Below are 111,995 nucleotides of genomic sequence, written 5' to 3' on the forward strand. Positions count from 1 at the left end.
TCCTGGAACCGTCGCTCGACCCGGGCTTTTCGGGATCGAGCTACGGGTTCCGCCCGGGACGCAGCGCTCATGACGCGCTGCGTCAGGCCCGGGACTATGTGGCGGACGGGTATGGCACTGTCGTGGATCTCGACCTGGAGCAGTTCTTCGACCGGGTAAACCACGACATACTGCTGGCCCGTCTGTCCCGGCGCATTGGCGACACGCGATTGCTCGCCATCATCCGGCGCTTCTTGCAAGCGGGGATGCTGGTGAACGGCGTGTGCATCGAACGGCAGGAAGGGACACCGCAAGGCGGCCCGCTCTCGCCGCTGCTCGCCAATCTTCTGCTGGACGATCTTGACAAGGAACTGGAACGCCGGGGTCATCGCTTCTGCCGCTATGCCGACGACTGCAACATCTACGTTCGGTCAAAAGCTGCGGGGCAAAGGGTGATGGCGTCGGTGACTGCCTTCCTCGAAGGCAAGCTCCGGCTTCGCGTCAACCGGGAGAAGAGCGCTGTCGCACCGGTCGAGGAACGCCAGTTCCTCGGCCACCGTCTCGGCATGGGCGGGCGTCTCGGCATTGCGCCGAAAAGCCTCGCCCGGATGAAGGAGCGCCTGCGCGCTATCACGCGTCGAAATCGGGGCATCGCCCTGACGACGATGATCGCGCAGGTGAACGCCTTCACCACGGGATGGGTGACATATTACCGCCATGCCCAGGCCCAGCACGCATTGAGGCAGATCGACTCGTGGCTCAGACGAAAGCTGCGCTGCGTCCGGCTGAAACAATGCAAGCGAACCATATCGATCGCCAACTTCCTCCAGGAAGCCGGCGTCCCGGAATGGCGCGCGTGGGTTCTGGCGCTTTCGGGCAAAGGATGGTGGCGACTGGCCGGCAGCCCCCAGGCCGCCGAAGCCATGACCATCGCATGGTTCAACCGGCAAGGACTTGTCAGCCTCGCTCATCATCACGCAGCGCTGAACATTACCGGAAACCGCCGTGGTACGTAGAACGTATGCCCGGTGGTGTGGGAGGGGGGTTCCGTGAGGAATCCCCCTACCCGATTGGCTTCGCGCCCATGGACAACTTCCTGAAGTCCTCACTGTCCGATCAGATCAAGGACGGCATGGTGACCGCGTGGATGGCGACGGCCAAAGGTCAGAACACCGTGCTCGGCTTCTACACGCTCGGTGCGATGGCGGTCCGCGCCGAATTCGGTCCGAAGAAAGGGCACCACTTGGCCAGTTGCGCGCATATATCCAGTTCTGAACGCCCGCACATTTGGCCCCGTTTACCAGAAGTTTGGATGAACATTTTCGCTACGAGCAGTGTTCCAAAAAGTCCGCTCAAGATTGACTTCTGCTGAAATGACGCCGCGACCCTTGCTTACATACATTTTCATTCCTATGAATGATTGCATAGAAATTAATTCAGGAGAATGGCGTGGTAACGCAGCTCGCCTTGCAAGCGGATCAGGGCCGGGTTCTCACGGAAGCTGTCGCGCGCGTCGCGGCGTGCTGGAAATTGACCAACGACCAATTGGGCGCTGTCGTGGGCATTTCTGCCGCCACCGCGTCGCGTCTGCGTTCGGGCAGCTACCAACTTCAACGAGCCGAAAAGGCGTTCGAACTCGGGCAATATCTGGTCCGGCTATTTCGCAGCCTCGACGCCCTTATGGGAAGCGATGATGCCGCGTCGATTTCTTGGCTGAAATCCGAGAATATCGATCTGGGCGGCAGGCCGATCGATCTGATCCGCACGATCCGCGGCCTGAGCGACGTCGCCGACTATGTCGATGACTACCGCGCCCGCGTCTGAGCGAACGCCGAATTCCGAGCATTTTCGCGCCTACCGCGGAAAGCTCTGGCGGATCGTCGAGGCGCAGCATCGCATTTCAACGAACCGTCTCGTCGCCGGTGCCCACGATCAGGCTTTGCTCGAACAACTTGTCGACGAGGTGAAGCCGAGCCTGCCTGCGGCGGCCCGCCAAATTCACTATCTGCTCGCGACCCCGTTTCGCTATGGGCACATGAGCAGTTCGAGGTTCCGCCGGGCCGGCGAGAAGCCAGGCATTTTCTATGCGGCGGAATCCATCGCCACGGCGATTGCCGAGACGGCCTATTGGCGGCTTCGCTTTTACGCGCGATCGCCCGGATTTCAGCCGCCGAATACGACTGTCGAGCATTCGGCGATCAGTGTGACCATCGCGATGGATCGCCTGCTCGATCTCTGTGCGCCGCCTTATCTCGAAGCTGCGTCGCTATGGATAGCGCCCGATGATTATTCGGCCTGCCAATTGTTCGCCGCCGGGGCGCGGGGAATCGATGCGCAGGCGGTACGTTATGCTTCGGTCCGCGACCTCCAGCACCGGGAAAATGTTGCGATACTCGATGCATTAGCCTTCCGCGATCGGGCGCCGCGAAATGCACAAACCTGGCATTTCCGATATGAGCTGGGGGAGCTGACCGCATTAGGCGCATTTCCGTCAAACGAGCGGTTCAGCTTTTGTCCTTCGGATTTCGGGCTCTGATCCGCCGAATTTGGTTACTTCTAGACCTGGCCGAATGTGGGCGTGTTGCCGTCAGGCGCCACGTCGTCCGGCGCGGCAGCGCAAACCTGCCGAGCGGACTGACGACCGACCGAACAGTCTTCGTTGCGACCTTGAACCGGATTGTCTGAAAACGGCCATTGTCGCGTGACTGGGCGCCTCAGTGCAGCGCGGCGCCGTTTCTCCGCCTACGGCAGAATCGCCTGATAACGTGGGTCCAGATTAATCGCCTGTTGTTCGTCTGCGCTGGCGCGCTTGGTGTCGCCATATTTCCGCAGCAGCACGCTGCGGTTGTAATAGGCGCGCGCCGACTTTGGCGATAGTTGTACCGCACGGTCAAGGTCGGCGAGCGCGGCCTCGCTGTTACCTTGGCTATCATGCGCGAGGCCGCGGTTAAGATAGGCGACCGAAAGATTCGGCGCGGCGGCAATCGCCTCGCCGAACGCCGCGATCGCCTTGTCGAGATTGCCGTCCCAGGCCTGTTTGAGGCCATCGGAAAGATGGGCATCGGCCTGGCGTCGTACCGCTTTGGGAGCCTTGTCGGCGAGCCTCTGGCAACGCGGCAAGGCTTGGCGCGGGTCGTTCACCGTGCAGGCATTCCAGTCGCCGCGGCCGATCGCCCGGCTTTTCGAAACGCGCGCGCCGGTGACAACGACTTCTCGATTGTCGCGCGAATATTCGTCAGCCGACACGACCGAAATGGCGGTCGGAGCATCCTGCACCTCGGCTGCCGATCTTGCTCGTCCTTGGACCAACATGGGTGCGGTCTCTTGGGCACGCTTCGCCGGCGGCGGGGGCGGTGCGAGAGGTGCGGCCTGCGCGATCTCGATGCGCTTGCTCGTCGGCGCGGAATCCAGACGGGAGAGCGGCGGCGAGACCGCGGCTGCGGTGACCGGCGGCGTCGCCGCAGGACCTACGGCCGGTGCCGCAGCGATTTCGCGCTTAGCGGCTGGCGCCTCGACGTTCGTTTCCGGCAGAAGATGCTCGTCGGCTGCCGGTGTGACGGGAAGCGGACCCGTCCAGGCGAAGGGCAGGCCGATCGCGACGACCAGCGCTGCGGCGGTCAGCAACCCGGCCTGTGGGCGCTGAAGCATTTTCCACCAGGATGCCGCCGTACGCTGCGGCCTGGGCGTCGGAACGGGAGCGCCGTCGAAGCGCGCGAGCGCCCCGGCGATCGCGGCCTCGCGCGGTTTCGGCGCAGCTGGCGGCGGATCGGGCAACATCGCCCGGATGTCGTTGTCGCCGGTCATCGACGTTCTCCGCCGGTCGGCAGGCCTTCGCAGCCGTCTGGACTATGGGGAAGGAGGATCGACATTACCTTGCTTATACGCACAATTGCCTGGTGGTCGATACGGCGACGCTTGCGCAAAAGCGCCGCCGTATCGGAGTCCGTCCGCGCTATCGGTCGAGCCTCGCCATCGCTCCGGCGGTCTTCGCTGCGCGGACGAGATTGACCAGCTCCATGCGGTAACCGAACTCGTCACGCCCGCGCGCGTTGCCGACGATGCGGAGCACATCGTCAAGGGTCATCGGGCCATTGTATTTGCCGCCGCGGAGCAATTCGGCGAAGGATGCGACCCCCACGGCGAAGCGCGCATCCTGCGGCGCATCTTCAAAGTGCGCGAACTCCACACCGCGGTTGATCGGCGTCGAGATCAGCTGGCTCGTCCCAGATTTCGGCAGTTTGTAGCGGATCTTGACGAAGCCATATTCGCCCGCGCGGCCCGCATCGGCGTTCTGCGCGGCCGGCTTGGCATAGCGCAGACCGCCGATCGCGCGGGGCCCGCCGACGGGTACGATCTCATAGATTGCAGTCACCGTCTGGCCCGAACCGACATCGCCGGCATCGACCTTGTCATTGTCGAAATCCTCACGCTTCAGCATCCGCGTCTCATATCCGACGAGCCGATATTCGGCGACGGTCGCCGGGTTGAACTCGACCTGGATCTTCACATCCTTGGCGATCGGAAAAAGCGTCGAGGTCGCTTCGTCGACGAGCGTTTTTCGCGCCTCAGCGAGCGTGTCGATATAGGCGGCCGCGCCATTGCCGTTCTGGGCCAGTGTCTGCATCAGCGCGTCGTTGTAATTGCCCATGCCGAAGCCGAGCACCGACAGGAAAATGCCCTTGCTGCGCTCGCGCTCGATATAACCCTTCAGCTCGTTCTGGTCGGTGATGCCGACGTTGAAATCGCCGTCGGTCGCCAGAATGACGCGGTTGACGCCGCGCGGATCAAGATTGCGCTCGGCGAGCGCATAGGCCTGGCGAATGCCTTCGGCCCCCGCGGTGCTGCCACCAGCGCCAAGTTGGTCGAGTACCGCCAGGATCTTGCCCTTCTGGCTCGCCGGGGTCGGCTCGAGCGCGGTGCCCGCGCTGCCGGCATAGGTGACGATCGAGACCCGGTCGTTGCCATCAAGCTGTTCGAGCAGCATTGCGAGCGACTGTTTGACCAACGGCAGCTTGGCGGGATCGTTCATCGAACCTGACGTGTCGAGCAGGAAGACGAGGTTCGCGCGCGGCCGCGTTTCGCGCCCGATCGCAAAGCCTTTGATGCCGACGCGCACCAGCTTTCGTCCCTGGGTCCAGGGGCTGGGGAACACTGCGACATTGGTGCTGAATGGCCGCTCAGCGCTTTGCGGCGCGGCATAATCATAAGGGAAATAGTTGACCAGTTCCTCGGTGCGCACCGCCGCAGGCTGGGGCAGCGTGTTGCGGCTGAGCGATGCGCGAACGAAGGAATAGGAGGCGGTGTCGACATCGATCGAAAAGGTCGACACGGGTTCGTCGCGCGCGACCTTGAACGCATTCTGCTCGGTCGCCGTGAATTTGTCACGGCCCACGTCCTGATAAAAGGGTGTCGTCGCATCAGCGCGCGGCGCGACCGCGCGCACGAAGCTTCCCGTCGCGATTGCTTTGCCGGTGGTTGGCGGCGGCGGTGCAGGTGAACGTCTTTCGGATGAGATTGCGGCGACCGCAACCGGGGTATCCTGAAGGTTTTCCTGACGCTCCCGCCCGGTAACGACGATGTCGCGCGCTTCGTCGGTTTCGGCTCGCTGGGCGGTGACGACGATATTCGGGGACGGTGCCGCGGAGGACGACGCGACGTCTTGCGATGGGGAGCAGGCAGTGACGAGTGAAATTGACAGCCCTGCGGTGAGCATCAGATGGAAACGGGACATAGAAAGTCTCCCAGGCAACAGCGGTGCAAAATTGCCCGCATGTTCCTGAGATGCGCGGGCGCCGGAAATCCTTTGCGGCCTCGCGAATAAATTCGGAAGAGATTTGAAGTTTAGTCCTCCGTACCGGCTTTGGGCGCAATCTTGCGCCGGACCTCATGCATCCGCCACGACACCGTCGCTTCGGCGATTCCCAGGACCTGTGCGGCTTCGCCATGCGTCAACTGTTGGCCCGCGACGAGGATCGCCGTGTCACGAAGCTCGGGCTTCAGCCGCGAAATCGCGCTTTCGATCCAGATCGCGTCATAGAGATCGCGCCCGTCCGGCCCATTCGTCAGCCCCGCCATGACGCTCAGCTTGCCTGCGAAGCGCGTGAAAGCCGAGCGACGCCGGCGGAAATCACGGCAGGCGTTGAAGACGATGCTACAGAGCCATGTCGTAAACTTGGCGTCACCGCGAAAGTCGCCAAGCCTTTCGGCTAGGATGCAACAGACGTCCTGCGCGATATCGTCGGCGTCGGCGCGCGACCCCGTCAACTGCCAGGCGAGGCCGTGGATGCGGTCATAATGGCGCCGAAGCAGTGCGGCGAAGGCATCGCGGTCGCCGGCAATCGCCGCCTTTACGATATTTGGATCGTCGCCGACCGCCATATGTCAGCGGCGTATGCGCTGCGGGCGATCGGGACTGTCAGCGAACGGGACGTAACTCCCGGACCAAATATGTCCCCCGCATCGCGCCATTGCGATGGTTGTGCCTCAACGGCCGTGCGAAGGCTATACCATAGTTGGTCCGGTTTTTTGGTTCGAGACCCACCACCGCTCCGGGCGGCCCTACTTCATCTCCACCAGTTCGCGCAGCAGGAAGGCGTGGAGCATTGCGGCGCGGACCGCGTCTTCGGCGTGATCGGCACCGACCGAATGGCCGCCCTCGATATATTCGTGGTAATAGACGCTGTTGCCGAGTTCTTTGAGCCGCGCGGCATATTTGCGCGCGTGGCCGGGGTGGACGCGGTCGTCCTTGGTCGACAGGTAGAGAAAGATCGGCGGGTATTTCACGCCTTTGCGCAGCGCCTGATAGGGCGAATATTTCGACAGGAACGCCCAATCCTCTGGCACGTCGGGATCGCCATATTCGGCCACCCATGACGCGCCCGCGAGCATCTTGTCGTACCGCCACATATCCTTGATCGGCGAACCCGAGATGACCGCGCCATAGAGGTCGGGGCGCTGCGTCATCGCCGCGCCGACGAGCACGCCGCCGTTCGAGCGGCCCGAGATGGCGATCTTCCCCTTGGCGCTCACCCCGGTGGCCACCAGATCCTCGGCCACCGCGTGGAGATCGTCGAAGCTGTTCTGGCGCTTTTCGCGCAGCGCCGCCTGATGCCAAGCCGGACCATATTCGCCGCCGCCGCGGATATTGGCGAGGACATAGGCGTTGCCGCCCTCGACCCAGTAGAGCCCGAGCGGCCCGGCGCGGTAAGGCTGCCCGGTGAGATAGCCGGGCGTCTGCGCGGCGCGAAAGCCGCCATAGGCGTGGACGAGCGCGGGAACGGGACCGGTGGCGCCCTTTTTGCGGGCGAGGAAATAGGGAATTCTTGTGCCGTCCTTCGAGATCGCAAAGCGTTTCTCGACTGTCATCGCCTTGGCGTCGAAGGTCGCCGGCAGGCTCTGCACCGCTTGCGGCGCCTTATCTTCGGACACCGCGTAAAGGGTCGGGGGCGTCAGCATCGTCTCGGCGGTGGCGAGCACGATGTCGCGCTTGCCGATCGTCCCGGCGATGCCGACGGTGGCGTTGGCAGCCAGTGGCACCTCCTTCTGGCTCCATTTGCCGGTGGCCGGGTCGCGGCGCAGCGCGAACAGCTTGCCCTCGACATCGTCGAGCGCCTTCACCCACAGGATGTTGTCGGTGGCCGAGACGCTCTCGATCGCCTGCGCCTTGGTCGGGGTCATCGCGGTGATGATGGGCACCTGGCGGTCGGCGGACATGTCGGCGAGCGACAGCGAGACGAGCGAGCCTGCGGGGATGTTTGCCCAATCCTGGTTCAGAAAGATCACCAGCTGGCCGTCGATGACGCCGCGGACGCTGGCGGTGTCGGGGACGATCGTCGAAATATAGCGCGAGGCATCGACGTTCGGCAGCTTGATGTCGGCGGTGTAGAAGGTTTTGCCGCGGCTGATCATCGGCCAGCGCTTGTCGCCGTCGGTGAAGGCAAAGACGTTCATGCCGACGTCTTCGGCTTCCCCCTCCGCCACCGTTTCGGCCGACGCCAGCGGGGTGCCCCGTTTCCAGCGCTTGACGATGCGCGGATAGCCCGAAGCGGTCATGCTGCCCGCGCCATAATCGGTCGCGACGAGCAGGGTGTCGGCATCCTCCCACGTCACGCTGCTCTTGGCCTGGGGAAGGATGAAGCCGTCCGTGACGAAGCTTTTCGTCGTACGATCCCATTCGCGCACGATGTCCGAATCGGTGCCGCCAGGGCTGAGCGAGACGAGGCAGCGGGTGTAGGCGGGGGCGAGGCAGTCGGCGGCGTGCCACACCCAGCTTTGCGCCTCCGTCTTGCCCAGCGCGTCGACGTCAATCAGCGTCGTCCACACCGGCTTGCCCGCCAGATAGGCGTCGAGCGGGCTTTGCCGCCACAGCCCGCGCGGATTGGCGGCGTCGCGCCACAAATTGGTAATCATGTCGCCCATCACCTGGCCGGGCATCGCAATCTGGCGGTCGTCGTCGAGGATGGCGCGGGCGCGCTGGCGGTCGGCCTCGAAACCGCGACGGCCGACGATCAGCGCGTCGGTGGCGGTATTTTCCCGTTTGACCCAGTCGAGAGCCTTTTCGCCCTCAATGTCCTCGAGCCAGAGATAGGGATCGGCTTCCTGCGCGGCGGCGACCGCGGTGAACGAACAGCTGAGGGCAAGCGCGGCAAGACTGGCGCGGATCATCAATATGTCTCCCATGGGGTGTGGTGACGCTGTGCTAGCATCACCAGACACCGGAGGGGAAGGCTCTACCCCGCGCTTCGTCATTGCGAGCGGAGCGGGCCGAAGGTCAACCAATCCAGTGCGGCCTACGTAGGCTCTGGCGCAGGCGCTGGATTGCCGCGTCGCTTCACTCCTCGCAGCGACGAGGAAGGTCTATTGATCGATGATGATCGTACCGGGGTGATGCTTGTCGAGGTGGCGCTTGATGATCTTCAGATTGCGCGAGTTCGAGCGGAAGAACAGATCGAACGCATCGCCGACGAGCGGGATCGCGCCGAGCGCGGTGTCGATGCCCAGATTGCCCGCCATCCGCCAGAGCTTCCACTTCGGCATGCCCAGGTTGCGCGCTTCCCAGATCAGATAGGCGCCCATCAGACCGGCGATGACGTCGCCGACCACCGGCACCAGCCCGACAATCGCGTCGAGCCCGACCGGGCGGTTGATGCCGGGAATGACGAAGCTGCGTTCGAGTAGAATTTCCAGCGTCTCGACGCGCTTGCGCAGCGCTGCGGGGTCGGTGCGGTTCTCGATCAGCGCGTCGAAAATGGCGTCTGGATTGGGCGGCGAGGGGGCCATGGCGGTGCTTTCATAAAGCGCCACGACGGCGCCAAGGAATTAGTTGGGAGCGGCGATCACATGATTCAATGGGTGCTGCGCGCGACCGTTGGCGCGCAGACCGGTCAGCCGCTGCGCCGCGACCGACCAGCGGAGCGGCGTCGCGAGCGGGATGAAGGGGGTGTAGCGCGTCAGGACAACTTCGGCTTCCACCAGTTGCTCGGCGCGCTGGCCGATATCGATGTTGCGCATCGTTTGCTCGATCAGGACTTGCGCGTCGCGATTGCACAGGGTGTCGCGCCGACACGACAGGCGGCGCAGCGCCCACAGTGGATCGTCATTGGGTGCGACCTCGTCGATCAGCCGCAGGTCGGCGGTCGATGCCATGGTGACGCGGCGGCTTGGCACGCCGATCGCGGCAAAATCGGCAGCCACATAGGCGAAGAGGATACGGCCACCCGGCGAGTCGGGCACAGCGATGCGGATCGGATCGATCTCGCGCCCCGCTGCCCGCCACGCGTCGACGACGCGTCTGGCCTGCGTCTGCCGCGATGCATCGTCATATCCCGCCCATGCGGGCAACATCGGCGCCGGTCCGCTATCGCGCGTGTGAACGTCGGGGCGGAGCGTCAGCTGTTCCTGCCACTCCTCCAGACCAAAGGCATCAACCAGTCGCTCGCGCCGGATCGCACGGGCCAAGGCGTCGCGATTGGTGTCGGTCGCCAGAAAGCCTTCGGCGCGGATAAAGCTCAATCCGAACAGACCGGGAGCGGGATCGACCACCAGCCGCGACCGCGCGATGTTCGACGCGGCGAAATAGGGGAGGGTGGAAAACCGGCCGCCAACCACGCCATCGGCATAGCCATTCTTGAACCGCGCCAGCGCTCCGGCGGGGGAGGTGCCGACGAGTTCGATCGATGCGGCAGGATCGTTCGCCGCTGCTTCGGCGGCCTCCGGGTCTTCGGCCAGCGGATCGGGAACGGGCGACAGCAAGATCGCGCGCCCGATCTTGCGCGCCCGCATCGGTCCCCAGCCCAAGCCCTTGTTGACGATCGCCATCGACGGCTGCGCCAGCAGCTCGAGGATCGCAGGCTGCGGCACCGCCAGGCGGATTTCGATCACCGTCTCGGTCATCGCCCGGATCGTCTCGATCTCCGGAAAGTCGTTTTTGAGCATGTGGCGGCTCGCGGGCGCCAGATAGGTCCGCAGGATCGCCGTGACGTCCTTTGCGGTCACCTTGCGACCGTTGCTCCATTTCGCTTCGCGCAGACGAAAGATGTAGCTCCGCCCATCAGCGGTGACAGTCCAGCGGTCGGCCAGGCCGGTGTCGATCTGTCCCTCGCCATCATAGCTGACCAGCCCTTGCGAGGTGGCGTCAAGCAGCGCGGCATTGGTCGCGGACAGCTCGCCGTTTAGCGGGTTGGCGGCGGGATTGATCGACCCCATCGCGGCAATCCGCACCGGTCCACGTTCGCCGAACAAGCCGCAGCTGCCCAGCGAAAGCAGTAAGAGGCCAGCGGCGGCGGCGATCTGCGTCCAGTTCTGCGATCGGTTGATTGACGGCAACATCGCCGCCATCATAGACATGCCGTGCAAATCCGAAAGTGGGCATGCGGCTTGCCGTGAGCTCAAAATAGAAATGCTGGTGCGGACGGCGGGACTTGAACCCGCATATCCAGAGGATGGCAGATTTTAAGTCTGCTGCGTCTACCGATTTCGCCACGTCCGCACGGTGCAGCCGGTCAAGCCGATGGGCTGATTCACGTCAAGCGCTGTTTGCTGCTTCACCCGGTAGTCGTGCTCGGCTAGACGGCAGGGATGACAGCAGTTCTTCAGATTTCCGGCCTCGGAAAAACCTATAAAAGCGGTCACGTCGCGCTCAGCGATGTCGATCTTTCGATCAACAAAGGCGAGATTTTCGCCCTGCTCGGGCCAAATGGAGCGGGCAAGACGACGCTGATCAGCATCGTCTGCGGTATCGTCACCGCCAGCGCGGGAACGGTGACCGTTGCCGGGCATGATCATGCGCGTGACTATCGCGCCGCGCGGACGATGATCGGGCTGGTGCCGCAGGAACTGCACACCGATGCGTTCGAAACGGTGCTGGCGACGGTCAGCTTCTCGCGCGGGTTGTTCGGAAAACCGCGCGATCCCGGCTTCATCGAGCAATTGCTGCGCGACCTGTCGCTATGGGACAAGCGCAATGCCAAGATCATGGAGCTGTCGGGCGGCATGAAGCGCCGCGTGATGATCGCCAAGGCACTGAGCCATGAGCCCGACATCCTGTTCCTCGACGAGCCGACCGCGGGGGTCGATGTCGAGCTGCGCCGCGATATGTGGCAAATGGTCCACGGATTGCGCGAGCGCGGCGTGACGATCATCCTGACCACCCATTATATCGAAGAGGCCGAGGAAATGGCCGACCGCGTTGGGGTGATCAGCAAGGGGCGGTTGATCCTGGTCGAGGAAAAGCACGCACTGATCAAGAAATTGGGGCGCAAGACGCTGACGCTCAACCTCGCCGAGCCGCTCGTGACCGTGCCGGGCGAACTGGCCGACTGGAAGTTGGCACTGACGGGTGATGGGCATGAACTCGTCTATGAATTCGACAGTCAGGCCGAGGCGACCGGCGTGCCGTCGCTGCTGCGGCGGATGAGCGACATCGGGATCGCGTTCAAGGATCTGCACACCAAACAAAGCTCGCTCGAGGATATCTTCGTCGGGCTGGTCCATGAAACCAAGGGAGAGGCCGCATGACCGCGAACTGGCGCGGCGTGCGCGCGATCTATGCGTTTGAACTCGCGCGCTTCGGGCGCACCGTCTGGACCAGTCTGGCGCTGCCCGTCATCACCACGGCGCTCTACTTCGTTGTGTTCGGATCGGCGATCGGCGGCCGGATGAGTGAGGTTGGCGGGGTGCCTTATGGTGCCTTCATCGTCCCCGGGCTGATGATGCTGACGATGTTCACTGAAAGCATCAGCAACGCCTCGTTCGGCATCTATATGCCCAAATGGACCGGGACGATTTACGAGATGTTGTCGGCGCCGCTGTCGCCGCTCGAAACGGTGATCGCTTATGTCGGCGCGGCGGCGACCAAGTCGGTGATCATCGGCGCAATCATCTTTGCTACCGCGCATCTCTTTGTCGATGTTCAGGTCGCGCATCCGCTGCTGATGGTCGGCTTCATGCTGCTGATGGCGGTCACTTTCTGCCTGTTCGGTTTCATCATCGGCATCTGGGCGCAAAGTTTCGAGCAGTTGCAAGTGATCCCGATGCTGGTGATCTATCCGCTGACCTTCCTCGGCGGTGCCTTTTATTCGCTCGATATGCTGCCCGCGGCTTGGCGGACGGTGACGCTGTTCAACCCCGTGGTCTATCTGATCAGCGGCTTCCGCTGGACCTTCTTTGGCAAGGGCGACGTCGGCATCGAGGTGAGCATGGCCGCGGTTGCGCTGTTCTTTGCGCTGTGCCTGGGCGTGATCTTCTGGGTGTTCCGGACCGGCTATCGATTGAAGAACTGACAGTCGCCAGCGTTGCCGGAGCAGCGCTGGCGGACGATGCCAGCCGTGATCGCGGCGCCGACGAAGTCGGCGCGCCAATTTTCGGGCGATCGAAATCATAGAGCGAAAAGGACGCGAAACTTAACGCCAGCGACTGGGGCTGGCGTCGCCGCGACCGACGATTTTAGTCGTTCAGCCGCTCGCGCATTTCCTTGCCGGGTTTGAAATAAGGCACATTCTTGGCCTTCACATCGACCGACGCACCCGTGCGCGGATTGCGGCCGGTGCGTGATTCGCGCGCCCGGGTCGAGAACGCGCCAAAGCCGCGCAGCTCGACGCGGCCCCCCGCCGCCAGCTGCTCGACGATGGAATCGAAAAACGTATCGACGATGCGTTCGACTTCGTCGACCCGCAAATCGCTGTTTTCGCTTGCGATCTTCTGAACCAGTTCTGACCGGATCATCTGCTTCCCCTAGTTATAAGTCACGCATCTCCCGCCGAAGCGGGCGTCCGGTCGTTGCCGGTCCTTTCTTTGCGCGAGACCCCTCCCAACGCGCGCAGAAGGTATCACGAATCACTGTCTGGTCAAAATATATCACTGAAAGAAAAAGGCCCGCAGAGGGACACTCTGCGGGCCTTTAATTTCACCGGACGGCGGAGAGAAGAATTAATCCTTCTTGCCGGCCTTCAGCGCTTCGCCGAGGATGTCGCCGAGCGAGGCGCCCGAGTCCGACGAACCATATTGTTCGACGGCCTGCTTCTCTTCGGCGATCTGCATCGCCTTGACCGAGAAGTTCGGCTTTTTCGAACGGTCGAAGCCGATGACCATCGCATCGAACTTCTGACCGACCTGGTAACGCTCGGCGCGCTGTTCGTCGCGGTCGCGGCCAAGGTCGGCGCGCTTGATGAAGCCGGTGGCGCCATCGTCGCCAGCCTGGACTTCGAGGCCGTTGTCGCGAACTTCGAGGACGGTCACGGTGACGACGTCGTTCTTCTTCACCGAACCCGCAGCGGCAACGCCGCCGCCAACGGCCGGAGCACCCTTTTCAAGCTGCTTGATGCCAAGGCTGATGCGTTCCTTCTCGACATCGACGTCGAGCACGACAACCTGCACGGCCTCGCCCTTGCGGTGGAGGTGCAGCGCTTCTTCGCCCGAGATGCCCCAGGCGATGTCCGACATGTGAACCATGCCGTCGACGTCGCCGGGCAGGCCAACGAACAGACCGAATTCGGTCGCGTTCTTGACTTCGCCTTCGACGACCGAGCCGACGGGGTGGGTGTCGGCGAATGCGCCCCAAGGGTTCGACTGAGCCTGCTTGAGGCCCAGCGAAATGCGGCGCTTGTCGCTGTCGACTTCGAGGACGATGACATCGACTTCCTGGCTCGTCGAAACGATCTTGCCGGGGTGGACGTTCTTCTTGACCCACGACATTTCGCTGACGTGGACCAGGCCTTCGATGCCGGCTTCGAGTTCGACGAAGGCACCGTAATCGGTGATGTTCGTGACCACACCCGACAGCTTCGCACCGACGGGATATTTGGCGGCGACGCCTTCCCAAGGATCGCTTTCGAGCTGCTTCATGCCCAGGCTGATACGCTGAGTGTCGCGGTTGATGCGGATGATCTGCACCTTGACGGTGTCACCGATGTTGATGACTTCGCTCGGGTGGTTGACGCGCTTGTAGCTCATGTCGGTGACATGCAGCAGGCCGTCGATGCCGCCGAGGTCGACGAACGCACCATAATCGGTGATGTTCTTGACCGCGCCTTCGATGATCTGGCCTTCTTCCAGGTTCAGGATCAAGCCCGAACGCTGTTCAGCGCGCGTTTCTTCGAGAATGGCGCGGCGCGACACGACGATGTTGCCGCGGCGGCGATCCATCTTGAGGATCTGGAACGGCTGCGGCAGGTCCATCAGCGGGCCGACGTCACGCACGGGGCGGATATCGACCTGCGAACCGGGAAGGAACGCCACGGCGCCGCCCAGGTCGACGGTGAAGCCGCCCTTGACGCGGCCAAAGATGACGCCTTCGACGCGCGCTTCCTTGTTGAATTCTTCTTCCAGGCGGTCCCAGGCGGCTTCGCGGCGGGCGCGGTCGCGGGACAGCATGGTTTCGCCATTGGCGTTTTCGACGCGGTCGACATAGACTTCGACTTCGTCACCGACTTTGATGTCGGCCTTCTGGCCCGGCATCGCGAATTCGCGCAGCGGCACGCGGCCTTCGCTCTTCAAACCGATGTCGATGACTGCCAGGTCGTTTTCGATCGCGGTGACGGTGCCCTTGACGACGCGGCCTTCAAAGCCGCCGTCCGCACCACCAAGCGATTCATTGAGCATCGCGGCGAAATCGTCGCGCGTCGGAAAAGCCGTAGTGGCCATAGAGATATATTCCTTACTTCATTTGTTCCGGCCAAGCGGTTGGTTCCGCTGGTCTTAATGGCCGATCTGTCCTGCCCGCCGGATGCGATGCAGAACATCCTTCGGACCAGAGCGGACGGGGCAGGGGCAAAGCAGAAAGGGCGCGACGAGATTGCCTCGTCACGCCCGACGCCCGGTTGCGGGCGGCGGTTGTCCATGCCTCGACCGGCTGAAAGGCCCGTCGGACCGGGCGCCTATAGGGCGCAAACCCTACAAACGCAAGGTAGAAAGCCGGTTTAGCTGCGGCCGCTCCGGCGCGCTTCGACAAAGGCGATCGCCGCGGCGATCGCAGCGTCGCGGGGCATGTCGCTATTGTCGAGCAGCATCGCGTCGGGTGCACGCAGCAGCGGCGCGTCGGCGCGGCCCGTGTCGCGGGCATCGCGGGCGTGAACATCCGCAAGCACCGCATCAAAAGTCACATCGACGCCGCGCCCCAGCATCTCGGCATGGCGGCGGTGGGCGCGCACGTCAGCGCTGGCAGTAACGAACAGCTTGGCATCGGCATGCGGTGCAATGACCGTTCCGATGTCGCGGCCGTCAAGAATGGCGCCGCCGGGCTGATTGGCGAAATCGACCTGCCGCTGGAACAGCGCGGCGCGCACCTGCGGGTGCACCGACACCCGGCTGGCGAGACCGCCGGTGGTCTCATAACGCAATGCGGGGTCGTCGAGCAGACTATCAGGGAAATCGCAGGCCGCCAGCGCGTCGGCGGCATTGTCGGCGTCGCCATGATCCAGCTGCGTCTGATAACCGACCGCCCGGTACAGCAGCCCGGTGTCGAGCACCGGCAGCCTGAAATGTTCGGCGAGGGCGCGGGCTATCGTGCCCTTGCCTGATGCGGTTGGCCCGTCGACGGCAATGATCATTGCTGCAGGCCTGCGAGCAGGGCCTCGAAATTGGGAAAGCTGGTGGCAACGGGGGCGATGTCGTCGATCGACACCGGTGCCGCGCTCACAAGTCCGGCGACCGCAAAACTCATGCAGATTCGGTGGTCGAGGTGACCGGCGATCGTCGCGCCGCCGGTCAGCGGATCGCCCCCGGTGCCGTCGATGATCAGGCCGTCCTCGGTTTCGGTCACCCGCGCGCCAATGGCTTTCAGGCCGGTCGCCATGACGGCGATACGGTCGCTTTCCTTGACGCGCAGTTCGTCGAGGCCGGTAGTCGTCGTGCGGCCCTTTGCCAGCGCCGCGGCGACGAACAGGATCGGGAACTCATCGATCATGCTGGGCGCGACCGCGGGATCGACGTCCACGCCGGTCAGCGCACTGTGGCGCACGCGCAGGTCGGCGACGGGCTCTCCGCCGACTTCGCGCGGATCGATCAATTCGATGTCGCCGCCCATATGACGCAGCACGTCGATCAGCCCGGCGCGCGTCGGATTGAGCCCGACATTGGTGATGGTGACATCGGATCCGGGCACGAGCAGCGCCGCGACGATGAAGAACGCCGCCGACGACGGATCGCCGGGGACGACAATCGTCTGGGGTTTCAGTTCGGCCTCGCCGACAATGCGAATGTGGCGGGTGCCGTCGGTATCGGTTTCGACGGTCAGGTCCGCACCGAACCCGCGCAGCATGCGTTCGCTGTGGTCGCGGGTGGGGACGGGTTCGATGACTTCGGTGATGCCCGGCGTATTGAGACCAGCAAGCAGCACCGCGCTCTTCACCTGCGCCGACGCGACCGGGAGGCGATAGGCAAGAGGGATGGCGGGGGCAAGGCCGCGGACCATCAGCGGCAGGCGGCCACCCGGCGACGAGGTGATGTCGGCGCCCATCTGCGCCAGCGGATCGATGACGCGGCCCATCGGGCGCCCCGACAGGCTCGCGTCGCCAATGAAGGTGGCGGTGATCGGATGGCTGGCAACGAGCCCCATCAGCAGCCGGGTCGAGGTGCCACTGTTGCCCATGTCGAGCGCCCCCTGCGGCTGGAGCAGCCCGCCGACCCCGACACCATGGATGCGCCATTCGCCGTCGGGGCGGCGTTCGATGGTGGCGCCCATAGCGCGCATCGCCGCCGCAGTGGCGAGCACGTCATGTCCTTCGAGCAGGCCCGAGACGCGGCTTTCTCCGACAGCAAGCGCCGAGAGCATCAGCGATCGGTGTGAGATGCTTTTATCACCCGGAATCGCAATCCGGCCCTTGAGCGGAACGGAGGCGGAAAAGCTGCGCGGGCGGGCGTTTTGATCGGTCATGGCGAGCGGCTTTTGACAGCGCCCTTACAATCTGGCAAGGCGCACGCCGATTTGATGGACGCCGCGCAGGCAGCCGTCGCTCTCCACACATTCTATTCTGTTTCCAGAAGGTTACGAGGCATATATGATCAAGGCTGAATGGGGCACGAAACGCAGCTGCCCGAAATGCGCCACGCGATTCTATGATTTGACCAAGGATGATCCGGTCAACTGCATCAATTGCGGTTATAACTGGATCCCGGAATCGGTGCTGAAATCGAAGCAGTCGACCCCGTTCGAGGTCGAAAAGCCCGGCAAGACCGTCAAGGAAGAGGTCGTCGTCGACGAGGATCTGGATCTGGACGTCGATGTCGACGAGGATAATGACTCGCCCGACAATGACGTCGACCTGGGCGGCGACGACGATCTGGGCGTTGCGACTGCGGATGACGACGACGTCGAAACCTGATTTTTGTTTCAAGGGGCCAAAAAGGCATCGTCCGATGCATTTGGCCCCTTGCATCAGCCGCCCGCACTGTTAAAGGCGGCAACCCGATCGCAGGCGCCACGATGGCGAGGGCGATCGAATGAAGATGTGGGGCCTTAGCTCAGCTGGGAGAGCGCCTGCATGGCATGCAGGAGGTCAGCGGTTCGATCCCGCTAGGCTCCACCATTTTCACGCCAAACCTATTGAAATAGGTGGTTATTTGGGGCAGCTAATCGCTGTCCCCTCATTCTTACCAACATTTAATTCGCGGTTAGGCTGGCCTTTCGCTTGCGCTTTTGCGCTTGTCGGCCTGTTCGGGGGCCTGTGGTCCGCCCTCAAACTGGGACCAACGAAGCAAGAATCGGCTGCCTTTGACCTTGGGCAGCGATTTGCGGTCGACCAATGTGCCGCTGACCTCGAAGTCCGGGGAAGTCCTGACAAGCAGCACCCTGCTGAAGTTCCGGCTCACACTGAGTCGCACCACTTCATTTTGCTTGAAGGGGGTACTCGTCTTCAGTTCGACGAAATCATTGCCAAGGCGGTCATCGGAGCCTTGCGCGTAATTTTAGTGCAGCCTGATGCCGTAAGCGATCGCCCCATATAGTTCGCCGATGTCACCATAGACCTGAAGATGACGATCGGTCCGACGAAAATAGTCCTGCGCGGTGCCGAGAAGGTCTTGGAAGATAGGTGCGAGGGACAGGTCGGCATCCGGGAAGCGGGCACGCAGTTGTCGCTGCTCATCTTGATAATTCAGCTCATCCCAGCTGATCTATTCGCCATCGTCCCATATCGCATTGTCCGGTCCCAGCATGCCGCAATCCCCGAATGACCGACGAGCCGAAGCTCGCCGCAAAAGCTGAGGATCGGTTTAAGACGCTGCGAATCGTCTCACACCTCAAGCCGATAAACTGGACCGTTTCCGTCGAGGCGAAGCTCGTGGATCATGTCGATCCGCGTCCCATTCCAGTGATAGCGAAAATGCCGCCCTTGCACTGGGATGGCGACCACGTCGGGCCAGAACGCCGCCACGCATTCGCCGCCGGGGTTTCTGACCGATGGATAGACGATGCCGTTGCCGCCGTCGCTCCGCCGGTCGCGCGCATAGGCCTGCGAGGACGCATAATCGTCGGGTGCAAGCAGGGCTGCAAAGCCGATACCCCTGATATCGTGCAACACGGTCCCGACCGCGCCGACAAGCTCGCGCATGTCCGAAATCCAGCCAGGCTCGTCGCGGCTGTCTCCCAATCGCTGGGCTTGGTGAAAGGAAACCTCTGCCACTGCGGTTTCGAACTCGCGTGCAGCATAATAGGCACCGAAATGTCCGTCGTGGAAGCGGCCGGGTCGATCGGGCGAGCAATGCGTAAATGGCGCCATTACATAGCTCGCCCCGGCGCCGGCGACGCGGCGCGCCACGGGCACGAGATCGAGATTGCCGATCGTCTCGGCGATTCGGGGATTGGTCTTGGTTTCAGCCGCCGCGAGCAGCTCCCAATCTGCGGGATCGGCGAGATCTTCGAACAGGTCGATCGGCGGATATTTGCTCTCGATCAGCCGAACAGCCGACGGCCAATCGACGGGGGACAGCGGCGCGTCGGCCATCCGAGCCTCACCAGGCGCTGCGGTAACTGTCGAGATAGCGGCGAACGCGCATGAGATCGGTGAGCTGCCCACCAAGCATCACCTCGAGCGCCGTTCGCTCGCCAAAGGCGCGGTTCGGCGCCTTGATCCAGCGATAGCCGCGGTCGGCCTCAGTATAGAGAAGTCGCAGCGCCTTGTGGATACCGATCAGGTTCGACAAGCGCGCAGCAAGATCAACGTTCCAGCGTCCGTATTCGCCCTGTTTCCAGCGTTGATAGGTCCGTACGGCGATATCGCCAAGAAGGACTGTCGCTTGCGCATCGGTCACCCCCCAATGGTCGAACAGGCGGATTACGGCGCGCTGCATCGCCTGCACTTCCTCGGTCGAAAATTCGCGTGCCTGGGGCGGCACCGTGCCTTTGATAGCTACCAGCTGCATAAGAACCTCTGTCGAGACAATTGGCATGAATATGATGATAACGTGCCAATTGTCAAGATCGCCGCGGAGCCGCGAGGTTGGGCGTCGTCGCTCAAATTGCCAGTCGACCAGATTTCCGCACTTCTCTCCACATAGAGTTCTTCATCTGCGGGGCCGGGCCCGAGCGACAGAAGACCCACGGTCCGATCGAGCCATGGCGCATAATCTTGCGGGCGCAGGATAGGCGGCATCACATCACTCAAGCGCGCCAGCGTCGGTGTCGCCGGCGCGAGCTAGCCCGCACAATCCAGGCCAGGGCCGGGCTCGCGCCACAGGCCCGCCCGTCCGAACAGCGATGCATCCCACAGGCCGCACCAAGCGCGGCGCCGCTGGCCCGGTGCGCCATGGGGTAGGCGAAGGCATCGGCGAAGATGATGCAGCGCCGAAGCGACTGCGGGCGCGCGAGATGGCCGGCACCGGGTATCAACATGCGGGTGAAAAGCGTCGCGCGCTGTGCCGGGCGCTTGCGCGATGTTCAACGGTTCCGGCCCCGACGTCGCCAACCGGCTTCAGGCGCCGACTATCCTGGTCAACGCGTCCAATTGCGCAGCGAACCGCTCGTGCTGCTTGTCGCGGAAAATCTCGAGGTTGCGGATTTTCCACTGCACAGCGGGCAGTGCTCCGACGTCGGCGGGAAGGCCGAGGAGCGTATAGTCGGGCGCGAGGGAAAAGAAGCCCGCGAGAAAGGCGCGCGCGTCGCCCTGCCGGGCGCGGGCCTGCACATCCTCGACGAGCCGGGCGCGCGCCGCGATGAGGTCGTCGAGCGCTATCGGCTCGACTGTCATGCCGAGGAATTCGCCGTCAAATTGGCTGGCAATGTCCTTGAGATTCGGGTCGAGCAGCTCGTGTGGCGGGCGGTCGTGGCTGATCAGATAGACGAGGAAGGCTTGGAAAATGTCGTCGGTCAGGCCTTCATTGGCATAGAGATGGCTTACGTCGAACAGATCGCGCGGGTGCTGCCGGTCGAGCGCCGCGGCGATTTTCCCCGCATAAAGATCGGGAAGCGCGACGAGTTGCATCTCGGCATAACCGAACCGCTCCTCGACCGCTGCGTTGACGCCGCGAAGTTCAGGCGCGAACACCGTGCCGCGGAGCACCGGGCTGAGTTCGATTTTGATCTGCGCGCCGCCCGACCGCACGACGAGGCGCGTGCCATCCTTCGACCCCTGCACATTCACCGTGGCACCAAGGCGCCCCCGAAGCCGCTCGGCGATCCGGGCGAAGGCGGCGTGGATTGCGTCCAGCGAGGTTGCGCGCGTCTCGACGGGCAGATAGACGAGATCGATATCGACCGAGAGGCGCGGAAGTTCGCGCACGAACAGGTTGATCGCGGTTCCGCCCTTGAGCGCAAAATCTTTCTCGGCTGCGATCTCGGGAATCGCACGCACGAGCAGCGCAACCTGCGCTGCATAGATGTCGGCGCTCATCGACTCGTTCGCCCGGCGCTGCCCGAACCGCGCTCGCGGGGCACAGTTATTTGATAGGCGCGGTTATATTCGCCACCAGGCACGATCTGGCGTTTCCCCGATCCGAGATCGATACCGCTCCGGTCGAGCTTGCGCGTCCAGCCCTGCTTTTGCTCGTCGGCGAGATAGAGGAAGAGCCGCTTCGCCTTGATGCTCGTGCACGCGTTGAGCAGCTGCGTGGCGAGCCTCGGGCGCAGCGTCGTCAGTCCGTCGAATAGTTCGGCGCCGTGCGCGAAGCTGAAGGTTCCCGGCACCTCGTCGAGCACTTCGAGGATCGCGCGCTCGAGGCTAGAAACGCGAAGCTGGTGCTTATGCGCGACGGGGACGCCATCGCCGCTCGCGCCGGTAGGTGATATAGTCGAGGTTATAAGATCGAGCGTGCGCGTCTCGATACCGAGTTCGTCATCGGTGAAAAGCTTGCGGCTGCGCAGTTCGAGCTCGGCATCGAGTTCGAGCCGCGCGAGATAGGAGCGGACATAGCGCGCATCGCTATAGGCCCAGACCCGGCGCCGGCCCATCGGCGCATATTGCCAATAGCCCGCAAGCTCGAGCGCAGTCATTCCGCCTACATGGACCGCGACCGACAGGAGCGATTGCAGCGAGAGCAGCGCAAGCTCCCAGCGTACGACGGGGTCGCCCGTGCGATCGGGCTTTCGGTAGAGCCGCGATCCCGCGCGCTCCAGCCACCCGCGCTGGACATAATCCCGGATCGATGAGGACGAGAGACCGACTGCGTTCAGCCATGTGGCATCGACCACGAACCCCTCGGGGAGATCGTGCATCACTTGGTTTAGAAGCGAGGCTCTTTTTGCGCGCATAGCCCGTTATATGGTGCAAAAGTAAACCAAGCGCAAGCTGTGGTTTAAATATGATCCATTAAATGCGCGATGAGTATATAAAATCCCGATCCTCTAAACTTCGGCCTGCGCACCGTAGACGCCGAGCCGGTCATTCAGGACAACAAGCCCTGTGCGAAGACGGCCGTGTCGCACAGGATCGGTAAGGTTTGGCAGGCCCGCTTGTGTTTGTTGCAATCGCGGCCGCCCAAGCGCGGTGATCCCTCGCCGATCCGCATCGGCTGCATGATATCGATTATTTCGCCGCGATCCTGTGCCAGGGATGTCCGCTTTAAAGTCGAATTGCTAAGAAGGCAAAAATGCCTGTTTCTCAGGCATAAGAAGAACATGCCCTCTATGCTGAGTCCGCAAAAATGTCCGGAGCCCGCATATTATTTGCCGATCGGGGCTATATGGGAACGCCCATTCCAGCGCGTAGCCGCGTCAATACCGCCACTTGGCGGAATTTCGGCGGCGCGGATTTTTCGCTCTCCTCGGGGCTCACCAACCCTTGACGGAGTGCGTTGCTGCGCGACATCGAGTCCGGGCTGGTGCGCCGCGACGAATGGTCGGGAGATGGCCAATGGGTCAAGTCGCGCGCGGCTGCTCGTGGCGGCGCGCGCGATGTGGGTTGGCGAGGCCTCGCGACAGCTCGCGGGGTTGGCGGCGCGGGCGCCGGGTGGCTCAGCGCAGACCGAGTGATTTTGCCACGGCGGCCGCCGTGACGATCTTGGTCCGGCCATGACGCCCCAGGGATAGCAGGTCATTCTTGTCGCCGGTGACCAGCACGTCGGCTTGACTCGCCTCGCACAGCGCGAGCAGGAAATCGTCCAGCGGATCCCGCGATCGCTCGACCGGCGGCAGCTTGAGGGGCATCTCGGCGAGCGCGGAAATCTGATTGATCAGCCGACCGACTTCGGACGATTTTACGAGCGCCCGGATTTTCGGTCGTCGTGTTACGTCGCGCAACTCATCGAGTTGAATTGAATGACTGATCAGTTCGAAGCGGCGGTCGAGCCATGCTTCGACGAGGCCGGATGCGACGCCCGAGGGCGTAATGAGTCCGCTCAGCAGAATATTGGTATCGAGAATGGCGCGCACGGATCAGCGGCGATGTTCGGTCCAGAAGGAACCGCGCATCTCAGCGAGCTCTTCGTCGATCAGCTGTTCGATGTCGGTCCCCGGCGTGTCGGCATGGCGCGCCTGGATATCGCGGATCGTCTCACGCAGAACCTCGCGATTGACGGCCTCCTCGACAAAGCGCGACAGATCGCCCTTCCGCCCGCCGCGCGTGGCAAGCAACGTACGCAAGGCGATATCGGTATCGCGCGATACTTTGAGGCTCCAGCGAGCAAGTTCACCCATAGATCACCTGTGTGTTTAGACGTCTAAGCGCATATAAGGCTGAACCGGTGCCGACGCAAGGCGGCACCGCAGCCGCTTCGGCAGCGGCGGCGGAGCGCGGGTGGTGGGGGGCGGACTCCGGCGGCGAAAGGCGTCGCCGCAAGTCGTGCTAACGGTTGGTCCGCGGATGCCGCGAGATCGTGCCTGTCGACGAAGCGGTCATCGCCGCGTCGGGGGTCGATTTCCGGATCTGGGGATCACAGGCCTTTTACATGCTGAGCGGATTATGGGCAGGTCCCGCCGCAGTCCGCCTTCTTCCAGCAGCGACGATTATCGCACCTGCTTCCACGAAACTCACCCACGCTCGGTTCCGCCCTTTCTCCCTATAAAACCTTGAAACTGTGAGATAAAAGCTTGTCGCCACGCGCCGTCCCCTCATTCGGGCCCCACATTTCACCCAGGTTTTTTGACGTCCTTCGGAGCTGTCTGGCGAAACCGCTGGCTTGCATGTGGTCTTTTGGTCGCGGCCGGACATATCCGCCGGCTCACAGTCGGTCGCCGCTCAGGGTCGAAAGTCGAGGTCGATCTCGGTCAAGCGAGTTCGGATCTCTTTGGCGGAAGCCGTGACGCCGGTCTCTTCCGCGATGTCCGTCCAACTCGAAAGACTCGCTCTAACTTCATCGATGATCTTGTTGGCGAGGGGCAGGGCGATGCCGTGCTTTTGTGCGAGCGTCGTCGCATGCGCACGCGTGGGCCGTCGACCTTCACCATCAACATCGAGATAGTGTTCGCCACGCGGACCATGCGAAAAGGTGAGGTCGTAGGCCGGTGAGAGTCGCCACTGGCCTGCGTTGTCCATCAAATAAGCATGCTGACCTGCATGGTCATCGCGATTCGATGACAAGATGTTGAAGACCATTCGGCGGTAGGCTTGCTCGACATCGCCCTGGTGGCGCGTGATGGCGCGCGTCGCCTGGAAAAACTGATGATAGCCGATCGTTGGCGTATTCCAATGGGTGTGCAGCACGCCTGCAAACGAGGCGACGTGGAAACGCTGTCCCGGCGCGGGGCGATCAAATCGCTGCGTAGAGATCGGTCGCAAGGCCCGCACGAAGGGGCACGCCCGCCTCGAGGATCATGGGCGGCGGCCCTTGCGGGAAGCTTCAGACCTCTGGCGGGCAAGCAGCTCGTCGAGACTGCGCGCTTCGGGTTGGGGAAAGAGCTGTGATAGTGCGTCTTCGGCGCGCAGGGCGACGGCCGCCTTGACCATATCTTCCAACGAAGCCTTCCCTTCGGCCTCGAGGCGGCGCCAAGTTCGATAGGCGACGCCAGCACGGCTGGCAGCATCTGTCTGTGTCCAGCCGAACGCCGCACGACGTTGACGAATGCGCTGGCCGATTTGCCGGGTCAGTTCCAACGGCGTTTCCAACATTGTCCATATGTGGACAAAAATCGTTAGAAATGCAATAAAATTGTCCAAATAAGGACAATTTCCTGCTTCGCTACGAGCCGTTGCTTGTTATCGCAGGCTTTACCCGGCAACTTCGTCAAACAACGGTTCCAGCGCGATTGGGTCGGCCAATGTGATGCGGTCGAGGATCGAGGCGGTGTCGTCGCGGACTTTCAGCATCAGGCTGCGCAGGCGGCATTCGGCTTCTGGAAGGCAATTCTTGCAATGTTCGTGCGCATTGCGCGCCGCGCAGGGGACCAGCGCTAGCGACCCGCGGGTCAGGCGGACAAGGTCGCCATAGCTGATGTCGATCGGCGATATGGCCAGCTGATACCCGCCGTCGCGCCCGCGTTGCGAAATCAGCAAGCCCTCGCGCGCCATTTCCGACAGGATCACAGTCAGGAATTTCGGCGGGATGTTTTGCGCTTCTGCAATATCCGCCAGCTGGACCTGCCCCTTGCCCCAATGATCGGCAAGATGCTGGAACGCGCGGATCGTATAGCGGGTCTTTTGCGAGAGCATGGCGGGCTTACTGTGACATATTCAGGCTTAATTCAACCTGTCTGGATGACATTTCGCCAAGAGTTGATGAAAATCACAGCGGGTGGCATGAACGCAGCCTATAAGCACCGTGATGCTGTCGGTTACGGCAATGATTTGGGGTAGAGCGGATGATGCGTATTTTTCTAGGCGTTCCGGCGGTGCTGGCGGTGTGCATGCTGGCGGTGACCCCCGCGCAGGCGCAGTTCGGCAGCCTGCTTCGCAAAGCCACAACGCCCGCGCCAAAACCGAGCAGCGACGACAACGGCGGCTGCCCCAAGGGCAAAAAGGGTAGCAGCATCGGCCGCAACATCCTCGGCAATGTGCTGAACGATGCGGTCGGAGATGTGGCGAGCAAGGCCGGCGTGTACAGCTATGTGCCGATCAGCGAAGTCAGCGGGACGCTGACCGACGCGATCGCGTGCCGACTCGATCCGGGTGAGCAAGTGCAGGCGGCCGTCGCGACCGAGGAAGCAACGCGCGGTGAAGAGGTTGGCGCGACGGCCAACTGGACCAGCGCGACCCGTCCCGAAGTCAGCGGATCATCGACGGTGGCATCGATTAACGAAGAGGGCGGCGGGCGCAAGTGCATGAACGTCAATGACTTCATCATCGTCGAAGGCGAAGAGACGCGGGTGACAAAACGCATGTGCAAAGGACCGGGTGAATCGCGTTATGTCCTGGCGGCGTAGAGCGGCACGCTGCGGCATTTCGCTGGTCGCGTTCGGCAGCCTGACCGCCGCCGCCGCGGTCGATCCGGTCAACCCGACCTGCCCGCTCAACCCCAATTGGTCGAGCCATCCGACGATGAAGCTGACGGTGGAAAAGCGTGGCGGGATGAAAGTCCTGCTGGCCGAGGGGCGGATCGACCCCGGATTGCCCGACCGGCTGACCGCCGCGTTGAAGGCTAATCCCGACGTCGGCGAAATCTGGCTGCGCTCCCCAGGCGGCGACGCTCGCGCGGGCAATGCGGCGGGGCGGATCATCCGCTCCAATCTCGGCGTTACGACTCGGATCCCTGCGGGCTGGGCCTGTTTCAGCGCCTGCAATTTCGTGTTCATGGGCGGCGCGCCGCGCGTCATCGAGCCCGGCGGTCACTTCATGGTCCACATGTTTACGCGCACCGGCGACCGTTCGGCGATCGACATGAGCGTCGCGATGGGAACTGACGCGACGCGCGAACTAATCGGTGACATCGAACAGGATTCGGCGCTGCTGGCGAGTGAAGACAATGATTTCCTGATCCGCATGGGGATCTCGCGAAAATTGCTGACCGAAGTCATGTATCGCCAGCAGGCGGTGGCGACCGAGGAAAATAAATCGACCCGCCGCTGCCTGACACTCGCTGAAGCACTGAAATATGGGGTGACCTACGCGCCCGAGGAATGATCGGGTTGCGTGTGTAGCGTTGCAAACTGAAACGAATGTCGTAGATTGGCGGGCAAATAGGAGAGGCTGCCATGAACGAGATGACGCATGACCATGCGACCTTCCGGTCGATGATCGACGGGACGCAGGAAGATTGGGACATCATCGCGCGCGAACAGAAAGAATTCGCGCCGCAGAATGGCAAGCGCGTCCTCGACCATCTCAAGCTGCTCGGCGGCGATTATGGCGGCTTTCCGGTCGACCGGCTCGAGCATTGCCTGCAAACTGCGACGCGCGCGCACCGTGATGGTCGTGACGAGGAGTATGTCGTGATGGCGCTGCTCCACGACATCGGCGACACGCTGGGCGCGTTCAACCACCCCGACGTCGCGGCGGCGATATTGAAGCCGTTCCTGTCAGAAGAGAATCTGTGGATCGTCCAGCATCATGGCATTTTCCAGGGCCATTATTTCTTCCACTACATCGGCCTCGACCGCGACATGCGCGACCAGTTCAAGGACAGTCCACACTATGCGGCGTGCGCCGAATTCTGCGAAAAATATGACGCGCCGGCGTTCGACCCCGACTACGATAGCGAGCCGCTGGAATTTTTCGAGCCGATGGTGATGCGGATCTGTTCGTATCCGAAAACGAGCATCTACAAGAAGGTAATGGTCGAGGCAGAGGCGGAATAGTTTGCAGCTGCCATCCCAGCGAAAGCTGGGATGGCTATCATCCTTTCCGAACGCAAGCGGTCCCAGCTTTCGCTGGGATGCCGAGCTTCCTTATTTCCCCTTAAACTCGACTTTCCGCTTCTCGACAAACGCCATGATGCCCTCAACCGCATCGGCGCTGTTGCCAGCGATAAACTGCCCCTTGGCTTCGGCATCGAGCGTGTCGGCATAGCTTTGCGACAGGCCATCGCGCAGCACCTTGCGCATGGTCCCCAGCGACACCGTCGGTCCGTTGGCAAGCCGCGCCGCCAGCGCGCGCGCTTCGCCCATCAGCTCGGCATCGTCGACGCATTTATAGACCATGCCCCAATCGGCGGCCTGCTCGCCCGAAATCTTCTCGCCCAGCATCATCATCTGCGTTGCGCGCGGCAGGCCGATCAGGCGCGGCAGCAGCCACGACGAACCGCCGTCGGGGACGAGCCCGATATTGACAAAGGCTTGCAGGAAATAGGCGCTCTTGCCCGCGATCGCGAAATCACCCGACAGCGCAAAGCTGCACCCGACCCCGGCGGCGGGGCCGTTGACCGCGGTGACGACCGGGATGTCGAGGTTCGCGAGCGCCAGCAGCATCGGGTTGTAGTGGTTGCGCAGCGCCTTGCGGCTGTTGGCGCCGCCGCCAACCGCCGACGATGTGCGATCGCCGCCCAGATCGGCCCCCGAGCAAAATCCGCGCCCTTCGCCGGTGATCAGCAATGCGCGCGCGCCGAGCAGCGGCAGGTAATCGAGCGCGCTGCGGATGTCGTCGGCCATCGCGGGCGGCATCGAATTGAGCCGGTCAGGGCGGTTGAGCGTGATCGTCGCGACATTGTCGGCGATGTCCAGCTTGATCGTGTCGAAGTTCGGGATATCGGTCATGGGGAAGAATCCTCTCGCAGGCACTTTACCTTTACGTTCACGTAAAGGTGTGACTCATTTGGCGGGCGAGTGCAAGGGGGAAGGCGGCGTCGGGCTTTAGGACGTTGTTTCGTGCGCGAGTGCGTCGATCAGCCAGCCCTTGAAATGCGACATCGCGCCGCTTTCGGGGCGCGACATCAGGCGGGTGAGCCAATAGCGACCGGCGTCGATTCCGATCTTGAAAGGCTGGGTCAGCACTTCGGATGCAAGTTCGCGGGCGAACATGGCGGGCGGCGCGAGGGCGATGCCAAGCCCCGCGGCGGCCGCAGCGGCCATCAGGGCCGAGCTGTCGAACATCGGGCCGCGCAGCAACGGGGCGGGGACGCCAGCGGCGGCAAACCACCGCGTCCATTCGTCGGCGCGGTATGAGCGCAGCAGGCGTTCGGGTATCAGGTCGGCGGGGGTCTTGAGCCGCGCGGCGATGGCGGGGGGGCAAAGCGGGGTCATCGGCGCGGCAAGCAGTGGTTCGGCGTGGGTGCCGTGCCAGGCGCCATCGCCGAAGCGGATCGCGAAATCGAGCGCCTCGCCGGCGAGGTCGACGCGGTTGTTGTTGGTCGAGATGCGCAGGTCAATGCCCGGATGCGCGCGGGCAAAGGCGTCGAGGCGCGGAAGCAGCCAGCCGGTGGCGAAGGTGCCGACGACCCCGACCTTCAGCACCTCGCGGAAGCGGCCGCCGCTATACTGGTCGAGCGTCGCGGCGATGCGGTCGAAGGCGTCGGCGACGACGGGGACGAGTGCATGCCCCTCGTCGGTCAGCGCAAGGCCGCGCGGGAGGCGGTGGAAAAGGCGGGTGCCGAGGCGGCGTTCGAGCTGTGCGACCTGATGGCTGACCGCGCCCTGGCTGACGCAGAGTTCGATCGCGGCGCGGGTGAAGTTGAGGTGGCGCGCGGCGGCGTCGAAGGCGCGCAGGGCGTTGAGTGGGAGCTGGGCGCGGTCCATTGGGTCACTTTGCTTTCTCGGCCTATGTCGCCTCGTCACCCCGGCCTTGATCCGGGTCCATGCGGCGGCGATGGCTTATGGATCCCGGACCAAGGCCGGGTGACCAAACTCATGAGAAATTCTCATGGCTTTGTCGAGAAATGATGCTTTGTCCGGCGCGGTCCGGCTTGGCAGTTTGGCCGCGAAGGGAGACGAAAATGTTCGAAGCAATCAGTCTGTTGGCGTGGCTTGCCGCGACGAGCGGGGCGCCAGTGCTGGCGGTCGATCCGCTCACCCAGCCGATCACAACGTCGCGGACCGCCGAATGGTTGGCGCCTGCGCCGCCTGAAAAAATTTATGGCAACAGCTATCTGGTCGGGTTCGGCGGCATGAGTGTGGCGTTGATCGACACCGGGGACGGATTGGTGCTGGTTGATGGCGCGCTGCCGCAAGCGGCGCCCGCGATCCTGGCCAATGTCCGGAAGCTGGGGTTCGACCCCAAAGACATCAAATTTATTCTGAGCACCGAGCCGCATTTCGACCATGCCGGCGGGCTCGCGGCGCTGGCGCGCGACACCGGCGCGACGGTGGTGGCGAGCGCGCGCGGGATTGAGGGGTTGAAGTCGGGACGCCACGCCGCCGACGATCCGCAGCTCGCTTATGGCGGCAGCTGGCCCGCGGTGACCACGGCCACGCGTGTGATGGCGGATGGTGAGGTGCTCAAGCTGGGCAAGCTGGGGATCACCGCCCATGCGACTCCGGGGCATACGATGGGCAGCATGAGCTGGAGTTGGCCGGCGTGCGAGGACAACGAGTGCAACGCGATCGTGTTTGCATCGAGCCTGAATCCCGTGTCGGCTGACGATTATCGGTTCACCGGCGCTGCGGGGGCGCCGTTCATTGCGGCCTTTGCGCAAAGTTACCGGACGATGGACGCGCTGGCCTGCGACATCCTGATTTCGGCGCATCCCGACAATGCGGGCGAGGGGCGGTACAATGCGAAGCCGGGGGCGTGCCGCGCCTATGCCGATCGGTCGCGCCAGGCTTTGGCGAAGCGGTTGGCGGAGGAGAAGGCGGGGGCCGCAAAGTAACGGGTTGTTGATCCTCGCTGCCGCGTAGCGATGGTGAGGTGGCCGTCCGCAGGAGTGAAGGAGGGGCGGAGACGCACCATTGCTGCCCCTCCACCTTTCGGTCCCCCTCCCCATGACGTCGTCACGGCGAGGTTTATGCGTCTATTTATCGACGACCAGACAGGCCTGTCCGCCCTTGCTGAGCGAGGCGCAGAAGTTGTTGGCTTCGCCCTTGTTGGCAAAGCCCCCGGTCTGGAGGCGGGTGACCTTCCCGGTCTTGACGTAGGTCGGCTGGCGCGCAGCGACGGCTGGGTATTTTTTGCCGAGCGTCAGCCAGAGGTTGCGCGCATTGGCCTCGACCCCGAAAGCGCCGAGCTGGGCGCGCCAGGGACTTTTACCGCCGGTAGAACGCGGCGGCGTCGGGGTTTCGCGGACAGCGATGGGCGCGTTGTTGATGGGCGGTTTGGCTTTGGCCGCAGCGGGCGGCAGCGTGCCGCTGGCGGGAGGCGGGGCGTAGGTCGTGCCGGGCTTGCCCTTGGCGGTGCCCGCAGCCGCGGCGGCTTCGGCGGCAGCGCGTGCAGCAGCTTGCGCGGCGGGCGTCGAGGGCGCCGCGGGGGCGATTACCGGTGGCGGCGTATAGCCGGCGCCGGGCACCGAAGCCGGCAGGCTGGCGGTCTTGATTGGTGAGGCGACGGCGGGTTTCGCCGCGGGCGGCGGCGCAGCGGTCACCGCGGACAGGCGCGCGCGCGCCTCGTTTTTTTCGATTTCGGGCAGCATAGCCAGACCGCGCTGGCGCTGTTCGAGCGGGATCAGGCTGTCGAGCTGGGCAAGGCGTTCCGATGCGATGCCAAGCCCGGCGTCGCTGGCGCGTTTGGTCAGCGCATAGGCGCGCGGCCAGTCCTGCGCGGCGAGGTCGCCGTTGAAGTGCGCGGTGCCAAGGACATATTGCGCCCGCGGTTCGCCGCGTTCGGCCGAGCGGAGGATGAACGGCATCGCTTCGTCGCGGCGGTTGGCGGTGAACAGGACGAGGCCCAAATTATCCTCGGCCTGCAAATGCCCCTGTTTGGCGGCGCGGCGATACCAGGCTTCGGCTTGCGCCAGATCGGTGGGAACGCCGCGGCCAAGCTTGTATGCTTGCCCCAGATTGAACTGGGCATCGGCATCGCCCGCGAGCGCAGCGGGACGCCATTCGGCGACAGCGCCCTGATAGTCGCCGCGCTGCCAGGCATCGACGCCATCCTTGACGTCGGCGTGGGCGGGCGCGGTCAGCATCGTTGCCGCGATCAGCGGCAGTGCCAGCGAAATGGCGGTGCGGAATTTGCGCATCTTACTCTCCAATGACCTGCATCGCCGCAGTCCCCGCGCGTTTCCTAGCGTGAAATGGCTAACACCGCGTTAGCAACATGCATCCTGCGCCGTATCTGATCCATTTTGGGACAATGTCGCTTGAGGCCTTGTTTACCATGATGGCGAGCGGGCCGTTCACCTTCTTTCCATCATCGTTAACTCAATTTTAGCGCCCCCCATGGCATTCCACCGCCAATTCGTGGTTTTTCAGGGGGACAGCTGTGCGCGTTTTGGCATTGGCTTCACAAAAAGGCGGGTCGGGAAAAACGACCTTGTCGGGGCATCTCGCGGTACAGGCACAGCTAGCGGGCGCAGGTCCGGTCGTCCTGATCGACATCGATCCGCAGGGTTCGCTCGCCGACTGGTGGAACGAGCGCGAGACCGATCTGCCGGCTTTTGCCCAGACCACCGTGGCGCGGCTCGCGTCTGACCTGGAAATTCTGCGCCAGCAGGGCTTCAAACTCGCGGTCATCGATACGCCCCCGGCGATCACCATGGCGATCCAGAGCGTGATCTCGGTCGCCGAACTGATCGTCGTCCCGACCCGGCCGAGCCCGCATGATCTGCGCGCCGTCGGTGCCACCGTCGATCTGTGCGAACGCGCCGGCAAGCCGCTGGTGTTCGTCGTCAACGGCGCAACGCCCAAGGCCAAGATTACCAGCGAAGCCGCCGTCGCATTGTCGCAGCACGGCACCGTCGCCCCGATTACCTTGCACCACCGCACCGATTATGCCGCGTCGATGATCGATGGCCGCACCGTGATGGAAGTCGATCCCAATGGCCGCTCGGCCGAAGAGATCCGCCAGCTGTGGACCTATATGAGCGACCGGCTCGAAAAGAATTTCCGCCGCACCATCTTTGCCGCGCCGATCCCGACGCAGGGCAATTATGGCGCGGTCCGTCCGATGGGCGGTGGCTTTGGCCGCCGCATCGCTGGCCAGTGACGGGAGGGATCGGAACCATGGGCGAACCCAAACCTCTCGCATCGCTGAGCGCCGGCCTCTTGGCCCGCAAGGGCGGCGCACGGCCCGCCATGCGCCGTCAGCCGCTGGGCAGTGGCCCCGCACCCACCAACGCCGTCGGTTATGACGACCTTGGCTGGAACGACATGGGCTATGACGTCGATCCTGATCAGTCAGGCGAACCGGCGCGGATGCTCGACCTGAAACCTTTGCTGACCGGTTCGGTGCCGGCGCATAATGTCGAGGCTGAACAAGCGCTCGAAGCCAGCGTGGGTCACGAGCTGACCGATGCGGTTGCCGAAGATTATGCCGCGGAAGATTATGGCGCCGATGCTTTTGAAGCCGAAGCGCATGACATTCCCGAAATCGTTCGCCAGCAGGAATCGCTGATCGACCGCGTCGCCGCCGTGGCGCGCAAGGTCGAGGCGCGGCCCGAAGCGAAGCCAAAGAAGGAAAAGGCGCCGCGCGCACTCCGCGCTCGCGAAAAAGCGGCGTTCACACTTCGCCTCGATGCCGAACGCCATCTGCGCCTGCGCCTTGCAAGTGCCGTGACCAACCGGTCGTCGCAGGTGATCCTGACCGACTTGCTCGACGAATATCTGACGACGCTGCCCGAAATCGACGCGATGGCGAGCCGCCTGCCGGCGGCCCGTCCGACGCGCCAGACGATGCCGCGCTGAACCAGTCCAAAGGGGACCATAAGATGAACCGCAAAATGCTGATGAACCTCGCCGTTTCGGGCTTTGTCCTGAGCGTCGCCACCGGATGCAGCGGGATGGGCGCGATGGCCGATGCGCCGGCGCGCGCCGCGGGCAAGCCCCAAGTCGCCGCCAAGTCGGCGGATCAGGCGCGCGCCGCGCTCGAAGCCGGGAAAGTCAGCAAGGCGGTCGGCTTGGCCGAAGCGGCGGTTGCCGGAAGCCCGCGCGACGCGAGCTATCGTGCGCTGCTGGGGCAGGTCTATCTCAACGACGGTCGTTTTGCGTCCGCCACTTCGGCACTGAGCGAAGCGATGGAATTGGGCGCGACGGACAGCAATACGATTATCGCGCTGACGCTGGCACTGATTGCGCAGGGCAAGGGCGCCGAGGCGATTTCGCTGCTGCAGGCGCACCGCGACACGGTGCCGGCATCGGACATCGGGCTGGCGTTGGCGCTGGCCGGAGATAGCGAAGGCGCGATCTATGTACTGACCGACGCGGCGCGCGCGCCCGACGCAAGCGCGCGGACGCGGCAGAATCTGGCGCTCGCCTTTGCCTTGTCGGGGCGCTGGGCGCAGGCGCAAATCCTGGCGTCGCAGGACCTGTCGCCCGCCAAGCTGGAAGCGCGGATGATGGAATGGTCGAAACTGGCCGAAACGCCGAACTCGCAGCTACGCGTCGCGAGCCTGATCGGCACCAAGGCACAGGTGGACGGCGGAATGCCGGTTCGTCTGGCGCTGAGCAATTATGGCGAGACGCAGATGGCTGCGGTTGACGCACCAGCACCGGTCGAACTCGCAAGCGCCGATCCGGCGCCGGTCGCCGCCTATGCGCCGCCGCCGCCGGTGCTGGCCGACGCCAGCAGCGCGATCCGCAGCATTGAACTGCCGATGCCCGAACGTAACGCCGATGGGGTCGTGCCGGTCACCGAACTGCCGCAGCCGAAGGCCGCGAGCGAAGTCATCATGGCCGACGCCGCTCCCTATCGCACCGCTCCGCGCGACGCGAGCGAGGGGCGTATCCGTCCGGCGCAGCAGCAGGCGCTCGAACTGGCGACCGTGCTGATCCCGCAGGCAATCGCTTTCAACGCGCAAAAGCCAAGCGGTTGGGCGGTGCAGCTGGGCGCCTATGACAGCCTGGGCATCGCCAAGGAAAAATGGGGCGGGCTGAAAAAGCGCAGCGCCATGCTGGCGAATTTCCCGGCATCGAGCCACGCCGCGACGGTCAAGGGCCGCACCTTCTACCGCCTGACCGTCAACGGTCTGGCAACGCGCGCCGATGCGACGAGCCTGTGCAACGAGCTGAAGGCGCATGGCCAGACCTGCTTCATCCGCGCGATGGGCGGTAGCGAGAGCATCCAGTGGGCGTCGAAAGCCAGCCCGATGCGGATGGCGTCGCGCTAACGCAAAGCCTCCGCGCGGCGGGCCGAATCGAAAAAGGGGCAGGGCCACATGGTCCCGCCCCTTTTTTCATGTTCGTTCGCAAGTGATGCATTTGAACAGCTCAGCGTATACGCAATCCACCCTTCCACATCGCTGTCGCACGGCCTTGCACGGGCATGCCGTCGAACGGGGTGTTGCCCGCATAGGCGGCCATTTTCTTCGCATCGACCTGCCACGGGGTGCCGTCGTCGATCAGGATAAGATCGGCCTCCATTCCCACCTTTAGGCGCCCGGCGTCGAGGCCGAGCAGGCAGGCGGGGGTGGCGGCGAGCATGTCAAACAGGCGGCTGGGCGTGACAAGGCCGTCGCGTACCAGATTGAGCCCGAGCGCCAGCAGCGTTTCGGCGCCTGCCATGCCGGGGAGCGCCTCGGCGAAGGGCAGGCGCTTGTCCTCGGGGCCGCGCGGGTCGTGGCCCGATGACAGGACGTCGATCGTCCCGTCGGCAGCTGCGGCGAGGCACGCCTGACGATCGTCCTCGCTGCGCAGCGGCGGCGACAGGCGCGCGAAGGTGCGAAAATCGCCGATCGCGGTGTCGGAGAGGAACAGATGCGCGGGGGTGATGCCGCAGAGGACGGGTAGCCCCTTCGCCTTCGCCGCGCGTATCAGATCGAGGCCGCGGGCGGTGGTGACCTGGCGGAAATGAACGGGGGCGCCGGTTTCCTCGACGAGGGCGAGGTCGCGCGCGATAGCGATCGCTTCGGCGATCGCGGGGGCCGAGGCAAGGCCGAGGCGGGTCGCCATTTCACCATCGGTCGCGACCGCGCCGGCGGTAAGACCTTCATCCTCGGCGTGGATGATCGTGACGAGGCCGAGCGAAGCGGCGTAGGCGAGGACGCGCCGCATCACGCCGCTGTCGGCGATGCGGCTGCGGCCGGTGGCGACGGCGCGGGCGCCCGCGCTTTTCATCAGGCCGATTTCGGCGAGTTCCTTGCCCGCGAGGCCTTTGGTCGCAGCGGCGAGCGGATGGACCCACAGGTCGGGTTTGCCGCCCTTGGCCGCGCGCTCGACGAGGCCCGGGTGGTCGAGCGGCCCCGCGTCGGGCATCAGCGCGGCGCGGGTGATGCCGCCGAAGTGAAAGGCGGGCTTGTCGGTCGCGAAAACGCCGAGGTCGATGATGCCGGGGGCGAGCCATTGGCCTTTGGCATCGACGGTTTCGGTACCGTCGGGGATCTCGGTCGGGTCGAGCGCGGCGATACGGCCGTCCGCGACGAGCAGGCTGCCCGGACGCGGCTTGTCGCCATCGATCAGCTGCGCGTTCGCGATAAGGAGTGGTTTCAATTCCATCCCGCGACCCCCCGCTGGCGGCGCGTCAATATGTCGAGGCACGCCATGCGAACCGCGACCCCCATTTCGACCTGCTCGGTGATCGTTGAACGGGTGGGATGGTCGGCGACGCTGCTGTCGATTTCGACCCCGCGGTTCATCGGGCCGGGATGCATGACGATCGCGTCGGGTTGCGCTTTTTCGAGGCGTTTGGGGGTGAGGCCATAGAGCGCATGATATTCGCGCGCGCTGGGCAGGTAAGCACCGTCCATGCGTTCATTCTGGAGGCGGAGCATCATCACGACGTCGGCATCCTTCAGCCCTTCGTCCATGTCGGTGAAAGTGGTGACATGCATGCGGTCGATCGCCGGCGGGGTGAGCGTCGGCGGGGCGACGACGCGCACCTCGTTGCCGAGCAAGGTGAGCGCGAGGATGTTCGAGCGCGCGACGCGGCTGTGGAGGACGTCGCCGCAGATCGCGACGGTGAGGCCTTCGACCTTGCCCTTGCGACGGCGGATGGTGAGCGCATCGAGCAAAGCCTGCGTCGGATGTTCGTGGCGGCCGTCGCCCGCGTTGAGCACGGGGCAGTCGACCTTGTCGGCGATGAGCTGCACCGCGCCCGAGCTGCCGTGGCGGATCACCATCGCATCGGCGCGCATCGCGTTGAGCGTCATCGCAGTGTCGATCAGCGTCTCGCCCTTCTTCACGCTCGACTGCGCCGCGTGCATGTTGACGACGTCGGCGCCGAGGCGTTTTCCGGCGATTTCGAAAGAAAGCAGGGTCCGCGTCGAGTTCTCAAAAAAGGCGTTTATGATGGTGAGGCCGGCGAGGCGGTCGTCATGCTTGGCGGCGCCGCTGCGGTTGAGGTCGACCCACTCCTCGGCGGCGTCGAGGACGTAGCTGATCTCCCACGGGGTCAGCTGGGCGATTCCGATCAGGTGGCGATGGCGAAAGGCATCGCCGCCGGGCGGATAGTCGCTGGCGGGTCGGGTTGTTGATGTTGTCATTAAAGGGGAGCGTTTAGGCAGGACGAGGCAATTACGCAAGCGCCGCGGCGATCAGCGGTCCCAACAATCCGAGCACCCAAAGCGCGAGCAGGATCAGTTCGAGGACAAGCAGCGTCATCATCTGCATCGCGAAAGGCTGTTTGCGCGTCTTGTGCCGAACGAGGCGTGAAGCTGCGAAGGTGCCGATCGCGCCGCCAAAAAAAGCCCAATGCAGCAGGGCTGCCTCGCTGATCCGCCGCGCGCCCGCTTCGGCGCGATGTTTGTCGATTATCATCAGCGCGAAGGCGATGACATTGGCGGCGATCAGCCAATAGAGGATATATCCGGTGACACGGTCCACGATTAACGCGTCATCGCATCAATCGCGCCTTGCAGGATGAAGGCGGCGGCGGCGCTATCGATCCGTTCGGCGCGTTTGGCGCGGCTGACGTCGGCGGCGATCATCGCGCGCTCGACCGCGGCAGTCGACCAGCGTTCGTCCCAGAGCAGGATGGGCAGGCCAAGCGGCAGGAGGTTGCGCGCGAAGGCGCGGGTGCTTTGGGTGCGCGGGCTGTCGCTGCCGTCCATGCTGAGGGGGAGGCCGACGACAAGGCCGATAATGTTGTGGGCGGAGAGGACGGATTTTAGCGTTTCGAGGTCGGCGGCGAATTTCTTGCGGATGATCGTCTTGTCGGGGGTCGCGAAGCTCCAGTTCATATCACAGGTCGCGACGCCGATGGTCTTGGTGCCGACGTCGAGGCCCGCGAGGCGACCGCCGGTCGGGAAATGGGCGGCGAAGTCGGGGGCGGCGGTGGTGATCATCGGACTGCCTCTAATTCCAAAACATAGGGTAATCGCGGGGCGGTGATCACCGTTGCGGTTGCGATGCGTAGGCAGGGTGGTTGCCCCCCGATAGGTTGAAAAACGGGCTCACGATTGACACCGGGCCCAGCAACAAACGGGAGACAACCATGAAGCAGTTTATCGGCCTCGACGTATCTTTGAAAGACACATTTGTATCGGTGCGTGAAGACGGCGAACGGATCTGGCGCGGCAAATGCCCGTCTGATCCCAAATTGATAGCAGAGCTTGTCCGCAAGCGAGCTGCGAATGTGGAGCGTGTCGTGTTCGAGACGGGGCCTCTGTCTGTCTGGTTCTATCATGCGCTGAGACAGGAAGGATTGCCCGCTATCTGCATTGATGCCCGCCATGCCAAAGCGGCGCTCGATATGGCCCGAAACAAGACCGATGCGAATGATGCGGACGGCCTGGCGCATCTTGCGGAGGTTGGCTTTTACCGCGAGGTACGCGTGAAGAGCTTTGACAGCATGCTGACCCGCACGCTGATTGCGGCGCGCAATCAGCTGCTGAAGGCGACGACCCAGATGTTGAACCAAATCCGTGGTCTGATGAAGACGTTCGGCCTGATTGTTCCCAAGGGGGCTGGCCGTGTGTTCGAGGGCCATGTGCGCAGCCTGCTGGCGAGCAACGCAGGGCTCGAACAGATCCTCCTGCCGGTTCTTGAGGCCTGGCGAGGCATGCGCGCCCGCGCTGCAGAGTTGAGCAAGCAGCTCGTTGCATCCGCTCGCGCGAGCGAGCAATGCCAATTGCTTTCGTCGATTCCGGGGGTCGGCACGGTGACCGCCTCTTCGTTCGTTGCGGCAATCGAGGACCCGAAAAACTTTCGGAAGTCGCGTTCGGTTGGTGCTTGGGTCGGCTTGACGACCAGGCGTTACCAGTCGGGCGAAGTCGATTATGACGGTCATATATCCCGGCGCGGCGACAGTCATCTGCGCGGGCTGCTGTACGAGGCGGCAGTCGTGATCCTCACGCGCACCACGGCGGACAGCGCGCTGCGGATCTGGGGCCTCAAACTCAAGGAAAAGATCGGCTTCAAGCGCGCGGCCGTCGCGGTCGCGCGCAAGCTCGCTGTCATCATGCATACTATGCTTCGTACGGGTGAACTGTTCGACCGTTCGATCGCTGCCGAGGTCTGACATGAGCAATATGACAGCAAGGACCATTATCCGATAAGCTGAACTTCCCTATCGTTTGCGCCCATGCTGTGGGCGCGCCGATCCGTCCCTGTCGGGACGCGGACAGAATCATTCCGTTAATGAGGCTGCACCGCCATCATCTCAATGGCGCAGTGCGTCTAAAACATTGGAAGATTCCGGCCCACGAAGACCTATCCTGCGGCGGGCATGACTCGACCGCGTAAACGACCCTGTACCCGACAAACGGAATGACCGGCGCGGCCGAAGCTGAAGGCTCTGACAACTTCTCTCACTATATCACCTGCGATGACCTCATCGCAGATCGAAGATTTGTGTTCAAAATTATACTTGACCGGGGCGCGATTAAACGACCTCGTCATTGCGAGCGGAGCGGGCCGAAGACGGCCGTAGGCCAACCAATCCAGAGCGGATTACGCAGGCTCTGGATTGCCGCATCGCTACGCTCCTCGCGATGACGAGGCTAGGATCTGGGCGCCTGCGCTGTGGCGGGTTCTGCTCGGGCCACCGGTTCTGCCGCCGGCGGCACCGGCGACGGCTTGCCCTCAAAAGTCGCCAGGCGCCGCAAAGCATCGGCGCGGACGTTCGCCCAGAACAGGGTGATGTCATACACATGGTAATTGTTGCCCGGCAGCACATACCCCGCGACGACGTAATTCTTTGCGACGTCGGCATCGCCGATCATCAGCAGGCCCCGCGTGTCGTCGCATTTGGCGCCGATCTTGCCCGCGATCAGCGACCCGCTCTTGAAGCCCTCGGTGGGTTTGAGCGTGCCGAGATTGGCCTCGGGCGCCGCTGCGGCATCGGGGGTGCCGGTGAGCGGGTTGGTGCACAGCATCCGCGTGTCGGCGCGCGGGCGGCCGTCGAAGCCGATCGTGCCATCATAGGCGCTCGTCACCATTGCGGGGTCAGCGGGGTCGGCAAAGGTCGCCCAGCCGAGGATGCAGCCCTTTTGATCGGCGGTCTGGCACGCGGGCAGACCGAGCGCCGCCATGTCGGTGTCGAGGCTGATCGGCCAGCCGATGACATAGGCGGCGACGATCCGCTTCGCGAGCGGGCTTCCTGCGATCTTGTTCTTGAGCAGGGTGGTGAGATGAAGCGCGCCCTGGCTGTGGCCGGCGAGGATGATCGGTTTGTTCTTGGGCTGGGCGGCGACAAAGGCGTCGAAGGCGTCCTCGACATCGCGATAAGCGGCGTCAATTGCCTTGCCCGCGGTCACCCGGTCCTCGGCGAGGAAGGCGCCGAGGGTCGCCTGACGGTAGCGCGGCGCCCAGATGTCACCCGCGTCGGCAAAAGCGCTCGCCATGCCCTGCACGAACAGATTGGCGCGGTGATCCGAATCGCGGTCGGCGAGCGGCGCGTTCCAGCTCGAACGACTATAATAGCTGGTCGGGTGAACGAAAAAGACTGCGGCGTCGCCCTTTGGCATCGCCGGAGCGGTGGTTTCGGCGGCATCCGCGGACGGAATCAGCTGGTCGCGCGACTGCGCTTCGGCGCTGTCGGGCGTCGATCCTTCGGCGGCGGGGCGCCAGGCCGACGGGTCTCCATCGATGCCGGGACGCGCGAACCACATTTTGACATCGTCATAGGCGTTGGGCGCAACCGCGACCTGCCGCTTGAACTCGGCGCTCGGCACAAAGGCGGTGCGCGCGACCCAGCCGGGAAAAAGCTGGTACACGACCCCGGCAGCGAGGATCAGCAGGATGATCGCGGCAATGACGTATAGAAATTTGCGGGCCAATGGGGGCTCCATGGGGGAGAGAAGGGAGACGGACTGGTGCGCTGTTTGGCTTGCGCTGGCCAGCGAAACAAGCCCAGATGTGGGGTATGACAGACGCGCCCGCAACCGGCACCGCCGCCGATTCGCCCCGAGTTTCCGCACGCCTTGACGATAACGATCCGCCATGGCCGCTGCGACCGTGGATCATGGCGGCGATTTGTGCCGCGGCGGGGCTCGCGTTCCACGCGCTGGTCGATCATCCCTACGAGGACGCGCTGGCGCAATGGCGCAGCGCGCTGGCGACCGCGGTGGCGGTGGCGGCGGTGGTGTTCGTGCTCGGCGTCGAGTTGCGCCGCTGGCACTGGGCACTGGGTTTCGCGCTGCTTTGGGGCATCGTGCTGGGGCTGATCGCGTGGCGGACGGCGGCGTATAATTTGCAGGGCAGCCCGATCGAATGGCCGTTCTGGTCGGGGATGCTCGCGGTGCTGGTCGCGACGCCCTTGTTCCAGACGCGGCGCGATGTCGCGCCCGACTGGCGCTTCTGGAAGTTGTGGGCGATGCCCTATGATCGGCTGCACAGCCATGCGTGGACCGATGCGGTGATCGGCGCGGCGAGCTTGGCGTTCGTCGGCATCGCGTTCCTGCTGACCTTCCTGATTTCGGAAATGTTCCACCTGATCGGCATCGACCTGATCCGCGACCTGCTGAACGACGAATGGTTCGGCTGGATGCTCGCGGGGGCGTCATTTGGCGGCGCGGTCGGCTTGCTGCGCGAGCGCGACAAGCTGGTTTCGACCTTGCAGCGGCTGGTGATGATTGTGCTGGCGGTGCTGGCGCCGGTGCTCGCGGCGGCGCTGGTGATCTTCCTGCTGTCGCTGGCGGGGACGGGGCTGGCGAAGCTGTGGGCGTCAGGCTTTTCGACGGCGGCGCTGATGCTGGCGGCGGCGGCATTCGCGGTACTGCTCGCCAATGCCGTGATCGGCAATGGCGTCGACGACCGCGCGACGAATCCGTTGCTGCGCTGGGCGGCGCCGGTGCTGGCGGTGGCGGTGCTGCCGCTCGCGGGGATCGCCTATTATTCGATGCAGCTGCGGATCGGCCAATATGGCTGGACTCCCGAGCGCATCTGGGGGTTGATCGCGACGCTGATAGCCTTGGCCTATGGCGCGATCGGCCTGTGGTCGGTCGTGAAGGGGCGGCGCGATTTCGACGATGTGCTGCGCCCGTTGCAGCAGAAGCTGGCGATCGGCGTGGCGTTGCTGGCGCTGTTCCTGGCGTTGCCGATCCTCGATTTCGGGGCGATTTCGACGCGCGACCAGATGGCGCGGCTCACGTCGGGGACGACGAAGGTCGAACAATTTGACTGGGCGGCGATGGCCTATGATTTCGGGCCGAGCGGGCGCGCGGCGCTCAAGGAGCTGACGAGGTCACCGCAGAAGGAGCGCGCCGACGCGGCCAAAGCAGCGCTGGCGGCGAAGAATCGCTGGGATCTGACCGGACCGAAGGGGCCGGTCTTGCTCAAGCCGCTTGCCGAGCGGCTCCGCGTCATTCCCGCCGAGCGTGCGCTGCCCCCCGAGGCGCTGGAGCGCATCGCCGGCACCTATATGTGCAGCCGCGCCAAGGCGTGCGTCGCGGTGTGGCTGGCCGATGACCGGATCGGGGTGCTGGGGCAGAATGCGCCGGGCGAGGCGACGAATTTCGATTTCGTGACGCTGAACAAGGACGGGCGCTGGGTGCAGGGCGATATCGGCCGCGATACGCGCCCGACGCGCTCCGTGGACCTGTCGAAAGCGACGGTGACGGTCGAGACGATCGAGCAGCGGCATATCGTGGTGGATGGCGTGCCGGAATCGGGGGCGTTTGAGTGAGTATTGATCGTCCCTGTCGCGCAGCGATGGGAAGGTGGCAGCGGCAAAGACTCAGACGGAGGGCCATGACCGCCATAGCCCCGCCACCGCCGCCTGCGGCGGCGGTCCCGCTGGCGCTGCGTGCCGTCTGCGACGCCCCCATGACTTCCTCAGCGGGAGGATAGAGAAGGTTGAAGCGATCCCGCGGGAATGCTAGCGGCGCGGCTTCCCCGCAAAGGCAGGACCCCAATGACAATCGATCAGGCAACGGTCAGAAAAATAGCGTCGCTGGCGCGCATCGCGATCAGCGATGCGGAAGCCGCCGCGATGGAAGGCGAACTCAACGGTATTTTGGGCTGGGTCGAACAACTCGGCGAGGTCGATGTGACCGGGGTCGAGCCGATGACCGCGGTGATTCCGAACACGCTGCGGCTGCGCGACGATGTCATCGACGCCGACCCGCTGACCGGTGGCAACCGCCGCGACGATGTGCTGGCGAATGCGCCGGCGGCGATGCACGGCTTTTTCGGCGTGCCCAAGGTGATCGAATAATGACCGAACTGACCAACCTGACCGTCGCGCAGATCCGCGACGGGCACCGCGCGGGCGATTTTTCCGCGGTCGAAGTGGCGGAGGCGTTCAGTGCCAATGTCGCGGGGGCGAAGGCGCTCAATGCGTTTATCGTCGAGACACCCGAGCATGCTCTTGAAGCCGCGAAGCAGGCTGATGCCGACCGCGCGGCGGGGACGCTGAAGCCGCTGTCGGGCGTGCCGATCGGGATGAAGGATTTGTTCTGCACCGATGGCGTGCAGACGACCGCGGCGAGCCATATGCTGGAGGGTTTCATCCCCCGCTATGAATCGACCGTCAGCCAGAAATTGTGGGACGCGGGCGCGGGGATGCTGGGCAAGCTGAACCTCGACCAGTTCGCAATGGGGTCGTCGAACGAGACGAGCTATTTCGGCAATGTGATCTCGCCATGGCGGCGCAAGGATGGCGGCAATGCCGCGCTCGCGCCGGGCGGATCGTCAGGCGGCTCTTCGACCGCGATCGCGGCGCGGCTGTGTCCCGCAGCGACCGGCACCGATACCGGCGGCTCGATCCGTCAGCCTGCGGCGTTCACGGGCATTTCGGGGATCAAGCCCACCTATGGCCGCTGCTCGCGCTGGGGCATCGTGGCGTTCGCGAGCTCGCTCGACCAGGCGGGGCCGATGGCGCGCGACGTGCGCGACTGCGCGATCATGCTCGAAAATATGGCGGGCTTCGATGCGAAGGATGCGACGAGCCTGAATCTGCCGGTACCCGATTGGGAAGCGGCTTTGTCGAGCGATCTCAAGGGCAAGACGGTCGGGATTCCCAAGGAATATCGGCTGGAGGGCATCGACCCCGACATCGACGCGATGTGGGATGCGGGGATCGCGATGCTGAAGGATGCGGGCGCCGCGGTCGTCGAGATCAGTCTGCCGCACACCAAATATGCGCTGCCCGCCTATTATATCATTGCCCCCGCCGAAGCGTCGTCGAACCTCGCGCGCTATGACGGCGTGCGCTACGGTTTGCGCGACCTGCCCGCCAAGAACTCCTCTGGGGGGGGCGCGGGGTTGCAGGACATGTATGCCGCGACGCGCGCCGAAGGTTTTGGGCCCGAGGTCAAGCGCCGCATCATGATCGGCACCTATGTGCTGTCGGCGGGCTTTTACGATGCCTATTACACGCAGGCGCAGAAGGTACGGACGCTGATCGCGCGCGATTTCGAACAGGCTTTTGCTTCATGCGATGTAATCCTCGCACCGACCGCGCCGTCGGCGGCGTTCGGGCTGGGCGAGAAGATGGCCGATCCGCTGGCGATGTACCTCAACGACGTGTTCGCGGTGCCCGCGAGCCTTGCGGGACTGCCCGCGATGTCGGTCCCTGCGGCGCTGAACCGCGAAGGGCTGCCACTGGGTCTGCAGATCATCGGCAAGGCATTCGACGAGCAGAGCGTGCTGAACGCCGGGCTGGCTATTGAAGAGCGGGCGGGCTTCAACGCTCGCGCCGAGAAGTGGTGGTAAGATGAGCGATTATCGCATCAAGGGCGAAACCGGTGAGTGGGAGGTCGTGATCGGCCTCGAGGTCCACGCCCAGATCACCACCAACGCCAAGCTGTTTTCGAGCGCCGCAACGGCGTTCGGGGCCGAGCCGAACACGCAGGTGTCGCTGGTCGATGCCGCGATGCCGGGGATGCTGCCGGTGCCGAACCGCGAATGCATCCGCCAGGCGGTGCGCACGGGAATGGCGATCGAGGCGCAGATCAACAGATGGTCTCGGTTCGACCGCAAGAATTATTTCTATGCCGACCTGCCGCAGGGTTATCAGATTTCGCAGCTTTATCATCCGCTTGTTGGCGAAGGTGCGATCACCGTCGAGGCGGACGAGAAGGCGGGTATTCCCGAACCCAAGGTGATCGGGGTCGAGCGGATCCATGTCGAGCAGGACGCCGGCAAGCTGATGCACGACCAGCATCCGACGATGTCTTATGTCGATTTGAATCGCAGCGGCGTCGCGTTGATGGAGATCGTGTCGAAGCCCGACATGCGCTCGCCCGCCGAGGCCGGAGCCTATGTCCGCAAATTGCGTGCTATCCTGCGCTATGTCGGCTCGTGCGACGGCAATATGGAAGAAGGGTCGATGCGCGCCGACGTCAATGTCAGCGTGCGGAGACCCGGCGACGAATTCGGCACGCGCACCGAGACGAAGAACGTCAATTCAGTGCGCTTCGTCATGGCGGTGATCGAAGGCGAGGCAAAGCGCCAGGTCGAACTGATCGAAAGCGGCGGCACCGTGGTGCAGGAAACGCGCCTCTACGATCCCGACCGCAATGAGACGCGCTCGATGCGGTCGAAGGAAGATGCGCATGATTATCGCTACTTCCCCGATCCCGACCTGCTGCCGCTCGAACTGGACGACGATTTTCTGGTCGAATGCCGCGAAAGCCTGCCCGAACTGCCCGATGCCAAGCGCGACCGCTATCTGGCGCTGGGGATATCGCCGTATAACGCCGATGTTCTGACCGCCGAGGTTGAGGCGGCGCGCTGGTTCGACACGTTGCTCGATGCGGGCGCCAAGCCGGTTGCGGCGGCGAACTGGGTGACGAGCGAGCTGTTCGGCGCGCTCAATCGCATGGGCCGCGACCTGACCGATTCGCCGGTATCGCCGCAGCAGGCCGCCGAGTTGCTAGGGTTGGTTGCCGACGGCACGATTTCGGGCACGATTGCGAAGCAGGTGTTCGAAAAGATGCTCGAAAGCGGCGGCGGCGCTGCCGAAATCGTCGAGCGCGACGGGCTGAAGCAGACGAGCGACACCGGCGCGATCGAGGCGGAAATTGCCAAGATCCTGGCCGCCAATGCCGACAAGGTCGAGCAGTATAAGGGCGGCAAGGAAGCGCTGTTCGGCTTCTTCGTCGGCCAGACGATGAAGGCGATGCAGGGCAAGGCAAACCCGCAAGTGGTCAACGAGCTGCTGAAGAAGGCGCTCGGCTGATCCTCCGTTGTAATCGAGTTCACAGTCAATTCAGGGCCTTCGATCGCATAAGCGCCTAAATCGGCGATGAAATGCGATGCAGGACTGATCATGAAACGAACGACGGTGGCGTTTGGGAGTGCGCTGATACTCGCGCTGAGCGGTACTGCGAGCGCGGCGCTCGCGGTGAACGACGGCTAGGACTGGACGAGGCGGGTCAACGAAGTCGGCGTGTCCGACGCGATCCTCGCCTATGAAGTCGATGGCACCGACGACAGTCGTTGAATTTTCGCTCCGAGCAGGGCGGCAATCGCATCTTTGCGGGGATTTCTGGCGAGGCGCCGGATCTCAGCGCGATCGAGTTGCGTCGGGCAGCGCGAAGCTGCGCGTCACCGGCAAGACCGAAATCGACGAAATGCGGTTCTTCCGGTCGCAGGAAATCGCCGGTGGATCGCCGCTGATCCGCGCCTTTGCGACCAACGGCTGGCTACGCATGACTGCCAAAGGCCGAGCGGTCGACATGGCCGCAACCGAGACCGGCAACCAGGCGATCAGCCGCCTCGTGGCCTTCTGTACCGAGTAGCGAGGGCCTAGTTGGCCGCGCGCCAGACGCTGCGGCCTTCCTTGATCGTTTCGCGGACTTTGATGCCCTTGATGTCATCAACGGGCGTCGTCAGTGGGTTGCGGTCGAGAATGACGAAGTCGGCGAGTAGTCCCGCCTTGATTCGGCCTTTGCGGCCCTCCTCGAAAATTTGCCACGCTGGGCCGGTGGTGAGGGCCTGTAACGCGGCATAGGCGTCGATGCGTTCATCCGGTCCGCTGACGATGCCGGTCGGCGAAACGCGCGCCATCGACGTCCACAGCATGAAGCGGGTGTCGAGCGGAGTGACGCTATAGTCGCTGTGGTTCGACGGGGTCAGCCCCGCGGCACGCGCCGAGCGCAAGGGGCTGATGAAATCGACGACCTCGGTGGGGAAGTTGGTGCGGTGGACGTCGCCCCAATACCATGCATGGTTCGAGAAATAGGCAGGGCCGACGCCGATGCGGGCGTAGGCGGGCAGCTGGTCGCGGCGCTGGAACTGCGAGTGGATGACGACCGGGCGGCGGTTGTCGGTGGCGTTGATACCGAGGGCGTCGAAGCCGCGCACCGCCATGTCGATCGCGGCGTCGCCATTGGCGTGGACGAACAGCTGCCAGCCGCGGTCGTGGACCTTCTTCGCCTGCGCGATGAAGTCGGCTTCGGATAGGATCGGTTCGCCGTGCCAGGGGTGGTGACCCTCCGGGCTGCCGCGCTGGTAATCGCGCGTGAAGAAGCCGGTGCGGCCCTGTACCGATCCGTCGAGGACGAACTTGATCCCCTGCAATTTCACATGCCCCTGATAGGCGCCGAATTTCAGGTCGGGATTGGCGAGCAGCGCGTCGAGGCCGGTCGAGAAGGGGAGGAGAGCAAGGTCGATCTTGAGGCGTTCGCGCGCCGCGGCACTGGTCAGGAATGCGATGTCGGGCGGCAGCGTCGCACCGTCCTGCGCGTGGGTATAGCCCTCAGCGAAATAGGCGCTTTGCGCGTCATCGAGCGCGGCGAGTTTTTGCTCGGCGGTCGGCTGCGGCAATTTGGCGAGGAGGAGGAACATCGCCTTTTCGAGCAGGACTCCGTTCAGCTTGCCCATGTCATCGCGCAGCATCATGCCGCCGGGCGGGACGGGGGTGGCCTCGTCGATGCCAACAGCCTTCAGCGCCGCGCTGTTGGCGACAGCGCCGTGAAGCGAGACGTGAAGAACGACGAGCGGGCGATCGGGGGCGACCGCGTCGAGTTCGGCGCGGGTGATGTAGCGTTTCTCGGCCAGCACCTCCTGATCGAACTGCCAGACGGTGGTCCAGCCGCCGGGTTTGGCGGGGCTGCGCGCGACATGGCTCCGAATAACGGCCTGAACGCCCGGAATGTCGGTGATCGCGCCGTGCGCCGTGTCGCGCAGGTCGAGGCCGCCCGCGCTCATCGTCGCGACGGTGAAATGCGAGTGGGCATCGATGAAGCCAGGGAGCAGCGTCGCGCCCTTCAGGTCGCGGACGGCGACATCCTGGCCCGCGGCGGCGCGGGCTTCCTTTTCGGACCCGGCGAAGGTGATGCGGCCATCGCGCGTCACGACCGCCTCGACGGTCTGCGGTGTGTCGCCGTCCATCGTGACGATCGGTCCGCCGCGATAGAGTGTCGCGCTCTCTTGCGCGCTGGCGGGCGCGGCGATGGTCAACAGCAGCGCGGCGATGCCGGTCGATAAGTTCATATGTCTCTCCCCGGCGCACATGGTGGCGGTCGGGGAGGGCGGAGGTCAAGTCTCTCTATGCAACCGATCGCTGTCGCTGATGCAGCAAAACAACCCAGAGCGGATTACACCGCCCTGGGTTGCCTTGCTGAGCTCGCGAATGCGCGAACGCGAATTAGATTTGCTGCGGCGGAAATTCGTCGGGGCCGCGGCCGGGCTCGGTCATATCGCCGCCGCCGCCCGGATTGCCGGGTATCTCCATCGGCTGACCCGCGGGGTCTTCCTGCGGCGTTGGCTGCACCGGATGCTCGGGCGGCGACATCGGTTCGATGGTGTCAGGCTTGGGTTTGGGGAAGGGGTCGGTGGCGCGAACGTGCAGGCTGGATGCAAAGGTCATATGGGCTCTCCTTGCCTTATCAACGAATGGGCGCGGTGCGCGTTCCCCCGCAGAAAAGTCGGGCTTTGTGCCCTTGCCCTCGGCGGCGCGTCTGCTATAGCCCCGCGCGGCCCGCACGGGCGTGCGCGGCACAGCGCACGGCTTTGTGCACCCGGCCGACAGCCTCTGCGGGCGTGGCGGAATTGGTAGACGCGCTGGTTTTAGGTACCAGTATCGCAAGATGTGGGGGTTCGAGTCCCTTCGCCCGCACCAGTTCCGACGATCTGATGGGGATAGAGCCGGGATAGGGGAACCCCGCCATGTGGCCGGGGTTCATCGATTCGAGATTTTGAGCAAGGATAAGACCAAGGCAATGAAGACCGTCGAAACGCTGAACGAAGGCCTGAAGCGCGAATATCGCGTGACCATCACCGCCAAGGACATCGACGCCCGCGTCGACGACGAGGTGAAGAGCATGGCGCCGACCGTGCGCATGCCCGGCTTCCGCCCCGGCAAGGTGCCGCCGAACCTGATCCGCAAGATGCACGGGCCCGCGCTGTCGGCCGACGCGCTAAACAAGGCGATCGACGCCGGGGTTCGCGACCTGATGGCCAAGGAAAAGCTGCGCCCCGCGTTGCAGCCCGCGGTCACGCTGGCCGATGGTTATGAAACCGGCAAGGACGCCGAAGTCACCGTCGCACTCGAAGTGCTGCCCGACATCAAGACCCCGTCGATCGACGGGCTGAAGCTCGAACGCCTGACCGTTCCCACCGACGACAAGGCGGTGATGGCCAAGATCGAAGAATTCGCTGCGCAGATGAAGCGCTTCGAAGAGGCGCCGAAGACCAAGAAGGCCGCCGCGGGCGACCAGGTCATCATCGATTTTGCCGGCAGCGTCGACGGCGTCGCCTTCGACGGCGGCACCGGCGAAGACATGGCGGTCGAAATCGGTTCGGGTCAGCTGATCCCGGGTTTCGAAGACCAGCTGATCGGCGCCAAGGTCGGTGACGCGAAGACCGTCAAGGTGACCTTCCCCGCCGAATATCCGGTCGAGAAGCTGAAGGGTGCCAAGGCCGAATTCGCCGTGACGGTGAAGGAAGTGAAGGTTCCGGCGGCGTCGAAGATCGACGACGAGTTCGCCAAATCACTCGGCCTCGAAAGCCTCGACAAGCTGAAAGAGCTGATGAAGGATCAGGTCGAGCAGGAACTGAACGGCCTGACGCGCACCTATATGAAGCGCAAGCTGCTCGATCAGTTGGCCGCTGCGCATGATTTCGACGTCCCGCCTACGATGGTCGAGGCCGAATTCGCCCAGATCTGGCAGCAGCTGGAGCAGGAAGTCGAAAACGAAGACGATCCCGCCGCCGCGAAGGCCGAGCTGGAAGCCGACCGCGATGACTATCACGCGATCGCGGTGCGCCGCGTGCGCCTTGGCCTGCTGCTGTCTGAAATCGGCCAGGCACATGGCGTGCAGGTCAGCCAGCAGGAAATGCAGCGTCTGATCATGCAGGCGGCGCAGCAGTATCGCCCCGAAGATCGCGGCCGCTTCATGGACTATGTCCAGCAGGACGCGCTCGCCGCGGCGCAGCTCCGCGCCCCGTTGTATGAAGACAAGGTCGTCGACTTCCTGTTCGAAAAGGCCGAGATCAGCGACCGCGAAACCACCCGCGAGGAACTAGAAGCGGCGATCGAAGCCGATGACGACAGCGGCCATGTCCATGGCCCGGGCTGTGGCCACGACCATGATCACGACCACAAGCCGGCCAAGAAGGCGGCGGCGAAAAAGCCCGCAGCCAAAAAGGCCGACGTGAAGGAAGAAGCCGCCGAGGCCGCCCCCGCGAAGAAGGCACCGGCTAAGAAGGCTGAAGCCAAGACGGAAGACAAGCCTGCCGCTGCAACAAAGAAGGCTGCCCCGGCCAAGGCGGAGGTTGAAAAGCCTGCGGCCAAGAAGGCGCCTGCGAAAAAGGCCGCTGCCAAGAAATAAGCTTCATACGAAGCCGAACAAAAAGGCCGGTCGGAATTTTCCGCCCGGCCTTTTTTTTGTGGTGGCTTGCGATCGGGCGGTCAAATTCAATCTGGCAAGATGGCATTCCCGTCGGCAGCGGGCCGTGATACCGTCGCGTATCGGGGAGAATGTGCCATGCGCCATGAGATTGCCGCTGTTGTCCTTGCCGCTTCGGCGGCCGTGTCGATGCCCGCTGAAGCCCAGCAGCCAGGCCGATTGATTTCGGCCGCACCGATCCAGGACGCTCCGACCGGGATGCAGGCGTGGCGGGTACAATATTGGACAAGTAATGAGAGCGGCGTCCCGCTGGCCGTGACCGGCATCGTTGCGGCGCCGATGGAGGCGATTCCGTCCCGCCCGCGCCGGGTCATCGCCTGGACCCACGGCGCGTGGGGCGTCGCCGAAAAATGCGCACCCTCGCTCAGCCCGAACTTCTTTTCCGCGACTGCGGCGATCGACGCAGTCAGTCGCGGTTATGTTGTTGTCGCGCCTGACTATATCGGCCTCGCCAGTCCGACGATGCACCCCTTCCTCGTCGGACCCGACACCGCGCATTCGGTTCTCGATGGCGTGCGTGCAGCGCGCGAAATTGCGGGCGCCGCGGCGGGCAGCGACTTTGCCGTTTGGGGCGAATCGCAGGGCGGCCATGCCGCGCTGTGGACCGCGACGGCCGCGCGGTCCTATGCCCCTGATCTGAACCTTGTCGCTACCGCAGCCGCTGCGCCGCCGACCGATCTCGCCGCCAATCTGCGCGACGGTAGCGACAAGAATGCCCGCGCGCTGTTGTTGTCTTTTGCGCTGCACAGCTGGTCCACGCTATACGGCTTTTCGATGGACGGCGTCGCCAACCGCACCAATCAGGGCATCATCACCCGGCTGGCGCAGAATAATTGCGTCAGCCTCGACAAGAAGCCCAAGCTCGGCACGATCCTGGGCATCCTGACCATCGTCCGCGCGACGAAGAACAAGGACATCGCGACGATCGAACCCTTCGGCAGCTTCGCGCGCGCCAACAGCGTCGATGCGGCGCGGGTGCCGGGGCCGCTGCTGATCGCGCAGAGCCGCAACGACACGATCGTCGCGTCCTCGGTCACGCGCAAGTTTGCGAAAGCAGTATGCCGGCGCGGGACGGGTGTCCGCTGGATCGACATGAACGGCGATCATGGCAACAGCGCCCGCGAAAGTGCGCAGGAAACAATCGGCTGGATCACGTCGCGCTTCGACGGCAACCCGGCGCCGAATGATTGTCGGCAGGTTTAGTCTGCCTAGTCGAAGGTTCGAGGATCGACCGAGTCTTTTCCGAACCAGACGCGGGCGTCGGGTCGGAACAGGAAAAAGATCGAAAGCGCCGTCAGCATAGTGCTGACAAGCGAAATCGCGAGCGCAAGCCCCGTCGGCGACGTCGGATCGTTGAGCGACGCAAGCGTCGAGACGGCGCCAAATCCCATTACCGCTACATAGATCCATTTGGCGATATTGCTCGCCTTTCGGGCCACGAAATACCAGAGAAGGATCGATATTGCGAAGCCAATTCCCAGTGCGGTGCCGACGAAGATTGCAGCCGATTCGACCATCGGTGCGATGGCCGGATCGCTCCTCAGCGAGCCGATGATCTTTGGCCAATGAAGCGCCAGACTTCCGGCGCCGAGCAGCATGGAGGCCCAGAAACTGCGCTCGAAGTTTATAATGGATGCCGGACGTGCCACGGTTTGATCCTCACTCCACCCAATCAAGCCCCATGTCGCGGTACACGCTGCGGTCCTCGTCCCAGTTCGCCTTGACCTTCACATGCAGGAACAGGTGGACGGGACGCCCCAGCAATTCGGCAAGCTCGGCGCGGGCCTTGCTGCCGATTTCCTTGATCCGTTCGCCCTTGTGGCCGAGGATGATCGCGCGCTGGTTGTCGCGCGCGACCAGAATTTGCTGGTGGATTTCGGCGCTGCCGTCGGGGCGCGTGGTGAATTTCTCGGTCTCGACGGTCGACTGGTACGGCAGTTCCTCATGGAGCTGGCGAAAGAGTTGTTCGCGGGTGATTTCGGCGGCGAGCATCCGCTCCGGGGCGTCGCTGACTTCATCTTCAGGAAAATGCCAATGACCCTCGGGCATCAGCTTTGCCAGCGTTGCTTTGAGTTCGGGGACGCCATCGCCGGTGCTCGCCGAGACAAAGAAGGTCTCGTCAAAGGCGACACGCTCGTTGAGCGTCGTCGCGATTGTCAGCAGCTTGTCCTTGCGGGTCAGGTCGACCTTGTTGAGCACGAGGAACTTCTTTTCGGGCCGCCCCTCGATCCCCTGCAGCACGCGCTCAGCGCGCTCGCCGAGTTTTGCAGCGGCGTCGATCATGACCAGGATCGCCTCGGCCTGGTCGAGGCTGTTCCACGCCGCTGCCACCATCGCGCGGTCGAGGCGGCGGGTGGGGGCGAAGATGCCCGGCGTGTCGATCAGCACGATCTGGGTTTCGCCGTCCATCGCGACTCCCATCAGCCGCGTGCGTGTCGTCTGCGCCTTGGGGCTGACGATCGCGACCTTCTGGCCGACGAGTGCGTTGACGATCGTCGATTTGCCCGCGTTGGGCGCGCCGACGACGGCGACAAATCCGCAGCGGTGGGTCATGATTTCATTCCTTCGAGTTCGGCGAGCAATGCCGCCGCTGCGGCCTTCTCGGCCGCCTGTTTGCTGGTGCCTTCGGCCTCGGCGCGGGCGAGCTTGCCGACGCTGACCGCGACGCGGAAGCGCGGCGCATGGTCCGGCCCTTCGCGCGCGACGATTTCATATTCGGGCGGACGGCGTTTGCGCGCCAGGGCCCATTCCTGCAGCGCCGCCTTGGGGTGCTTGGGCGCCTCCGCCTGCCCGTCGACCATGTCGCCCCAATGCGCGAGGATGAAGGCGCGCGCGGTGTCGATGCCTTGGTCGAGATAGAGGGCGCCGATCAGCGCCTCGATCGCGTCGGCGGCGATATTGTCACTATAGCGGCCACCGTCGTTACGCGCCTGCGCACCAAAGCGGATCAGGTCGGTAAGGTTCAGCCGCTGCGCAATCGCGGCGCAGGTCGCGCCCGACGCCAGCACATGCAGCCGCGAAGACATCTCGCCTTCGCTGGCGGTTGGATAGCGGGTGTAGAGTTCGGAGGCGATGACAAGGCCGAGGACGCGGTCACCCAGAAACTCCAGCCGCTGATAATCGGCGCGCCCGGTGCTGCCATGGGTCAGCGCCAGTTCGTACAGCGCCAGATCGTCCGGGGTGCTGCCGAGGATTTCGGCGAGCGCCCCGGTGTCGAGCTTATCGGTCAAAAACCGTCCCCGATGCGGCTCCAGCGTGCTGCGGTGAACCAGCTGATCGGGTTGATCCAGCTCGCTGACCCGTCGGTCGAGAACATCCCGACCAGCGCCTTGCCAACCAGATTTTCCTCAGGAACGAGGCCTATCCCTTGATTTTCCATCGCCGGGAAACGGCTGTCGGCGCTGCGGTCGCGGTTATCGCCCATCATGAACAAATGGCCTTCGGGAACGACGACGAGCGGGGTATTGTCCTCGGCGATCGGGGCGACGTCGAGGATCGCATAGCTTTTTCCGCTCGGCAGCGTTTCGCGATATTGCTTGTACCGGCACTGGCGCAGGCCGTCGGCGGCGACTTCTTCGAACTCCATCGAGTAGCAGGGCAAGGTGCCCATCGCGCGCGACGCCTCGACCATGTTGGCGGTTACGGGGATGACGAAATCGGGCATGGTTTCGCGCTTCAGCGGCTTGCCATTGAGCCAGACGATGCCGTCCTTCACCTGGACACTGTCGCCTGGCACGCCGATGACGCGCTTGATATAATCATTGTCCGCGCTTGGCGGTGCCTTGAATACTGCGACGTCGCCGCGTTCGGGGGTGCGTGCGAAAACACGGCCCGGGATCAGCGGCACGCTGAACGGCAGGCTATATTTCGAATAGCCATAAGCCATTTTATTGACGAGCAGATAGTCGCCGATCAGCAGCCGCGGCTGCATCGATTCCGATGGGATGTTGAACGGCGACAGGAAAAAGCTGCGGAAAATCAGCACCGCGATCGCGAGCAGCGCGAGGAAGCGGATGGTGTCGACCGCTTCTTCCTTTGCCGACACCGGCGCGGGGGTCGGCGCGGACGGGGCGGGTTGGCTGGCGGGCGCGTTATCGGCGGTAAAGCTGGCTTCAGTCATGCCGCGGCATTGGCGATGAATAGGTTGCCACGTCAAGCAAATATCGGCGGATGACGCTGGTGTCGCAGGAGCGGGATGCTTAGAGTGGGACGGACATCTCATCCCCGTTCGTATCGAGCGAAGTCGAGACATCCATGGGTGGCGCATGCCCTCCCGGTGTCTCGACTTCGCTCGACACGAATGGACTTTAGAGGAATTTCGCATGCCCACCGCCGACCAAGCCTGGCAGGCACTCGCCGACTGGCAGCCGCAGAAACTGACCGACCTGGTCGCCGCCGATCCGGAAGCACGGTTGCAGGCGCTGGTGCGTAGCGTAGCGAACATCCGCTTCGATTTCGCCAAAACCCATCTCGACGATGCGGCGATGGCGATCCTGTCCAATCTTGCCTCAACGCAGGATTTCGACGGGCGGCGCAAGACGCTGTTTTCGGGCGGCATCGCCAATCCGACCGAGAACCGCGCCGCCGAACATAGCGCCGAACGCGGCGACGGCGCTCCGGACTCAGTCCACCGCGCGCAGGCGCTGCATCAGCGGATGCGGATGATGATCGATGCGATCGAGGCGGGCGCATTCGGCGAGATCCGCCACCTGCTGCACATCGGCATCGGCGGATCGGCGCTCGGCCCTGACCTGCTGGTCGATGCGCTGGGGCGCCATAGCAACCGCTATGACGTCGCGGTGGTGTCAAACGTCGATGGCGCGGCGCTCGATGAGGTGTTCGCCAAGTTCAGCCCCGAACATACGCTGGTCGCGGTCGCGTCGAAAACCTTCACCACCACCGAAACGTTGATGAACGCCAATTCGGCGTTGCAGTGGCTCGATGAAGCGGGGGTGGATGATCCGCTCGGCCGCTTCATCGCGCTGACCGCCAGCCCTGAACGCGCGATCGAATGGGGGATCGACGAGACGCGCATCCTGCCGTTCAACGAGAGCGTCGGCGGGCGCTATTCCCTATGGTCGTCGATCGGTTTCCCCGCCGCGCTCGCGCTGGGCTGGGATGCGTTCGCGGATATGCTCGAGGGGGCGGCGGAGATGGACCGGCATTTCCGTCTTGCCAACGGTGCGGACAATATCGGCCTGCTCGCCGCCTTTGCCGATCAGATTTACGCCAACCGGCTCGGGTGCCAGACGCGCGCGGTGTTCGCCTATGACGAGCGGCTGCGGCTGCTGTCCAGCTACCTGCAACAGCTGGAGATGGAATCCAACGGCAAGTCGGTGACCTTCGATGGCAAGCCGCTGACCCGGCACAGTGCTCCGATCACCTGGGGCGGCGTCGGCACCGACGCACAGCATGCGGTGTTCCAGCTGCTCCATCAGGGGACGAACCTTGTCCCCGTCGAATTTGTCGTTGCCCGAGAGCCCGACCATCTGCTCGACGACGCGCATCACGAGACGCTGGTCGCCAATTGTATCGCGCAGGGGGCGGCGCTGATGACCGGACGCAAGAGCGACGATGGTGCGCGCAATTATCCGGGCGATCGCCCGTCGACGACGATCCTGCTCGATCAGGTAACCCCGCACGCGCTGGGCGCGCTGATCGCCTTTTACGAACATCGCGTGTTCGCCAATGCGGTGCTGCTGGGGATCAACCCGTTCGACCAGTTCGGGGTCGAGCTGGGCAAGGAGATGGCGAAGGGGCTGGCCGAGGGAACCGTGGAGTTCGACCCGGCGACGCGGGCGCTGATGGCGGCGGCGCTAGGTGAATGAGACCGCGCCACTGTCTGTGATGGCAAAAATCGATTGGCATCGCGGCGCCGCGTAACCACATAGGCGCCGGCTGCGAATGCCAGCCAATTCCATTTCAGGGGTCTCCCACATGAGCAATTTCGACTTCGACCTGTTTGTCATCGGTGCCGGATCGGGCGGGGTCCGCGCCTCGCGCGTCGCCGCCTCGCACGGCGCACGCGTTGCGGTGGCCGAGGAGTATCGGGTCGGCGGCACCTGCGTGATCCGCGGCTGCGTGCCGAAGAAGCTGCTCGTGTACGGCGCGCATTTTGCCGAAGATCTAAAGGACGCGCGTCATTTCGGGTGGGATGTCCCCGACTGCAAGTTCGACTGGGACCGGCTGCGCGACAATGTGCTCGCCGAGGTCACCCGGCTCGAAGGGCTATACGGTCAGACCCTGGAAAATCACAAGGTCACGCTGTTCAAGACGCGCGCGACGCTCATCGGGCCGCAAAAGGTGCGGCTGGCCGACGGCCAGGAAATCAGTGCCGAACGCATTCTGATCGCGACCGGCGGCTGGCCGTTCGTCCCTGAATTTCCGGGCAGCGAACATGCGATCACCTCGAACGAAGTGTTCCATCTCGACAAGCTGCCAAAGCGCGTCGTGATCGCGGGAGGCGGCTATATCGCCAATGAGTTTGCCGGCATCTTCAACGAATTCGGCAGCAAGGTGACGATCGTCAACCGCGGCGACACGATCCTGCGTGGTTATGACGAGCAGATCCGCGACCGCTTGTTGCAAATCTCGATGACCAAGGGCATCGAATTCCGCTTCAACGCGCCGTTCGAGTCGATCGAGAAGAAGGAGGACGGTTCGCTGACCGTCCATCTGGGCAATTGCGATCCGATCGACGCCGACATCGTCCTGGTCGCCGCGGGCCGCGTGCCGAACACCAAGGGGCTGGGGCTGGAAGATGCCGGGGTCGAACTCGACAAGGATGGCGCGATCCAGGTCGACGAGACCAACCAGTCGTCGGTGCCGAGCATCTATGCCGTCGGCGACGTCACCAACCGCATCCAGCTGACCCCGGTCGCAATCCGCGAGGGGCAGGCCTTTGCCGACAGTGTGTTCGGCGGCAAGCCGACGGTCGTCGACTACGCCAATGTCCCGAGCGCGGTGTTCAGCCACCCGCCCATCGGCGCGGTCGGGATGACCGAAGCCGAGGCGCGCAACAAGCTCGGCACCGTCCGCGTTTACACGAGCGATTTCCGCGCGATGAAGAATGTCCTCGCGGGTCGCAACGAACGCGCGCTGTACAAGATGATCGTCAATGAGGCGACCGATCAGGTTGTCGGGCTGCACATGATTGGACCCGATGCGCCGGAGATACTTCAGGCGGCGGCGGTTGCGGTGAAGGCCGGGCTGACCAAAGCCGATTTCGACGCGACGGTGGCATTGCATCCGAGCATGGCGGAAGAGCTGGTGTTGTTGAAGTAGAAGTCCCCCTCCCGCTCGCGGGAGGGGATAAGATTACCCTATCCGATACGGCACCACATCACGCCGATCCGGGTCCACCAAAATCGGCCGATCGCTCGGCGGAAAGGCGCGCTGGTCGCAATCGTCGCGCGGGCAGATGCGGCATGACAGGCCGATGCGCGTCGCGGCTTGCGGGGCGGTGACGTCGACCCCGTCGGCATAGACGAAGTCCCCGGCATATTGCGCCTCGCACCCCAGCGCGACGGCATAGCGGCGCGGGCTGCGCGCATAGCTGCCCGACGGTTTCACCAGTCCCTTGGCCATCGACACATAGCGCAGCCCGTCGGGCGTTTCGGCGAGCTGGAACAATATGCGGTCAGGGATCGCGGCGGCTTCATGGACGATCCACAAGGGGCAGGCGCCGCCGAAACGCGCGAACTGCAGCCGCGTTGCGCTGTGCCGCTTGGTGATATTGCCCGCCATGTCGACGCGGCAGAAAAACATCGGAATTCCGCGCGCGCCGGGGCGCTGGAGGGTCGAGAGGCGGTGGCAGGCCTGTTCGAAACTGACCCCATAGTCCATCCGCAGCCGGTCGATGTCGTGGCGCACCGCGCGCGCGCTGGCGCGGAAGGGGGCGTAAGGCATCAGCACCGCGCCCGCGGCATAGTTGGCGAGGCCGACGTGGAGGAGTTGGCGGGCTGCGGCAGTGCGGAGCGGACTGGCCTCGACCACCGCCGCAATCTCGCGCGCCAGTGCCAGCGCGGCCAATTGATGCGCCAGCTGAAAGCGGCGGCTTTCCGCTGGCTGCGACGGATCGATCACCAGATGGCGCATCGTCGCGTCGAAATCGCGCAGGCTTTGCGTCTGGGTATAGACGATCGAAATGCCAAGCGCATCGCGCAGCCGCCGCTCGATCGTCTCGATGGACGGGGACGGGTCTTTGCCGCGCAGCTGCCCCGCCAGCGCCTCGGCGGCGCGGTCGATGCTGTCGACATAATTGCCCGCGTCGTGAAACCAGTCGCGCACCTCTTCCCACGGCAGGCGGCTACCCTCGGCGGTGCCGCCGGTCAGTGCTTCGTCGATGATCTGGAGACGCTGCCCCGCGCGGCGATAGGCGGCGTGGAGCGCGACGAACTGGTCGGCGAGCTGTGGCTGTTGGAGAGCGGCGCGTTCAAGCTGTTCGGGGGGCAGGGGGGATGCGGCGAACAGCGGGTCGGCGGCGGCTTCGCGCAGCGCGCCCGCGCGGCGGTCGCCCGCGTCGGCGGCGACTTCCTCCCATTCGAGCGGGAACAGCTTTTGCAGGCGGTCGAGCAAGGCCGGGGTAAGCGGGCGGTCGTCATGCTCGATTTGGCTGAGGTAGGATGTGGAGATGGCGAGGGCGGCGGCGAACTCGGCCTGCTTGATACCGCGGTCTTGGCGGAGGGTTTTAAGGCGTGCGCCTGCGAAGATGCGGTTGCGGTTCATGCCGTGCCTTTCACTCCGTTCGCCCTGAGCTTGTCGAAGGGCTGTTCTTCTGGCGGCGTCAAAGAAAAAAGAGTGGCGCTTCGACGCACAGCACGAACGGTTCGAATTCAGTCCTAGTTTGCAAAATATCACTTTGCAACTTTGCAAGTTCGCATTTGCTTGGCGAGCCTTAAGCGGGCAGACGAAAGTTTGAAGTGCGTTGGGAGAGCCGAATGTCCGCCAATATCGCCGAAATGGAACGCCGCCGCGCCGCCGCTGCCTTGGGCGGCGGGCAAAAGCGCATCGACGCGCAGCACAGCAAGGGCAAGCTGACGGCACGCGAGCGGCTCGACGTGCTGCTCGACGCGGGCTCGTTCGAAGAGCTCGACACCTATGTCGAGCATAATTGCACCGATTTCGGGATGCAGGACCAGATCATTCCCGGCGATGGCATCGTCACCGGATCGGGGACGATCAACGGCCGCCTCGTCTATGTCTTCAGCCAGGATTTCACCGTCTTTGGCGGGTCGCTGTCCGAGCGGCACGCGCAGAAGATGATGAAAGTCATGGACAATGCGATGAAGGTCGGCGCGCCGATCATCGGGATCAACGACAGCGGCGGCGCACGCATTCAGGAGGGCGTCGCGTCGCTCGGCGGCTATGCCGAGGTGTTCCAGCGCAATGTACTGGCGTCGGGGGTGGTGCCCCAGATCAGCCTGATCATGGGGCCGTGCGCGGGCGGGGCGGTTTACAGCCCGGCGATGACCGACTTCATCTTCATGGTCAAAGACAGCAGCTATATGTTCGTCACCGGCCCGGATGTGGTCAAGACGGTGACCAACGAGGTGGTGACACAGGAAGAACTCGGCGGCGCGATCACGCACACGACCAAGAGCTCGGTGGCCGACATCGCGTTCGAGAATGACATCGAGGCGCTGCTCGCGACGCGCGATTTCTTCGATTACCTGCCCGAAAACAACCGCAGCGGGGTGCCGGTGCGCCCGACGAGCGATCCGTTCGACCGCGCCGAGCCCAGCCTCGACATGCTGATTCCGCCCAATGCCAACCAGCCCTATGACATGCACGAGTTGATCCGAAAGACGGTCGACGAGGGCGATTTCTTCGAGGTGCAGCCGGCGCATGCCGGCAATATCATCTGCGGTTTCGGGCGCATCGAGGGGCGCACGATCGGCATTGTGGCGAACCAGCCGCTGGTGCTTGCGGGGGTGCTCGACATCAATTCGTCGAAGAAGGCGGCGCGTTTCGTGCGTTTCTGCGATGCGTTCGAAATCCCGATCATCACTTTCGTCGACGTCCCCGGCTTCCTGCCCGGCACCGCGCAGGAGTTCAACGGCATCATCAAGCATGGCGCGAAGCTGCTCTTCGCTTATGCCGAGGCGACGGTGCCGAAGATCACGGTGATCACGCGCAAGGCCTATGGCGGCGCTTACGACGTGATGGCGTCAAAGCATCTGCGCGGCGATTTGAACTATGCGTGGCCGACCGCCGAAATCGCCGTGATGGGCGCGAAAGGCGCGGTCGAGATCATCTTCCGCAGCGACATCGGCGACCCCGAAAAGATCGCGCAGCGCACGAAGGAATATGAGGACCGTTTTGCGAACCCGTTTGTGGCGGCGTCGCGGGGGTATATCGATGAGGTTATTCACCCGCATAATACGCGCAAGCGGATTGCGCTGGGGCTGCGCAAGCTACGGAACAAGAGCCTCGAGAATCCTTGGAAGAAGCATGATAATATTCCGCTGTGAGCGTCGGTGCTCGCCGAGGGCTTGGGTGGGTCATGTCTAACCCGACCCACCCCATTGCCGCACTGTCGCGTACTCTCATCGCCGCTGTGTTCATGCCGGCCTTGGTCGTCTTGGCGTGGTGGAAGGCCGCCGACTTTGATCCATATGCCATGTCCTTTTTCACGAAGACTTACATCGAGCCAACGCCGAGCATGCCTGGTGAGATGCGCATTTTCGCAGCGATTGTCATTGGCTTGGGAATTTTTCTGCTTGCCGCCCTTGCCAATGGGCTGTGGCGCGGGAGGGTGACTTTTCGCGAGATATGGATGGCAATGTGGATGGGATTGCTGGTCATGGCTTTTGGAGGTGCGTTTTTTGTTGCTGCCGACAACGCAGAAGAGGCGATAGCCGCACGGGAGAACGAGCAATGAAATTAGGCCGCCTCAACCACATCGGTGTCGCAACGCCGTCGATCGCCGATAGCATCGTCTTTTACCGCGACGTGATGGGCGCGGCGAAAATTCACGAGCCCTTCGACCTGCCCGAGCAGGGGGTGAAGGTGTGTTTTGTCGATACGCCCGGCGCCGACGGGGCGCTGAACGGGACGCAGATCGAGCTGGTCGAGCCGATGCACGGCAACACCTCGATCGCGGGGTTTTTGGAGAAGAACCCGGCGGGGGGGCAGCATCATATGTGTTACGAAGTGCCCGACATTCACGCAGCCAAGGCGGCGTTCGAGGCGCTGGGCAAGCGGGTGCTGGGTGAGCCGCGCATCGGGGCGCATGGGACGTTGATCTTTTTTCTGCACCCCAAGGATATGGGCGGGGTGCTGACTGAGATTATGGAGACGCCGAAGGGCGATCACCGATGATCTTTTACGACACTCCCAATCCCGCTCCCAACCCACGCCGCGTTCGCATTTTCGCTGCCGAAAAGGGCATCGACCTCCCGAGCGAGACGATCTCCATTGTCGCGGGGGAGCATAAGGTGCCAGCATATCTCGCGATCAACCCGCGCGGCCAGACCCCGGCGCTGAAGCTCGACGATGGGACAGTGCTCACTGAAAGCGTCGCGATCTGCCGCTATCTTGAGGCGCTGCATCCGGGCACGCCGCTGTTCGGCACCACGCCTGCCGAAATCGGCGCGATCGAAATGTGGATTCGCCGCATCGAGCTGATGGTGATGGAGCCGATCGGCAAGATATGGGTCCACACCCACCCGTTTACGGCACGACTGCCGATCCAGCGGTTTCCCGAATATGGCGAGAGCAATCGCGCGCGCGCGCTCGACGGGTTTGCGATGTGCGATGCGGCGCTTGGATCGTCGCCATGGCTCGCGGGTGATGCGTTTAGCATGGCGGATATCCTGCTGCTCACAACCGTCGATTTTGCCGCGTTCATCGGCATTCCGCTCCCCGAAGACCTCGCCCATTTGCGCGCATGGCACGACCGTGTGTTGGCTCGCTCCAGCGCGAAGGCTTGAAAGCAAAGATCATGACCGACAAACCCACCCTCGACCAATGGGTCGCCGCCGCCGCCAAGGAAGTCAAAGGCAAGGACCTGACCTGGCACACCGCCGAAGGGATCGACGTCAAGCCGCTCTATACCGCGGAGGATGTCACCGCCGACCCCGGCCTGCCCGGTTTCGCGCCCTTTACCCGCGGCGTGCGCGCGTCGATGTATGCGGGGCGGCCTTGGACGATCCGGCAATATGCGGGCTTTTCGACCGCCGAGGAATCGAACGCTTTCTATCGCCGCAACCTCGCCGCCGGCCAAAAGGGTCTCAGCGTCGCGTTCGACCTCGCCACCCACCGCGGCTATGACAGCGACCATGTGCGCGTCACCGGCGATGTCGGCAAGGCGGGGGTCGCGATCGACAGCGTCGAGGATATGAAGATCCTGTTCGACGGCATCCCGCTCGACCAGATGTCGGTGTCGATGACGATGAACGGCGCGGTGATTCCGATCCTGGCGTTCTTCATCGTCGCGGGCGAGGAGCAGGGGGTCGATCGCAAGCTGCTCGACGGGACCATCCAGAACGACATTCTGAAGGAGTTCATGGTTCGCAACACCTACATCTACCCGCCCGAGCCGAGCATGCGGATCATCAGCGACATCTTTGGTTACACGTCGCGCGAGATGCCCAAGTTCAACAGCATCTCGATTTCGGGCTATCATATGCAGGAAGCCGGCGCGACGCAGGTGCAGGAGCTGGCCTTCACCATCGCCGACGGCATGGAATATGTGAAATATGGCGTCGCGTCGGGGCTCGACATCGACAAGTTCGCCGGACGGTTGAGCTTCTTTTTTGCGATCGGCATGAATTTCTTCATGGAAATTGCCAAGCTGCGCGCGGCGCGGGTGCTGTGGCATCGCGCGATGACGACATTGGGCGCGCAGGACGAGCGGTCGAAGATGCTGCGCACGCATTGCCAGACGTCGGGCGTCTCGCTGACCGAGCAGGATCCATACAACAATGTGATGCGCACGACGATCGAGGCGATGGCGGCGATGCTCGGCGGTACTCAGTCGCTGCACACCAACGCGCTCGACGAGGCGATCGCGCTGCCGACCGATTTCTCGGCGCGCATCGCGCGCAACACGCAGATCGTGATCCAGGAAGAGACGGGGATGACCAAGGTCGTCGATCCGCTCGGCGGATCCTATTATGTCGAGGCGCTGACGCAGGAGCTGGTCGACAAGGCGCAGGAAATCATCGACCGCGTCCAGGCCGAAGGCGGCATGGCCAAGGCGGTCGCAGCGGGCTGGCCCAAGGCGATGATCGAAACCGCGGCGGCGGCGCGGCAAGCACGCGTCGATCGCGGTGACGATGTGATCGTCGGGGTGAACAAATATCGCAGGCAAGACGAGGATCTGCTCGAAACGCTGGAGGTCGATAACGCCAAGGTGCGCGAAGGCCAGATTGCGCGGATCAGGAAGACCAAGGCCGAACGCGACGAGGCGGCGTGCCAGGCGGCGCTGACGGCGCTGCGCGAAGGCGCGGCAAAGCCGTCGAGCATCGAGAATAATCTGCTGGCGCTCGCGGTCGAAGCGGCGCGCGCACGCGCGACGCTCGGCGAGATTTCGTCAGCGATGGAGGAAAGCTTCGACCGTTACGGCACGCAGCCGACCCCGGTGAAGGGTGTCTATGCAGCGCCCTATGAGGGCGATACGCGCTGGGCGCAGGTGGTGGACGGGGTCGAGGCGGTCACCCGGCGGCTCGGTCGCAAACCCAAGCTGCTCGTCGCCAAGATGGGGCAGGACGGCCATGATCGCGGCGCTAATGTCATCGCATCGGCGTTCGGAGACATGGGGTTCGACATCGTGTCGGGACCGCTGTTCCAGACCCCTGACGAGACGGTAGTGCTGGCGCTCGACAGCGGCGTCGACGTTGTCGGCGCTTCGAGCCTGGCGGCGGGACACAAGACACTTATCCCCGAACTTATCCACAAACTGCGCGAGGCCGGGCGCACCGACATCAAGGTGATCGCAGGCGGGGTGATCCCGCCGCAGGACTATGATTTCCTGCGCGATGCGGGAGTGCAGGGGATTTATGGGCCGGGGTCGAATGTTGTGGAGTGTGCAGCCGACGTGCTGCGCTTGCTGGGGCATAATATGCCGCCGATTGGAGAAGCTGCGTGAACCTGAATACGACCCGTTCCCCGGCGCAAGCCGGGGCCCAGAGCGACATGGCACCGGCGGTTCTGGACCGCCCTGAACCCCGGCTTGCGCCGGGGAACACACAAGAAGCGCGCACTGACTGGACCCGCGACGAAATCTCGGAGCTGTTCGACCTGCCGTTCGACGAACTGATGTGGGAAGCGCAAAGCGTTCACCGCCGCCACCACGCGCGCGGCGAAATCCAGCTCTGCACCCTGCTCAGCATCAAGACCGGCGGCTGCGTCGAGGATTGCGGCTATTGCTCGCAGTCGAAGAGCGCCGATAGCGGGCTGAAGGCGACCAAGCTGATGGACGTCCGCGCGGTCCTGCAAGCCGCGGCGCAGGCGAAGGATTCGGGATCGCAGCGCTTCTGTATGGGCGCCGCGTGGCGCAACCCCAAGGACCGCGACATGCCCGCGATCGTTGAGATGGTCGAGGGCGTGCGCGCGATGGGCATGGAAACCTGCATGACGCTGGGGATGCTCAGCAAGGAACAGGCGCAGACGCTGGCGGTTGCGGGGCTCGATTATTACAACCACAACATCGACACCTCGCCGGAAAATTACGGCAATGTCATCACGACTCGGACCTTTCAGGAACGGCTCGACACGCTGGAAGAAGTGCGCAGCGCCGGGATCAACGTCTGTTCGGGCGGCATCGTCGGCATGGGCGAGACGCGCACCGACCGCGTCGGCTTCATCCACGCGCTCGCGACCCTGCCCGAACATCCGGGCAGCGTGCCGATCAACGCGCTGGTGCCGGTGAAGGGGACCGTGCTCGGCGACATGCTGGCCGACACCCCGCTCGCCAAGATCGACGATATCGAGTTCGTCCGCACCGTCGCCGTCGCGCGCATCACCATGCCGCTGAGCATGGTGCGGCTCAGCGCGGGGCGCGAGAGCATGTCCGAGGCGACGCAGGCGCTCTGCTTCATGGCGGGCGCGAACAGCATCTTCACCGGCGACAAGCTGCTGACGACGGCGAATGCGGGCGACAGCAAGGATGCGGCGTTGTTTGCCAAGCTGGGGCTGCGGCCGATGGAGAGCGAAGAGCCGATGCGGCAGAGCGCGCAGATGGAGGCGGCGGAGTGATATTCTCGGCGCTCCTGCTGCTTGCCGCGACCGCAGACGATCCATCGATCGACTGCGATAACCAGCGCTATCAGGTCGAGATGAACTATTGCGCGGGCAAGGATTATGAAGTCGCCGATGTTGCGCTCAACGCGCAGTGGAAGCTGACCGCCGCGACGATGCGTGAGCGCGACAAGATGATCGACCGCCGTTACGATACCCAGCCCACCCATTATGACGCCTTGCTCGCCGCGCAGCGCGCCTGGCTGACCTACCGCGACCAGCATTGTCTGAACGAAGGCTTTGCGGCGCGCGGGGGGAGCATGGCGCCGATGCTGCACAGCGGCTGCATGGCCCGACTGACCAAGGCGCGGACCGCCGAACTCCAGGCACTTGTCGAGGAATATTGATGTTCAAGAAAATCCTGATCGCCAACCGCGGCGAAATCGCTTGCCGCGTCATAAAGACCGCGCGGCGCATGGGCATCGCGACCGTCGCCGTCTATTCGGACGCCGATGCGCGGGCGCCGTTCGTGCAGATGGCCGACGAGGCGGTGCATATCGGGCCGTCGCCCGCGTCCGAATCCTATCTGGTCGCCGACAGGATTATCGCCGCTTGCAAGGCGACGGGCGCCGAGGCGGTGCATCCGGGCTATGGCTTCCTTTCCGAACGCACCAGCTTTGCCGAGGCGCTGGCGAAGGAAAATATCGCCTTCATCGGTCCGCCGGTGAACGCGATTGCCGCGATGGGCGACAAGATCGAGTCGAAGAAGCTGGCGAAAGAAGCGGGGGTCAACGTCGTCCCGGGTTTTGTCGGCGAGATCGACGATACCGAACATGCGGTGCGGATTTCGAACGAGATCGGCTATCCGGTGATGATGAAGGCGTCGGCGGGCGGCGGCGGCAAGGGCATGCGGCTGGCCTATGACGAAAAGGACGTCCGCGAAGGGTTCGAGGCGACCAAGCGCGAAGGGCTGAACAGCTTTGGCGATGACCGCGTATTCATCGAGAAATTCATCCTCAACCCGCGTCATATCGAAATCCAGATCCTCGGCGACCAGCATGGCAATGTGCTGTATCTGAACGAGCGCGAATGCTCGATCCAGCGCCGCCACCAAAAGGTGGTCGAGGAAGCGCCGTCGCCGTTCGTGACCGAGAAGATGCGCAAAGCGATGGGCGAACAGTGCGTCGCGCTGTCGAAGGCGGTCGGTTACTACAGCGCGGGGACGGTCGAGCTGATCGTCAGCGGCGCCGACCCGACGGGCGAGAGCTTCTACTTCCTCGAAATGAACACGCGGCTGCAGGTCGAGCATCCGGTGACCGAGGCGATCACCGGCATCGACCTGGTCGAGCAGATGATCCGCGTCGCCGCGGGCGAGAAGTTGGAGATGACGCAGGACGACATCAGCATCGATGGCTGGGCGATCGAGAACCGTGTCTATGCCGAGGATCCCTATCGCGGCTTCCTGCCCTCGACCGGACGGCTCGTGCGCTATCGCACGCCGGTTCCGGCATGGGCGGGCAACGAAAGAGGCGAGGATGGCGTGCGCGTCGATGCCGGGGTCGAGGAAGGCGGCGAGGTGTCGATCTTTTACGACCCGATGATCGCCAAGCTGGTGACGTGGGGCGCAACGCGCGACGAAGCTGCGGACAAGCAGATCGCGGCGCTCGACCGGTTCGAGATCGAGGGACTCGGCCATAATATCGATTTCGTGTCGGCGATCATGCAGCACCCGCGCTTTCGCTCTGGCGAGCTGACCACGGGCTTTATCGCAGAGGAATATCCCGACGGGTTCCACGGCGCCGCGACCGAGGATCATATCGTCCGCGCGCTCGCGGCGATTGCGGGCTTCATGGCGTGCGCCGAGGCCGACCGCGCGCGCCGCACCGACGGCCAGCTCGGCGACCGGCTCGATCCGCCCGCCAAGTGGCAGGTCACCGTTGGCGGCGTGGAGCATAAGGTGAAGCTCGGCCACAAGCATATCAAGGTCGACGGCGACAAGCTCGACATCGCGCTGGAATATACTCCGGGCGACCGGCTGGTGATTGCCGAGATCGACGGCAGCGAACTGGCGGTCAAGGTCGCGAAGACGCGCGCCGGCTGGCGCATGACAACGCGCGGGCGCATTCATGACGTGCGTGTGCTGCCGTGGCATGTGGCGCCGCTGACCCGGCATATGATTGAGAAGATCCCGCCGGACCTGTCGAAATTCCTGATCTGCCCGATGCCGGGGCTGCTCGTCGCACTGCATGTGGGCGAAGGCGAAAAAGTCGAGGCGGGGCAGCCGCTGGCGACGGTCGAGGCGATGAAGATGGAGAATATCCTGCGCGCCGAAAAATCGGGGACGGTGAAGAGCGTCAACGCGGCGCAGGGCGACAGCCTGGCCGTCGACGCGGTCATTCTGGAGATGGAATGACGCGGACAGGGCTGGCGCTGACGCGCTGAATGTCGAGATTGTACCGGGTCGCCGTGCGGCATCGACCCGGGGGTATCGTATTCCCTGGCCGCAGTGGTCTGTTTTCCGCCGCGCCAGATGGGCACGTATCTGTCCGAAGTGCTGACGCTGGGTTTTTACGACGCGACCGGCGCGGTGATCCTGTTTGCACCCGACGTTCCGGTCCCCACCGGATCGCGCCTGTTCTGAACTTGCTCCCGGCTTGCTCCCGCTCCTTTCGCCGCTAGGCTGGCGCAAAGAAACAGAGGAGGGGACGATGATCATGCTGAAAGCCGTTTTTGCTGCGGCGGCCTGCGCAATGCTTCCACCCGTATCGGCGGTCGCCGCGGCCGCAGAGCCGGGCGACTATGACGTGCGGCTGACGCGCGATCTCGTTTATGGCCGCGCGGGTATCGAAGCGTCGCGCGATCGGCCGCGGACTCGCGACTTGTTGCTCGATGTCTATCGTCCGGTCGCCGACGGCAAGCCGCTTGCGAACCGTCCCGCCGTCATCATGACGTTTGGTGGCGCCTTTCATCGCGGCAGCAAGCGCGAGGAACGCTTTACCGAGGATGGTGCGCAGGACAGTTCGATGGCCGATTACTGCCGGACCTTTGCGCGCAGCGGTTATGTCTGCTTCTCGATCGAATATCGGCTGACGCAAGAAGATCCGGGCCTCGCGAAATCGATCGACGAAGCGAAGCTGGTGCCCAAGGCGGTAAATTTGTCGCCCGCCGCGCTCGCGCGTATCGAAATCGTGCGCCAGCGCATGGGCTTGCCGCCGCTCGACGACGGCTCGCGCGAGCAATATTGGCGCAGCATCCTTGGCGCCGCCGACGATTTGGCGATGGCGACCGGATTTGTCCGCAGCCGCGCGCGCGATTTCGGGATCGATGCCGACCGGATCGCACTCGGCGGCTTTTCGGCGGGCGCGATCACGGCGCTCAACACCGCTTATGGGATCGGCGCGCCGGTCAAGGCGGTTTTTGCCCTGTCGGGGGGTGTCAGCGGGTATAACCTGTTCGAGACCGTGCAGCCGGGGATGCCGCCTGCGCTCTTCTTCGTCGCTCAGAATGATCTGGAGGGCATCCAGTCGGGAACCCGGATTGCCATTGCGGCGCTGACGGCCAAAGGCATCGCCGCCGAAGCTGCGTGGGTGCCCGGCTTCGGCCATTTCTATCCGATGGGTGCGGTCAGCCTGGGCGCCAACGTCAGCCGCATTCCCGTTGAAACCCGCATCCTGGCATTCCTAGAAGCCAATCTCGGCGCCAGCGCCAACGAATGACGGTGCCAAGCACCGAATGACCCGCTAGGCTGCGGGATCAGACCAAATTGGGGGGAGATAGATCATGACTTTGCCAGTAACCGCCTTTGTCGGCGCCGTGTGCGCGCTGTTGCTGCTGTTCACCGCGATGCTGACGGTACGCCAGCGCCTGCGTCTCAAGGCCGCGTTCGGCGATCATGGCGATGCGAAGCTTATCGCTGCCAGCCGCAGCCACGGCAATCTGGCCGAACATGCGCCGATCGTCGTCATCTTGCTCGGCCTGCTGGAAACCGCGCGCGCCAATCATATGGCACTGATGGTCATCGGGGCACTGTTCTTGATCGGCCGCGTCGCGCATATCGCCGGGCTGCACGCGCCGAGTGAGCCCGGCAAGGCGCCGGTGCCGCGCCAGATCGGGGTGATGGCGACATGGGTCACGCTGTTGGTGCTGGGCGCGTGGACGTTATGGATGCTGGCGACTGTGAATTTGTAATCGAATTTGAAGGCGGCTTTGGGGCGGAATCGACAGATTTCCCTCCTTCTTAGGGAGGGGAAGCTGGATGCCGACGCCAGTCGATTTCAATCGTTCAATGTGGCGTAAAAGTCGCCTGAACCTCAATCCTCGACCAACGCCACCGCCCTAATCCACCCCGCGCTGGCGCGTTCGATCTTCACCGGAAAGCAGCTGAAGGTGAAACCCGTGGCCGGGATGGCCGACAGGTTGGTGAGCTTTTCGATCTGGTAATAGGGCCGGATCCGCCCCGCCTTATGCCCCTCCCAGATGATTGACGGGTCGCGCGTTTCGGCCCAGCGCCGTGCGGTGTGGCTGAACGGCGCGTCCCAGCTCCACGCGTCGGTGCCGACGACCTGGACGCCGCGCTCCGTCAGATACAGCGTCGCATCGGCGCCCATGCCGCAGCCCTGATCGGTGAAATTGTCGGAGCCGTACATCGCGCCCGACTGGACGAGCACGATGTCGAGCGGTTGCAGGTCGTGACCGAGGCGCGCGAGTTCGGCCTCGACCTCGGCCCCGCTGACGACATGGCCATGCGGACGGTCGGAGAAGTCGAGTTTCACCCCCGGACGAAAGAAGAGGTCGAGCGGCGCTTCATCGATGCTCGGCGCCGGGGTCGTGCCGCTGTCGGTGGTCGAATGATAATGCCAGGGCGCATCCATATGCGTGCCATTGTGGGTGCTGAGCGAGAGCATCTCGACCGCCCAGCCTTCGCCATCGGGCAGGTCTTCGCGCGTCAGTCCGGGGAAGAACATCGCGATCTGTTCCCACGTATTTTCATGGGTCATATAGGTGATGTTGGGGCGCATCACCGGCGGGTCGGAGATGACGTCATTGGTGATCGGGATCGACAGGTCGATGAACTGCATTTGCGCAGTCTGCCACCGGATTGCTGCCACGCCAAGAAGACTTGCGCGGCGGCGTGACACAACTAGACGTAGCGTAACCATTCGTGTCGAGTGAAGTCGAGACAGCCTGGGTCGTCCATGCGCGCGAGGCATCTCGACTTCGCTCGATGCGAACGGAAAGGAAAGAAGCCCGAACGGGTGGGGGAGCCAGAATTATATGACCGAAGCCAGTGTTGCGGGCGCCGCTTACGAACCGACGCAAAAAGAAATCCGCATGGTCATCGCCGCCTCGTCGGCGGGGACGGTGTTCGAATGGTATGATTTCTTCATTTACGGCACCCTCGCCGCGATCATCGGCAGGGCGTTTTTCCCCAGCGATAATGCGACACTCGAAACGCTGCTCGTGTGGGCGGGGTTCGCCGTCGGCTTCGGGTTTCGCCCGCTCGGCGCGGTGTTGTTCGGTTTTCTCGGCGACAGGCTGGGGCGCAAATATACCTTCCTCGTCACCGTCACATTGATGGGCATTGCCACCGCGGGGGTCGGCATGATCCCGTCGGCGGCGACGATCGGTATTGCGGCGCCGATCATCGTCATCCTGCTGCGCGTGTTGCAGGGGCTGGCGCTCGGCGGCGAATATGGCGGCGCGGCAGTGTATGTCGCCGAACATTCGCCGCCCGGAAAGCGCGGCTTCTATACCAGCTTCATCCAGGCGAGCGTCGTCGGCGGCTTTGTGCTCAGCCTGATCGTTGTTCTGGGGTGCAAGGCGCTGATGCCCGATGCCGTGTGGCAAAGCTGGGGCTGGCGCGTCCCGTTCCTGCTGTCGCTGATCCTGCTCGCGATCTCGCTGTGGATGCGGCTCAAGCTGTCCGAAAGCCCGGTTTTCCAGGCCATGAAGGCGCAGGGCGAGCTGGCGAAAAACCCGCTGAAGGAAAGCTTCACCTATCCGGGTAACCCGCGGCGGATCTTTATCGCCCTGTTCGGCATCGCCGCGGGCCTGACCGTCATCTGGTACACCGCGATGTTCTCTGGCCTGTCGTTCCTGAAAGGTCCGATGAAGGTCGAGGATACCGCCGCAGAAATTATCGTCGGCGTTGCCGCGGCGGTGGGCATGGGCTTTTTCATCTGGGCCGGGCATTTGTCCGACCGTGTCGGGCGCAAAAAGCCGATCGTCTGGGGTTATGGCGTAACGCTGGTGCTGCTGTTCCCGCTATTCTGGTGGATGGGCAGCGTCGCCAACCCGTCGCTTCAGGCCGCCGCCGAGCGCGCGCCGGTGATGGTCAGCGGGTCGCGGTGCGATTTCGATCCCTTTGCGCAGCAGCAGGAAACGGCGTGTGGCAAGACGCTGGGCGAACTCACTAGGCTGGGTGTGCCTTACACCGTCACCGCGACCGATAGCGGGTTCGACAGCGTCACGATCCGCATCGGCGACCGCGAGGTCGCGAGCGAGGATCCGGCGTTGCTCCAGCCTGCGCTGGAAGCAAGCGGCTATGATTTTGCCAAACAGTTCCCCGGCTGGGGCAGCATTGCGGTCATCTTCCTCGCGCTGCTCGGGCTCAGCGCGCTGTCGGGTTTCACCTATGGCCCCGTTGCGGCGCTGTTGTCGGAGATGTTCCCGCCGCACGTCCGCTATTCGTCGCTGTCGATCCCCTATCATATCGGTACCGGCTATTTCGGTGGTTTCCTGCCGCTGATCGCGAGCTTCATCATCGCCAAGACCGGCGATGCCTATTCGGGGCTGTGGTACACATGGTTCGTCGTGCTGCTCGCTTTCCTCGTCACCGCGTTCATGCTCAAGGATCCGGTCGAGGGGCAGTGGGACAAGGCATCGTCCGGCGCGCCGCCCGCGGCCTGATCGACCCCATTGGCGGCGTCCGCGAACCCGTATAGGGGCACAGCCATGATCGCCGTGCCGTCACCGCTCCGCCTGCGCCTTTCGTCTGAAGCGCTCGTTGCCAACTGGCGCTGGCTGGCGCGGCAAAGCGGCGCGGCGGCGTGCGGTGCGGCGCTCAAGGCCGATGGCTATGGTCTCGGCGCGAGCGCTGTGATGCGGCATCTGTCGGCCGCTGGATGCTGCGACTTTTTTGTTGCGACATGGGCCGAGGCAGTAGCGCTGATGCCGCTCCCCGCGGGCGTGTCGCTATCGGTCCTGCACGGGGTAGGCGAGAGCGACATGGTCGCCGCGCGGCTGCTTCCAGCGCGCCCGGTGCTCAACAGCGTCGAACAGGTGCGGCGCTGGCGCGAGGCGGGCGAGGGGCGGCCGTGCGACGTGATGATCGATACCGGCATGAACCGGCTGGGGCTACGCGTCGAGGAGGCGCTGAGCGGCGCGCTCAATGGGCTGACGATTGAAACGCTGCACAGCCATCTCGCGTCGGCCGATGAGGACAGCGACCAGAATGTGCGGCAACTCGCGGCGTTTCGCGCAATCCGCGAGCAAATCCCGGCGCGGCGCTACAGCCTTGCGAACAGCGCGGGTATTTGCCTCGGCTCCGACTTTGCGTTCGACCTGACGCGGCCCGGCATTGCGCTTTACGGCGGGACGCCGCGCGGCGAGGCGCGGGGTCATATCCAGCAGGTCGCTTTTCCCGAAGCGCGCGTGCTGCAAGTGCGAGCGGTGCCGGCGGGCGAGACGGTCGGTTATGGCGCGTCGTGGACCGCTTCGCGCGACAGCCGCATCGCGGTGGTCAATTTGGGCTATGCCGACGGCTATCGGCGCTGCCACGCGGGCAGCGGTGGTGGAACATGGCAGGGGCAGGCGCTGCCGCTTGTCGGCCGCGTGTCGATGGATTTGACGGCATTCGATGCCAGCGAAGCGGTTGGGATAGGCGAGGGCGATTGGCTCAGCCTCGATTATGAGCTGCTGACGGTTTCGGCGCAGAGTGGCCTGTCACAATATGAACTGCTGACGGGGTTGGGGAAGCGGTTCGAGCGCTAACACGTAGCGACATTTCTGATTTTTGGGAAAACGGGAGGCCGCCTTTCGACGGCCTCCGATTATTCCGGTGGTCTAGGCTTAGAGCGAAGCCTCAAAGCCTGCGTAGAAGAAGCGACCCTGAACCGGGAAGATGCCGCTGCCGGCACCGGTCCCCGTTGTGTCAAACGGGGGGCGCGTGTTGAACACATTGTCAACGCCGAAGTAGAAGCGATACTTGTCGATCGGCTCAAAGCCCACGCGGAACGCGTGATAGAGGCGGTCCGGATACTTCTTGAACGGGAATGCATCCGGGTTCGTCGGTGCGCGTCCCTGATGCGAGTGTTGGGTTTCCCAAGCATCAACGGACTGCTTCCCGATGTAGCGGGCTGAATAGCCGATATCGATCGAGCCGAAATCAACATTCGCGTTGAAGTTCGCCGCCCAAATCGGGTCACCAAGCGTTCCGTGGATACGCGTCGAACGCTCGGGTGCGGTGATGAACGAGAAGTCTTCACGCTTCATGTTGTAGGTCGCAACACCCCGCAGATTCATCGTGACGCCATTGTCGAACTGACGACGATAAGAGACGTCAAAGTCGATGCCTTCCGCTTCCCGTGCCGCAAAGTTGAACGGCTGGTTAAGGAACGCCGGGCCGAGGACAGGGAAGTTTAGGGTCGGCTGACCCGTGAAAGTGCGGTTCCCCTGTCCGTCAAAGGTGAAATTGACCAAAGGATCGGCATCGGTACGGCGGAAGACCGCATCACAGAAGGGGTTATCAAGCCCGACGGGATCGTCATAGCAGCGGTTGATGATCGCCTGCCCGGTCAGCCCTTGGATGACGTTGCTGATTTTGATTCGGTAATAGTCAACCGTAAGCGCGAAGCCGGGTACAAAGCTCGGCTGGAACACTGCGCCAACCGTCAGGCTCTTGCCGACTTCGGGGACAAGACTGGGATTGCCTTGGTTGAATCCCGACACGCCAGACGCCGGCGTATTAACCCACGGAATGGTGTTGCCATCGACCACCATAGTTGTCGGAATGCCCGCTGCCGCGCAGTTGCGCGCACGGTTCGGGTCTTGATTAATGACCGTCTGGCTGCACGGATCGACGAGCCCGTTGGCAAAGGTTTCGGCGCGCGTAGCAAACAGATTGCCCAGATTTGGTGCACGAACAGAACGAGCATAGCCAGCACGAATGCGGATGTCCGGCACCGGCGACCAGATGCCCCCGACATTGTACGCCCAGACGCCGCCGGTGTTACCGCCATAGTCGGAATAGCGAGCCGCACCCTCCAATGTCAGTTCATTTGCGAAAGGCATATCGCTCAACAGCGGAATGCGTACTTCGCCGAATGCTTCCTTGATCTCGATCGAGGGCGGATCAAAGATGTCGTTCGAATTGAGGAAGGTTGCGCCAGAACGGGTGAAGGGATCGAAGGCCGAATATGCCTTCTCCTTTCGATATTCGCCGCCGAGCGCAAAACCGACCGGACCGCCCGGCAGATTGAGGAAGGTTCCGGTGTTGCCCGTGATAAACGCAACGGCGTTAAGCTGCTCTGCCCACTGTTCGCGCGAGGACGTGTAGAGCACATAATCCTTCGCTGCCTGTGATGGAGCGCCAAAGCCGAACGGGTTCAGCGGGACGCAGGACGGATCGTCATTCGCCGCATTCGCGTCCGCATTCACCGCGCACACGATTTGGCCTCCGCTGAGAACGGCATTGGTCGCCCGGTTAAACTTCGCGACATCGACGTTGCCGCCGGTTTCATAGTAGGTTTCGGACCGCCCAAAGTTGAGCGCGACTTCATAGCTGAGATTGGAGCTGGTGCCGATATCGCCGCGAACACCGGCGACGACGCGATAGGTTTCACGCTTGTGATCCTCGGCCCGGGTACCGAGGTCATTGTTGAAGCGCTGCATTTGGAACGTCGTAGCACCTGGCGCGAGGATGTTAACCAGCGTGGCGCGCGCCTGGGGCGTCAAGAACGGATTGTTGATCGAAAAGATCGGGTTCAGCGCGCTTGCGATGAAAGTCGGCTGGGTCGACTGCTGCGTCGCATTGATGTGGACATATTTTGCCTCGACGAATGGAACGAAAGCCGGCGAAATCTCGACATGAAACAGCAGATTGCCTGCCATTCGCTCGATGCCCGGCAGAAGCATTGCGTCCTCAAGACCCGAAGCGCCCAAGCCAAACAGTGCTGAACCACCTGCTCCGCGATTGTCGACCAGTCCGTTTTCAGGCCCGTTACGAAGCAGAGTGCCGTCCGGTTGGAAAGCATAATTGTAGGAGAAGCGGCCGCCCGACGTGGGCGACAGCTCGCCCGTGCAGACTGCAGCGACGCGTGCTGCGTTACCTGCTACGGGTGCCGGGCAGGTCGTCAGGACCATGCCGCCAAGCGACACGGTGTTGAAGGTGAAACCGGACGGCAGGAAGCGCGTATTGGGAATACCATTGTCGTTGCGATTCGGAACCGCAACCGGGACGCCATTGACCAAACGAAATGTCGGCTCAACGACCTCAAAACCCGCGGGGCCGACGCCGGTCTGCGCGCCCAGATAATCGCGATCCGAGAAGAAAACGGCGTTGGCACGTGCATATTCACCAGCGAAGGCGATGTTTGCCCGTCCGTCCATGAAGTTTTTGCCGGCAATGCCCGAGATGAAATAGGAACCGCGATCCCCATAGGTCGATGTGCCACCCTGGCCGCGCAGCTTGATCCCATCAAAGTCGCGCTTTGTAACGAAGTTGACGACGCCAGCGACCGCGTCTGAGCCGTAAATCGCCGAATTGCCGCCGGTGATGACGTCAACGCGCTCAAGCAGGTCCACTGGGATGGTATTGGTATCGACGTCATACGAGCCCGGTGAAGACGTCACATGCCTCCGACCATTGACCAGAACCAGCGTCCGCTCGGTGCCCAGGCCACGAAGGTCGAGCAAGTTGATGCCAGCGGTGCCGATGAAGCGGGTCGAGTTCGCCTGGCTAAATGTCGCGCGCAGCGCTGGGAGTTCGTTCAGCGCATCGCCAAGCTGGATGTCGCCGCGGTCAGTCAAGTCGCCCACGGGCACGCTGGTCAGCGGCACGCTAGATTCAAGATTGGGGCGCGCAATACGCGAGCCGGTGACAACAATCGTATCGCGATCCGCATCGTCGGGCGCTGCCGTTGCGTCGACCGATTCCTCGACTTGTTGAGCGAAGGCTGGCTGGCTTACAGACGCGGTCACTGCAAACGCAGCGACACCCATAAGTAGGTGCGACTTGGTCATTATATACTCCCCGGTTGCCCGTCCGACAAAGCAGGACGGCTTGGTGACTAGAAAGCGCGAAAATGACAACCGCACAAGGGATTGATGGCAGAAATCTTACACTGGGGCGCATACCATCGGCCGCTGTGCCATTTTTGCAACAAGCCTGCGCGAATGCGGGGGCGATCAGTCTTACGGCGCATTTGGTCGAACTGTGCAATGAACAGCTTGTTGTGACCAATGCGTAGCTTCGTTTATGTCGACCAATCGGTTTCGCAGGAAACGATCTTGCTTAACGGGGAGTGAGTCGGGATGTCGCAAGCAACGGAAGTCGGGCGTCGCGCCAAACCGTCCAAGGAGCCAAACCCGATGATCGGGGAACGCGCCGCCGAATCGGGCTGCGCCCGAGACGCCATGTTGCGATGCATCATAAATTGATGCTATTGACCGGGCTTGGTCATTACGCCCGACGCGACGAAGTAGATTGTAGCAAGGGTCATGGGAGCACAACAGGCATGGCGAAGTCGAAGACGACAGCGGACGATGGCGTCGTCACGATCAAGAAATACGCCAATCGGCGGCTCTATGACACCGAACGCAGTTGCTACATCACGCTCGAGGATCTCGGCACGATGGTGCGCGACGGGCGCGAGTTTCGCGTTGTTGATGCCAAAAGCGGCGATGACATTACGCACAATGTGCTGACGCAGATCATCATGGATGAGGAAACCCGCGGCGAGACGTTGCTGCCGGTCAATTTCCTGCGCCATCTGATCGGCATGTACGGCGACAAGATGCAGTCGATGGTGCCGCAATATCTGGAAGCGTCGATGACCGCGTTCCGCAAGAACCAGCAGGATGTTCGTGCCGCATTCGACGGCGTACTTGGGTCGAACCCGCTTGCCGAGCTGACGCGGCGGAATATGGAGATGTTCCAGCAGGCGGCGGGCGCCCTGATCCCGGGCGTCGGCGGCGCCAAGGCAAAGGATGCCGAAATCGCGGCTCTGAAAGCCGAAGTGGCGGCGCTCAAGGCCGAACTCGCCAAGAAATAAACGGATCGGGCGCTCCTCCGCCCCCAGCGACAGAAATCGGATTATATGGTCAAACATGCGCTCAGCGTAACCCGGCAGGCCGACTTCGCGGCCTGGTATCAGGATGTCATTGCCGAAGCCGACCTGGCCGAGGAATCGGGCGTACGTGGCTGTATGGTGATCAAGCCGTGGGGTTACGGCATCTGGGAACGCATCCAGACGGTGATGGACGCCGCGATCAAGGATGCCGGGGTCCAGAACTGCTATTTCCCGCTGTTCATCCCGCTCAGCTTCTTTGAGAAGGAAGCCGACCATGTCGATGGTTTTGCCAAGGAAATGGCAGTCGTCACCCACCACCGCCTGATCCAGGACGGCAAGGGCAAGCTGATTCCCGATCCCGAGGCGAAGCTGGAAGAGCCGCTGATTGTCCGGCCGACCTCTGAAACCGTGATTGGCGCCGCGATGAGCCGCTGGGTGCAGAGCTGGCGCGACCTGCCGCTGAAGGTCAACCAGTGGGCGAATGTCGTGCGCTGGGAAATGCGCACCCGCATGTTCCTGCGCACCAGCGAATTCCTGTGGCAGGAGGGCCATACCGCGCACGCCGACAAGGCCGACGCAATGGCCGAGACGCTGCGCGCGCTCGAAATGTACCGCGCCTTTGCCGAGGACGTGCTGGCGATGCCGGTGGTTGCAGGCGAAAAGCCCGAGAATGAGCGCTTTCCGGGCGCGGTCGCGACCTATTCGATCGAGGCGATGATGCAGGACGGCAAGGCACTGCAGGCCGGCACCTCGCATTACCTCGGCACCGGTTTTGCCGAGGCGGCGGGCATTCGGTATCAGGACAAGGACGGCGGCCATAGCCTCTGCCACACGACGAGCTGGGGCACGTCGACGCGGATGATCGGCGGCGTCATCATGACGCATGGCGACGACGACGGGCTGCGCTGTCCCCCGCGCATCGCGCCGCACCAGATCGTCATCGTACCAATGCTGCGCGACAATGAAGAGGATCAGGCGATCCTCGACTATTGTGCTGCGCTGCAGGCCGAACTGAAGACGCTCGATGCGTTTCGCGAGCCGCTGCGCGTCCATCTCGATGCGGGGGCGAACAAGGCGCAGACCAAGCGCTGGGGCTGGGTCAAGAAGGGCGCGCCGGTCATCCTCGAAATCGGTCCGCGCGACGTCGCCGGCGGCAATGTTGCGGTGATCCGCCGCGACCGGCTGTACAAGGACGATGGCAAGCTCAATTCGGCGTTTATCGCGAAGGGCGATTTTGTTGGCCAAGCGGTCGCGACGCTGGAGGATATCCAGACGAGCCTTCATGCCGAGGCAAAGCAGCGCCTCGACGCCAATATCCGCCGCGACGTCACCGACCTTGCCGCGCATTTCAAGGGCGACGACAAGTTCGTCGGCTGGGCCGAAGTGCAATGGTCGCGCCCGACCGGCGCGGCGCTCGACAAGATCGTCGAGCAGTTGAAGGCGTTCAAGCTGACGATGCGCAACACCCCGCTCGACGCCGCACCCGCTGACGGCAAATGCTTCTTCACAGGCGAACCCGCGATCGAGCGCGTGCTGGTCGGCCGAACCTACTGAGCGCACGAGCGGCTTGCGCTGTACGCGAGGCACCATTACCCTGACTGCCGAGGGGCAGAAGGAGACTGGCAATGCGTTTTCCCATGCTGATCGCGGCGGTGGCCCTGGCCGCTACCGCGCTTCCCGTCGCCGCGCACCACGGCTGGTCGTCGTATGACGAGAGCAAGCCGGTGACATTGAATGGATCGTTTGCAGAACTGTCGTGGGGCAACCCGCACGGCGCCGCCAAGATGCGCTGGAAAGGCAAGCTGTGGGATGTAATCCTGGCGCCGACCAGCCGGATGGAAGCGCGGGGGCTGTCGCGCGCCGAAGTCGAGCCCGGCAAGCGGGTTCGCCTGACCGGGTACATCCGGCGCGATGGCACCGCCGAAATGCGGGTCGAACGCGTGATGATCGGCGACAAGACGGTCGAACTGCGCTGAGCGAGGCGGCGTGGAACCGCTGCTGACCGCCGCCGCGACCTGGCTCGATGCCGTCGGCATCGGGCCGTGGGCGCGCGGATCGTCGCTGGTCTATCCGGTGGCCAACACGCTCCACCTGCTGGGGCTAGTGATGCTGGTTGGCGGGATCGGTGTTGTCGATTTGCGCATCGTCGGCCTGTGGCGGACGCTGCCGATCGGGGCACTGTCGCGCGCATTGACGCCGATCGCGATTGGCGGGCTGTTGGTAATGGCCGCGAGCGGGACGATATTGTTCGCGGCGGACGGCGACGCGCTGGCCAGGTCACAGACCTTTGCGCGCAAGCTGATCGTGATTGCGCTGGCGCTGGCCAATGCGGCCGCCTTCCGCCTGCTCTGGTGGACGAAGTTCGACGACTGGCGCGGCGCAGTGCCGGGGGCTGCGCGCGCGATGGCGGCGCTGTCGCTGGCCTTGTGGCTGACGGCTGGGGCATTGGGCCGCTGGATTGCCTATAGCTGACCCGTGCGGCTCACCGCCGTTGATCGCTTGGTAAAGTCCGTGGGCGGGCCTATAGTCACGCGCAATGAACAAGCGTCCGAACCTCTCGCCCGGGCTGCCCAGCAGCCAACAGATCATCGATTTTATCACCACGTCGAACGAGGCGGTCGGCAAGCGCGAGATCGCCAAGCATTTCGGATTACACGGGGCCGAAAAGATCGCGCTGAAGGCGTTGCTCAAGGACATGACCGACGAGGGGCTGGTCGATCTGGCGCCCGGACGCGCCTTTCACAAGCATGGCGGGTTGCCGCGGGTGACGGTGCTGCGGGTCGCGGCGATTGATGGCAGCACGGTCTGGGCAGTTCCTGAACATTGGGAAGGGGCTGGACCGGCGCCGCGCCTTCGCGTGATGGAACAGGGGCGCAAGGGCGCGCTGGGCATGGGCGACCGCATCCTCGCGCGCACCGAGGAGCGCGGCGGCGGCCATATCGCGCACCCGATGAAAAAATTGCAGGCGGGCGGCGAGACGGTGATCGGGGTGCTGGTCGAGGATATGGGACCCGGCGGCAAACCGATCCTGTGGCTGCGCCCGGCCGACAAGCGCGCGCGCCATGATTTTGCGGTCGCCGACAAGGGCGACGCCAATATCGGCGACCTGGTGCGCGCCGAACTGACCGGGCGCGGTCCGGCGATCAAGGCAAAGGTCGTCGAGCGTCTGGGCGATCCGTTTGCGCCGAAGTCGCTGAGCATGATCGCGATTGCGCGGCACGAAATCCCGCATGTGTTCGGCGCTGAAACGCTCGCCGAGGCGGAGATCGCTGCGAAGCTGCCGCTGACACCCGACGGGCGCGAGGATCTGCGCTACCTGCCGATCATCGCGATCGACCCGATCGATGCGCGCGACCATGACGATGCAGTGTGGGCTGAGCCTGACACCGACGGCCCCAACAAGGGCGGCTTTCGCGCGATCATCGCGATCGCCGATGTCAGCTACTATGTACGCCCCGATGGCGCGCTCGACCGCGAGGCGCGGCGGCGCGGCAACAGCGTCTATTTTCCTGACCAGGTTGTGCCGATGCTGCCCGAAACGCTGTCGGCGGGCGTCTGCTCGCTGAAAGCCGGGCAGGACCGCGCCGCGCTGGCGTGCCACCTGGTTATCGACAAGCAGGGCAAGGTGACGTCGTGGCGGTTCACCCGCGCGCTCGTGCGGCTGCGCGCGAATATCGCCTATGAACATGCGCAGGCGGCGTATGACGACGGTGCGCCGCGCGAGGATTGGGATGCCGACGTGCTCCCGGCGCTGCAAAACCTGTGGGCTTGCTGGGTGCTGCTCGCCAAGGCACGCGCTGCCCGCGCGCCCCTCGACCTCGATCTGCCCGAACGGCAGGTCGTTCTCGACGAGCAGGGCGGGATCGCCGAAATCCGCGTCCGCGACCGGCTCGATTCGATGCGGCTGATCGAGGATTATATGATCGCGGCGAACGTCGCGGCGGCAAAGGCGCTCGAGGCGAAGAAATCGCCGGTGATGTACCGCATCCACGAACCGCCGAGCCGCGAAAAGCTGGTAAGCCTGAAGGATTATCTCGAAACCTTTGAACAGAGTTTCGCGCTGGGGCAGGTCATCACGCCGGCGGTGTTCAATCGACTGATTGATGGCTTTTCCGAAGACGACCGCTTGCCCGAGATCATGCAGGCGATCCTGCGCAGCCAGACACAGGCCTATTATGGCCCCGCCAATGCAGGCCATTTTGGGCTCGCACTCGGCAGTTACGCGCATTTCACCTCGCCGATCCGCCGCTACGCCGACCTGATCGTCCACCGCGCGCTGGTGGATGGCTACAAGCTCGAAGTCCCGGGCAAGCCCAAGGGTTTGCCCGAACGCACCGGGCTGGGCGATGCCGACGCCAAGGGGCTGTCGCGCATCGGTGAGGCGATCAGTGCGCTCGAACGCCGCGCGATGGAGGCCGAACGCGAAACGGTCGATCGTTATGTTGCCGCCTACCTGTCGAACAAGAAGGGCGAAATCGTCCAGGCGCGGATCACGGGGGTGCAGCCGTTCGGCTTCTTTGCGACAGTTGACGGGCTGGGCGGCGACGGGCTGGTCCCGGTGTCAACCTTGGGCAACGAGCGTTTTTTCTATGATGAAAAGGCGCGGACGCTCGACAGCGAGCATGGCCGGGTGAGCTTTACCGTCGGCGAGCGGCTCGAACTGCGGTTGATCGATGCCAATCCGATCAGCGGCGCGCTGCGCTTCGAACTGCCCGATGCGCCCGAGGGCGGATATCGCAACCGCCCGCCGCGGCGTGACGGAATGAAGGACAAAGCGGGAAAACATGTCGTCGGCAAGCGCGGGCGGCCGGCGAATATCAAGCACAAGGGGCGGCGGCGCTAAACACCTCGTCATGGCGAGGAGCGAAGTGACGCGGCGTTCAAGTATGTGCGTAAACCGGGCTGGATTGGTTGGCCTACGGCCGCCTTCGGCCCGCTTCGCGCGCAATGACGAACCCTGTTACCGCCCCGCGAGCTTCTGCAACAACGCCGCGCTCGCCTCATCCGCCGGAAAAAACGCCTCGATCGCCAGCTCCGACAGCGTGATATCGACCGGCGTCCCGAAAATCGTCACCGTCGACACGAACGAAATCCGCCCCGCATCGGTGTTCAGGATCAGCGGCACCGCGATGCTGCTGGCATGGCTATCGCGATGCTCGGCGCGGTGGTCGTCGCTTCGCACCGCATAGCCCGCCAGCTCGTCGCGTAGCGCGATCAGCCCGGCATCGGCGCTCGCCGCAATCTGGACGTCCATCCGCTCCAGGATATGCGCGCGCCATTCGCCATAGTTGACGATCTGCGGTGCCAGCCCTTCGGGATGCAGCGCGATGCGCAGCACATTGACCGGCGGCGCGAGCAGGGCAGGGGACACCTGCGCGATCAGGATCGCAATCGCCTCGTTCGCGGCGATCATGTTCCAGTGGCGATCGACCGCGAGCGCCGGATAGGGCTCATGTCCCTTCAGCACATGCTCCACAATCGCGCGCACCCCGGCCATTTCGGGACTGTCGAGCGGGCGTTCCTGATAATCGGGGGCGTAACCCGCGGCGAGGAGCAGCGCGTTGCGCGCGCGGTGCGGGACTTCGAGCCGGTCCGCGATCCGCTGCAACATTTGCGCGCTGGGTTTGGATCGCCCGGTTTCGATAAAGCTCAGATGCCGGGTCGACATGTCAGTATCGAGCGCCAGATCCATCTGGCTCATCCGGCGGCGGCTGCGCCATTCGCGAAGTTGGGTGCCGAGCGGTGCGGGTTGCATGATCGTCTCCTTTGCCGCGAGAGCTATACCCCGGCTTTCTGCTTTTCCATTACCTCGCGCGTAATCGACTGGTCGCATTTTCGGCGGCAGATGGAGCGGGCAATCGAAAGGAGAACCCCAATGTCCCTCTTCAATCTCAAGAACACGCTGATCATCGATGCCATCACCTGCACCGGATTGTTCGTCTTTTGCGTCTTTGCGACTGCGACGGTCGCCACCCTGCTCGGCCTCCCCTCCGCCGTGGTGACCGTCGCAGGCTGGATCGGGCTGCCGTCGGCGCTGCTGATGCTGTTCGTCGCCAGCCAGAAGGTGCCAAGCAAGGGGCTGGCGAATTTGATCGCGGTCGGCAACCTCGGCTGGGTGCTCGCCAGCTTCGCGGTGCTGGCGATCTTTGCGGGCCAGATGACCGGGCTTGGCATCGCGGTCGTCATCGTCCAGGCGATCGGCGTGCTGGTTTTCGCGATCTACGAGGCCAAGGGCGCGGCCGTTTTGCCGCGCACGGTTACCGTCTAACTCAGCGCATCGAGCCGGGCGAGGTCGATGCCGCCCGGCACGATCATCACCGGGCAGGGCAGCGTTCCGGCGTCCTGTCCGGTGAAATGCGCGACCAGCGGCCCCGGCGCGCCGTTGGCCGCGGTGGCCAGCACCAGCGCCGCAATCTCGTCGCTGGCGTTGATCACCTCGCGCACGACATCGGCGGGTTTCCCAGATTTCACCATGATTTGCGGCGTCACCCCGGCTTCCTGCACGACGGCGTCGGCGGCGGCGGCGACCAGCTCCTCCGCATGTTCGCGTGCTTCGGCTTCGATCGTGGCCTGCACGGCGCCAAAGGCGACGAAGTCCTGCGGCGTCACGATCGCCAGCACTGCGACTCCGCCGCCAGTCCGTGCCGCGCGCCGCGCCGCAAAGCGCAGCGCCAGCGTCGCCTCGGGGCTGTCGTCGATCACCACCAGATACGTCCGCATGCCCCGACCCCCATTATGCTTTTTGCGAGTGGAGAGTGCGTCACATTCGTATGAAAGGCAAGTTTGCCCCGCTGGACCTTGACCGCCACAATGCTTAAGGCAAGGAACAAGCCGTAGCGGCAGGCACCGCCTGCAAGACTGACAGGGAACATGTCTTACCATGCCAATCGAACTGAAAATGCCCGCCCTCTCGCCGACGATGGAGGAAGGCACGCTGGCCAAATGGCTGGTCAAGGAGGGGGACACCGTCAAATCGGGCGACCTGCTGGCCGAGATCGAGACCGACAAGGCGACGATGGAATTTGAAGCCATCGACGAGGGGGTGGTCAGCCAGATCCTGGTCGCCGAGGGCACCGATGGGGTGAAGGTTGGCACCGTGATCGCGGTAATTACGGGTGAGGGCGAAGATGCGAGCGCGAAGGCGGCTCCGGCACCGGCACCTGCCGCGGCTGCACCGGAGGAGAAGGCGGAAGTCCCCGCACCAGCCAAAGACGTCGCTTCAGCTCAAGCTGGGGCTGCCTCCGTCAGCGCACGCACGCCAGCGGCTTCCACTGGCACGACGGAAAAAGGTGATCGCATCAAGGCCAGCCCGCTCGCAAAGCGTCTCGCCGCCGAACGCGGCATCGACCTGTCGACGATCACCGGCACCGGCCCTGGCGGGCGCATCGTCAAGGACGACCTTGACGGCGCCCCGGCAGGTGCCGCTGCGCCCGCAGCCGCACCCAGCGCAACCGCACCCGCCGCAGCAGCGCCCGCTGCAACGACGGCTCCCGCCGCCGCAGGTCCGATCCCCGATTTCGGCATCCCGCACGAGGACACCAAGCTCAGCGGCATGCGCAAGACGATCGCGCGCCGCCTGACCGAGTCGATGCAGCAATCGCCGCACATCTACCTGACCGTCGATATCCGCCTCGACGCGCTGCTCAAGCTGCGCGGCGAACTCAACGCCAGCCTTGAAAGCCGCGGGGTCAAGCTCAGCGTCAACGACATGCTGATCAAGGCGCTCGCGGTCGCGCTCGAACGCGTGCCGGCGTGCAACGTCAGCTTCGGCGGCGACGTGATGCGCCAGTATAGCCGCGCCGACATCTCGGTCGCGGTCAGCATCCCCGGCGGGCTGATCACCCCGATCATCACCGACGCGGGCGGCAAGTCGATGTCGAAAATCTCGACCGAAATGGCCGAGCTCGCGGGACGCGCGAAGGAAGGCAAGCTCCAGCCCAGCGAATATCAGGGCGGCACCGCCAGCATCTCGAACATGGGCATGATGGGGATCAAGCAATTCACCGCGGTGATCAACCCGCCGCAGGCGATGATCATGGCGATCGGTGCGGGCGAGAAGCGCCCCTATGTGGTCGACGACGCGCTCGCGATCGCCACCGTGATGTCGGCGACCGGCAGCTTCGACCACCGCGCGATAGATGGGGCGGATGGCGCGCTGCTGATGAAGACCTTCAAGGAGCTTGTTGAAAGCCCGCTGGGACTGGTGGCGTAAACATGGCTGACACCAACTACGACCTCATCGTCCTCGGCTCGGGGCCCGGCGGCTATGTGGCAGCGATCCGCGCGGCTCAACTGGGCCTGAAAACCGCGATCGTCGAGCGCGAAAATCTTGGCGGTATCTGCCTCAACTGGGGCTGCATCCCGACCAAGGCGCTGCTGCGTTCGGCGGAAATCTATCATTATATGCAGCACGCCGGCGATTACGGCCTGATCGCGCAGCAGATCAGCGCCGACATCGACGCGGTGGTAAAGCGCAGCCGCGGCGTTGCAAAGCAGCTAAGCCAGGGCGTTGCCTTCCTGATGAAGAAGCACAAGATCACCGTCCATATGGGCGAGGGCAAGCTGACCGCGCCGGGCAAGCTGGACGTCAAAGGTGAGAAGGGCATCGAAACCCTCACCGCCAAGAATATCATCGTCGCCACCGGCGCCCGCGCGCGCGACCTGCCGTTCGCGCCCGCCGACGGCAAGCGCATCTGGACTTATCGCCACGCGCTCGTCCCGCCCGAAATGCCCAAGAAATTGCTCGTCATCGGATCGGGCGCGATCGGGATCGAATTTGCGAGCTTCTACAGCGACATGGGCGCCGAAGTAACCGTCGTCGAAATGCTCGATCGGCTTGTCCCGGTCGAGGATGCCGATGTGTCGGCCTTCCTGGAAAAGCAGCTCAAGAAACAGGGCATGACGATCTTCACCGGCGCCGGGGTCGAGGAACTGAAGGCGACCGCCAACGGCGTCACCGCGAAGATCAAGACCAAGGACGGCAAGACCGAGAGCGCCGAATTCAGCCACGCGATCGTCGCGATCGGGATCGTCCCGAACACCGAGAATATCGGGCTGGAGGCGCTCGGCGTGACGACGACCAAGGGCCATATCGACACCGACGCGATGTGCCGCACCAATGTCCCCGGCATCTGGGCGATCGGCGACGTCACCGCGCCGCCGTGGCTGGCGCACAAGGCGATGCACGAATCGGTCATTTCGGTCGAGGCGATCGCGGGCAATCACCCGCACGCTATGGACCCGCGCAACATTCCCGGCTGCACCTATTGCCGCCCGCAAATCGCCAGTGTCGGCCTGACCGAGGCGAAGGCGAAGGAACTCGGTTACGAGGTCAAGGCCGGAACCTTCCCCTTCATCGGCAACGGCAAGGCGATAGCGCTCGGCGAATCCGAAGGCTTCACCAAGACCGTGTTCGACGCCAAGACCGGCGAACTGCTCGGCGCGCACATGATCGGCGCCGAGGTCACCGAGCTGATCCAGGGCTATACGATCGGCAAGACCGCCGAGCTGGTCGAGGATGATTTCATCGGCACCGTCTTCCCGCATCCGACATTGAGCGAGACGATGCATGAGGGCGTGCTGGCGGCGTTTGGACGGCCGCTACATATCTAGCAATTAACGTCAGGGCGGGCGACGATGGACCGGTGCGCTGCCGCGCCTTGCCTCCGTTGCCCGCGCCTTTCAACGTTCCGGATCATGACGCAAATCCGTCGCTTTGCCGCGCCGGCCGACATACGACGCCGATCGAGCGTGGGCGGCCGCCGCTGACCGTCGTTGATTGCGCTATGAACCGCCTTTGGCCATAAACGATGGCGTGAAAGCTGCACCCTCCCGCACCGCCATCATCCGCAACGCCCTGATCGCCACGCTATTGCTGTTCGCAATGGTCAGCGCCGTGGTCGCGGCGGGCTTGGTCGATGGCCTCGACCAGCAGATCAGCGCCGCGCTGGTGATGACCGTGGACACCGCGCCAAGCTGGTGGATCCTGTTTATGCAGGGTGTCAGCTGGATCGGTGGCGGGCTGCCGCGGTGGGGGATCGTCATCCTGCTTTGCGCGCTGGTCTGGCACTGGTGCGGGCCGCGCTGCGCGGCGGCGCTGGGCGGAGCGTCGTTGATCGCCAATTTTGCCTCGAGCGTGCTGAAAATGTCCTTCGGGCGCCCGCGTCCCGATCTGGTGCCGCATCTTGATCATGTCGGTAGCGCTGCCTACCCCAGCGGCCATGCGACGAGCGCGGCGGTGGTCTATCTCCTCCTTGCCTGGCTTGCACCGCTGCGCTGGCGGACGGCGGCCTGGGCGCTGGCGGCGACCATGATCATCTTCAACGCCTTTTCGCGCATCATGCTGGGCGTGCATTGGGCGAGCGACATTGTCGGCGGGACGTTGCTCGGGGCGGCCTTTGCGCTGCTCGGCGCGTGGTGGGTCGGCGCGCGCCGCGAGCGGAACGGCGGCGCACTAAGGGAATCGTAAACTGTCGCTGCTATCGAGGCGCGCGCAATTGCGGGAGCTTCGGTATGGACATTTCCCCTGTCATCATATTTTTCCTGGTCGGCGGGCTGTTGCTTGCGCTGCCGCTGATCATCAAAAAATTGCGCGCTACCGTTAGCAGCGATGACGCGGCAGGTGTGGGCTTCGAAGCGAGGCTGAAACCCGGTGAGGTCGTCGTTGAACCGGCGTTCGATCCCGATGCCGCCTTCGCCAATTACATGCGCAAACGCGAAGCAGGGCTGGCGGGCGACGTGTCGGTCGATCCGCTGGAAGACGTGCCCGCACGCCCCGCCAGCTTTGGCCGCAAGGCGATCTAGCCGCCGCTTCGCTCTCGACAGCCGCGCGCCATCGGTTACGAATGCGTCATGGCGCAAGGCACCCATGATTTCGTCCGCGATCCGCGTAACGACGCGATCCTGATCAACGTCAGCGGCACGCTCGTGCCGCGCGCACAGGCCAGCGTGTCGGTGTTCGATAGCGGTTTCATGCTCGGCGACGGGGTGTGGGAGGGGATTCGCGTCCACAAGGGGCGCATGGCGTTCCTCGACCAGCATCTTGACCGGTTGTGGGAGGGGGCCAAGGCGATCGCGATGGACATCGGCATCGACCGTGTGGCGCTCACCCAGCGGCTCTACGATACGATCGAAGGCAATGGCATGGACGCCTGCCACATCCGCTTGATGGTGACGCGCGGTATTCGGTCGACGCCCTATCAGGATCCGCGCGTCGTCATCTCGCCCGCGACGATCGTGATCATCGCCGAATATAAGGATCCGCTGCCGTCGACGGTCGAGAAAGGCCTGTCGCTGTTCACCGTGCATGTGCGCCGCGGCGACCCGGCGGTGCAGGATCCCAAGCTCAACTCGCATTCGAAGCTCAACTGCATCACCGCGTGCATTCAGGCGGCGCAGGCGGGCGCCGACGAGGCGCTGATGCTCGACCCCCACGGCTTTGTAGCGACGTGCAATTCGACCCATTTCTTCATCGTCCGCAAGGGCGAGGTATGGACGTCGAGCGGGGATTATTGCCTAGCGGGGATCACGCGCAGCAATGTCATCCGCATCTGCCGCGAGAATGATATCCCAGTGTTCGAGAAGAATTTCTCACTGACCGAGGTCCATGGCGCCGATGAAGCGTTTGTGACCGGCACCTTTGCCGGGGTCGTCCCGGCGCACACGATCGACGGGCGGGTACTGACCGAGGGGCGCGGGCCGATGGTCGAGCGGTTGCAGGGCTTGTACAAGGCATTGATCGAGCGGGATATTGCGGGGCGCGGCCGCCCGTGACCGACTGCATCCGTATCGCGATGTGGTCGGGACCGCGCAATCTCTCGAGGGCGATGATGCGCAGCTTCGGCAGCCGCGCTGATACCCATGTCACCGATGAGCCTTTCTACGGCGCCTATCTGAAATCGACCGGCGATCCGCAGCCGATGGCGGACGACGTCCTGGCTTCCATGGACTGCGACTGGCAAAGCGTCGCGCGCAGCATGACCGGGCCGAACCCGGCGGACACGCCGATCTGGTATCAGAAACATATGGCGCACCATATGGTCGGCCCGATCGCGCACGACGACCTGCCGGGCCTCCGCCACGCCTTCCTGATTCGCGATCCGGCGCGCGTTATTGCGAGCTATGCGGCCAAGCGCGTGGCGGTGCGGCCCGACCATCTGGGGACCGACAAGCAGGTCGAATTTTTCGACCGCGAAGCCGATCGGCTGGGCCATGCGCCGCCGGTGATCGATAGCGCCGACATGCTGGGCGATCCGGCGGCGATGCTGCAGAAATTATGCGCGCTGCTGGGGATTGAATGGGATCCGGCGATGCTGTCTTGGGAGGCCGGATTGCGGCCAACCGACGGCATATGGGCGAGCCATTGGTATGACGCGGTCGCGGCGAGTACGGGCTTTGGCGCACCCGACAAGCCGCAGCCCGAGCTGACGTCGGAGGCCCAAAGCGTGGCCGACGCCTGTCGACCCGACTACGACTATCTGGCGCAGCACAGGATCAAAGCCTGATCCTCGTTATAGCTGCGCAACGGCGAGGAACAATTGCACGCCGCTCTCATTTTCCGCTGTCCTATTAAGTCCCGCTTTGCCATCTAGTTTGCCGGCACCAACAACAGGGCGGGTCAAACATGCAATCGCGAGTGAAGTTTGGCAGTTTTCTGCGGGGAATCGGTTTGGGCTCGGCGGCGCTTTTCGCTGCATCAGCGGTAGCGCAGGAACCCAGCGGGCAGACGGTCATAACCGCCGCACGCTATGTCGATGTGCTGACCGGCAAGACGGTCGAATATCCAGCGATCTTCGTCGGCCCCGATGGCCGCATCACCAATATCGCCGATGCGCGGGTCATCAAATGGGGCAGCGACGTCAAACATATTGACCTCGGCGACAAGACGCTGGTTCCCGGCCTGATCGACATGCACGTCCACCTCGACGGTCCCGCCGACATCGGCGGCTATCGCGGGCTGGAATTCACCGACAGTTTCTGGGGCATGACCGCGGTCAAAAATGCGCGCGACATGCTCGATGCCGGGTTCACCACCGTGCGCAACGTCGGTGCGGGCGATCGCAACGATATCGGGCTGAAGCAGGCGATCGACGCCGGCTATGCCGTGGGACCGCGTATCGTCCCTGCGGGCTATGCGCTGGGCGCGACCGGCGGCCATTGTGACAGCACCTTCCTGCCCCCCAGCATGGAAAAGGAGAATGCCAAGGAAGAGGGGATCGGCGATACCCCCGACGAGCTGCGTTATCAGGTCCGCCGCCAGCGCAAATATGGCGCCGAAGTGATCAAGGTGTGCGCGACCGGCGGCGTCTTCTCGCGCAACACCGAACCCGGTCAGTTGCAGGTGCCCGAGTCCGAGCTGCGCGCGATCGCCGACGAGGCGCATCAGTGGGGGCTGCGCGTCGCCGCCCACGCGCATGGCGGCGCAGGGATCCGCGCCGCGATTGCTGCCGGGATCGATACGATCGAACATGCCAGCCTCGTCGACGACGAAGGCATCCGCATGGCGGTGGCGCGCAAGCAGCCGGTGTGGTTCGCGATGGACATCTTCAACACCGAATATACCCAGGCCGAAGGCGCCAAGAACGGGGTGCTCGAGGATAATCTGCGCAAGGATCGCGAGATCGCGCAGATTCAGCGCGACAATTTCCGCAAGGCGCACCGCGCCGGGGTGCGGATGGTTTTTGCGTCTGACGCCGGGGTGATGCCGCACAGCCAGGTCGGCGGCCAGTTCCGCGTGATGGTCGAATATGGAATGACCCCGCTGCAAGCCATTCAGGCGGCGACAAAGAACGCCGCCGAGGCGCTGGGGCGCGAGAAGGACGTCGGGGCGATCGCGGTGGGGCGTTATGCCGATCTGGTCGCGGTCGAAGGCGATCCGCTTACCGATGTGCGCCAGCTGGAAAGCGTCGATGCGGTGGTCAAGGGCGGAGTGCTGGTGAAGGGGGAGTAGTCACGCCCACCTGAAGCCGTTCGTACCGAGCTTTTTTGAAGCACCGTAGTTCTTCGCTGCAACGGTGAAGGGAAGGACAGCCCTTCGACAAGCCCAGGGCGACGGAAATTTGGTTGCTCAATACACCACCAGCTTCTCCACGATCGCATCGCGCATGTCTGGGGTGAAGTTCAGCACCGCCTCGGCATAGGTTGCCACATCGCCATGATCGCGGCGCACCGTTGCCAGTGCGGCGTCGAGGAAGATTGGGTTCACCGACATCAAGGTGCGGATCGCGTCGTCGTGGATTTCGGAATTGTAACGGGCGCGGATGACATCGCCGCCCTGCGCAATCCGCTCCTCGATCTTGCCCGCGCTGTTGGTGAGCAGATAATCGTGCATCAGATCATCCTCATGCACTCCAAGCAGCCGGTGGACGATCGCAACCGCAAAGCCGGTACGGTCCTTGCCCGCGACGCAATGGACCAGGCTGGGCGCGTCATATTCGGCGAGCGCAGCAAGATAGAGGCGCAGCGTGTTCACCAGCACCGGACGGTAGGGCATCCCGGCATAGACATCGATCATCCGCGAGCGCGCCGTGTCGTTATCGATCGTACCTCCTGCCGCCTGCAAATGGGGGGCGAGACCCGCGGTATTGCCTTCGGCATAGAGAACGCGCGCCGAAAAGCCTTCGGGTCGCCGACAGGGATGCAGGGCGCGTTCGTCGTCACCGCGCAGATCGATGATCGTCTCGATCCCCAGCTTGTCGATCGCCACCAGATCGTCGTCGTTAGCGTCCTGATGATGCGCCGAACGCCACAACATGCCGCTGCGCAGCCGCCCGCCGCCCTCGACCGCATAGCCGCCATAATCGCGGAAATTGTGGATACCGGTCAGGGGCAGGACGCGCTCGGCAATCATGGTCATTCTCCTGTAAACACCGGCGGGCGTTTTTCGACGAAGGCATTGATCGCCTCCCGGTTGTCGGCCGTTTCGTGCACAATCGCCTGATAGGCGGCGCTGAGCTCCAAGATGTCGCTCATCCGGCTATGCTGCGCCTCGCGCAGCAGCCTTTTGGTCAGGCGCAGCGCGCGCGGCGGATTGCACACGATCCGTTCGGCAATCGCGACCGCGCGGTCGAGCAGTTCCGCGTCGGGGACGACGTCCGTGACCAGACCATATTCCTTTGCCTGCTGCGCGTCAAAGCGGTCGCCGGTCAGGAACAGTTCGGCGGCGCGGGGATAGCCCAGCACCTTCTGGAGCAACCAGGCGCCGCCGTCGCCGGGAACGATCCCGACCTTGATAAAACTGCACGCGAATTTGGCGCTTTCGGCGGCGATGCGGATGTCGCAGGTGCAAGCGAGGTCGCAGCCCAGGCCAATGGCGTGACCGTTGACCGCAGCGATCATCGGCACTTCGCAGTCCATCAGCGCGCGGATCACCGCCTGCACGCCCTTGCGATAATTGGCGCGGGTAGAGTCGGGCTGGTCGAGGACGCCGATGCCAGTGCGATCCTGCATGCCTTTGAGGTTGCCGCCGGCGCTGAAGGCCTTGCCGCTGCCGGTCAGGATGATTGCGCTGACGCCGCGATCGTCGCCAAGGGAGCGGAGCGTGTCGATGATGTCCTGGCAATCGTCATGGGTGCCGATCGCGTTCATGCTTTCGGGCTTGATCATGGTCAGGATTGCGATCTTGCCCCGCCGCTCGACACTCAAAAATTCGCCCATGATCAAAATTCCTTTCCTGTTGGCAAAGGCTATTGCATGGCTGCCGGGACATGCAAGGCTTTGCACTCTATCCTTTCGATCCACCTGGCGATGTCGCGGCACGGCGCGACGAATTGCGAGCATGGCTTGCGGTGAATCAACCGCAAGGCGACATCGTTGCGCGCGCCAATTGCTGGGCAAGCTTCGATGCCGATTTCAGCCGTGCGCTGGGCGCTGCGGGCTATGTCGGGATGACACTCCCGGCGCGGTACGGCGGCGGCGACCGGCATCCGCTTGAACGCTATGTGGTGATCGAGGAATTGCTGGCGGCGGGTGCGCCGGTTGGTGCGCACTGGATCGCTGACCGCCAGACGGGTCCGCTGATCCTGCGCTATGGCAGCGAGGAGCAGCGCGAACGCTATCTGCCGGGAATTGCCAAGGGCGAGCTTTACGCGTGCATCGGCCTGTCCGAACCCGGTGCAGGTTCCGACCTAGCCGCGGTGCGCACGACAGCGCGCGAAACCGCCGCGGGCTGGCGCATCAACGGCCAGAAAATCTGGACCACCGGCGCGCATTTTTCGCACATCATGCTGGCACTTGTCCGCTCCGAAGAGGGCAGCGAGCGAGGCGCGGGATTGAGCCAGCTGCTAATCGATCTCGACACCCCCGGGATCACGATCCGCCCGATCATCGACATGGCGGGTCATCATGATTTCAACGAGGTGTTTTTCGACGATGTGCTGGTGCCGCACGGCGCCTTGGTCGGGACGCGCGGGCAGGGGTGGCAACAGGTTACCGCCGAGCTGGGTCTCGAACGATCCGGGCCGGAGCGCTATCTGTCGAGCCACGCGCTGCTTGCCGCGCTGATCGATGCAGCGGGCGCCGATCCCGATCCGGCGGTCGCGTCGCTGATTGGCGAACTGGCGGCCGAAATGTGGACGCTGCGCCGACTGTCGATGTCGACCGCGGCGAAGCTGGCGGCGGGCGAGGATCCGATGGTCGAGGCGTCGGTGGTCAAGGAATTGGGCAATGCGTTCGAGCAGGACATGCCGCGCCGGGTGCAAGCGATCGTGACAAGCGGCTGGGACGACCCGGACGATCTGGCGCGCCTGCTCCGCGCCCTGCTGATCGCATCGCCCAGCTTTTCGCTGCGCGGCGGGACGCGCGAGGTGATCCGCGGGATCATCGCACGCGGACTGGGCCTGCGATGAGCGCGGCGCGCGAGATGCTGTGTGATACCGCGCGGGCGGTGTTCGCCGAGGCGGCGCCGGCGGGGATGGGCCCCATTGAGGAAGCCGGTTTTGCGTTGTTGCTGGTGCCGGAAGACGCGGGCGGCTTTGGCGGTGACTGGGGCGACGTGAATGCGGTGCTGCAGATTGCCGGAGTCGTGGTTCCCGACCTGCCGGTTGCCGAGCTGATCGTGAATGATGCGCTGCAACCCGCCGCGACCGTGAGCCTGATGGCGGGAGCGATGGGTCAGGCGCTGGCGCTGTCGATCGAGCATGTGAACACGCGCCAACAGTTCGGGCGGCCGCTGGGGAAATTTCAGGCGGTGCAGCAATCGCTGGCGGTGATGGCGTGCGAGGTGCGCGCGGTCGAAGCGGCAGCGGCGGCGCTGGCGGCGCGGCTGGATGCGGTGGGTCTTGATGTCGCTGCAGCGGAATTCGAGATTGCTGCGACGAAGCTGCGTGCGAACCGCGCGGTCGGGGTCGTCACCGCGATCGCGCACCAGGTGCATGGCGCGATCGGCTTTACCCGCGAATATGAACTCAGCCGGGTCACGATCCCTCTGATGCGCTGGCGCGGCGCGCATGGGAATGATGCGTATTGGGCGCAGCTACTCGGGCGGCAGGTTGCGGAGTTTGGCGGCAAGGGGCTGTGGGAAGCACTAACCGCGCGTTGAGCTCCTGCAATATATTCCGTTCGCAGCGAGCCAAGTCGAGATGCCTTTGGGCGATGCGCCACGTCAGGGTGTCCCGTCTTCGCCCGGCACGAACGGAGGTTGGCAATTACCGCACCGCGCCACCTTCGCGCAGCGCCCTAATCCGTGCTGCGTCATAGCCGAGGCCCGCCAATACCGCATCGCCATCGGCGCCGACAGCCGGGGCGGGGCGCGGGGCGTCGTTGACCGTTGCGGAATAGCGCGGCGCGGGAGCGGGCTGGACCGCGCCGCCGATTTCGACAAACGTCTCACGCGCTACGTTATGAGGGTGCTGGGGCGCTTCGCTCAGCGACAGGATCGGCGCGAAGCAGACGTCGGTCATCTCCATGATCGCGCACCATTCGTCGCGGGTCCTGGTCGCAAAAATCGCGGTCAGTTTTTGCTTGAGCGATTCCCATTGCGAAGGATCCATTTGAGCATCGAAGGAAGGGTCGTTTTGCAGTCCGGTCTTCTCGCGCAGCAGCGCATAGAATTGCGGTTCGATCGATCCGATCGAGATGAATTTGCCATCGGCGCAGACATAGCTGTCATAGAAATGCGCGCCGCCGTCGAGCATGTTGACCCCGGCCTCGTCCTTGAGTCGACCAGCCGCGTGGAACCCCCAGCTCATCCCGGCGAGCAGCGCCGATCCGTCCGTCATCGCGCAATCGATCACCTGACCCTCGCCGGTACGCGCCGCATGGACGAGCGCACTCGACATGCCGAACGCCAGCATCATCCCACCGCCGCCAAAATCGCCGACATAATTGACCGGCGGCACCGGCTTTTCGCCCGCGCGGCCGATGCCGTGAAGGACGCCCGACAGCGAAATATAATTAATGTCGTGGCCTGCTGCCTGCGCATAAGGTCCATACTGGCCCCAGCCCGTCATGCGGCCATAAACAAGCTTCGGATTGTCGGCGAGCAGCACATCTGGGCCAAGCCCGAGCCGTTCCATCACGCCCGGGCGATAGCCCTCGATGATCCCGTCGGCGCTTTTGCAAATATCACGCGCGATCGCGACCGCTTCCGGGTTCTTCATATCGAGCACGATCGAGGTCCGGTTGCGGCTGAGCGGATCGCGCGGGTCCATGAAACCGCCGGGGCGGTCGATGCGGATCACCTCGGCGCCATGATCGGCGAGCATCATCGCGCAAAAGGGACCGGGACCAATGCCCGCAAATTCGATGATTTTGATTCCGCGCAACGGTCCTGACATATCTTGCTCCCTGTTTGCTCATATTCGATTGTAGGCGGCGAGTGCGGCCCGGTTGTCTTTGAAGTGTCCCAATGCGATTCTAGCGCGTCATTGATCCCGAACGGAGAGGTTTCCTAAAATGCTCAATCGCCGCCAGTTTTCCATGACCGCCTTTGCCTTTGCGGGCCTTGCCATGCAGAGCCGCGCCGCGGCGGGTGGACTGATGGCGACCGCGCCCGGTTATGGTCCGCTGCAAAGCGACCCCGCGGGGCTGATCGACCTGCCGCCCGGGTTTTCCTACCAGATTGTCTCGCAGTTGGGCGACGCGATGAACGACGGGTGCCGCGTCCCCGATCGCGCTGACGGCATGGGCTGTTTCCGCCTCGATAGCGGCAAGCTGGCGCTGGTGCGCAATCACGAGCTCGGACCGCAGCATATCGCCAGCGGGCCTTTGAATGCTGGCGCGGCGGTGCCGCAAGGCACATTCGACCGCGTTGGCGGCGCGGCCATTCCGGGCGGCACGACGACGCTGGTGCTCGATGCCAGCACACTGAAGGTTGAGCAGGAATATCTCAGCTTGCTCGGTACGATCCGCAACTGCGCGGGCGGGGTGACGCCTTGGAACAGCTGGCTGTCGTGCGAGGAAAGCGTCGCTGGCCCTGCTGATGGCGTCGGGCAGCCGCATGGCTGGATTTTCGATGTACCCGCCGGCGCCGGAAAGCTTGTCAAGGCCGAGCCGTTGAAAGCGATGGGTCGTTTTGTGCGCGAGGCCGCGGCAGTCGATCCGCGCACCGGCATCGTCTATATGACCGAGGATCGCGACGACAGCCTGTTCTACCGTTTCCTGCCTGACGTTCCGGGGTCGCTCCACCGCGGCGGGCGATTGCAGGCGCTGGCCTTTTTCGACCAGAGCATCGGCGACAGCCGCAACTGGACGACGCCGGTGATGCAGCCGGGAAGCTGGCATTTCGCCGCCTGGATCGACCTCGACGACCCCGAAAGCCCCGCCGACGACCTGCGCCTGCGCGGCGCGACCAAGGGCGCGGCCCGATTTGCGCGCGGCGAAGGCATCCATTGGGGCGACGATGAGCTTTATTTTACCTGCACGTCGGGCGGCCCCGCAAAACAAGGCCAGATCATGCGCTATCGCCCCTCGCATGATGAGGGGACGCCGCAGGAACGATCGAATCCCGGGCGGTTGCAATTGTTCCTCGAATCGTCCGATCCCGCGCAATATTGCTTCGGCGACAATCTGACGGTCGCACCCAACGGGCATCTGATCGTCTGCGAAGATCAATATGGCGATGTCGTCGACAACCATCTGCGCGGCGTCACTCCTTATGGCGAGGTTTATGCCTTTGGCCGGATACGGACGCAGACCGAGCCGGCAGGGGTGTGTTTTGCCCCCGACGGCAAGACCATGTTTTTGAATCTGTACAGTCCGACCAAGACGCTGGCGATCCGTGGCCCGTTCTGAGCCGACGTGATCAGATCCGTTCGATGATGATCGCGGGCGCCATGCCGCCCGCGGCGCACATGGTGACGAGGCCGTAGCGACCGCCCGAGCGTTCGAGTTCGTCGAGCGCGGTGCCGATCAGGATCGATCCGGTAGCGCCGATCGGATGGCCGAGCGCCATCGCGCCGCCGTTAATGTTGACCTTTTCGCGGTCGAGATCGAGATCGCGGATGAATTTTTCGGCGACGACGGCAAAGGCTTCGTTGATTTCCCAGACGTCGATGTCGTCCTTGGTGAGGCCGGCCTTTTCGAGCACTTTTTTCGCCGCCGGGACCGGGGCGTTGAGCATCAGCGTCGGATCGTCGCCGATATTGGCATAAGCGACGACGCGCGCACGCGGCTTCAGGCCATGCTTGTCGGCATATTCTTTGGACGCGAGCAGGATCGCCGCAGCGCCATCGACGACGCCCGAGCTGTTCCCGGCATGGTGGAAATGCTGGATCTCGACATCGGGATAGCGGCGATTGACCTGCTTGCGGAAGGTGAAGCCGCCGCCAAGGTCGAAGTCGGCGAGACCGGTGAAGGCGGGCTTGAGCGAGGCCAGTCCTTCGGCGGTGGTTTCGGGGCGGGGGAATTCCTCATGATCGAGTGCGACACTGCCGTCGGTATTCAGAACCGGGACGACCGATTTGGTGAAACGGCCTTCCTTGATCGCCTGGTCGGCGCGCTGCTGGCTGACCAGCGCGAGCGCGTCGAGCGCCTCGCGGCTGATCCCCTCGATGGTGGCGATCGCGTCACCGCATACGCCCTGATGCGACTGGGGGTGGAGTTCGTCGAGCGCTTCATGCCCCGATCCCATCAGCCGCGGCGGCAGCCCGGCGTTCGCCTGTTCGGCGGCGAAAGCGGTGGTGTAGCTCATCATCTCGGTGCCGCCGGCGATGACGCAATCTTCCATGCCGCTCATCACGCTGGCCGCGGCGAGATTGACCGAGGTGATACCGCCGCCGCAGAAGCGGTCGAGCGTCGTCCCCGACGCCTTGGTGTCATAACCCGCCGATAGCGCCGCCATCCGGCCAAGATCGCCGCCCTGCTTGCCATTCTGGCTTGATGTCGACCAGATGATGTCGTCGACGGTTGCGGTGTCGAGCTTGTTGCGGTCCTTGATCGCCTTCAGCACCGTCGCGGCAAGATGCTGCGGGTGGAGGTGCGACAAGGCGCCCTTGCCGGGTTTGCCGACCCCGCGCGGGGTGCGGACGGCGTCGATAATATAGGCTTCGGCCATGAGATATTCCTTTCGGGGCGTGTTTTAACGAGGGGCCATGCGGATCGCGCCGTCGAGGCGGACGGCTTGGCCGTTGAAATAGGTGTTGCGGATCATTTCCATTGCGAGGCTGGCATATTCCTCCGCCTTGCCGAGCCGCTTGGGGAAGGGGACCGAGGCTTCGAGGCTTTCCTTCACCTTCGGGTTCATATTGCCCAGCAGCGGCGTGCCGAACACGCCGGGCATGATCGCGTTGACGCGGATGCCAAGGTCCATCAGGTCGCGCGCCATCGGCAGCACGAGGCCGTTCACGCCTGCCTTTGCCGAGCCATAAATGACCTGCCCGATCTGCGCGTCCTGCGCCGCGACCGAGGCGGTGAAGATGATCGCGCCGCGTTCGCCGTCGTCCATTTCGGGCAGCGTTGCCATGCCCTCGGCGGCGATCGACCCGATGCGATAGCTTGCGGTCAAAATCCCCGCCACGCCATAAGCATAATCTTCGGTCGGGGTGCGCCGGAAGGTCCGGCTTTCCTTGTCATAGGCGAGCGTTTTGCCGCGCCGTGAGGTCATCGCGCAATGGACGCAAATCCGTTCCTGGCCGTGCGCCGCGCGGGCCTTGGCATAGCCGTCGAGGACCGACTGTTCATCGGTGATATCGACCTTGCAGAACAGGCCGCCGATCGATGCCGCGACCTCTTCGCCCAGCGCTTCGTTGATGTCGAAAATCGCGACCTTCACGCCCGCGGCCGCCAGCGCTTCGGCGGTGGCACGGCCAAGACCCGATGCGCCGCCTGTGACAACCGCCGCGGTGGTGGAATCGAACTTCATTTGGCTGCGCCTCCTCAGGCCGGAATCTGATTGAAGGGGATGCCCTTGTCGGGGCGATGGTCCTGCGGCAGGCCGAGCACCTTTTCGGCGATCGTGTTGAGCAAAGTCTCGTCCGACCCGCCGGCAATGCGACCCGTCGGGGCGTTGATCCAGCTCGACGCCCAATCCTCCTTTTGCGAGGCATGCTCGTCAAAGGCGAAGCCGTCGCTGCCCTGCAAATCGATCGCAAGTTCAGAGAGCTTCTGGCGCGAGCGGACCGCGACCAGCTTGTTGAGTGATCCTTCGGCACCCGGGATCATCCCGGCCTGCATCATCAGCCGCGCGCGGACGTTGATCGAATCGAGCCCCGACCGCATCGCGTGGTTGCGCGCGATCTGGTGGCGAATGCGGCCATCCTCGATCGCGGGTTTGCCATTGAGCAGCGTGTCTTTGGCCAGATCGACAAACAGGTCGAGGTGCGGACCGAAGCCCGCGCTATCCGTCGCGACATAGCGTTCGATCATCAAGGTCGTGATGGCGACCGCAAAGCCGCCGCCGACGGGCGACATGCGGTGGTCGTCGCTAATCTTCACATCGTCGAAGAAGACTTCGTTGACATGGCTGTCACCGCCCGCAAGCTTGATCGGGCGGACGGTGACCCCCGGCGCCTTCATGTCGACCCAGAAATAGGTGAGGCCTTTGTGCTTGGGGACGGTCGGATCGGTGCGCACGACGATGACGCCATAGTCGCTGTAATGCGCCCAGCTGGTCCACACTTTCTGGCCGTTGATCTTCCACCCGTTGCCGTCGGGCTCGGCCTTGGTGCGCAGGCCCGCGAGATCCGAGCCACCCGAGGGTTCGGAAAAGAGCTGGCACCAGATTTCCTCGCCTTGCAGCGCTTTCAGCACCCGTTCCTTGACGAAATCCCGGTCGCTGCCGAACTGCATCAGCACCGGCACCGGCATGCCGAGCGAGATACCGAAATAGAAATTGGGAAAGCCGTGCTTCATCTCTTCGGCGTCGAAGGTGACCTTTTCGAGATGCCCGAGCCCCTGACCGCCATATTCGGTCGGCCAGTTGATCCCGGCAAAACCCGCGTCGAACTTCGCCTTCTGATAACGGCGGCCGAGCGCAAGATCGTCGGCTTCGGCCAGACCCTTGCGCGCCTCACGCCCATAGGTCGGCGCCATGGATGCAAGCCACGCCGCGGCTTTGGCGCGATAGGTTTCCAGATCGCTCATGCGGCTTCTCCTGCCAGTCGGTCGACGAGCACATCTTCCCAGAACAGGCTGCTGCCCTGCTCGATCGCGAGGCTGCGCGCGCGCCGCATATGGAGGTGGAGCCCGAGATCCCAGGTCACGCCGATGCCGCCATGGATCTGCACACAGTCCCGCGCCGCGGTGTCATAGGCCTCGGTCGCCGACAGGCGTGCCGCGGCGGCGGCGGTGATGAAGTCGGCTGCGCCCTCGCGCGAGGCGGCGTGGATGCAATTGGCGCGCGCCAGTTCGACCAGCCCGTAAAGCTCGGCAATGCGGTGCTTCACCGACTGGAAGGCGCCGATCGGCTGGCCAAAGGCGCGGCGGGTCAGCGCGTAATCGCGCGCGATTTCCATCAGCACCTCGGCGCCGCCGGTCTGCTCGTGCGCGGTGACGACGGCCTGAAGGGCCAGAATGTGGAGCGCCGCATCGCGTGCTGCGGTTCCGACCGCCAGCGTTTCGGCTCTTACGCCGGCAAAGCCCAGATTGGCGACGCAGCGGCTGTTGTCGAAGCTTGGCACCGCGGTGCGCTCGACGCCGGTCAGATCGACGAGGGCCAGCACCGGCATGCCGGGACCATTGGCCAGCACGATCGCGACATTGGCCGCCAATCCGCCGGAGACGCCGCGGGCGATGCCGCTCAGTCGGTCGTCGGTTAAGGTGACATCGGGCTGGGCCGGCAGCGTGTCGGGACCAGCGGCAAAGGCAATGGCGCCGATGCTCTCACCTGAAGCCAGCTTGGGCAACCAGCGCGCCTTTTGCGCATCGGACCCGTAAAGCTCGATCGCCTTCGCTGTGCCAAAACCCGACGTCAGAAACGGCGCGCCGCTGAGCGATCGGCCCGCCTGATGCGCGATCAGCCCGAGTTCGATCAGACCGAGGCCCAGACCATCATGCGCTTCGGGAAGCGCGAGCGCGGTCCAGCCCTGTTCCTTTGCCGTGTCCCAGAACGGGCGATGATATTCGCCGACCGATTCGAGCAGCGGCAGCAACGCGTCCTTGCTGATTCGGGCTTCGAGCACCCGCCGCGATTCGGTCGCGATCGCCTGTTGGCCTTCATCATAGAGGATCGTCATGGCCGCATCTGTCCCGCTCCCATTATCTTGTCTTGCCAATGAACCGGACGTTGACGTAAACGTCAAGTCAATTCCGGCGCGGCGGCGACGTAGCGTCATTTTGTTGCGACCGACATTGGGGAAGGGACTGACGATGGCTTTCAAGACACGCATCACCGAAATGCTGGGGATCGCACATCCGATCGTGCAGGGCGGGATGCAGAGCGTCGGCTATGCCGAACTGGCGAGCGCGGTATCGAACGCGGGCGGGCTCGGCATCATCACCGCGCTGACCCAGCCGAGCCCCGCGGCGCTCAGCGCCGAGATCGAGCGCTGCCGCGCGATGACCGACAAGCCGTTCGGCGTGAACATGACGGTCTTCCCGACGATCAATGCGCCCAATTACAAGGCCTATGCACAGGCGATCATCGACGGCGGGGTCAAGATCGTAGAAACCGCAGGTACCCCCGCGGTGCGCGAGATCTGGGAGATGCTCAAGCCGCATGGCATCGCGATCCTGCACAAATGCACCGCGGTGCGGCACGCCTTGTCGGCGGAACGCGCCGGCTGCGACATCATCTCGATCGACGGTTTCGAATGTGCTGGCCATCCCGGCGAGGACGATATTCCCGGGCTGATCCTGATCCCTGCCGCCGCCGACAAGGTGAAGATCCCGATGCTGGCGTCGGGCGGGTTCGGCGACGGCCGCGGGCTTGTCGCCGCGCTTGCGCTGGGTGCCGAAGGCATCAACATGGGCACCCGTTTCTGCGCGACGGTCGAGGCGCCGATCCACGACAATGTGAAGCAGGCCTATGTCGATAATGACGAGCGCGGATCCTATCTGATCTTCCGCAGCCTCAAGAACACCGCCCGCGTCGGCAAGAGCGCGGTGAGCGAAGAGGTCGTGCGCCGCCTCGCCCAGCCCGACGCGACGTTCGCCGATGTGGCTGAACTGGTGAATGGTAAGGCCGGGCGCGAGTTGCTCGAAACCGGCGATCTGTCAAAGGGCGTGTTCTGGGCGGGGATGGTGCAGGGGCTGATCCACGATATTCCGACCTGTCAGCAACTGATCGACCGCATCATTGCCGACGCCGACGCGATCGTTGATCAGCGGCTGGCGTCGTTGCGGCGGTAGGCCGCGGCGATATGCTGGCGCGGCGCGCGTGCTTTCGATATGATCCGATTCTTCGCAATTTGATCAGTTCGTTGCCCACGGCGTTCTCGCCCGCCGGTGCGCCAGGGGGGATGTTTGAGCGTCATCGAATACAAGGGTTTCGGCGGCGTCCCGCTGTCCGCCGACGTGCTGGGCGACGACAACGACCCCGCGGTGTTGCTGATCCCCGACATTGGGCAGCAGCGCAGCGCGTGGCGCGCGGTGGCCGATGGCCTGGCATTGTCGGGGCGCCGGGTGGTCAGTCTCGACTTGCGCGCGTCCGGCGGCGTTGACCAACTCGCCGCCCATGTCGAAGATTTGCGCCTCGTCCTCGCGCAGATGGGGTCGCGCCCGGTGGTGGTCGCCGCGCGGCACGGTGGCTGGATCGCGACGCGCGCGCTCGCGACCGACGGCATATTGTTGGCGGGCGGCCTGGTACTGGTCGATATGCCCGACGATGCCGACGCCGTTGCCGAAGGCATTGCGGCGCGACAAGCGCTGCCGACGCTGGTCGTGCGCGGCGGCTTTGCGGCGGCGCCGATTACTTCCGAGTGCGATGTGTTTGCTGCCGCGCTGCCGATCGGCGAACAGGCCGACATCGACGATAGTGATCTGGCGCTGGACGCCGACCGGACCGAGGCATTACTGGGGCAGCTGCTCGAATTTCTCGAACGCCGCCAGCCGCGCGAGGCGACCGAGTTTCAGGCGGGCTCCGATCCGCGCACGCTGCGCGATGCGATGGGATGTTTCGCCACCGGCGTCACCATCGTCACCGCGCTTGACGCGGCGGGAGTGCCGGTGGGGCTAACCGCGAATAGTTTCACATCGGTATCGCTCGACCCGCCGCTCTTGCTGGTGTGCATCGCCAATTCGGCGGGGACGGCTCCCGCCCTGCGCGAGGCGGGCCATTTTGGGGTCAATGTGCTGCAAATTGGCCAGCAACCCGCGTCGAACCGCTTTGCGACGCGCGGCGAGGACCGGTTCGCCAACCTGCCCTGGGCGCCGGGACAGACTGGGGTGCCGCTGCTCGGCAGTTCGCTGGTGTCGTTCGAATGCCAACGCGAATCGCTGCACGAGGCGGGCGATCATTTCATCATGGTCGGCCGCGTCGTGCGCGCGCAGTTCGAACCGCACCGCGACCCGCTGCTCTACTTCCGCGGCAAATATCGCCGGCTGCATTTCGCTTAAGGGCTGTGGCCGGACCGGACGGTCGATGGCGGAGCGGAAGCTATTTTAGAGTATAAATTATTTATTTTATATATCTTTCTAAATACTCATGCTTCAAGTTCGGTCGCACGCAAGTCCCTCTGCGCGCATGAATTCATCATTCATTCCATAAAGCCCCTACGCCAGATTGCGTCATTGTTGTCTAGGCCGTGTTGACAAAAGGGATTCCCAATCGCGTCGACTTCTGATTCAAGACTGCTTTTTGAGGAGCAGTCATGGGTCGCGGGGATTTGTCGGAAGCGGAGTGGGATCTGATTGGGCCGCTGCTGCCGCCTGAGCGCGGTCGTTGGGCGCGGCCGGCGGGCGATAACCGGCGGTTCCTCAATGGAATGCTTCACGTGCTGCGGGTCGGCTGCCCCTGGCGCGACATGCACGAGCGCTACGGCAAGTGGAACTCGGTCTATGTCCGCTTCCGGCGCTGGGCCGAACAGGGTGTCTGGGATGCCCTGCTGCAAACACTGGTCGATCTGGGTCTAACCGACGACTGGCAACACATGATCGACAGCACCAGCGTTCGCGGCCACGTCTCGGCAGCGGGCGGAAAAGGGGGGCTTGTGCGAACGCTCTTGGTCGATCACGCGGCGGCTTTACGAGCAAAATCCACGCCCGCTGCGACAATCAAGGACTGCCTGTCGGCTTCATCCTGACCGGCGGCGAGGCTTCCGATTACACTGCTGCCGAACCGCTGATGGCGATCCCCGTCGCCACACCCAAGGCGCTGCTCGCGGACAAGGGATATGATGGTGATCGCTTCCGGGAAAGCCTGCTGGTCCGGGGCATCCTGCCGATCATCCCGCCTCGCTCGAACCGCAAGGTGCCAGAGCATCCCGACTATCGCCGCTACAAGGACCGCAACCGCGTCGAGCGCATGTTCGGCAAGCTAAAACAGCAACGACGCATTGCAACACGCTATGACAAAACCCTGCTCTCGTTCGAGAGCTTCCTCAACCTCGCCGCCATGCGACTATGGCTGAAATCTTTTGTCAACACGACCTAAAATCATTTGTACTTCTACGAAGCGTTCCGATCAGGGTAGTTGGACGGCAACCGTCTTACGGCCATCGTGGCGCCAGCGACAGCGAAGGCTTACCCGATGTTTACCGTCGGCCGGTAGCGGTGCACCACATGCGACAAACTCTCTCCACTGTGTGAAACGTCGGTAGCGACGTCCGTTTCATATAGGGTCGGGAATTCAGGTGCGCGAGGCGTTGGCATCAAGTTCGGCGATCCGCTCGGAGCAGATCGCGTGGACCGCGCGGCCGAGTTCTTCGACGCGCTCGCCGAGCCAGCGCAGTTCCTCTTCGGTGATCCGGTAATGTTTTGAGTAGCGCGCTTTCACATAGGCTTCTTTGAGCTTCTCGAAGCGTGAACGATCAGCCTTCATCTCGCGGGGCCATGCATCGACAAGACGCATGTCGATCCGCTCGGCCTGGGTGCGCAGAAAGCCGAGATTGTGGACGTGCGGGCTATAGAAGGTGCAGACCAAGAGTACGCAGTGGTAAAGGCGCTCGGTAGCCTGATGTAGAATGAAGGCCGCATCTCGAAGTTCGTTTTGCGATATGAAGAAATGAAACCCCTTCTGCGCACTGGCAGCGAGCGGAATCCATTCGTCAAAATATTCCTGCGCCATGGCCAGAGCCTGCTCGGGGGTCTTGGGTTTCGGCTTGTGCAGTTCCTTATCGTCAAATTCGTAAAGCGCGATGCCGTCCTTGGCGACGTCCATGAAAAAATAGCGCCCGTGCGCGAGCCCATCGTTCACTTCCTGAATCGTGTGGACGATGAAGTTGACCGGCGTATGGAGCGTCTTGTCGATCGCCAGCTCGCGGTTGAGCCGGTCCTCAAGCTTCAGCCAATAATCCACCTTGTCGGTAAGCCGCTTGTCGCTGACGATAATCAGCAGGTCGAAGTCCGAGCGGTAGCCCTTGGCGGTATGCGGTTCGTCGACCCAGCCGCCGCGCGAATAACTGCCATAGAGAATGAGCTTGTCGATCCGGCCCTTCTTCTTCCAACTCATCGTCGCGAGCGCGATGCTGTCGGCAAATTCTTCGAAGATGATCTGCTTTACGCGCTCAAGTTCGCGCTGCTTGTTGGCCGGGAGATGATCGAGGTCGGTTCTCATTGCTGGCGGCACCCTGTCGGCGCAGCGGCTGGTTGGCAAGATCGAAGCGGTGTAATCGCCGCCAGAACTGCCACCACCTGCGGTTCTTTCCATCGACCGTCTGAGCGATGATGCGCAGACTGCGGATCATCGCCTGTTCGACCTCGGCAACGCTGACGCCATGGCGCTCGACAAGTTCGCGATAGCTCAGCTCCGCGACGCGGTGGCCGAGAAAGATCGCGCGATACCCCTCGTCGATCCGATCGACGGCGCGCTCGTACTTACGGAGCAGGTGGCGCCGCGCGCGGGTGTAACGGCTCACCGATTCCTCCCACCGCAATAGTTCGCCCAATCCTCCATCATGACGCGCCGCTTTTCGAGACGGTTTCACCACCGGTAGGCCGCCTCCCTTGAATGATAAGATTTAGTCATACATTGGCAAAATGTCGGACTGGACGACGTCGGACGCGCAGGGATACGAAGCGCCCTTCAAACCCGCAGCTAAGCTGGAGTCTTGGGGACGGTTCGGGAGAGAGTGGGATTAGAACTTGGCGGAGCGGGTGGGATTCGAACCCACGATAGGCTTTTGACCTATACTCACTTTCCAGGCGAGCGCCTTCGACCACTCGGCCACCGCTCCGCATGCTTGGAACGCGCGCCCTAATCGCTGGACGGGGCTTTCGCAAGTCGGTTGAGCATGGCAGACAGGCGGCATGAAACATCTGCTCCTGGCCGCCGCTGCCGCTTCGCTTACCCTTCCGGCTACCGCGCAGGAACCTGCGCCGATCCCGTCGCCCGGCGAGATCACAGCTGCCGCGCCGGCGAGCGACTGGATTGCGATTGCCGCGGCGGACCTGTTGGTGATGGACTTGGCGCCCGACGCTAAGGGCAAGGCGCGCCGCGTGGTGATCCAGCTTATGCCCGCACCGTTCAGCCTGGGGTGGATCGGCAATATTCGCAAGCTTGCCGCGGCGCAATGGTGGGACGGGACGAGCATTAACCGGGTGCAGGACAATTATGTCGTGCAGTGGGGCGACGCGACCGAGAAGAAGGCGTTGCCGGAAGGTTTGGTGACGGTACCGGAGAGCGCGTATCTCTCGGAGCGTAAGCGTGGCGCAACGACGTGGTTGCCGTCTGCTAATGGCTCATACGCTCCTCATCATGGTGTTCTGGCGGGTTGGCCGGTCGCTTGGAATGCCGACGCGGTGTGGCCCGTCCATTGCTATGGCATGGTTGGTGTCGGCCGGAACTTTTCGCCCGACACCGGCAGCGGTGCTGAGCTCTATACGGTGATTGGCCACGCTCCGCGTCATCTGGACCAGAATATCGCTCTTGTTGGCCGCGTGGTCAGCGGGATCGAGCATCTGTCGAGCTTACCGCGCGGGACCGGCGCGCTGGGCTTCTATGAGGATGAAAAGGAGCGGGTGCCGATTACGTCGGTCCGGATCGCTACCGAACTGGATGTGAGCGACCAACCGCGCTTCGAATATCTGTCGACCGAAAGCGACAGCTTTGCGCGCTATGCCGACGCCCGCGCCAATCGCCGCGATCCGTTTTTCATCAAGCCTGCTGGCGGTGCTGACATCTGCAACATTCCGGTGCCGGTGCGATCGGTCGAAAAATGATAGTCCCCAGCGGTTCGCATCAAGCGACGTCGAGGTGTCCTGGCGTCGTGCGCTCCGACTGGGTGTCTCGACTTCGCTCGACACGAACGGACTAAGCGAAAGGTGGAAAGCTTTGTCGTCACCACCCCGCTCTGGCGCTGGCAGTCCGCGACTGCCCCCGCGGCGTGGTTTTTCGTCACGATCACGGGCGACGCAGCCGACGCGATCCGCATCGCGGCGATCAGCGGACAGTGGCTGAACGGGCGCAAGGGATTCGGATCGGCGCGGGTCGATGTCATGATCGGCGAGACAAGCTGGCAGACATCGGTGTTCCCGCACAAGGAAAGCGGCGGGTGGCTGCTGCCGGTCAAGGCTGCGGTGCGCAACGCCGAGGGGCTCGTCGAGGGCGATGAGGTGACGGTGACCGTCAGTCTTTAACCGGGGTTTCGGCCTTGGCATCGCGCGACTGCGCCTTGCGCTTGCGCAGATTGTCGCGCAGCGCCTCCGCCAGGCGGCGTTCGCGTTCGATGTCGGCGGGGGAGGGCGGCTTGCTCACAATAGCGGCCATGCCCGCGAAATTGCCCCATCGTCAAGTCTCGCGCCTTGACAGGCGCGGGGCGCCCCGCCATAGGCCGCGCCTGCCCAGCGAACAGGCGTTTGCGGGCGTTTCGGTTGCTGCTGTAGCTCAGTGGTAGAGCGCGTCATTGGTAATGACGAGGTCGGGAGTTCAATCCTCCCCAGCAGCACCATTTCCCCCACGCTGGACATTTTGTGGCAGGCGGCTTGGGAACCTTCACGCGCGAACGCCGTACAACGGGTCAGGGCGATATTTGCCCCTGACGGAGTCAATGACATCGAGATGAGATTATGGGTCGCCTACGGCCTGATCGCCCTGATGGTGGCGGCCGCGGTCGCCGGCGTCGCCTATATTCGGCACAATCGCCCCGATCGCAAATATCTTCGTCGGCGCGAGCGCGAAGATCAAAAGAGCCGCGATCGCCTTGAGGCCAGCAATGCGCCCGAATAACTTGGTCGGACGCAGCGGTTGAACTGCAAAGGGTGCTAAATCTTCGCCGCGAGCAGCCAGTCGTGGAACAGCTTGACCGCCGGTTGGCGCAATGCGCGCGGGCGGCAAACGAACCAGTAGCTGTACGGGCTGTCGACGTCGAAATCGAACAGACGCACCAGGCGCGGGTCGTGCGCGTCGTCGAAATGGTGGCCGTGCATGAAGGCGACGCCGATGCCTTGCGCCGCGGCCTCGAGCATCAGCGGTCCCGAATCGAAATAATCGATCCCCGCCGGTTCCAGATACGGCATGCCGATCGCCTTTTTCCACTCGCTGAATGTCTCAGGCATCTCGCGGTGGAGGAGGACGGTCATGCGCTGCAATTGTTCGGGCACCACAAACGGCCGATCGCCATCGGTCAGCGTCCTAGCGGCGATCGGGAACACCTTGTCCTGATCGAGCCGCGCGGCATAGAGCGCCGGGTCGATCGAGCGTGCTAGGGCGATCGCAGCGTCGATGCCGTCGCCCAGCCGTGCTTCGGCGTGTGACATGGTGTCGATGTCGATATGCAGTTCGGGATGCTCGCGGCGCAGTTCGGGCAGGCGCGGGAACAGCCGCTGCTGGGCGAAGAGTGGCAGGACGTTGAGGTGCAGGCGTAACGATGCCTCGGGGCTGCCGACCTGGCCGATCACGGTCCGCAATTCGTCGAGAATCGGCGCTAACTGGCCTTGCAGCGCGCGGCCCGCCTCGGTCAGGCTGAGCCCGTGATGGTGGCGGTTGAACAGCGGGCGGCCGACGGCATGTTCGAGCGTCTGGATCCGCCGCGACAGCGCGGGCATCGACAGGCCGAGTTCGATCGCGGCAGCCTTGACGGTGCCGTAGCGGGCGACCTCGAGAAAGGCCTCCATGCTGCTGAGGGGAGGAAGGCGTGGCATATCCGGCACCGATGATGACATGAGCCCGCGCGACTTGCCACAATTTTGTGCAGTGCGGCAAAGGGCGGCGAGGGGCCAAGCAACGGGCGGGGGTCGCAAATCGGGAACGACAACCCTATCTTCGGCATATCGAGTTTTTGAAGGAGACGCGCCTTGGCCGATGCAGCGGTAAAAGAAAAACAGGTGAAACTGCAGGTCGCGAATTCGCGCGCCGAGGAAAGCGGCGGCGGGATTGCGCGCATTCCGCGTTCCACGATGGCCGAACTGGGCGTCACCGAGGGTGATATCATCCAGATCAGCGGCAAGCGGCAGACGGCATCGCGCGTGGTGCTGCCCTATGCCGAGGATGAAGGGCTGGAGGTGATCCGTCTCGACGGTTTGCAGCGCGCCAATGCGGGCGCGGGCGCGGGCGACATGGTGATGTTGAGCCGGGTCGAGACGCGCCCGGCAACGCGCGTCGTGTTCGCCCCGGCGCAGGAAAATCTGCGGCTGCAAGGATCGGCGAACGCGCTGAAGCGCAGCTTTTTCGGGCGCCCTGTCGTCGCAGGCGATACCGTCGCGACCGCGGGGCAACAGCGGCTGGAATCGGGCGACATGCCGCCGCAGCTGCGCCAGATGCTCAACGCGCCTGCCTATGCGCTGGCCGAGGTGCGCCTGCTCGTCGTATCGGCAGCGCCCAAGGGCGTGGTGTTTATCGATGAGAACACCGAAATCGAATTGCTGCCCGAATATCAGGAGCCGCAGGACGCGCGCCGCACCGATGTCACCTATGACGATCTCGGCGGGCTCGGCGAAACGATCGATCAGCTACGCGAGATGGTCGAACTGCCGCTGCGCTACCCCGAATTGTTCCGCCGCCTGGGCGTCGATCCGCCGCGCGGGGTGCTGCTGCATGGCCCGCCGGGAACCGGCAAGACGCGGCTGGCGCGCGCGGTCGCGAACGAG

The 111,995-nt window shown here is 63.7% G+C and carries 108 protein-coding genes, 5 tRNA genes and 2 pseudogenes (1 of these 115 running past the window's edge); 64 read left to right on the forward strand and 51 right to left on the reverse strand.

Translation table 11 applies throughout. From position 1 onward, the window contains the following. The 4 genes from CDQ92_RS18330 to CDQ92_RS18345 form a co-directional block, all read left to right on the forward strand. The coding region (locus CDQ92_RS18330) for a reverse transcriptase domain-containing protein (RefSeq protein WP_144035823.1) at positions 1-995 on the forward strand (995 nt) is incomplete at its 5' end. A gap of 68 nt (positions 996-1,063) precedes the next feature. Continuing rightward, complete coding sequence (locus tag CDQ92_RS18335) at positions 1,064-1,351, forward strand: hypothetical protein (RefSeq protein WP_144035824.1); 288 nt, start codon at positions 1,064-1,066, stop codon at positions 1,349-1,351. 77 nt (positions 1,352-1,428) lie between these two features. Then, positions 1,429-1,803: an MbcA/ParS/Xre antitoxin family protein gene (locus CDQ92_RS18340; protein ID WP_088443758.1), complete on the forward strand. Its 375-nt coding sequence runs from the start codon at positions 1,429-1,431 to the stop codon at positions 1,801-1,803. Further along, on the forward strand, positions 1,781-2,515 hold the full coding sequence (locus CDQ92_RS18345; RefSeq protein WP_229667532.1) for an RES family NAD+ phosphorylase: 735 nt from the start codon (positions 1,781-1,783) through the stop codon (positions 2,513-2,515). The genes CDQ92_RS18340 and CDQ92_RS18345 overlap by 23 nt, the downstream gene beginning before the upstream one ends. A 206-nt stretch (positions 2,516-2,721) precedes the next feature. Here the strand turns inward: CDQ92_RS18345 and CDQ92_RS18350 are convergent, their stop codons facing one another. From CDQ92_RS18350 to CDQ92_RS18380, 7 genes are all read right to left on the reverse strand, one after another. Then, positions 2,722-3,783 carry a tetratricopeptide repeat protein gene (locus tag CDQ92_RS18350; protein WP_088443484.1) on the reverse strand — a complete coding sequence of 354 codons (1,062 nt, stop codon included), beginning with the start codon at positions 3,781-3,783 and terminating at the stop codon, positions 2,722-2,724. Between the two features lie 148 nt (positions 3,784-3,931). Next, positions 3,932-5,710 (reverse strand): vWA domain-containing protein, encoded by a 1,779-nt coding sequence (locus tag CDQ92_RS18355; protein WP_188682422.1) that lies wholly within the window; start codon positions 5,708-5,710, stop codon positions 3,932-3,934. 110 nt (positions 5,711-5,820) lie between these two features. Continuing rightward, positions 5,821-6,357, reverse strand: a complete 537-nt coding sequence (locus CDQ92_RS18360; protein WP_088443486.1) for an RNA polymerase sigma factor — start codon at positions 6,355-6,357, stop codon at positions 5,821-5,823. A gap of 180 nt (positions 6,358-6,537) precedes the next feature. Next, positions 6,538-8,643: a prolyl oligopeptidase family serine peptidase gene (locus CDQ92_RS18365; RefSeq protein ID WP_229667524.1), complete on the reverse strand. Its 2,106-nt coding sequence runs from the start codon at positions 8,641-8,643 to the stop codon at positions 6,538-6,540. Positions 8,644-8,835: 192 nt separating this feature from the next. Beyond that, positions 8,836-9,258 carry a DUF4112 domain-containing protein gene (locus CDQ92_RS18370; protein WP_088443762.1) on the reverse strand — a complete coding sequence of 141 codons (423 nt, stop codon included), beginning with the start codon at positions 9,256-9,258 and terminating at the stop codon, positions 8,836-8,838. A 39-nt stretch (positions 9,259-9,297) separates the two neighbouring features. Next, positions 9,298-10,824: an ABC transporter substrate-binding protein gene (locus CDQ92_RS18375; protein ID WP_229667522.1), complete on the reverse strand. Its 1,527-nt coding sequence runs from the start codon at positions 10,822-10,824 to the stop codon at positions 9,298-9,300. A gap of 56 nt (positions 10,825-10,880) precedes the next feature. Continuing rightward, positions 10,881-10,966 (reverse strand) — tRNA-Leu (locus CDQ92_RS18380). 89 nt (positions 10,967-11,055) lie between these two features. On the opposite strand from CDQ92_RS18380, the gene CDQ92_RS18385 reads away from it, so the two are divergent. Then, positions 11,056-11,994 (forward strand): ABC transporter ATP-binding protein, encoded by a 939-nt coding sequence (locus CDQ92_RS18385; protein WP_088443490.1) that lies wholly within the window; start codon positions 11,056-11,058, stop codon positions 11,992-11,994. Continuing rightward, positions 11,991-12,758, forward strand: coding sequence for an ABC transporter permease (locus CDQ92_RS18390; RefSeq protein WP_088443492.1), 768 nt, complete (start codon positions 11,991-11,993; stop codon positions 12,756-12,758). Before CDQ92_RS18385 ends, CDQ92_RS18390 begins: the two co-directional genes overlap by 4 nt. 163 nt (positions 12,759-12,921) lie before the next feature. On the opposite strand, the gene CDQ92_RS18395 is transcribed toward CDQ92_RS18390, so the two are convergent. From CDQ92_RS18395 to aroA, 4 genes are all read right to left on the reverse strand, one after another. Continuing rightward, a complete protein-coding gene (locus CDQ92_RS18395; protein WP_088443494.1) occupies positions 12,922-13,200 on the reverse strand; it encodes an integration host factor subunit beta in 279 nt (92 codons plus the stop codon). A 204-nt stretch (positions 13,201-13,404) separates the two neighbouring features. Further along, on the reverse strand, positions 13,405-15,117 hold the full coding sequence (gene rpsA / locus CDQ92_RS18400; RefSeq protein ID WP_088443497.1) for a 30S ribosomal protein S1: 1,713 nt from the start codon (positions 15,115-15,117) through the stop codon (positions 13,405-13,407). Between the two features lie 275 nt (positions 15,118-15,392). After that, entirely contained in the window at positions 15,393-16,022 is a 630-nt protein-coding gene (locus CDQ92_RS18405) for a (d)CMP kinase (RefSeq protein WP_088443500.1), read from the reverse strand. Continuing rightward, the gene (gene aroA, locus CDQ92_RS18410) at positions 16,019-17,347 is read right to left on the reverse strand and encodes a 3-phosphoshikimate 1-carboxyvinyltransferase (RefSeq protein WP_088443504.1); all 1,329 of its coding nucleotides are present in this window, start codon (positions 17,345-17,347) and stop codon (positions 16,019-16,021) included. Before aroA ends, CDQ92_RS18405 begins: the two co-directional genes overlap by 4 nt. Before the next feature lie 124 nt (positions 17,348-17,471). Here aroA and CDQ92_RS18415 point away from each other — a divergent pair, with 124 nt between their 5' ends. The 3 genes from CDQ92_RS18415 (at position 17,472) to CDQ92_RS21470 (ending at position 18,645) form a co-directional block, all read left to right on the forward strand. Then, positions 17,472-17,795 carry a TIGR02300 family protein gene (locus tag CDQ92_RS18415; protein WP_088443506.1) on the forward strand — a complete coding sequence of 108 codons (324 nt, stop codon included), beginning with the start codon at positions 17,472-17,474 and terminating at the stop codon, positions 17,793-17,795. A gap of 128 nt (positions 17,796-17,923) precedes the next feature. Then, a tRNA-Ala gene (locus CDQ92_RS18420) sits at positions 17,924-17,999 on the forward strand. A 445-nt stretch (positions 18,000-18,444) separates the two neighbouring features. Beyond that, positions 18,445-18,645 carry a hypothetical protein gene (locus CDQ92_RS21470; RefSeq protein WP_158213892.1) on the forward strand — a complete coding sequence of 67 codons (201 nt, stop codon included), beginning with the start codon at positions 18,445-18,447 and terminating at the stop codon, positions 18,643-18,645. 59 nt (positions 18,646-18,704) lie between these two features. Here CDQ92_RS21470 and CDQ92_RS18430 read toward each other — a convergent pair whose 3' ends face one another. The 9 genes from CDQ92_RS18430 to CDQ92_RS18475 all read right to left on the reverse strand — a co-directional run bounded on the left by CDQ92_RS18430 (position 18,705) and on the right by CDQ92_RS18475 (position 25,490). After that, positions 18,705-19,415: an RES family NAD+ phosphorylase gene (locus CDQ92_RS18430; protein ID WP_088443509.1), complete on the reverse strand. Its 711-nt coding sequence runs from the start codon at positions 19,413-19,415 to the stop codon at positions 18,705-18,707. 7 nt (positions 19,416-19,422) lie between these two features. Beyond that, entirely contained in the window at positions 19,423-19,833 is a 411-nt protein-coding gene (locus tag CDQ92_RS18435; protein ID WP_229667520.1) for an MbcA/ParS/Xre antitoxin family protein, read from the reverse strand. Positions 19,834-20,381: 548 nt separating this feature from the next. Further along, positions 20,382-21,299, reverse strand: coding sequence for a nucleotidyl transferase AbiEii/AbiGii toxin family protein (locus CDQ92_RS18440; RefSeq protein ID WP_088443513.1), 918 nt, complete (start codon positions 21,297-21,299; stop codon positions 20,382-20,384). After that, positions 21,296-22,156 (reverse strand): type IV toxin-antitoxin system AbiEi family antitoxin domain-containing protein, encoded by an 861-nt coding sequence (locus tag CDQ92_RS18445; RefSeq protein WP_088443515.1) that lies wholly within the window; start codon positions 22,154-22,156, stop codon positions 21,296-21,298. The genes CDQ92_RS18440 and CDQ92_RS18445 overlap by 4 nt, the downstream gene beginning before the upstream one ends. 702 nt (positions 22,157-22,858) lie before the next feature. Beyond that, positions 22,859-23,275, reverse strand: a complete 417-nt coding sequence (locus tag CDQ92_RS18455) for a putative toxin-antitoxin system toxin component, PIN family (RefSeq protein WP_088443520.1) — start codon at positions 23,273-23,275, stop codon at positions 22,859-22,861. 3 nt (positions 23,276-23,278) lie between these two features. Next, entirely contained in the window at positions 23,279-23,539 is a 261-nt protein-coding gene (locus CDQ92_RS18460; protein ID WP_088443522.1) for a ribbon-helix-helix domain-containing protein, read from the reverse strand. Positions 23,540-24,080: 541 nt separating this feature from the next. Beyond that, a complete protein-coding gene (locus CDQ92_RS18465) occupies positions 24,081-24,620 on the reverse strand; it encodes a type II toxin-antitoxin system HipA family toxin (protein WP_158213894.1) in 540 nt (179 codons plus the stop codon). 33 nt (positions 24,621-24,653) lie between these two features. Next, positions 24,654-24,950 carry a helix-turn-helix domain-containing protein gene (locus tag CDQ92_RS18470; RefSeq protein WP_088443768.1) on the reverse strand — a complete coding sequence of 99 codons (297 nt, stop codon included), beginning with the start codon at positions 24,948-24,950 and terminating at the stop codon, positions 24,654-24,656. A 99-nt stretch (positions 24,951-25,049) separates the two neighbouring features. Next, a complete protein-coding gene (locus tag CDQ92_RS18475; RefSeq protein WP_088443526.1) occupies positions 25,050-25,490 on the reverse strand; it encodes an RrF2 family transcriptional regulator in 441 nt (146 codons plus the stop codon). 149 nt (positions 25,491-25,639) lie between these two features. Between CDQ92_RS18475 and CDQ92_RS18480 the strand changes: the two genes are divergently transcribed. The 3 genes from CDQ92_RS18480 to CDQ92_RS18490 all read left to right on the forward strand — a co-directional run bounded on the left by CDQ92_RS18480 (position 25,640) and on the right by CDQ92_RS18490 (position 27,571). Further along, the gene (locus tag CDQ92_RS18480) at positions 25,640-26,200 is read left to right on the forward strand and encodes a hypothetical protein (RefSeq protein WP_229667519.1); all 561 of its coding nucleotides are present in this window, start codon (positions 25,640-25,642) and stop codon (positions 26,198-26,200) included. After that, entirely contained in the window at positions 26,184-26,897 is a 714-nt protein-coding gene (locus CDQ92_RS18485) for a COG3904 family protein (RefSeq protein WP_169714586.1), read from the forward strand. The genes CDQ92_RS18480 and CDQ92_RS18485 overlap by 17 nt, the downstream gene beginning before the upstream one ends. Before the next feature lie 71 nt (positions 26,898-26,968). Then, a complete protein-coding gene (locus CDQ92_RS18490; RefSeq protein ID WP_088443528.1) occupies positions 26,969-27,571 on the forward strand; it encodes an HD domain-containing protein in 603 nt (200 codons plus the stop codon). A gap of 90 nt (positions 27,572-27,661) precedes the next feature. On the opposite strand, the gene CDQ92_RS18495 is transcribed toward CDQ92_RS18490, so the two are convergent. Together CDQ92_RS18495 and CDQ92_RS18500 are read right to left on the reverse strand one after the other, a co-directional pair. Continuing rightward, entirely contained in the window at positions 27,662-28,465 is an 804-nt protein-coding gene (locus tag CDQ92_RS18495; RefSeq protein WP_088443530.1) for an enoyl-CoA hydratase-related protein, read from the reverse strand. A gap of 96 nt (positions 28,466-28,561) precedes the next feature. Next, complete coding sequence (locus tag CDQ92_RS18500) at positions 28,562-29,443, reverse strand: LysR family transcriptional regulator (protein ID WP_088443532.1); 882 nt, start codon at positions 29,441-29,443, stop codon at positions 28,562-28,564. A gap of 197 nt (positions 29,444-29,640) precedes the next feature. Here CDQ92_RS18500 and bla point away from each other — a divergent pair, with 197 nt between their 5' ends. Beyond that, positions 29,641-30,513 (forward strand): subclass B3 metallo-beta-lactamase, encoded by an 873-nt coding sequence (gene bla / locus CDQ92_RS18505; protein ID WP_088443534.1) that lies wholly within the window; start codon positions 29,641-29,643, stop codon positions 30,511-30,513. 141 nt (positions 30,514-30,654) lie between these two features. On the opposite strand, the gene CDQ92_RS18510 is transcribed toward bla, so the two are convergent. Next, entirely contained in the window at positions 30,655-31,818 is a 1,164-nt protein-coding gene (locus CDQ92_RS18510; RefSeq protein WP_088443536.1) for an SPOR domain-containing protein, read from the reverse strand. A gap of 242 nt (positions 31,819-32,060) precedes the next feature. Between CDQ92_RS18510 and CDQ92_RS18515 the strand changes: the two genes are divergently transcribed. Genes CDQ92_RS18515 through CDQ92_RS18525 form a run of 3 tightly spaced genes read left to right on the forward strand, consistent with a single transcriptional unit; the run spans position 32,061 to position 34,902 of the window. Further along, positions 32,061-32,783 carry a ParA family protein gene (locus CDQ92_RS18515; RefSeq protein WP_088443538.1) on the forward strand — a complete coding sequence of 241 codons (723 nt, stop codon included), beginning with the start codon at positions 32,061-32,063 and terminating at the stop codon, positions 32,781-32,783. Between the two features lie 17 nt (positions 32,784-32,800). Beyond that, positions 32,801-33,481 carry a hypothetical protein gene (locus CDQ92_RS18520; protein ID WP_088443540.1) on the forward strand — a complete coding sequence of 227 codons (681 nt, stop codon included), beginning with the start codon at positions 32,801-32,803 and terminating at the stop codon, positions 33,479-33,481. A gap of 23 nt (positions 33,482-33,504) precedes the next feature. Beyond that, positions 33,505-34,902, forward strand: a complete 1,398-nt coding sequence (locus CDQ92_RS18525) for an SPOR domain-containing protein (RefSeq protein WP_088443542.1) — start codon at positions 33,505-33,507, stop codon at positions 34,900-34,902. Positions 34,903-35,002: 100 nt separating this feature from the next. Here the strand turns inward: CDQ92_RS18525 and CDQ92_RS18530 are convergent, their stop codons facing one another. The 4 genes from CDQ92_RS18530 to ruvX are packed head-to-tail and all read right to left on the reverse strand — an operon-like array spanning position 35,003 to position 38,013. Further along, a complete protein-coding gene (locus tag CDQ92_RS18530) occupies positions 35,003-36,226 on the reverse strand; it encodes a dihydroorotase (RefSeq protein ID WP_088443544.1) in 1,224 nt (407 codons plus the stop codon). Continuing rightward, positions 36,217-37,212 carry an aspartate carbamoyltransferase catalytic subunit gene (locus CDQ92_RS18535; protein ID WP_088443546.1) on the reverse strand — a complete coding sequence of 332 codons (996 nt, stop codon included), beginning with the start codon at positions 37,210-37,212 and terminating at the stop codon, positions 36,217-36,219. The genes CDQ92_RS18530 and CDQ92_RS18535 overlap by 10 nt, the downstream gene beginning before the upstream one ends. Before the next feature lie 31 nt (positions 37,213-37,243). Continuing rightward, the gene (locus CDQ92_RS18540) at positions 37,244-37,552 is read right to left on the reverse strand and encodes a DUF1294 domain-containing protein (protein WP_229667518.1); all 309 of its coding nucleotides are present in this window, start codon (positions 37,550-37,552) and stop codon (positions 37,244-37,246) included. A gap of 2 nt (positions 37,553-37,554) precedes the next feature. Beyond that, positions 37,555-38,013: a Holliday junction resolvase RuvX gene (ruvX, locus tag CDQ92_RS18545; RefSeq protein ID WP_088443548.1), complete on the reverse strand. Its 459-nt coding sequence runs from the start codon at positions 38,011-38,013 to the stop codon at positions 37,555-37,557. Between the two features lie 149 nt (positions 38,014-38,162). Here ruvX and CDQ92_RS18550 point away from each other — a divergent pair, with 149 nt between their 5' ends. Beyond that, positions 38,163-39,188 (forward strand): IS110 family RNA-guided transposase, encoded by a 1,026-nt coding sequence (locus CDQ92_RS18550; protein WP_088439574.1) that lies wholly within the window; start codon positions 38,163-38,165, stop codon positions 39,186-39,188. A 481-nt stretch (positions 39,189-39,669) separates the two neighbouring features. Here the strand turns inward: CDQ92_RS18550 and CDQ92_RS18555 are convergent, their stop codons facing one another. After that, positions 39,670-40,947 carry a DUF3089 domain-containing protein gene (locus CDQ92_RS18555; RefSeq protein ID WP_088443550.1) on the reverse strand — a complete coding sequence of 426 codons (1,278 nt, stop codon included), beginning with the start codon at positions 40,945-40,947 and terminating at the stop codon, positions 39,670-39,672. 86 nt (positions 40,948-41,033) lie between these two features. Between CDQ92_RS18555 and CDQ92_RS18560 the strand changes: the two genes are divergently transcribed. The 5 genes from CDQ92_RS18560 (at position 41,034) to CDQ92_RS18580 (ending at position 46,854) form a co-directional block, all read left to right on the forward strand. Continuing rightward, a complete protein-coding gene (locus CDQ92_RS18560) occupies positions 41,034-42,794 on the forward strand; it encodes a DUF4153 domain-containing protein (RefSeq protein ID WP_229667607.1) in 1,761 nt (586 codons plus the stop codon). Between the two features lie 228 nt (positions 42,795-43,022). Continuing rightward, positions 43,023-43,325: an Asp-tRNA(Asn)/Glu-tRNA(Gln) amidotransferase subunit GatC gene (gene gatC / locus CDQ92_RS18565; protein ID WP_088443554.1), complete on the forward strand. Its 303-nt coding sequence runs from the start codon at positions 43,023-43,025 to the stop codon at positions 43,323-43,325. After that, on the forward strand, positions 43,325-44,824 hold the full coding sequence (gene gatA / locus CDQ92_RS18570; RefSeq protein ID WP_088443556.1) for an Asp-tRNA(Asn)/Glu-tRNA(Gln) amidotransferase subunit GatA: 1,500 nt from the start codon (positions 43,325-43,327) through the stop codon (positions 44,822-44,824). Before gatC ends, gatA begins: the two co-directional genes overlap by 1 nt. Before the next feature lies 1 nt (position 44,825). Further along, positions 44,826-46,292 carry an Asp-tRNA(Asn)/Glu-tRNA(Gln) amidotransferase subunit GatB gene (gene gatB, locus CDQ92_RS18575; protein WP_088443558.1) on the forward strand — a complete coding sequence of 489 codons (1,467 nt, stop codon included), beginning with the start codon at positions 44,826-44,828 and terminating at the stop codon, positions 46,290-46,292. 241 nt (positions 46,293-46,533) lie between these two features. Continuing rightward, the gene (locus CDQ92_RS18580) at positions 46,534-46,854 is read left to right on the forward strand and encodes a hypothetical protein (protein WP_144035825.1); all 321 of its coding nucleotides are present in this window, start codon (positions 46,534-46,536) and stop codon (positions 46,852-46,854) included. A 7-nt stretch (positions 46,855-46,861) separates the two neighbouring features. Here the strand turns inward: CDQ92_RS18580 and CDQ92_RS18585 are convergent, their stop codons facing one another. After that, positions 46,862-48,550, reverse strand: a complete 1,689-nt coding sequence (locus CDQ92_RS18585) for an amidohydrolase (RefSeq protein WP_158213895.1) — start codon at positions 48,548-48,550, stop codon at positions 46,862-46,864. 154 nt (positions 48,551-48,704) lie between these two features. Further along, on the reverse strand, positions 48,705-48,926 hold the full coding sequence (locus CDQ92_RS18590; protein ID WP_088443564.1) for a hypothetical protein: 222 nt from the start codon (positions 48,924-48,926) through the stop codon (positions 48,705-48,707). Positions 48,927-49,093: 167 nt separating this feature from the next. Between CDQ92_RS18590 and CDQ92_RS18595 the strand changes: the two genes are divergently transcribed. The 3 genes from CDQ92_RS18595 to CDQ92_RS18605 all read left to right on the forward strand — a co-directional run bounded on the left by CDQ92_RS18595 (position 49,094) and on the right by CDQ92_RS18605 (position 52,170). Then, positions 49,094-49,178: transfer RNA gene (locus tag CDQ92_RS18595), tRNA-Leu, on the forward strand. A 100-nt stretch (positions 49,179-49,278) separates the two neighbouring features. Next, positions 49,279-50,889, forward strand: coding sequence for a trigger factor (gene tig / locus CDQ92_RS18600; protein WP_088443776.1), 1,611 nt, complete (start codon positions 49,279-49,281; stop codon positions 50,887-50,889). A 156-nt stretch (positions 50,890-51,045) separates the two neighbouring features. Beyond that, a complete protein-coding gene (locus CDQ92_RS18605; RefSeq protein WP_158213896.1) occupies positions 51,046-52,170 on the forward strand; it encodes a lipase family protein in 1,125 nt (374 codons plus the stop codon). A gap of 5 nt (positions 52,171-52,175) precedes the next feature. On the opposite strand, the gene CDQ92_RS18610 is transcribed toward CDQ92_RS18605, so the two are convergent. From CDQ92_RS18610 to lepB, 4 genes are read right to left on the reverse strand one after another with little or no spacing between them, the layout of a single operon-like run. Next, entirely contained in the window at positions 52,176-52,616 is a 441-nt protein-coding gene (locus tag CDQ92_RS18610; RefSeq protein ID WP_144035826.1) for a hypothetical protein, read from the reverse strand. A gap of 10 nt (positions 52,617-52,626) precedes the next feature. Then, positions 52,627-53,520 (reverse strand): GTPase Era, encoded by an 894-nt coding sequence (era, locus tag CDQ92_RS18615; RefSeq protein WP_088443570.1) that lies wholly within the window; start codon positions 53,518-53,520, stop codon positions 52,627-52,629. Continuing rightward, positions 53,517-54,197: a ribonuclease III gene (gene rnc / locus CDQ92_RS18620; RefSeq protein WP_088443572.1), complete on the reverse strand. Its 681-nt coding sequence runs from the start codon at positions 54,195-54,197 to the stop codon at positions 53,517-53,519. Before rnc ends, era begins: the two co-directional genes overlap by 4 nt. Further along, on the reverse strand, positions 54,194-55,012 hold the full coding sequence (gene lepB, locus CDQ92_RS18625) for a signal peptidase I (RefSeq protein ID WP_088443778.1): 819 nt from the start codon (positions 55,010-55,012) through the stop codon (positions 54,194-54,196). Before lepB ends, rnc begins: the two co-directional genes overlap by 4 nt. 277 nt (positions 55,013-55,289) lie before the next feature. Between lepB and pgi the strand changes: the two genes are divergently transcribed. Next, a complete protein-coding gene (gene pgi / locus CDQ92_RS18630) occupies positions 55,290-56,795 on the forward strand; it encodes a glucose-6-phosphate isomerase (protein ID WP_088443574.1) in 1,506 nt (501 codons plus the stop codon). Positions 56,796-56,904: 109 nt separating this feature from the next. Further along, positions 56,905-58,251 (forward strand): glutathione-disulfide reductase, encoded by a 1,347-nt coding sequence (gene gor / locus CDQ92_RS18635; protein WP_088443576.1) that lies wholly within the window; start codon positions 56,905-56,907, stop codon positions 58,249-58,251. A 33-nt stretch (positions 58,252-58,284) separates the two neighbouring features. Here gor and CDQ92_RS18640 read toward each other — a convergent pair whose 3' ends face one another. After that, on the reverse strand, positions 58,285-59,694 hold the full coding sequence (locus CDQ92_RS18640) for a helix-turn-helix domain-containing protein (protein ID WP_088443578.1): 1,410 nt from the start codon (positions 59,692-59,694) through the stop codon (positions 58,285-58,287). A 212-nt stretch (positions 59,695-59,906) separates the two neighbouring features. Between CDQ92_RS18640 and CDQ92_RS18645 the strand changes: the two genes are divergently transcribed. The 11 genes and pseudogenes from CDQ92_RS18645 to CDQ92_RS18695 all read left to right on the forward strand — a co-directional run bounded on the left by CDQ92_RS18645 (position 59,907) and on the right by CDQ92_RS18695 (position 70,338). Next, positions 59,907-61,439: an acyl-CoA carboxylase subunit beta gene (locus CDQ92_RS18645; RefSeq protein ID WP_088443580.1), complete on the forward strand. Its 1,533-nt coding sequence runs from the start codon at positions 59,907-59,909 to the stop codon at positions 61,437-61,439. Positions 61,440-61,471: 32 nt separating this feature from the next. After that, positions 61,472-61,849, forward strand: a complete 378-nt coding sequence (locus CDQ92_RS18650) for a hypothetical protein (protein ID WP_088443582.1) — start codon at positions 61,472-61,474, stop codon at positions 61,847-61,849. Beyond that, positions 61,846-62,289: a methylmalonyl-CoA epimerase gene (mce, locus tag CDQ92_RS18655; protein ID WP_088443584.1), complete on the forward strand. Its 444-nt coding sequence runs from the start codon at positions 61,846-61,848 to the stop codon at positions 62,287-62,289. The genes CDQ92_RS18650 and mce overlap by 4 nt, the downstream gene beginning before the upstream one ends. Continuing rightward, positions 62,286-62,900 carry a glutathione S-transferase family protein gene (locus CDQ92_RS18660; protein WP_088443586.1) on the forward strand — a complete coding sequence of 205 codons (615 nt, stop codon included), beginning with the start codon at positions 62,286-62,288 and terminating at the stop codon, positions 62,898-62,900. The genes mce and CDQ92_RS18660 overlap by 4 nt, the downstream gene beginning before the upstream one ends. Positions 62,901-62,911: 11 nt before the next feature. Further along, a complete protein-coding gene (scpA, locus tag CDQ92_RS18665) occupies positions 62,912-65,059 on the forward strand; it encodes a methylmalonyl-CoA mutase (protein ID WP_088443780.1) in 2,148 nt (715 codons plus the stop codon). A gap of 47 nt (positions 65,060-65,106) precedes the next feature. Then, entirely contained in the window at positions 65,107-66,168 is a 1,062-nt protein-coding gene (gene bioB, locus CDQ92_RS18670; protein ID WP_229667609.1) for a biotin synthase BioB, read from the forward strand. Next, entirely contained in the window at positions 66,165-66,557 is a 393-nt protein-coding gene (locus CDQ92_RS18675; protein WP_229667608.1) for a lysozyme inhibitor LprI family protein, read from the forward strand. Before bioB ends, CDQ92_RS18675 begins: the two co-directional genes overlap by 4 nt. Then, the gene (locus tag CDQ92_RS18680; RefSeq protein ID WP_088443588.1) at positions 66,557-68,563 is read left to right on the forward strand and encodes an acetyl-CoA carboxylase biotin carboxylase subunit; all 2,007 of its coding nucleotides are present in this window, start codon (positions 66,557-66,559) and stop codon (positions 68,561-68,563) included. Before CDQ92_RS18675 ends, CDQ92_RS18680 begins: the two co-directional genes overlap by 1 nt. Before the next feature lie 84 nt (positions 68,564-68,647). Continuing rightward, positions 68,648-68,791 (forward strand): annotated as a pseudogene (locus tag CDQ92_RS18685) (tRNA-binding protein); the annotation flags it as partial. Positions 68,792-68,858: 67 nt separating this feature from the next. After that, the gene (locus tag CDQ92_RS18690) at positions 68,859-69,866 is read left to right on the forward strand and encodes an alpha/beta hydrolase (RefSeq protein WP_088443590.1); all 1,008 of its coding nucleotides are present in this window, start codon (positions 68,859-68,861) and stop codon (positions 69,864-69,866) included. 64 nt (positions 69,867-69,930) lie between these two features. Further along, a complete protein-coding gene (locus CDQ92_RS18695; protein ID WP_088443592.1) occupies positions 69,931-70,338 on the forward strand; it encodes an MAPEG family protein in 408 nt (135 codons plus the stop codon). 122 nt (positions 70,339-70,460) lie between these two features. Here the strand turns inward: CDQ92_RS18695 and CDQ92_RS18700 are convergent, their stop codons facing one another. Further along, positions 70,461-71,228, reverse strand: a complete 768-nt coding sequence (locus CDQ92_RS18700; RefSeq protein ID WP_088443594.1) for a cyclase family protein — start codon at positions 71,226-71,228, stop codon at positions 70,461-70,463. 196 nt (positions 71,229-71,424) lie between these two features. On the opposite strand from CDQ92_RS18700, the gene CDQ92_RS18705 reads away from it, so the two are divergent. Both CDQ92_RS18705 and alr read left to right on the forward strand, forming a co-directional pair. Then, positions 71,425-73,059, forward strand: a complete 1,635-nt coding sequence (locus CDQ92_RS18705; protein WP_088443596.1) for an MFS transporter — start codon at positions 71,425-71,427, stop codon at positions 73,057-73,059. 45 nt (positions 73,060-73,104) lie between these two features. Next, positions 73,105-74,142, forward strand: coding sequence for an alanine racemase (gene alr, locus CDQ92_RS18710; protein WP_088443598.1), 1,038 nt, complete (start codon positions 73,105-73,107; stop codon positions 74,140-74,142). A gap of 78 nt (positions 74,143-74,220) precedes the next feature. Here the strand turns inward: alr and CDQ92_RS18715 are convergent, their stop codons facing one another. Further along, positions 74,221-77,391, reverse strand: coding sequence for a TonB-dependent receptor domain-containing protein (locus CDQ92_RS18715; RefSeq protein ID WP_088443600.1), 3,171 nt, complete (start codon positions 77,389-77,391; stop codon positions 74,221-74,223). A 494-nt stretch (positions 77,392-77,885) separates the two neighbouring features. Here CDQ92_RS18715 and phaR point away from each other — a divergent pair, with 494 nt between their 5' ends. The 5 genes from phaR (at position 77,886) to CDQ92_RS18740 (ending at position 83,283) form a co-directional block, all read left to right on the forward strand. Next, on the forward strand, positions 77,886-78,422 hold the full coding sequence (phaR, locus tag CDQ92_RS18720; protein WP_088443604.1) for a polyhydroxyalkanoate synthesis repressor PhaR: 537 nt from the start codon (positions 77,886-77,888) through the stop codon (positions 78,420-78,422). Positions 78,423-78,467: 45 nt separating this feature from the next. After that, positions 78,468-79,994 carry an aminoacyl--tRNA ligase-related protein gene (locus tag CDQ92_RS18725; protein WP_088443607.1) on the forward strand — a complete coding sequence of 509 codons (1,527 nt, stop codon included), beginning with the start codon at positions 78,468-78,470 and terminating at the stop codon, positions 79,992-79,994. A 71-nt stretch (positions 79,995-80,065) separates the two neighbouring features. Further along, entirely contained in the window at positions 80,066-80,416 is a 351-nt protein-coding gene (locus tag CDQ92_RS18730; protein WP_088443610.1) for a DUF6152 family protein, read from the forward strand. A gap of 10 nt (positions 80,417-80,426) precedes the next feature. After that, on the forward strand, positions 80,427-80,912 hold the full coding sequence (locus CDQ92_RS18735) for a hypothetical protein (RefSeq protein ID WP_088443614.1): 486 nt from the start codon (positions 80,427-80,429) through the stop codon (positions 80,910-80,912). Positions 80,913-80,976: 64 nt separating this feature from the next. Further along, positions 80,977-83,283: a ribonuclease R family protein gene (locus CDQ92_RS18740; RefSeq protein WP_088443618.1), complete on the forward strand. Its 2,307-nt coding sequence runs from the start codon at positions 80,977-80,979 to the stop codon at positions 83,281-83,283. 117 nt (positions 83,284-83,400) lie between these two features. On the opposite strand, the gene CDQ92_RS18745 is transcribed toward CDQ92_RS18740, so the two are convergent. Continuing rightward, positions 83,401-84,195 carry a helix-turn-helix domain-containing protein gene (locus tag CDQ92_RS18745; RefSeq protein ID WP_088443620.1) on the reverse strand — a complete coding sequence of 265 codons (795 nt, stop codon included), beginning with the start codon at positions 84,193-84,195 and terminating at the stop codon, positions 83,401-83,403. A gap of 120 nt (positions 84,196-84,315) precedes the next feature. On the opposite strand from CDQ92_RS18745, the gene CDQ92_RS18750 reads away from it, so the two are divergent. Next, positions 84,316-84,708 (forward strand): hypothetical protein, encoded by a 393-nt coding sequence (locus CDQ92_RS18750; RefSeq protein WP_088443623.1) that lies wholly within the window; start codon positions 84,316-84,318, stop codon positions 84,706-84,708. On the opposite strand, the gene CDQ92_RS18755 is transcribed toward CDQ92_RS18750, so the two are convergent. Next, positions 84,705-85,160, reverse strand: coding sequence for a universal stress protein (locus CDQ92_RS18755; protein ID WP_088443626.1), 456 nt, complete (start codon positions 85,158-85,160; stop codon positions 84,705-84,707). The genes CDQ92_RS18750 and CDQ92_RS18755 overlap by 4 nt on opposite strands. 160 nt (positions 85,161-85,320) lie before the next feature. Here CDQ92_RS18755 and CDQ92_RS18760 point away from each other — a divergent pair, with 160 nt between their 5' ends. The 7 genes from CDQ92_RS18760 (at position 85,321) to CDQ92_RS18790 (ending at position 92,388) form a co-directional block, all read left to right on the forward strand. Continuing rightward, the gene (locus CDQ92_RS18760) at positions 85,321-86,652 is read left to right on the forward strand and encodes a pyruvate dehydrogenase complex dihydrolipoamide acetyltransferase (protein WP_088443630.1); all 1,332 of its coding nucleotides are present in this window, start codon (positions 85,321-85,323) and stop codon (positions 86,650-86,652) included. A 2-nt stretch (positions 86,653-86,654) separates the two neighbouring features. Then, positions 86,655-88,052 carry a dihydrolipoyl dehydrogenase gene (gene lpdA, locus CDQ92_RS18765; protein WP_088443632.1) on the forward strand — a complete coding sequence of 466 codons (1,398 nt, stop codon included), beginning with the start codon at positions 86,655-86,657 and terminating at the stop codon, positions 88,050-88,052. A gap of 202 nt (positions 88,053-88,254) precedes the next feature. After that, the gene (locus CDQ92_RS18770) at positions 88,255-88,908 is read left to right on the forward strand and encodes a phosphatase PAP2 family protein (protein WP_088443635.1); all 654 of its coding nucleotides are present in this window, start codon (positions 88,255-88,257) and stop codon (positions 88,906-88,908) included. A gap of 44 nt (positions 88,909-88,952) precedes the next feature. Beyond that, positions 88,953-89,243: a hypothetical protein gene (locus tag CDQ92_RS18775; RefSeq protein WP_088443637.1), complete on the forward strand. Its 291-nt coding sequence runs from the start codon at positions 88,953-88,955 to the stop codon at positions 89,241-89,243. Positions 89,244-89,291: 48 nt separating this feature from the next. Continuing rightward, the gene (locus tag CDQ92_RS18780) at positions 89,292-90,212 is read left to right on the forward strand and encodes an aminotransferase class IV (protein ID WP_088443640.1); all 921 of its coding nucleotides are present in this window, start codon (positions 89,292-89,294) and stop codon (positions 90,210-90,212) included. Next, positions 90,209-90,943, forward strand: a complete 735-nt coding sequence (locus CDQ92_RS18785) for a sulfotransferase-like domain-containing protein (RefSeq protein WP_088443642.1) — start codon at positions 90,209-90,211, stop codon at positions 90,941-90,943. Before CDQ92_RS18780 ends, CDQ92_RS18785 begins: the two co-directional genes overlap by 4 nt. Before the next feature lie 119 nt (positions 90,944-91,062). Next, on the forward strand, positions 91,063-92,388 hold the full coding sequence (locus CDQ92_RS18790) for a Xaa-Pro dipeptidase (protein WP_088443644.1): 1,326 nt from the start codon (positions 91,063-91,065) through the stop codon (positions 92,386-92,388). A 117-nt stretch (positions 92,389-92,505) separates the two neighbouring features. Here CDQ92_RS18790 and CDQ92_RS18795 read toward each other — a convergent pair whose 3' ends face one another. Together CDQ92_RS18795 and CDQ92_RS18800 are read right to left on the reverse strand one after the other, a co-directional pair. Then, entirely contained in the window at positions 92,506-93,294 is a 789-nt protein-coding gene (locus CDQ92_RS18795; protein WP_088443647.1) for a tyrosine-protein phosphatase, read from the reverse strand. After that, positions 93,291-94,094, reverse strand: a complete 804-nt coding sequence (locus CDQ92_RS18800) for a crotonase/enoyl-CoA hydratase family protein (protein ID WP_088443650.1) — start codon at positions 94,092-94,094, stop codon at positions 93,291-93,293. The genes CDQ92_RS18795 and CDQ92_RS18800 overlap by 4 nt, the downstream gene beginning before the upstream one ends. A gap of 50 nt (positions 94,095-94,144) precedes the next feature. Between CDQ92_RS18800 and CDQ92_RS18805 the strand changes: the two genes are divergently transcribed. Together CDQ92_RS18805 and CDQ92_RS18810 are read left to right on the forward strand one after the other, a co-directional pair. Continuing rightward, positions 94,145-95,284, forward strand: a complete 1,140-nt coding sequence (locus CDQ92_RS18805) for an acyl-CoA dehydrogenase family protein (RefSeq protein ID WP_088443654.1) — start codon at positions 94,145-94,147, stop codon at positions 95,282-95,284. Then, positions 95,281-95,976 (forward strand): acyl-CoA dehydrogenase family protein, encoded by a 696-nt coding sequence (locus CDQ92_RS18810; protein WP_088443656.1) that lies wholly within the window; start codon positions 95,281-95,283, stop codon positions 95,974-95,976. The genes CDQ92_RS18805 and CDQ92_RS18810 overlap by 4 nt, the downstream gene beginning before the upstream one ends. Before the next feature lie 106 nt (positions 95,977-96,082). On the opposite strand, the gene CDQ92_RS18815 is transcribed toward CDQ92_RS18810, so the two are convergent. After that, the gene (locus tag CDQ92_RS18815) at positions 96,083-97,213 is read right to left on the reverse strand and encodes a CaiB/BaiF CoA transferase family protein (RefSeq protein WP_088443658.1); all 1,131 of its coding nucleotides are present in this window, start codon (positions 97,211-97,213) and stop codon (positions 96,083-96,085) included. A gap of 118 nt (positions 97,214-97,331) precedes the next feature. Between CDQ92_RS18815 and CDQ92_RS18820 the strand changes: the two genes are divergently transcribed. Next, the gene (locus tag CDQ92_RS18820) at positions 97,332-98,669 is read left to right on the forward strand and encodes an alkaline phosphatase PhoX (protein ID WP_088443660.1); all 1,338 of its coding nucleotides are present in this window, start codon (positions 97,332-97,334) and stop codon (positions 98,667-98,669) included. Between the two features lie 10 nt (positions 98,670-98,679). Here CDQ92_RS18820 and CDQ92_RS18825 read toward each other — a convergent pair whose 3' ends face one another. The 4 genes from CDQ92_RS18825 to CDQ92_RS18840 are packed head-to-tail and all read right to left on the reverse strand — an operon-like array spanning position 98,680 to position 103,048. After that, on the reverse strand, positions 98,680-99,930 hold the full coding sequence (locus CDQ92_RS18825) for an acetyl-CoA C-acetyltransferase (RefSeq protein WP_088443662.1): 1,251 nt from the start codon (positions 99,928-99,930) through the stop codon (positions 98,680-98,682). A 24-nt stretch (positions 99,931-99,954) separates the two neighbouring features. Further along, complete coding sequence (locus CDQ92_RS18830) at positions 99,955-100,737, reverse strand: SDR family NAD(P)-dependent oxidoreductase (RefSeq protein ID WP_088443664.1); 783 nt, start codon at positions 100,735-100,737, stop codon at positions 99,955-99,957. 14 nt (positions 100,738-100,751) lie between these two features. Then, a complete protein-coding gene (locus CDQ92_RS18835; protein ID WP_088443666.1) occupies positions 100,752-101,957 on the reverse strand; it encodes an acyl-CoA dehydrogenase family protein in 1,206 nt (401 codons plus the stop codon). Beyond that, positions 101,954-103,048 carry an acyl-CoA dehydrogenase family protein gene (locus CDQ92_RS18840; RefSeq protein WP_088443668.1) on the reverse strand — a complete coding sequence of 365 codons (1,095 nt, stop codon included), beginning with the start codon at positions 103,046-103,048 and terminating at the stop codon, positions 101,954-101,956. The genes CDQ92_RS18835 and CDQ92_RS18840 overlap by 4 nt, the downstream gene beginning before the upstream one ends. A gap of 133 nt (positions 103,049-103,181) precedes the next feature. Between CDQ92_RS18840 and CDQ92_RS18845 the strand changes: the two genes are divergently transcribed. From CDQ92_RS18845 to CDQ92_RS18855, 3 genes and pseudogenes are all read left to right on the forward strand, one after another. After that, entirely contained in the window at positions 103,182-104,162 is a 981-nt protein-coding gene (locus tag CDQ92_RS18845; protein WP_088443670.1) for an NAD(P)H-dependent flavin oxidoreductase, read from the forward strand. A gap of 114 nt (positions 104,163-104,276) precedes the next feature. Continuing rightward, positions 104,277-105,368 carry a flavin reductase gene (locus CDQ92_RS18850; protein WP_088443672.1) on the forward strand — a complete coding sequence of 364 codons (1,092 nt, stop codon included), beginning with the start codon at positions 104,277-104,279 and terminating at the stop codon, positions 105,366-105,368. Between the two features lie 254 nt (positions 105,369-105,622). Next, a pseudogene (locus tag CDQ92_RS18855) lies at positions 105,623-106,404 on the forward strand (IS5 family transposase). Positions 106,405-106,599: 195 nt separating this feature from the next. Here CDQ92_RS18855 and CDQ92_RS18860 read toward each other — a convergent pair. The 3 genes from CDQ92_RS18860 to CDQ92_RS18870 all read right to left on the reverse strand — a co-directional run bounded on the left by CDQ92_RS18860 (position 106,600) and on the right by CDQ92_RS18870 (position 108,145). Next, positions 106,600-107,526, reverse strand: a complete 927-nt coding sequence (locus CDQ92_RS18860) for a HEPN domain-containing protein (protein ID WP_088443674.1) — start codon at positions 107,524-107,526, stop codon at positions 106,600-106,602. Beyond that, a complete protein-coding gene (locus CDQ92_RS18865; RefSeq protein ID WP_158213897.1) occupies positions 107,477-107,827 on the reverse strand; it encodes a sigma factor-like helix-turn-helix DNA-binding protein in 351 nt (116 codons plus the stop codon). The genes CDQ92_RS18860 and CDQ92_RS18865 overlap by 50 nt, the downstream gene beginning before the upstream one ends. 227 nt (positions 107,828-108,054) lie before the next feature. Beyond that, positions 108,055-108,145, reverse strand: a tRNA-Ser gene (locus CDQ92_RS18870). A gap of 73 nt (positions 108,146-108,218) precedes the next feature. On the opposite strand from CDQ92_RS18870, the gene CDQ92_RS18875 reads away from it, so the two are divergent. Both CDQ92_RS18875 and CDQ92_RS18880 read left to right on the forward strand, forming a co-directional pair. Beyond that, the gene (locus CDQ92_RS18875; protein ID WP_088443678.1) at positions 108,219-109,130 is read left to right on the forward strand and encodes a peptidylprolyl isomerase; all 912 of its coding nucleotides are present in this window, start codon (positions 108,219-108,221) and stop codon (positions 109,128-109,130) included. Between the two features lie 102 nt (positions 109,131-109,232). Beyond that, entirely contained in the window at positions 109,233-109,547 is a 315-nt protein-coding gene (locus CDQ92_RS18880) for a DUF1905 domain-containing protein (RefSeq protein ID WP_088443680.1), read from the forward strand. On the opposite strand, the gene CDQ92_RS21400 is transcribed toward CDQ92_RS18880, so the two are convergent. After that, on the reverse strand, positions 109,537-109,677 hold the full coding sequence (locus CDQ92_RS21400; RefSeq protein ID WP_169714587.1) for a hypothetical protein: 141 nt from the start codon (positions 109,675-109,677) through the stop codon (positions 109,537-109,539). The two genes, CDQ92_RS18880 and CDQ92_RS21400, sit on opposite strands and share 11 nt — an antisense overlap. Positions 109,678-109,783: 106 nt before the next feature. Here CDQ92_RS21400 and CDQ92_RS18885 point away from each other — a divergent pair. After that, positions 109,784-109,858, forward strand: a tRNA-Thr gene (locus CDQ92_RS18885). A gap of 110 nt (positions 109,859-109,968) precedes the next feature. After that, on the forward strand, positions 109,969-110,136 hold the full coding sequence (locus CDQ92_RS21310) for a hypothetical protein (RefSeq protein ID WP_158213898.1): 168 nt from the start codon (positions 109,969-109,971) through the stop codon (positions 110,134-110,136). A 35-nt stretch (positions 110,137-110,171) separates the two neighbouring features. Here CDQ92_RS21310 and CDQ92_RS18890 read toward each other — a convergent pair whose 3' ends face one another. Further along, positions 110,172-111,050 carry a LysR substrate-binding domain-containing protein gene (locus CDQ92_RS18890; protein ID WP_088443682.1) on the reverse strand — a complete coding sequence of 293 codons (879 nt, stop codon included), beginning with the start codon at positions 111,048-111,050 and terminating at the stop codon, positions 110,172-110,174. A gap of 153 nt (positions 111,051-111,203) precedes the next feature. On the opposite strand from CDQ92_RS18890, the gene CDQ92_RS18895 reads away from it, so the two are divergent. Next, positions 111,204-111,995 carry the start of a CDC48 family AAA ATPase gene (locus CDQ92_RS18895; RefSeq protein ID WP_088443684.1) on the forward strand. It continues 1,536 nt past the right edge of the window, so 792 of the gene's 2,328 nt are visible here — the first part of the coding sequence; the start codon lies at positions 111,204-111,206; its stop codon lies beyond the right edge, outside the window.

This window comes from Sphingopyxis bauzanensis, assembly GCF_002205675.1.
Taxonomy (GTDB): domain Bacteria; phylum Pseudomonadota; class Alphaproteobacteria; order Sphingomonadales; family Sphingomonadaceae; genus Sphingopyxis; species Sphingopyxis bauzanensis.

Coding starts and splice junctions, on each gene's coding strand:
- CDQ92_RS18335 (WP_144035824.1), top strand. CDS start 1,064: ATGGACAACTTCCTGAAGTCCTCACTGTCCGATCAGATCAAGGACGGC.
- CDQ92_RS18345 (WP_229667532.1), top strand. CDS start 1,781: ATGACTACCGCGCCCGCGTCTGAGCGAACGCCGAATTCCGAGCATTTT.
- CDQ92_RS18350 (WP_088443484.1), bottom strand. CDS start 3,783: ATGACCGGCGACAACGACATCCGGGCGATGTTGCCCGATCCGCCGCCA.
- CDQ92_RS18355 (WP_188682422.1), bottom strand. CDS start 5,710: ATGTCCCGTTTCCATCTGATGCTCACCGCAGGGCTGTCAATTTCACTC.
- CDQ92_RS18360 (WP_088443486.1), bottom strand. CDS start 6,357: ATGGCGGTCGGCGACGATCCAAATATCGTAAAGGCGGCGATTGCCGGC.
- CDQ92_RS18365 (WP_229667524.1), bottom strand. CDS start 8,643: ATGATCCGCGCCAGTCTTGCCGCGCTTGCCCTCAGCTGTTCGTTCACC.
- CDQ92_RS18370 (WP_088443762.1), bottom strand. CDS start 9,258: ATGGCCCCCTCGCCGCCCAATCCAGACGCCATTTTCGACGCGCTGATC.
- CDQ92_RS18375 (WP_229667522.1), bottom strand. CDS start 10,824: ATGTCTATGATGGCGGCGATGTTGCCGTCAATCAACCGATCGCAGAAC.
- CDQ92_RS18385 (WP_088443490.1), top strand. CDS start 11,056: ATGACAGCAGTTCTTCAGATTTCCGGCCTCGGAAAAACCTATAAAAGC.
- CDQ92_RS18390 (WP_088443492.1), top strand. CDS start 11,991: ATGACCGCGAACTGGCGCGGCGTGCGCGCGATCTATGCGTTTGAACTC.
- CDQ92_RS18395 (WP_088443494.1), bottom strand. CDS start 13,200: ATGATCCGGTCAGAACTGGTTCAGAAGATCGCAAGCGAAAACAGCGAT.
- rpsA (WP_088443497.1), bottom strand. CDS start 15,117: ATGGCCACTACGGCTTTTCCGACGCGCGACGATTTCGCCGCGATGCTC.
- CDQ92_RS18405 (WP_088443500.1), bottom strand. CDS start 16,022: ATGATCATTGCCGTCGACGGGCCAACCGCATCAGGCAAGGGCACGATA.
- aroA (WP_088443504.1), bottom strand. CDS start 17,347: ATGACCGATCAAAACGCCCGCCCGCGCAGCTTTTCCGCCTCCGTTCCG.
- CDQ92_RS18415 (WP_088443506.1), top strand. CDS start 17,472: ATGATCAAGGCTGAATGGGGCACGAAACGCAGCTGCCCGAAATGCGCC.
- CDQ92_RS21470 (WP_158213892.1), top strand. CDS start 18,445: ATGACGATCGGTCCGACGAAAATAGTCCTGCGCGGTGCCGAGAAGGTC.
- CDQ92_RS18430 (WP_088443509.1), bottom strand. CDS start 19,415: ATGGCCGACGCGCCGCTGTCCCCCGTCGATTGGCCGTCGGCTGTTCGG.
- CDQ92_RS18435 (WP_229667520.1), bottom strand. CDS start 19,833: ATGCAGCTGGTAGCTATCAAAGGCACGGTGCCGCCCCAGGCACGCGAA.
- CDQ92_RS18440 (WP_088443513.1), bottom strand. CDS start 21,299: ATGAGCGCCGACATCTATGCAGCGCAGGTTGCGCTGCTCGTGCGTGCG.
- CDQ92_RS18445 (WP_088443515.1), bottom strand. CDS start 22,156: ATGCGCGCAAAAAGAGCCTCGCTTCTAAACCAAGTGATGCACGATCTC.
- CDQ92_RS18460 (WP_088443522.1), bottom strand. CDS start 23,539: ATGGGTGAACTTGCTCGCTGGAGCCTCAAAGTATCGCGCGATACCGAT.
- CDQ92_RS18470 (WP_088443768.1), bottom strand. CDS start 24,950: ATGTTGGAAACGCCGTTGGAACTGACCCGGCAAATCGGCCAGCGCATT.
- CDQ92_RS18475 (WP_088443526.1), bottom strand. CDS start 25,490: ATGCTCTCGCAAAAGACCCGCTATACGATCCGCGCGTTCCAGCATCTT.
- CDQ92_RS18480 (WP_229667519.1), top strand. CDS start 25,640: ATGATGCGTATTTTTCTAGGCGTTCCGGCGGTGCTGGCGGTGTGCATG.
- CDQ92_RS18485 (WP_169714586.1), top strand. CDS start 26,184: ATGTCCTGGCGGCGTAGAGCGGCACGCTGCGGCATTTCGCTGGTCGCG.
- CDQ92_RS18490 (WP_088443528.1), top strand. CDS start 26,969: ATGAACGAGATGACGCATGACCATGCGACCTTCCGGTCGATGATCGAC.
- CDQ92_RS18495 (WP_088443530.1), bottom strand. CDS start 28,465: ATGACCGATATCCCGAACTTCGACACGATCAAGCTGGACATCGCCGAC.
- CDQ92_RS18500 (WP_088443532.1), bottom strand. CDS start 29,443: ATGGACCGCGCCCAGCTCCCACTCAACGCCCTGCGCGCCTTCGACGCC.
- bla (WP_088443534.1), top strand. CDS start 29,641: ATGTTCGAAGCAATCAGTCTGTTGGCGTGGCTTGCCGCGACGAGCGGG.
- CDQ92_RS18510 (WP_088443536.1), bottom strand. CDS start 31,818: ATGCGCAAATTCCGCACCGCCATTTCGCTGGCACTGCCGCTGATCGCG.
- CDQ92_RS18520 (WP_088443540.1), top strand. CDS start 32,801: ATGGGCGAACCCAAACCTCTCGCATCGCTGAGCGCCGGCCTCTTGGCC.
- CDQ92_RS18525 (WP_088443542.1), top strand. CDS start 33,505: ATGAACCGCAAAATGCTGATGAACCTCGCCGTTTCGGGCTTTGTCCTG.
- CDQ92_RS18530 (WP_088443544.1), bottom strand. CDS start 36,226: ATGGAATTGAAACCACTCCTTATCGCGAACGCGCAGCTGATCGATGGC.
- CDQ92_RS18535 (WP_088443546.1), bottom strand. CDS start 37,212: ATGACAACATCAACAACCCGACCCGCCAGCGACTATCCGCCCGGCGGC.
- ruvX (WP_088443548.1), bottom strand. CDS start 38,013: ATGATCACCACCGCCGCCCCCGACTTCGCCGCCCATTTCCCGACCGGC.
- CDQ92_RS18550 (WP_088439574.1), top strand. CDS start 38,163: ATGAAGCAGTTTATCGGCCTCGACGTATCTTTGAAAGACACATTTGTA.
- CDQ92_RS18560 (WP_229667607.1), top strand. CDS start 41,034: ATGACAGACGCGCCCGCAACCGGCACCGCCGCCGATTCGCCCCGAGTT.
- gatC (WP_088443554.1), top strand. CDS start 43,023: ATGACAATCGATCAGGCAACGGTCAGAAAAATAGCGTCGCTGGCGCGC.
- gatA (WP_088443556.1), top strand. CDS start 43,325: ATGACCGAACTGACCAACCTGACCGTCGCGCAGATCCGCGACGGGCAC.
- gatB (WP_088443558.1), top strand. CDS start 44,826: ATGAGCGATTATCGCATCAAGGGCGAAACCGGTGAGTGGGAGGTCGTG.
- CDQ92_RS18580 (WP_144035825.1), top strand. CDS start 46,534: ATGGCACCGACGACAGTCGTTGAATTTTCGCTCCGAGCAGGGCGGCAA.
- CDQ92_RS18585 (WP_158213895.1), bottom strand. CDS start 48,550: ATGAACTTATCGACCGGCATCGCCGCGCTGCTGTTGACCATCGCCGCG.
- CDQ92_RS18590 (WP_088443564.1), bottom strand. CDS start 48,926: ATGACCTTTGCATCCAGCCTGCACGTTCGCGCCACCGACCCCTTCCCC.
- tig (WP_088443776.1), top strand. CDS start 49,279: ATGAAGACCGTCGAAACGCTGAACGAAGGCCTGAAGCGCGAATATCGC.
- CDQ92_RS18605 (WP_158213896.1), top strand. CDS start 51,046: ATGCGCCATGAGATTGCCGCTGTTGTCCTTGCCGCTTCGGCGGCCGTG.
- era (WP_088443570.1), bottom strand. CDS start 53,520: ATGACCCACCGCTGCGGATTTGTCGCCGTCGTCGGCGCGCCCAACGCG.
- pgi (WP_088443574.1), top strand. CDS start 55,290: ATGCCCACCGCCGACCAAGCCTGGCAGGCACTCGCCGACTGGCAGCCG.
- gor (WP_088443576.1), top strand. CDS start 56,905: ATGAGCAATTTCGACTTCGACCTGTTTGTCATCGGTGCCGGATCGGGC.
- CDQ92_RS18640 (WP_088443578.1), bottom strand. CDS start 59,694: ATGAACCGCAACCGCATCTTCGCAGGCGCACGCCTTAAAACCCTCCGC.
- CDQ92_RS18645 (WP_088443580.1), top strand. CDS start 59,907: ATGTCCGCCAATATCGCCGAAATGGAACGCCGCCGCGCCGCCGCTGCC.
- CDQ92_RS18650 (WP_088443582.1), top strand. CDS start 61,472: ATGTCTAACCCGACCCACCCCATTGCCGCACTGTCGCGTACTCTCATC.
- mce (WP_088443584.1), top strand. CDS start 61,846: ATGAAATTAGGCCGCCTCAACCACATCGGTGTCGCAACGCCGTCGATC.
- CDQ92_RS18660 (WP_088443586.1), top strand. CDS start 62,286: ATGATCTTTTACGACACTCCCAATCCCGCTCCCAACCCACGCCGCGTT.
- scpA (WP_088443780.1), top strand. CDS start 62,912: ATGACCGACAAACCCACCCTCGACCAATGGGTCGCCGCCGCCGCCAAG.
- bioB (WP_229667609.1), top strand. CDS start 65,107: ATGGCACCGGCGGTTCTGGACCGCCCTGAACCCCGGCTTGCGCCGGGG.
- CDQ92_RS18680 (WP_088443588.1), top strand. CDS start 66,557: ATGTTCAAGAAAATCCTGATCGCCAACCGCGGCGAAATCGCTTGCCGC.
- CDQ92_RS18690 (WP_088443590.1), top strand. CDS start 68,859: ATGATCATGCTGAAAGCCGTTTTTGCTGCGGCGGCCTGCGCAATGCTT.
- CDQ92_RS18695 (WP_088443592.1), top strand. CDS start 69,931: ATGACTTTGCCAGTAACCGCCTTTGTCGGCGCCGTGTGCGCGCTGTTG.
- CDQ92_RS18700 (WP_088443594.1), bottom strand. CDS start 71,228: ATGCAGTTCATCGACCTGTCGATCCCGATCACCAATGACGTCATCTCC.
- CDQ92_RS18705 (WP_088443596.1), top strand. CDS start 71,425: ATGACCGAAGCCAGTGTTGCGGGCGCCGCTTACGAACCGACGCAAAAA.
- alr (WP_088443598.1), top strand. CDS start 73,105: ATGATCGCCGTGCCGTCACCGCTCCGCCTGCGCCTTTCGTCTGAAGCG.
- CDQ92_RS18715 (WP_088443600.1), bottom strand. CDS start 77,391: ATGACCAAGTCGCACCTACTTATGGGTGTCGCTGCGTTTGCAGTGACC.
- phaR (WP_088443604.1), top strand. CDS start 77,886: ATGGCGAAGTCGAAGACGACAGCGGACGATGGCGTCGTCACGATCAAG.
- CDQ92_RS18725 (WP_088443607.1), top strand. CDS start 78,468: ATGGTCAAACATGCGCTCAGCGTAACCCGGCAGGCCGACTTCGCGGCC.
- CDQ92_RS18730 (WP_088443610.1), top strand. CDS start 80,066: ATGCGTTTTCCCATGCTGATCGCGGCGGTGGCCCTGGCCGCTACCGCG.
- CDQ92_RS18740 (WP_088443618.1), top strand. CDS start 80,977: ATGAACAAGCGTCCGAACCTCTCGCCCGGGCTGCCCAGCAGCCAACAG.
- CDQ92_RS18745 (WP_088443620.1), bottom strand. CDS start 84,195: ATGCAACCCGCACCGCTCGGCACCCAACTTCGCGAATGGCGCAGCCGC.
- CDQ92_RS18750 (WP_088443623.1), top strand. CDS start 84,316: ATGTCCCTCTTCAATCTCAAGAACACGCTGATCATCGATGCCATCACC.
- CDQ92_RS18755 (WP_088443626.1), bottom strand. CDS start 85,160: ATGCGGACGTATCTGGTGGTGATCGACGACAGCCCCGAGGCGACGCTG.
- CDQ92_RS18760 (WP_088443630.1), top strand. CDS start 85,321: ATGCCAATCGAACTGAAAATGCCCGCCCTCTCGCCGACGATGGAGGAA.
- lpdA (WP_088443632.1), top strand. CDS start 86,655: ATGGCTGACACCAACTACGACCTCATCGTCCTCGGCTCGGGGCCCGGC.
- CDQ92_RS18775 (WP_088443637.1), top strand. CDS start 88,953: ATGGACATTTCCCCTGTCATCATATTTTTCCTGGTCGGCGGGCTGTTG.
- CDQ92_RS18780 (WP_088443640.1), top strand. CDS start 89,292: ATGGCGCAAGGCACCCATGATTTCGTCCGCGATCCGCGTAACGACGCG.
- CDQ92_RS18790 (WP_088443644.1), top strand. CDS start 91,063: ATGCAATCGCGAGTGAAGTTTGGCAGTTTTCTGCGGGGAATCGGTTTG.
- CDQ92_RS18795 (WP_088443647.1), bottom strand. CDS start 93,294: ATGACCATGATTGCCGAGCGCGTCCTGCCCCTGACCGGTATCCACAAT.
- CDQ92_RS18800 (WP_088443650.1), bottom strand. CDS start 94,094: ATGGGCGAATTTTTGAGTGTCGAGCGGCGGGGCAAGATCGCAATCCTG.
- CDQ92_RS18805 (WP_088443654.1), top strand. CDS start 94,145: ATGCAAGGCTTTGCACTCTATCCTTTCGATCCACCTGGCGATGTCGCG.
- CDQ92_RS18810 (WP_088443656.1), top strand. CDS start 95,281: ATGAGCGCGGCGCGCGAGATGCTGTGTGATACCGCGCGGGCGGTGTTC.
- CDQ92_RS18815 (WP_088443658.1), bottom strand. CDS start 97,213: ATGTCAGGACCGTTGCGCGGAATCAAAATCATCGAATTTGCGGGCATT.
- CDQ92_RS18820 (WP_088443660.1), top strand. CDS start 97,332: ATGCTCAATCGCCGCCAGTTTTCCATGACCGCCTTTGCCTTTGCGGGC.
- CDQ92_RS18825 (WP_088443662.1), bottom strand. CDS start 99,930: ATGGCCGAAGCCTATATTATCGACGCCGTCCGCACCCCGCGCGGGGTC.
- CDQ92_RS18830 (WP_088443664.1), bottom strand. CDS start 100,737: ATGAAGTTCGATTCCACCACCGCGGCGGTTGTCACAGGCGGCGCATCG.
- CDQ92_RS18835 (WP_088443666.1), bottom strand. CDS start 101,957: ATGAGCGATCTGGAAACCTATCGCGCCAAAGCCGCGGCGTGGCTTGCA.
- CDQ92_RS18840 (WP_088443668.1), bottom strand. CDS start 103,048: ATGACGATCCTCTATGATGAAGGCCAACAGGCGATCGCGACCGAATCG.
- CDQ92_RS18845 (WP_088443670.1), top strand. CDS start 103,182: ATGGCTTTCAAGACACGCATCACCGAAATGCTGGGGATCGCACATCCG.
- CDQ92_RS18860 (WP_088443674.1), bottom strand. CDS start 107,526: ATGAGAACCGACCTCGATCATCTCCCGGCCAACAAGCAGCGCGAACTT.
- CDQ92_RS18875 (WP_088443678.1), top strand. CDS start 108,219: ATGAAACATCTGCTCCTGGCCGCCGCTGCCGCTTCGCTTACCCTTCCG.
- CDQ92_RS21400 (WP_169714587.1), bottom strand. CDS start 109,677: ATGGCCGCTATTGTGAGCAAGCCGCCCTCCCCCGCCGACATCGAACGC.
- CDQ92_RS21310 (WP_158213898.1), top strand. CDS start 109,969: ATGAGATTATGGGTCGCCTACGGCCTGATCGCCCTGATGGTGGCGGCC.
- CDQ92_RS18890 (WP_088443682.1), bottom strand. CDS start 111,050: ATGCCACGCCTTCCTCCCCTCAGCAGCATGGAGGCCTTTCTCGAGGTC.